The following is a 101,959-nucleotide window of genomic DNA, read 5'->3' on the forward strand; positions in this document are numbered from 1 at the left end:
GCCGTCGTCGGCGGTGACACCGTCGCCTCCGCGCCGGACAGCGCCGGCATCGTGGTGTCGGTGACCGCGCTCGGCGACCTCGGCGGCCGGACGCCGGTGCGCCGCTCCGGGGCCCGCCCCGGCCAGGTGGTGGCCCTGGCCGGCCGACTGGGCTGGTCGGCCGCCGGCCTGGCGGTGCTGCGCCGCGGGTTCACCAGCCCGCACACCGTCGTCGCGGCGCACCGGAGGCCCTCCCCGCCCTACGCGGCCGGTCCGGCGGCGGCCGACGCCCGCGCCAGCGCGATGTGCGACGTGAGCGACGGTCTGGTGGCCGACGCCGGGCACCTGGCGCGCGACAGCGGCGTGGTGATCGACCTGGACCGTTCGGCGCTGGCCCAGGCGTGCCTGGAACCGGTCGGGCCGCTGCAGCAGGTGGGGTCGGCGTTCGGCGTCGACCCGATGGCCTGGGTGCTCAGCGGCGGCGAGGACCACGCCCTGCTGGCCACCTTCCCGCCGAACGCGGTGCTGCCCTACGGCTGGACGGTCGTGGGGAGCGTCCGGAAGCCCGGCCGGGAGCCCGGTGTGCGGGTCGACGGCCGGCCGGCCGAGGAGGCGCTGCAGGACGTCGGCGCGGAGAGGGCCGGGCATGTCCACTTCGGCTGAGCGGGTGCTGCGCGACGGATCGGTGGTGCGGCTGCGGGCGTTGCCCTACGACGACCCGCTGTCGCAGGAGCTGGTCGAGGCGGTGCAGGAGGAGTACGTCGTTCGCTACGGCGGTCGCGACGCCGCCCCCGTGGACCCGGCGGAGTTCCTGCCGCCGGAGGGGCTGTTCCTCGTGGCCGAGGTCGACGGCGAACCGGCGGGCTGCGGCGCCTGGCGCGTCCACCCGCGGGGCGTGGAGATCAAGCGGGTGTACGTGGCCCCGGGGTTCCGCCGTCGGGGGCTCGCCCAGGCCGTCATGGCCGAGCTCGAGACGACGGCCGCACGGGCCGGGCACCGGACGGTGGTGCTCAACACCGGCGCCAAGCAGCCGGAGGCCGTCCAGCTCTACGGCGAGCTCGGCTATGCCCCGGTGCCCGGGTACGGCGTGTACGCCGAGGCGCCCGACGCGGTGTTCCTGGGCAAGGATCTCGCCGCATCGACCGACCAGGAGGAGCCATGGGCGTCGTGACCGTCTCGGCGCCGTACGGTGCCGCCGGGGCCGAGATCGCCCCGGCCGTGGCCGAGCGGCTCGGACTGCCCTTCCACGACCGGGCCATCCCCGCGCAGGTCGCCGGGCGGCTCGGCGTGCCGGTGTCGGAGGCCGAGGCCAACGACGAGACCGTCGTGCGCGGGCTGTGGCGCCTGGTCGCGTCGCTCGGGACCATGCCCGACCCGGTGGGGGGCGTCGTCCCCGATGTCCCGCTGCCCGACGCCCGGGCGTACCGGGAGCAGACCGAGCGGGTGCTGACCGAGATCGCGGCGGGCGAGGGCGGGGTCGTCCTCGGACGGGCGGCGGCGCTCGTGCTGCGCGACCGGCCGGACACCCTGCACGTGCGGCTGGACGGGCCTCGGGAGCGACGCCTGGCCGCGGCGGTGGAGCGGTCCGGCCGGCCCCGGGAGGAGGTCGCCCGGGAGATGGCCGTGGCCGACCGTGGCCGCGAGGCCTACGTGCGGCACTTCTACCGGCGGGACCCGGCCGAGGCCGGGCTGTACCACCTGGTGGTCGACGCCACGGCTCTGCCGGTGGGGACGGTGGTGGACCTGGTGGTCACGGCCGCGCGGGCGCGCGGCATCGGGCGCTGAACGCCTCCGGCGCCGACGCCGACCTGCCCCGGACGCGACGAACCCCGGAGGTCCAGGACCTCCGGGGTTCGTCGTTCGTTCGGTGCGGTGCCCGCTAGGCGCGGACGACCTTGCCGGCGCGGATGCACGAGGTGCACGCGTTGATCCGGCGACGGTTGCCGGGGGCGATCAGCGCCCGCACGGACTGGATGTTCGGGTTCCAACGGCGCGGCGTGCGGCGGTGCGAGTGCGACACCGACATACCGAAACCGGGGCCCTTGCCACACACATCGCACACGGCAGCCACGGTGGATCACTCCCAGAAGAATCGTTCACAGACGGCGGGGCAAGGCAGCACCCGCATCAAGACCGTCCAGCAGTCTAACCGCTCCGGCGGAGGAACGTCGCAGCGCCCTCCGATCGCGCCCTGATCGGACGGTCCGTCGCTCATGATGCCCGATCCCGTCGGCCCGGGTGGGTAGCCTTCCCCCGTGCTGCCGGCGCTGGACGAGGCCGCGGTCGGACAGTGGTGCCGGGCCGCGGTCGAGGCGCTGTCCGGCGCCAGGGCCCGGCTGGACGAGCTGAACGTCTTCCCCGTCCCCGACGGCGACACCGGGAGCAACCTGCTGCACACCGCGGAAGGGGCCCTGGCGGCTCTCGACGCGGCCGGTCCGGGGGAGCCGACCTGGGCCGTGGTCGCCCGTGGTGCCGTGCTGGCCGCCCGGGGGAACTCCGGCACGATCCTCGCCCAGCTGCTGCGCGGCCTCGGCGACCAGCTGGCGGGCCAGCCGCCCGCCGACGGCCCGGCGTTCGCCATGGCGCTGCAGAAGGCGGCCGAGGGCGCCTACGCGGCGGTGGCCGATCCCGAGGAGGGCACCTTCCTCACGGTCGCCCGCGCGAGCGGGGAGGCCGCCGTCTCCGCCGTCGACCGGGGCGACGACGGGTTGCCCGACGTCGTCACCGCCGCCGCCGACGGTGCGCGCGCCGCCCTGGAGCGCACGCCCGGCCAGCTCGCCGCGCTGCGGGACGCCGGCGTGGTCGACGCCGGCGGCGCCGGCCTGTGCCTGGTGCTCGACGCGCTGGTCCGCACGGTCACGGGGGTGGAACCGGTCCGCGCCGCCCTGGCGCCGCCCACGCACCACCACCGGCACGAGCACGCGCCGCACCAGCCGCCGCCCGGCCCCGGGAGCGAGGTCCAGTACCTGCTCGCCGACACCGACGAGGCCGCGGTGGAGCGGTTGCAGCGCCGGCTCGCCGAGCTCGGGGACAGCCTCGTCGTCGTGGGGGTGGAGACCCCCACCGGCCGGGAGTGGAACGTGCACGTGCACGTCTCCGACGTCGGCGCGGCGATCGAGGCAGGCGTGGAGGCCGGCCGGCCGCACCGCATCTCGGTCACCCCGCTCGCCCCCGTCCGCGTCCCGCACCCGGTGCCCGGGCAGCGCGCCGTGGTCGCGGTGGTGCACAGCGACGGCGTCGCCGAGCTCTTCGCCGCCGAGGGTGTGCGCGTGGTCCGCGCTGGGCGGACCGTCACCGAGGACGACCTCCTCGACGAGATCGTGGCCTCGGGTGCGGAGGAGGTCGCGGTCCTGCCGAACGACCCCGAGCTCCTCCCCGTGGCGTCCCGGGCCGCCACCCGCGCCCGCGAGGCGGGCCGGGAGATCGGCGTGGTCCCCACCCGGTCGCCGGTGCAGGGGCTCGCCGCGGTGGCCGTGACCGATCCTGAGCGGCGCTTCGGGGACGACGTGATCGCGATGGCCGAGGCCGCGGCCGCCACCCGCTGGGCGGAGGTGACCGTGGCCGACCAGGAGGCGCTCACCTCGGCCGGCCGCTGCCGACCGGGTGACGTGCTGGGCTCGGCCGAGGGTGATGTCCTGGTGATCGGCGCCGACCCGGTGGACGTGGCGCGGGACCTGCTCGACCGGCTGCTGTCCGCCGGCGGCGAGATGGCGACGCTCGTCGTCGGCCCCGACGAGGAGCTCGGTGCCGCGGTCTGCGCGCACCTCTCCGCCGTGCACCCGACCGTCGAGGTGGTCCGCTACGGCGGCGGCCCCGCCTCGCTCCCGCTGCAGATCGGGGTGGAGTGACCGTGGCGGTGACCCTCGCGACCCCGCTGGCCAGGGTGCTCGGCCCCAAGACCGCCACCGGCATGGCCGAGCAGCTCGGGCTGCACACCGTTCTCGACCTGCTCCGCCACTACCCCCGCCGCTACGCCACTCGAGGGGAGCAGGCCGACCTCGCCGACGTCCAGGTCGGCGACCGGGTGACGGTGCTGGCGCAGATCAGGAGCGTGACCACCCGCCCGATGCGCAACCGCCGCGGCTCGCTCACCGAGGTCGTCGTGGGCGACGGCAGCGGCAAGATGAAGCTGGTCTTCTTCAACCACCGGCACGGGCAGCTGAAGCCGAACGCCTGGGGGATGTTCGCCGGCACCGTGGGGGAGTACCGCGGCGAGAAGCAGTTCGCCCACCCCGACATGCACCTGCTCGACCCCGACGGTGACGACACCGACTGGGCCCGAGCGCTGGTGCCGATCTACCCGGCGAGCAAGGACGTCTCCAGCTGGGTGATCCAGAAGTCGGTCAAGCTGCTGCTGGGCGCCGGCGGCGGCTTCGGCGAGCTGGTCGAGGACCCGCTGCCCGAGGAGATCCGCGCCCGCCACGGCCTGCTCCCGCTGGCGGCCGCGCTGCTCGACATCCACCGGCCGACCACGTCCGACGACGTCGAGCGCGCCGCCCAGCGGCTCAAGTGGGACGAGGCGCTCACCCTCCAGCTCACCCTCGCCGCCCGCCGCCGTGCCGCCGCGCTCGAGCCCGGCACCGCCCGCCCGCGGAAACCCGGCGGTCTGCTCGACGCCGTCGACGCAGCACTTCCCTTCGCGCTCACCGAAGGGCAGCGAGAGGTGGGGGAGGAGCTGGCCGCCGAGCTCGACCGCGACCAGCCCATGCACCGCCTGCTGCAGGGCGAGGTCGGTTCCGGCAAGACGGTGGTCGCGCTCCGGGCCATGGCCCAGGTCGTCGATGCCGGCGGTCAGGCCGCGCTGCTCGCCCCCACCGAGGTCCTGGCCGCCCAGCACGCACGAGGGATCCGTGCGCTGCTGGGCCCGCTCGGTCGGGCCGGGGAGCTCGACGGCGACCCGGCCGGCACGCGGGTCACCCTGCTCACCGGCTCGCTCAAGGCCGCGGCTCGGCGCGAGGCGCGCGCGGAGGTGGCCGAGGGGCGGGCCGGGATCGTCGTCGGCACGCACGCGCTGCTGCAGGAAGGCGTCGAGTTCGCCGACCTCGGCCTGGTCGTCGTCGACGAGCAGCACCGCTTCGGGGTGGAGCAGCGGGACGCGTTGCGCGCCAAGGGCAACCGACCGCCGCACGTGCTGGTCATGACCGCGACGCCCATCCCGCGCACCGTGGCCATGACGGTCTACGGCGACCTGGAGACCTCGACGCTGCGCCAGCTCCCCAGCGGTCGAGGCGGGGTGTCCAGCTCCGTGGTGCCCGTGCGGGAGAAGCCCACCTGGCTGGACCGCGCGTGGGAGCGGCTGCGCGAGGAGGTCGGCGCCGGCCGGCAGGCCTACGTCGTGTGCCCGCGCATCGGCGATCTCCCCGGGGACGAGCCGGGGGACGCCGACGGCGCGCCGCCGGAGGAGGACGGCCGCAGCGACCGCCGGCCCCCGCTGGCGGTGCTCGACGTGGCCGAGGCCCTGCGGGCAGGTCCGCTGGCCGGCCTGCGGCTGGACGTCCTCCACGGGCGGATGACCCCGGAGGAGAAGGACGGCGTCATGCGCGCGTTCGCCGCGGGCGAGACCCAGGTGCTGGTCGCGACCACCGTCGTCGAGGTCGGTGTCGACGTCCCCAACGCCACCGTGATGGTCGTCATGGACGCCGACCGCTTCGGGGTCAGCCAGCTGCACCAGCTGCGCGGCCGTGTCGCCCGGGGCGCGCACGCCGGCCTCTGCCTGCTGGTCACCGAGGCGCCGTCGGCGTCACCCACCGGCGAGCGGCTGGCCGCGGTCGCGTCCACCTCCGACGGCTTCGAGCTGGCCCGTCTGGACCTGGAGACCCGGCGCGAGGGCGACGTGCTCGGCGCCGCCCAGTCCGGCCGGCGCTCCGGCATCAAGCTGCTCTCCCTGCTGGAGGACGAGGCGCTCATCGCCGAGGCGCGCACCGAGGCATGGGCGCTGCTGTCCACCGACCGCGGGCTCGCCGACCACCCGGGGCTGGCCGCCGAGGTGGCCGCGCTGGCCAGCGACGAGCGCGCGGAATGGCTGGAGAAGGCGTGAGCCGGCGGTGACCCGGCTGATCTCGGGGCTCGCCGGCGGCCGGCGGCTCAAGGTGCCTCCGGCCGGGGTGCGCCCGACCGGCGACAAGGCCCGCGGCGCGCTGTTCAACTCCCTCGCCTCGCTGCTGGACCTCGAGGGCGCGGCCGTGCTCGACCTGTACGCAGGCTCCGGAGCGCTCGGGCTGGAGGCGCTGTCGCGCGGCGCCGCCCAGGTGGTGTTCGTGGAATCGGGCCCGCGGGTGCTGCCCGTGCTGCGCGAGAACCTCACCGCGGTGGGCCTCCCGGGCGGGCGGGTGGTGGGAGGTTCCGTGCCCGCCGTCGTCGCCGGTCCCGCTCCCGCCGCGTTCGACCTGGTGCTCGCCGACCCGCCCTACGACGTCCCCGCGGACGACGTCCTGGGTGTGCTCCGGGCGCTGGTCGCGGGGAGCTGGGTCGCTCCCGGCGGGGTCGTCGTGGTGGAGCGGTCCAGCCGCGAGCGGCCCTGGGAGTGGCCGACACCCCTCGAGGGCCTGCGCGACCGACGCTACGGCGAGGCGGTCCTCCGGTACGGTCGGCATCCGTGAGGCGTGCCGTCTGCCCAGGTTCCTTCGACCCGGTGACCAACGGGCACGTCGACGTCATCACCCGGGCCGCCGCGCTCTACGACGAGCTGGTGGTCGCCGTGCTGGTGAACCCCGGCAAGGCCGGCCTGTTCCCGGTCGAGGAGCGCATGGAGCTCCTGCGCGAGGCCGTCACCGAGCTGCCGAACGTCACCGTCGACAGCTTCTCCGGGCTGCTCGTCGACTACTGCCGGGACCGGGACATCCCGGTGATCGTCAAGGGTCTCCGAGCGGTGAGCGACTTCGAGTACGAGCTGCAGATGGCGCAGATGAACCGCGAGCTGGCCGGCATCGAGACCCTGTTCGTGCCCACGGCCCCGCAGGTCGGGCACCTCTCCTCGAGCCTGGTCAAGCAGATCGCCACCTTCGGCGGCGACGTCTCCCGGCTGGTTCCCAAGGCCGTCCACGACCGGCTCGCCGAGCACGCGCGGCGGTCGGGCCGGTGACCCGCCCCCCGCGAGGCCACAACACCGAGGTGGTCTACCGCCTCTACGAGACCGTCGACGAGCTCACCCAGGTCATCGAGAACGCCCGCGGCGTGCCGATGTCGGGCTCCTGCATGGTGCCCCGCGACCTCGTCCTCGACCTGCTCGACGACCTGCGCGAGTCGCTGCCGGAGGACGTCCAGGCGGCCGGGGCCATCGTCGAGCAGCGCACGGAGATCTTGCAGCAGGCGCAGGCCGAGGCCGAGCGGCTGACCGGGCGCACCCGTGCCGAGAGCGAGCAGCTGCTCGCGCAGGCCCGTCGCCAGCGCGACGAGCTCCTGGGCACGGCCCGCCGCCAGCGCGACGACCTCCTGACGCGCACCCAGGAGGAGGCCGAGCAGATCATCGCCGAGGCCGAGGCCGACGCGGAGGCCCTGCTGGCCGAGGGTCGACAGCTGCGCGCGCAGATGATCGCCGAGGCGCAGGCCGAGCACGAGCGGCTGATCACCGAGACCGAGGTCTACGCCGGCGCGGTCGAGCGCGCCGACGAGCTCGGCGCGCAGTCGCACACCGAGGCCGCCCGCATGCGCGCGGAGGTCGACGAGTACGTCGACACCCGGCTGGCGGAGTTCGGCACGACCCTGGAGCGGATGCTCCGGTCGGTGGAGAAGGCCCGCTCCACCCTCCGGGAGCCCTAGAAGGACCACCCTGCCCCCCACCCCCTCGCTCCGCTCGGTGCGGGGCCCTGCAGGGTGGCCGCTCCGGTCCGTCACCGTCGGGTAGTCTTGTTCCCTGGCCCGACCGCCGTGGCTCTCGTCCTGGCCGGCCTCCCTTCCCGCACACGACCGCGAGTACTGACATGCCTGCCGCTTCGCCGCACCGCACCGGCGCCCCGTCCTCCGAGGACCGGCGTCCCGCTGCCAACCCCTGGAAGCTCGATCTCCGGGAACTGGGCAGGCGCGCGGGCTCCATGCAGGAGTTCGACCGCACGGTGCCGGCTCCCGGTGACTGGCGGGTGGAGCTCATCGGCGTCCCGGAGAAGGCCGACGTCCACCTGCGGTTGCGGCTGGAGTCGGTGATGGAGGGCGTGCTGGTCACCGGCGAGCTCGACGTCCCCGTCGTCGGCTCGTGCGCGCGCTGCCTCGAGCCGATCGAGGAGACGCTGTCCCTCGACGTGCAGGAGCTGTACGCCTACGAGGGCAGCACCACCGAGGCGACCAGCGAGGAGGACGAGGTCCGCCGGATCGAGGGTGACTTCCTCGACCTGGAGCCGCTCGCCCGCGACACCGTCGTCCTCAGCCTGCCGCTGGCGCCGGTGTGCACCGAGGACTGCTCCGGCCTGTGCTCCGGCTGCGGCGAGCGCCTCGACGACCTGCCCGCCGACCACTCGCACGAGATCGTGGACGCCCGGTGGGCCGGTCTCGCCGCGAAGTTCGGCACCCCTGCTTCCTCGTCGGGCACCCCCGGCGAATCCACCACCCCAGAGGAGAACTGACGTGGCTGTTCCGAAGCGGAAGATGTCGCGGGCCAACACCCGCATGCGCCGGTCGCAGTGGAAGGCCACCGCGCCGACCCTGACCCCGTGCCCGAACCGCGCCTGCGGCGAGCTCAAGCCCCCGCACATCGCGTGCCCGACCTGCGGCCAGTACGCCGGCCGCCAGGTCCTCTCCGTCTGATCCGACACAGGTGACCGCCCTGGGGACGACGGCCGCCGCGCACCCCGTCGAGGGTGCCGTTGACGGCCGTCCTCCGGGCGGACCCGAGCACGAGCAGCGGTCGGCCGCCTGGCTCTCCGACGCCCTCGGCGTCGAACTGCCGGGCGGCCTGCTGTCGTTGGCGCTGACCCACCGGTCCTTCGCCTACGAGAACGGTGGCCTGCCCACCAACGAGCGCCTGGAGTTCCTGGGCGACTCGGTGCTCGGGCTGGTCGTCACCGACGAGCTGTACCGCAGCCAGCCCGACCTCCCCGAGGGGCAGCTGGCCAAGCTGCGGGCCTCGGTGGTCAACATGACCTCGCTGGCCCGGGTCGCCCGGCGCCTCGGCCCGGGCGGCCTCGGCGCGCACGTGCTGCTGGGGCGCGGTGAGGAGACCACGGGCGGCCGGGAGAAGGACTCGATCCTCGCCGACGCGCTCGAGGCCCTGATCGGTGCGATCCACCTCGGGTGCGGGCTGGACACGGCGGCGGAGATCGTCCACCGGCTGTTCGACCCGCTGCTGGTCGAGGCGGCCACCCGGGGTGCGGGCCTGGACTGGAAGACCAGCCTGCAGGAGCTGGGCGCCGCCGCCGGACTCGGTGCGCCCGTCTACCAGGTCGCCGACGAGGGCCCCGACCACGCCAAGACGTTCACCGCCGAGGTGCTGCTCGGCGGCGCAGTCCGGGGCCGGGGGACCGGGCGCACCAAGAAGGCCGCCGAGCAGGAGGCGGCCGAGGCCGCCTGGCGGGCACTGTCCGCCGAGGCCTGACGTCCACGTGATCGGGGGCTGAGGACCGGTGCCGGAACTTCCCGAGGTGGAGGTGGTCCGCCGCGGTCTGGACCAGTGGGTCACCGGGCGCACCGTCGCCACGGTCGAGGTGCACCACCCGCGCGCGGTGCGGCGCCACCTCGAGGGCGCCGAGCACTTCGTGCAGGCGATCACCGGGCGCACCTTCACCGCCGCGCACCGGCGGGGCAAGTACCTGTGGCTGCCGTTGGCCGAGGCCGACGGCACGCCGTCGGACCGGGCGCTGGTCGGGCACCTCGGCATGAGCGGGCAGCTGCTCGTCGAGAAGCCGTCGGCACCGGACGAGACCCATCTCCGGGCGCGGTTCACCTTCACCGACGGCGGCCGCGAGCTGCGCTTCGTGGACCAGCGCACCTTCGGGGGGCTTGCCGTCGAGGAGAGTTCCGGGGAGGGGATCCCGCCGCGGCTCGCGCACATCGCGATCGACCCGCTCGACCCGTCGTTCGACACGGCCGCGTTCGCCGCCGCGCTGCGCCGGCGCCGCACCGAGGTCAAGCGCGCCCTCCTGGACCAGACGCTCATCGGCGGAGTCGGCAACATCTACGCCGACGAGTCCTTGTGGCGGGCCCGGCTCCACGGGGCCCGGCCGACCGACAAGCTGACGACCGCCCAGGTCGCCGACCTCCTCGACGGGATCCGCGACGTCCTGGGGGAAGCACTGGCCCAGGGCGGCACCTCGTTCGACTCGCTCTACGTCGACGTCAACGGGCAGAGCGGCTACTTCTCCCGGTTCCTCGCCGTCTACGGCCAGGCAGACCGACCCTGCCCGCGGTGTGGCACACCCATCCGCCGGGAGCCGTTCATGAACCGGTCGAGCTACAGCTGCCCGACCTGCCAGCCCCGGCCCCGGGCGCGCCGGAAGGGCTGAGACCCGCACCCCAGGACGTGACCAACGCGACACCACCCGGTCACGGGAGGCCCGCTGCGCCGCCGTTGACCTGCGGAACCGTGACTGTCACCCTGGGAGGACCAGACCGCGCCGACCGGTTCCCGGGGCAGCGGTCACGACCTCCCGCATTCTGAAAGGCCGTTGCAGTCATGGCCAAGGCCCTGTTCGGTCACGTCGTCGCCTCCGCGGAGCTCCGGCTCGTCGAGGAGAACGCGGCCCTCCGGGCGAGGGTGCGCCGGCTGGAGGAGGAGCTCGAGGAGCTCCGCACCCAGCGCGACGCCGCCATCGCCCACGAGCTGCTCTCGCTGGCGGGCGACACCGCCGAGCCCGCACTCGCCTAGTCCCACCCGTACCACCGGCCTCACGGCCCACCTGGACCTGTCGTACCGGGGCTAGAGTCTTCTTCCCGTGCACCTGTCGAGCCTCACGCTGAAGGGCTTCAAGTCCTTCGCGTCCGCGACCACGTTGCGGCTCGAGCCGGGTATCACCGCCGTCGTCGGCCCCAACGGGTCGGGCAAGTCCAACGTCGTCGACGCCATCGCCTGGGTTCTCGGCGAGCAGGGCGCGAAGAGCCTGCGCGGCGGCAAGATGGAGGACGTCATCTTCGCCGGCACCGCCGGCCGGCAGGCCCTCGGCCGCGCCGAGGTGACCCTCACGATCGACAACGCCGACGGCGCCCTGCCGATCGAGTACACCGAGGTCTCGATCACCCGGCGCATGTACCGCTCCGGGGAGAGCGAGTACGAGATCAACGGCGACAAGGTGCGCCTGCTCGACGTCCAGGAGCTGCTCAGCGACTCCGGCATCGGCCGGGAGATGCACGTCATCGTCGGGCAGGGGCAGCTCGACGCCGTCCTGTCCGGTCGCCCCGAGGACCGTCGCGCCTTCATCGAGGAGGCCGCCGGCGTCCTCAAGCACCGCAAGCGCAAGGAGAAGGCGCTCCGCAAGCTCGACGGCATGCAGGCCAACCTCGACCGGCTGGCCGACCTCACCGCCGAGCTGCGCCGTCAGCTCAAGCCGCTCGGCCGGCAGGCCGAGGTCGCCCGGCGCGCCGCCGGGGTCCAGGCGGACCTGCGCGACGCACGGCTCCGCCTGCTGGCCGACGACCTCGTGCAGCTGCGCGACGCCCTCGACCGGGACGTCGCCGACGAAACCGCCGCCCGCGAGCGCCGCACGGTGGTCGAGCGCGAGCTCTCCGTCGTCTCCCGCCGCGAGGCGGAGCTGGAGCGCGAGCTCGCCGCCGGCGCCCCGCGTCTGCAGGTCGCGTCGGACACCTGGTACCGGCTGTCCGCGCTGGGCGAGCGGTTCCGCAGCGTCGCGCAGCTGGCCGGCGAGCGGCACCGGCACCTCTCCGCCGCGGCCCCCGAAGCCGCCGCCGGGCGGGACCCCGACCAGCTCGACGCCGAGGCCGAGCGGGTCGCCGCCACCGAGGCCGAGCTGGCTGCCGGCCTGTCCGCGGAGCGGGAGCGGCTGGCCGCCGTCGTCGCGGGGCGGACCGAGCTGGAGGCGGCGCTCGCCGCGGCGGAGAAGGCGTGGGTGGTCGCCGCCCGCGCGCTCGCCGACCGGCGGGAGGGCCTCGCCCGGCTCTCCGGTCAGGTCGCGGCCGCCCGCTCGCGGGTCGGGGCCGGCCAGGCCGAGATCGACCGGCTGCGGCTCGCCGCGGAGGAAGCCGCGGACCGTGCCGAGGTGGCCGCCGACCGGCTGGCCGACCGTCGCGGGCAGGTCGCCGAGCTGGAGGACACCGACCTCGCGCTGGTCGCCGCCCACGAGGACGCCGTCGCCGCGCACACCGCCGCCGCGCGCCGGGTGACCGAACTGGCCGAGGCCGAGCGGGCGGCCGAGCGCGACCGCGCTTCCTGGCAGGCCCGGCGCGACGCTCTCGCCCTCGGTCTCACCCCGGCCGACGGCGCGGCCGCCGTCCTCAGCTCCGGCCTGGCCGGCATCCTCGGGCCGGTTCCCGAACAGCTCACCGTCGCCCCGGGCGACGAGGTCGCCGTCGCCGCCGCGCTGGGCGGGATGGCCGACGCGGTCGTGGTCGCCGGTGTGGCGGAGGCGGCCGCTGCCCTGCAGCACCTGGTCCGGACCGACGGCGGCCGGGTCGGGCTCCTGGTCACCGGCGGCCTCCCGCCCGTGCCGCGCGACGGCTGGCCGGAGCTGCCGGCGGGTGCCCGGTGGGCGCTGGACGTCGTCGCGGCACCCGAGCCGCTGCGCCCGGCGCTGGCCCGCGCGCTGGAGCGGGTGGCGCTGGTCGCCGACCTCGAAGTCGCCGTCGCGCTGGTGCGCACCCACCCGCGGGTCCGGGCCGTGACGGCCGGCGGCGACCTGCTGGGCGCGGACTGGGCGGTGGGCGGTCAGGTGGACGCCCCGTCGAACCTCGAGCTGCGCGCCCGCGTCGACGAGGCCGGCGCCGAGCTGGCCGCCGCGACCGCCCGCGCCGCGGAGCTGGCCGAGCAGCTGGCGGCGGCCCGCGAGGAGGCGCAGGCGCGATCGGCCGACGTCGACGAGGCGCAGACCGCCCGCCAGGCGGCCGACCGGACCCGGTCCGCGGAAGCGGCCGCGCTGGCCGAGCTCGGCGCCGCGGCGCGCTCGGCCGCCTCGGAGGCCGAGCGCTCGCTGGCCGCGCGCGTGCGGGCGGAGCAGGCGCTGGAGCAGGCGCAGGAGTCGCTGACCCGCCTGGAGGAGCAGCTGGCCGAGGCCGAGGCCGCGCCGGTGGAGGAGGAGCCTCCCACCGAGGAGCGCGACCGGTTGCGCCTGGAGGTGGCCGCGGCGCGGCAGGCCGAGACCGAGGCGCGGCTCGCCGTGCGTACGGCCGAGGAGCGGGCGCGGGCCCTGCAGGGCCGGGCCGAGTCGCTGCGCAGACAGGCCCGGCAGGAACGAGCCGCCCGCGAGCGGGCCGAGGCCGCCCGTGCCGCGCGCCGGCGCGGTGCAGCGGTCGCCGCCACCGTGCGTGCCGACGCCGACACCGCGCTGACGGCGCTGCAGCGGTCCCTGGCGCGTGCGGCCACCGAGCGCGACGCTCTCGCATCCGCACGCAGCGGCTTCGAGGCCGAGCTGCTGGAGGTGCGCAGCCGGGTGCGCGCGGCCACCGCGGAGCTGGACCGGCTCACCGACGAGGTGCACCGCGACGAGGTGGCCCGCACCGAGCAGCGCTACCGCATCGAGTCGCTGGAGGGGCGTGCCGCCGAGGAGTTCGGCGTCGACCTCCCGACCCTGCTGGGCGAGTACGGCCCCACCGCCCCGGTGCCGCCCTCGCCGGCACAGGTCGCCGAGGCGGAGGCGGCCGGCGAGCCGGCCCCCGACCCGGTGCCCTACGAGCGCGCGGTCCAGGAGCGGCGGGTCGCCCGGGCCGAGCGCGACCTCGCCACCCTCGGCAAGGTCAACCCGCTGGCGCTGGAGGAGTTCGCGGCGCTGGAGGAGCGGCACACGTTCCTGGCCACGCAGCTGGAGGACCTCAAGAGCACCCGCCGGGACCTGCTGACCGTCGTCCGGGAGGTGGACGGGCGGATCCACGACGTCTTCGCATCCGCCTACGCCGACGTGGCGCGGGAGTTCGAGCAGGTCTTCGCGACCCTCTTCCCGGGTGGCTCCGGGCGGCTGGTGCTCACCGATCCCGAGAACATGCTCACCACCGGCATCGAGGTCGAGGCCCGGCCGCCGGGCAAGAAGGTGAAGCGGCTGTCGCTGCTGTCCGGTGGCGAGCGCTCGCTGACCGCGGTGGCCCTGCTCGTGGCGATCTTCCGCGCCCGCCCGTCGCCGTTCTACGTCCTCGACGAGGTGGAGGCCGCGCTGGACGACGTCAACCTGGGCCGCCTGCTGGTCCTGGTGGAGCAGCTCCGGAGCACCTCGCAGCTGATCATCATCACCCACCAGAAGCGGACGATGGAGATCGCCGATGCCCTCTACGGCGTGAGCATGCGGGGCGACGGCATCACCGGCGTCATCAGCCAGCGTCTCCGCGAGCTCGAGACCGCCTGACCGCTCAGACCCCGCTGCGGATCTCGAGGTCGACGACGACCGGGAGGTGGTCCGAGGCGCCCTCGGCGTCCAGCACGGAGGCGCCGGCGACGCTCACCCCGGAGGAGACCCAGACCTGGTCGATGCGCCGGTGCGGGGAGCGCGCGGGGTGGGTGTTCCCGGCCTCGGTCTGCCAGAACTTCCAGCCGGCCTGGTCGTCCCGCGCACGGGCCAGGGTCCACGCGTCGGTGAAGCGCTGCCGCAGCACGTCCAGCTCGGGGGCGTCGGGCGCGGTGTTGAAGTCGCCGACGAGGACACCGGTCTCCATCGACTCGGTGTGCAGGTCGGCCAGCGCCTGCACCTGCGCCGCACGCTCGTCGGCAGAGCGGGTGGTGAGGTGGGTCGCGGTCACCCAGAGTGCTGCCCCGTCGAGCTCGACCATCGTGCGCAGCGCGCTGCGTGGCTCGCCGGTCCCGGGCAGCCGGTGCACGTCGCTGATGAGGATCGGCAGGCGGGACAGCAGCGCGTTGCCGTACTGCCGGCTCGGCTCGTCGGCCGGGTGCCGTGCGGCCGGCCCGCGGTCGATGGCCGGCCCCCAGGCGAGCTGCATGTCCAGCGCCCGGGACAGCAGGAGCGCCTGGTCGACGTCCTCGCTGCGGGCCCCGAAACGGCGGTCGACCTCCTGAAGGCAGATGATGTCGGCGTCCACCGACGCGAGCACCTTGGCCAGCCGGGGCAGGTCGTGCCGCTCGTCGTCGCCGACGCCGTGGTGGGTGTTGAACGTGACCAGCCGCACCGGGATCGGCGGCTGGTCGGGGCCCGGGGCAGGCTTGGTCACCGCTCCACCCTCTCAGGCATCCGACAGCGGCATGTCCAGGACCTCGACCAGCCGGTCGTCGTCCACCCCGTCCTTGCCGGTCACCGACAGGACGAAGCGCGCTTCCCGGCCGTCCAGCACCAGCTCACCGACCTGGTTGCCGAAGAACGGCCCGGCCTGCTTCTCCCACTGCAGCTCCGAGGGCTCGGCCCGCGCCCGGCGGGCGAGCCACTCGCCGAAGGAGCGCGCCCACCGGCTCCACCCGATCCGGAAGCCGGCCCGGATCGGGTGGGGGGCCTGGTTGTGCAGCGGGGACACCGTCAGCTGGTGCACCCGCGACCCGAGCCCGCCGGGGTGGACGAGTTCGGCGGCGTAGGCGTGGTGGACGTCGCCGGACAGCACCAGGGCGGTCGAGGGAGGGCGCCCGTGCTCGCCCCGGGCGACCGCGACCAGGGCCCGGCCCAGGCGCTCGAAGGAGTTGCCGAACGCCGCCCAGTGCTCCAGATCGGCCGCCTGCCGCAGCTTCTCGGCCAGCCGCCCGCGGCGGCGGCCGTGGTGGCGGACGGCGAGGGTCTCGTTCCAGCGCTCGACGGAGTGGATCGCGTGGGGGAGCAGCCAGGGCAGCGAGGTGCCGACGACGAGGTGCTCGACGCCGTCGGTGACCGCCTCGCGCATCGCGGCCTCGACCCAGTCGAACTCGTCGTCGTCGAGCATCCGGCGCTCCGACTCCTGCAGGACCCGGCCGGCGCGGCTGTCGACCATGATCAGCCGGGCGTCGCCCCAGTGCCGCACGTAGCTCCAGCGGACGCCGACGGGTTCGGCGTCGGCCCGCTCGGCCATCGCCCGGAGCAGCGGCTCGGCGTCCGAGTCCTCCGGCAGGGCCCGTACCGCCTGCCACGTCTCGTTCTCGGCGAGCTCCCGGGGGCTGAGGTTGCCCAGGTGCTGGTAGACCCAGTAGCTGGCCAGGCCGCCGGTGATCCGGTCGGTCCACCACGCCTGCCGGGTCGTCTCGTCCCGCCAGGCCGCCGAGGTGTTCCAGTCGTCGATCATCTCGTGGTCGTCGAAGATCATCGAGGACGGGATCGTCGAGAGCAGCCAGCGGACCTCGGCATCTCGCCAGGACTCGGCGTAGAGCCGGGTGTACTCCTCGAAGTCGGCTGCCTGCGCGCCCGGGGCGGCGTCGAGATCACGGCGGGCGGCGAACTGCTCGCGCATGGAGTCGGTGATCTCGTCGGCGTAGACCTGGTCGCCGAGCAGGACGAGCGCGTCGGGCCAGCGGTCCTCCGGGAGACCGGCGACGTGGACGGCGTACCGGTCCAGGGCGTCGGGCGGTACCCCCTCGGAACGCGGAACGGTGCGGGGGCTGGCGTAGCGGCAGGAGCCGAAGGCGAGGCGGAACGCGCCGGGTCGGCCGGGGGTGCGGATCCGGCTGGGCGGGAACGGGGAGTCCTCGGGCGGCCAGACCTGCGTCCCGTCCAGGTGCACCTCGTAGGGGGTCACGCTGCCCGGCTCCAGGTCCTCCACGACGACCAGTGCGTAGTGGTGGCCGGCGACGGAGAAGGTGCGGGCCCGGCGGCCGAGCACGGAGACCTCGCAGGGCCGGTCGACCTCGACCCAGAGCGTCGCGGAGACCGGGTCGACGTGCCGTAGCAGGGGTCCGAGCAGGAGGGTCGGGGCGGACCGTGCGGGAGGCGGCATGGGCACAGCCTCCCGCATGCGCCCGGACGCCGGTCCGCCCGTCACCGCCGACAGGGGGCTGGAAGACTCGCGCGCATGGAATTCGTGCTGATCGCGATCGCGATCCTGGTCGTCGCGCTGATCACCGGGGTCGGGCTCCTCGTCGGCCGCGGACGGCGGACCATGCGGCTGGAGGACGACGCCGCGGCCGGCACCACCCTGACCCGGCCGCGTCCCACGCCGACCGCCCCGGCCCCCGCCCCCGACCAGCCCGACGCCGTGGTCCCCGAGGCCCCGCCGTCGGTGGAGCTGCCGCCGGCGACTCCCGAGCCCGGTCTGGTCTTCGACACCCCGCTGCCGTCAGCCGGCCGGCTGGTGCGGCTGCGCTCGCGGCTGGCCCGTTCGCAGTCCTCGCTGGGCCGCGGGCTGCTCACGGTGCTGGCGCGCGAGAAGCTGACCGAGGAGGACTGGGAGGAGGTCGAGGAGACGCTCCTGGCCGCCGACGTCGGCATCGCGGCGACCACGCAGATCGTCGAGCGGCTGCGCACCCAGTCGATGGTGCTGGCCACCGCGTCGGGAGCCGATCTGCGCGAGCTGCTCGTGAACGAGCTGACCGGCGTCCTCGGACCGGACCTGGACCGCACGCTCGGCACCGAACGTCACGAGGGCCGGCCCGGCGTGGTGCTCGTCGTCGGGGTCAACGGCGCGGGCAAGACGACGACGGTGGGCAAGCTGGCCCGCGTCCTGGTCGGCGACGGCAGGAGCGTGATCCTGGGCGCGGCCGACACCTTCCGTGCTGCCGCCGCCGACCAGCTGGAGACCTGGGGCGAGCGGGTCGGCGTGCTCACCGTCCGCGGCCGTGAGGGTGGCGACCCGGCCGCGGTGGCCTTCGAGGCGGTCCGCACGGGCGTCGAGGCCGAGGTCGACACCGTCGTCGTCGACACCGCCGGACGGCTGCACACCAAGTCGGGGCTCATGGACGAGCTGGGCAAGGTCAAGCGGGTCGTGGAGAAGCAGGCCCCGGTCACCGAGGTGCTGCTCGTGCTGGACGCGACGACCGGTCAGAACGGCGTCGTGCAGGCGCGGGTGTTCACCGAGGCGGTCACCGTCACCGGCGTGGTGCTCACCAAGCTCGACGGCACTGCGAAGGGCGGGATCGTCGTCCGGGTGCAGCAGGAGCTCGGCATCCCGGTGAAGCTGATCGGCCTGGGGGAGGGCGCCGACGACCTGGCGCCGTTCGAGCCGCGGGCGTTCGCCGAGGGGCTCATCGGCGACATGTGAGCGGGCGGTCAGCGGCAGACCGGGACGTCGAAGTCGGTGTTGTGCAGGGTGGGTCCGCCCTTGACGTCACCGTTCATGAAGGAGTTCGCCGGTGACCAGCGGCCGGCCCACTCGTCGGTCTCGATGAGGTACCAGAAACCGTCGGGGCTGACGCTGGGGATGCTGGGCGCGTAGTACCGGCAGCGCACCTCGACCGTGGTGTCCGGTGGGATCTTCTGCGCCTGGCCCTGCAGTGTGCGCGGGTCGGCGAAGGTGTTCGCCCCGAGGCTGCCGGTCGTCTCCGGACGCAGCCGGCCGTCGCCGGTGCTCGGCAGCGGCGGGATGGGGTCGGGGCCGTCGTCGCGCAGCAGCAGCGCCGTGGTCGTGCCGCCGACGGCGAGCACGAGCACCAGGGCGGCGACGAGGATCCGGCGCCGGCGCCACCACGGCGGTGGCCCCGGTGTCTCGGGAGCCGGAGCCGGAGCCTGCGCCGGCTCGGTCGCGGTCGCTCCCGCCGGTGTCGGACCGCAGGTCTCCACCAGCCGCGGGGCCCTCGCTGCCTCCGGGTACCCCGGTGAGTTCTCCAGCGCCCAGGCGTCGAGCTCGCGCACCGCGCCGGTGACCGCATTGCGCGGATAGCGGCCGCGGCACCAGTTGTCGAGGGTGCGCGGGCTGACCCGCTTCCCCGAGATCTTGGCCAGCTGGTCCCGGCCGCCGTGCGCGTTGACCAGCCAGGTGATCTGCCGGACGAACGGGTCCTCCACCGGGAGACGGTCCCCGGACGGGCCGGTCGTGGTGCTGGACATGCGTCTCCCGTGCTCCGGAACCCCCGCGACGCGGCGCAAGGTACCGCAAAACCGGAACAGCGTCGGGTCCCGTAGGCCTCGTGCGCGGTATCTCTGAGGAGCCCCGCGGTCCCTGACCACGGCCGCGCGCGGTCCGGCGGGCCCCGGGGGGAGTACCGGGGGAGGCCGGGGGGCGGCAGCGCTACGGGGGTGCTGCCGCCCCACCCGTCCTCAGCCGGCTGCGGAGGGCGAGAACCCGTAGGGCAGTTCGAGCCGGTGCGCGGCGAGCAGCGGGGCGTCGGACAGCAGCTCCGGGGTCGGGCCGTCTGCGACGACCACTCCGCCGTCGAGGATCACCGACCGCGGGCAGAGCTGGGCGGCGTAGGGCAGGTCGTGGGTGACCATCAGCAGCGTCACCGGGAGCTCGTCCAGCACCTCTGCCAGCTCCCGGCGTCCGGCCGGGTCCAGGTTCGACGACGGTTCGTCCAGCACGACGATCTCCGGCTGCATCGCCAGCACGGTCGCGACGGCGACCCGACGACGCTGGCCGAACGACAGGTGGTGCGGCGGGCGGTCGGCCGCGTCGGCCATGCGGACCCGGGCGAGGGCGTCGGCGACCCGTGCTGCGACCTCGTCCTCCGGCAGCCCGAGGTTGCGCGGGCCGAAGGCGACGTCCTCGCCGACGGTAGGCATGAAGAGCTGGTCGTCGGGGTCCTGGAACACCACCCCGACCCGGCGGCGGATCTCGGGTAGCGACCGCTTCGCCACCTCGAGCCCGGCGACGCTGACCCGCCCGCGCCCGCCGCGCAGGATGCCGTTGAGGTGCAGCACGAGCGTCGTCTTGCCCGCACCGTTCGGCCCGAGCAGGGCCACCCGTTCGCCCTGCTCGATGCGCAGGTCGACGCCGAACAGCGCCTGGTGACCGTCCGGGTAGGCGAACGCGAGATCCTCGACCAGCAGGGACGGCGCGGCCGCGGTCACCCGACCAGCGCCCCGGTCAGCAGCACGGCCACGGCGGCTGCGGGGAGCGACAGCGCCAGGGCCCAGGGCCGCGCACCGGCGGGGACGACCCGCCCGCCGGGCATGCTGCCGCTGTAGCCGCGGCTGAGCATCGCCAGGTGCACCCGCTCGCCGCGTTCGTAGGAGCGCACGAACAGTGCTCCCGCCGTCGCCGCCATGACCCGGAGGCCCCGCACGCCGCCACCGGTGAAGCCACGGGACTCCCGCGCCACGCGCATGCGGTGCAGCTCGGAGCCGACCACGTCGGCGTACCGGATCATGAACATGAGGATCTGCACGAGCAGGTGCGGCAGGCGCAGCCGCTCCAGCCCCCGCAGCAGCGACCGCGGCTCGGTGGTCGCCGCGAGCACCGTGGCGGCGAGGATCGACAGGGTCGCCTTGGCGAGGAGGCCGCCGCCCGCGGCCAGTCCGCTCTCGGAGAGCGAGAGGCCCAGCACATCGACCCGGGGCCCGCGTGCCACGACCGGCAGCAGCAGGGCGAAGGCGACGAAAGGGATCTCCACGACCAGCCCGCGCGCCAGCCGGCCGGGGCCGATCCCGGCCGCCGTGGCGACGCCCAGGACGAGCAGCAGGTATGCCGTGTACGCGGCCGGCGCCCAGCCGGCGTGCACCGGGGTGGCGACGACGACGACCGCGAAGCCGAGCACCGCGAGGAGCTTGGCCTGGGGCGGGAGGCGGTGGACCACCGAGGTCCCGGGCAGGTACCGGGCGGTCAGGGTGCCGCCGTGCGTGACGCCCACTCAGCGCCGGCCGGAGGAGGTGCTCCGGCGGCGGACCACCCAGGTGACGCTGCCGGCGAGGCCGAGGGTGACCACCACGCCCACCACACCGGCGACGCCGGCGGACAGCCGGTTCTCCTCGCCGTCGACCAGGTAGTCGGCGAAGGGGGAGTCGGCGGTCGCGCTGTCCTCGGCGCGGTGGGAGAAGCCGGCCTGCTCGGCTGCGTGCTCCAGACCGTCGGGGGAGGAGCTGGCGTACCAGCTCACCCCGCCGGCGACGACGAGGGCGAGCAGGAGCCCGACGAGCCAGAGGGTTCGGCCGCGCCGGCTCACCGGGCCGCCCCGGCAGCCGTGGGACGGCGGTCCTCGAGGGTGGCGGCGGTGCGCAGCCCCCGGGCCCCGTGCACCAGGTCGGGACGGACGGCGAGCACCGCGCCCACGACGGCGACGGTGATGGCGGCCTCGCCCAGCCCGATCAGCAGGTGCACGCCGGCCATCGCGGAGGCCACGGTGCCGACCGGCACGTCGACGGTGCCACCGAGGGCGAACAGCAGGACGAATGCGAGGGCGGCGGCGGGCACCGAGAGGAAGGCGGCTCCGCCGGTGGCGGTGAGCACCCCGGCCCGTGTGCGCGGGAGGACGGCGGCCAGCCCGCGGAAGACGCCGTAGCCGACGACGACGGCCAGCAGACCCATGAGCGTGATGTTGGTGCCCAGCGCGGTCAGGCCGCCGTCGGCGAAGAGCACCGCCTGCACGAGCAGCACGGCCGTCATGCACAGCACCGCCGTCCAGGGCCCCACGAGGACGGCGGTGAGGACGGCCCCGATGAGGTGCCCGCTGGTTCCCGCGGCGATCGGGAAGTTGACCATCTGGCCGGCGAAGACGAAGGCCGCCGTGAGCCCGGCCAGCGGGGCGGTGCGGTCGTCGAGCTCGGTGCGGGCCCGCTTCAGGGCGAGGGCGACCGTGCCCGCGGCCAGCACTCCGGTGGTGAGGGAGGTGGCGGGGTCGAGGAATCCGTCGGGCACGTGCACGGACCGACCTTATTGCACATCGTTCGCAACTGGCTCGGCCGAGCCCCCGGTCGGGTGCGAGCGGGGCCCTGGCCGGGTCAGGCGCAACACGCCCGCAACGCAGCCGCCGGACACGCGGTGCGGAGTTCACCGCGGCGAAACGTCGGACCGCCGTCGCCGGAAACACGTGCCCGGCACGGTGAACGCCACTCGATCCGGGTCGCCCGCGGCCCCGAACACTGGAGGAGGTTGCCGTGGTCAACACCGGCGACACCGCCTGGATCCTCACCAGCGCGGCGCTCGTGCTGCTGATGACGCCGGGCCTCGCGCTCTTCTACGGCGGCATGGTCCGCGCGAAGAGCGTGCTGAACATGATGATGATGAGCTTCGGGGCGCTGGCGCTGATCAGCGTGCTGTGGGTGGTCTACGGCTACTCGATGGCCTTCGGCGACGACGTCGGTGCAGGGCTGCTCGGCGACCCCGGCCAGTTCTTCGGGCTCAAGGGTCTGATGGAGGACGCGACCAGCGAGGGTGGCGGGCTGCCGACCATGGCGTTCGTCGGCTTCCAGGCCGTCTTCGCGATCATCACCGTCGCGCTGATCTCCGGTGCGATCGCCGACCGGGCCAAGTTCGGCGCCTGGATGGTGTTCGCCGGGGTGTGGGCCACGATCGTCTACTTCCCGGTGGCGCACTGGGTCTTCGACTTCAGCCTCGACGAGCACGTCGGCGGCTGGATCGCGAACACGCTGAAGGCGGTCGACTTCGCCGGGGGGACCGCGGTGCACATCAACGCCGGTGCGGCCGGTCTGGCGCTGGCCCTCGTGCTCGGCAGGCGCCGCGGCTTCGGCCGCGAGGCCATGCGGCCGCACAACCTGCCGCTGGTCATGGTCGGCGCCGGGCTGCTCTGGTTCGGTTGGTTCGGCTTCAACGCCGGATCCGCCCTCGCGGCGAACAACACCGCGGCGGTCGCCTGGGTCAACACCCTCGTCGCCACCGGCGCCGCGACGCTCGGCTGGCTGCTGGTGGAGAAGGTCCGCGACGGTCACTCCACCTCGCTGGGTGCCGCCTCCGGCGTCGTCGCCGGTCTGGTCGCCATCACGCCGGCCTGCTCCGCGGTGTCGCCGATCGGGGCGATCATCGTGGGTGCGATCGCCGGCGTCCTCTGCGCGCTGGCCGTGGGACTCAAGTACAAGCTGGGCTACGACGACTCGCTCGACGTCGTCGGCGTCCACCTCGTCGGTGGCCTCTGGGGCACGATCGCGATCGGCTTCGTGGCCGACCCCGACGCCCCCGCCGGTGTGGAGAGCCTGTTCTTCGGCGGCAGCGGCGACCAGCTGTGGCGGCAGGTCGTCGGGGCCGGGGCCGTCCTGCTCTTCTCCTTCGTCCTTACGCTGGTCATCGGTTGGGTGATCCAGAAGACGATGGGTTTCCGGATCACGGAGGAGGACGAGATCACCGGTATCGACAACGTCGTGCACGCGGAGTCCGGCTACGACTTCGCCTCGCTCGGCAGCAGCGGTTCCACCGCCCCGCTGGCCGGCCAGGCTCGCGCAGAGGCCCGTAACAAGGAGAGGACGCCGGCATGAAGCTCGTCACCGCCATCGTCAAGCCGTTCAAGCTCGACGACGTCAAGAACGCCCTCGAGCTGATCGGCATCGCCGGTCTGACCGTGAGCGAGGTCCAGGGGTTCGGCCGCCAGCGCGGGCACACCGAGGTCTACCGAGGTGCGGAGTACCAGGTGGACTTCGTCCCCAAGGTCCGCATCGAGGTGGTCGTCAGCGAGGTGGACGCCGCCCGCGTGGTCGACGCCGTCGTCGAAGCCGCCTCCACCGGGCAGATCGGCGACGGGAAGGTGTGGGTGACGACGATCGACGAGATCGTGCGCGTCCGCACCGGGGAGCGCGGCGACGACGCGCTCTGAGGCCGGGAGCAGCTGAGGACGTCGGCCGGGAGCGGACCACCGTCACCCGGCCGGCGTCCTCGCGCACCTGCCCACGTCCCACGCACGTCCGACACATCGAGGGGGAGCCGTGCTGGACACCGAGGCGCTGCCGCGGCTCGGCCGGGCCGAGCGGGTCGCCGTGCTCGACGAATGGCTGACCGGGCTGCTCGGCGAGGCCGTCGGTGGCACCCCCCAGCCGAAGCAGCGCCGGGGCGGTCCGCCGCCGCGCACCGGGACCGAGGGGATCGCCCTCGTCGCGGTCGGCAGCCTGGGCCGCCGCGAGCTGCCGCCGCACGGCGACCTCGACCTGGTGCTCGTGCACGAGGGGCGTCCGGAGATCGCGGCCATCGCCGACGCGCTCTGGTACCCCGTGTGGGACGCCGGCCTGCGGCTGGACCACTCGGTGCGCTCGGTGTCCGAGGCGGTGTCCGTGGCCTCGACCGACGCGAAGGCCGGGCTGGGGCTGCTCGACGCCCGGCTCGTCGCCGGGGACGCGGAGCTAGCCGCCCGGCTGCGCAGCGCCACGCTGGCCAGCTGGCGCCAGCACGCCTCGCGGCTGCTCCCGCAGCTGCGCGACATCCGCCGGGAGCGGGCGCACCGGCTCGGCGAGCTGGCCTTCCTGCTGGAGCCTGACCTCAAGGAGGCCTACGGCGGCCTGCGCGAAGGGCAGGTGCTGCGCGCCACCGCGGCGGCGCAGGTGGCCGACGAGCCCAGCGCCGAGGCCGAGCAGGCCTACGCCTTCCTCCTCGACGTCCGCGACGAGCTGCGCGCTCGCAGCGGCCGCTCCGGCGACGTGCTCGTCCGCCAGGAGCAGCGTCCGGTCGCCGAGGCACTGGGCCTGGCCGACGAGGACGTCCTCCTCCGCGAGGTCAGCCTCGCCGGACGCCGGCTGGCGTTCATCGCCGACGAGACGTGGCGGCGCGTGGAGGCCGCGCTCGTGCGGCGTCCCCGGGGCCGCTACCGCCGGGTGCGCCGGGAGCCCCTCGCCGAGGGGGTCGTCCGCCAGGGCGACGAGGTGGTGCTGGCCCGGGACGCGCGACCGGCAGCCGACCCCGGTCTCGTGCTGCGCGCGTCCGCCGCCGCGGCCCGGGCCGACCTGCTGCTCTCGCCCTACACGCTCAAGGTGCTGGCCGTGCACAGCCCGCCGATGCCCGAGCCGTGGCCACCGGAGGCGCGGTGGTCGTTCCTGCGGGTGCTGGCCAGCGGGCGCTCGGCCGTCCGGGTGCTGGAGCAGCTGGACCAGGAGGGGTTGCTGTCCCGCCTGCTGCCGGAGTGGGACCGGGTGCGCTCCCTGCCGCAGCGGCACCCCTGGCACCGCTTCACCGTCGACCGGCACCTCGTGGAGGCCGCCGCGGCCGCCAGCGAGCTGACCCGCGACGTCGACCGCCCCGACCTGCTCCTCGTCGGGGCCCTGCTGCACGACATCGGCAAGGGCTACCCGGGCGACCACAGCGTGGTGGGGGAGCCGGTGGCCGCCGAGATCGCGACCCGCATGGGCTTCTCGCCGGCCGACGTCGCCACGCTGGCGACGCTCGTGCGCCACCACCTGCTCCTGCCGGCGACGGCGACCCGGCGCGACATCGACGACCCGGCGACGATCGAGCGGGTCGCCGACACGATCGGCCGCGACGCATCGGTCCTGCACCTGCTGCACGCGCTGGCCCAGGCCGACGGGGCGGCGACCAGCGCCTCGGCGTGGTCGCCGTGGAAGGCGCACCTCGTCGCCGGCCTGGTGGCGCGCGTGCAGGGCAAGCTCGGCGGCGGCCCCGTGATCGCCCCCGAGCCGGTGCTGAACCCGACCGGCGCCCAGGTCGTCGCCCCGCTGCCCGACTCCGCGGACGCCGCCGGGGCCGTGGCGGTGGGGATCCAGGACGTCGCCGACGGCCAGCAGGTGACCGTGCGCGCGCCCGACCGGCCGGGGCTGCTCAGCACCTGCGCCGGCGTGCTCGCGCTCAACCAGCTCGACGTCCGCGCCGCGAAGATGACCGTCGAGGACGGCTACGGGACGGGCGTGTTCGCCGTCCGGCCGCGGTTCGGCCGGGCGCCGGTTCCCGAGATCCTCGCCGACGCGGTGCGGGCCGCCCTGGAGGGGACGCTGCCGCTGGCCGACCGCCTGCGGCAGCGGGAGGCCGACTACCGCCAGGACGGCGGCCGGACGGCGCCGCCGCGCATCTCCTGGCACAACGGCGAGGTGAGCGGGACGGCGACCGGCATCATCGAGGTGCGGGCGGCCGACCGGGCGGGGCTGCTGTACCGGCTCACCGCGGCGATCACGGGGGAGGGGCTGGACGTGACGTCGGCCCTGATCGAGACCCTCGGCGCGGACGCCGTCGACTGCTTCTACGTGTGCAACCCGTCGGGTTCCCCGGTCGAGCCGGAGCAGCGCCGCCGGGTCGACGACGCCCTCGTGGCGGCCACGCTGGGAGTCGCGGCGGATCCGCTGGACACCGCCGACACGCCGGGTCGCCTGCGGTGAACTGTCGGTAGGCCGTGCGAACGTCGGGGAACCGGGACGGAACGGTCCCCCTGACGAGAGGAGCCTCCGTGGACACGCGACTGTGGCCCTGCACCCCGTGCGGGGAGATCACGGTGTTCGTCCAGCCGCCGTGCGCCGACGGTCACACCGACGACGGCGGGGAGTGCCCCGAGTGGGCCTGCGCCGACTGCGGCTCGGCCGTGGTCATGGGAGAGCCGGCCGTGGCGGGGGACGTCGTGCGCGCCCGCATCGCCGCCTGAGCGCACTCGATACCCTGGGGTCAGGTGGTGCGGGTTTCCCGCGCCCGTGACTTCTGCTGAGGACGTGCTGTGTTCGAGACCCTCTCCGACCGCCTGGACAAGGTCTTCACCGGCCTGCGTGGCAAGGGCCGGCTCACCGACGCCGACATCGACGCCACCGCGCGCGAGATCCGCATCGCGCTGCTCGAGGCCGACGTCGCCCTGCCCGTGGTGCGGGCCTTCATCGACGCGGTCAAGGAGCGCGCCCGCGGGGCCGACGTCTCCCAGGCGCTGAACCCGGCGCAGCAGGTCATCAAGATCGTCAACGAGGAGCTCATCGCGATCCTCGGCGGCGAGACCCGCCGCATCCGGCTGGCCAAGCAGTCGCCGACGGTGATCATGCTCGCCGGCCTGCAGGGTGCCGGTAAGACGACGCTCGCCGGCAAGCTCGGCCGTTGGCTCAAGGAGCAGGGCCACACCCCGCTGCTGGTCGCCGCAGACCTCCAGCGGCCCAACGCCGTCAACCAGCTGTCCATCGTGGCCGGTCAGGCCGGCGTCGACGCGTTCACCCCGGAGCCCGGCAACGGCGTGGGCGACCCGGTGCAGGTGGCCCGCGACTCGATCGAGCACGCGCGCCGCACGATGCACGACGTCGTCGTGGTCGACACCGCCGGCCGGCTGGGCATCGACGCCGAGCTCATGCAGCAGGCCGCCGACATCCGCGACGCCGTCCGGCCCGACGAGACGCTGTTCGTCGTCGACGCGATGATCGGCCAGGACGCGGTGAACACCGCACAGGCCTTCGCCGAGGGCGTCGGCTTCTCCGGCGTCGTGCTCACCAAGCTCGACGGTGACGCCCGCGGTGGTGCGGCCCTGTCGGTGCGGTACGTGACCGGCCAGCCGATCATGTTCGCCTCGACCGGCGAGAAGCTCACCGACTTCGACGTCTTCCACCCCGAGCGGATGGCCTCGCGCATCCTCGGCATGGGTGACGTGCTCACCCTCATCGAGCAGGCCGAGAAGACCTTCGACGCCGAGCAGGCCGAGCGGATGGCCGGCAAGCTCGCCTCCCGCGAGGGCTTCACGCTCGAGGACTTCCTCGAGCAGATGATCGCCATCCGCAAGATGGGGCCGATCGCCAACCTGCTCGGCATGCTGCCCGGCGCCGGTCAGATGAAGGAGCAGCTCAAGCAGCTCGACGACCGGGAGCTCGACCGGATCACCGCCATCATCCGCTCGATGACTCCGGAGGAACGGGTCAACTCCAAGCTGATCAACGCCTCGCGGCGGGTCCGCATCGCCAACGGCTCGGGGCGCAGCGTGACCGACGTCAACCAGCTGCTGGAGCGCTTCGCGCAGGCCCAGAAGATGATGAGCCAGATGGCCGGGAGCATGGGCCTGCCGGGCATGGGCCCGATGTCGAAGAAGCAGCGCGGTCGCCAGCAGCAGGCGCAGGCCGCCCGCGGCAAGGGCAAGAAGGGCAAGGGCAAGGCCAAGGGTGGTCCGGCGCGGCGTCCCGTGGGCGCTCCGGGACTGCCGCCGGGTCTCCCGGGAGGCAACCCCTTCGGGAGCGGCATGCCGGGGCTGCCGCCCGGTCAGGGGCTGCCCGACCTCAGCAAGCTGAACTTCGACCAGTTCAAGGACCAGCAGGGCAAGTGAACGCACCCGCGCTCCACCTCGCCGGTGTGGTGCTCCCCGAGGGGGAGCACCGGGACGTCTGGGTGCGCGAGGGGCGGTTCACCTTCGAGCCGGTCCCGGGCGCGGAGACGGTCAGCCGCGGTGGCTGGATGGTCCCCGGGCTGGTCGACGCGCACTGCCACGTGGGGATCCTGCGCGGGGGCGGTCACGCCGAGGACCTCGCGGAGGCGCGGGCCCAGGCGATCGTGGAACGCGATGCCGGCGTGCTGGCGCTGCGCGACTGCGGCTCGCCGGTCGACACCCGGGCCCTGGACGACGACCCGGACCTGCCCACCATCATCCGGGCCGGGCGGCACATCGCGCGCACCCGCCGGTACATCCCCGGCCTCGGCATCGAGATCGAGCCCGAGGACCTGGTCGAGCAGACCCGCGTGCAGGCCCGGCGCGGCGACGGCTGGGTGAAGCTGGTGGGGGACTGGATCGACCGCTCGGTCGGCGACCTCGCACCCGAGTGGCCGGCGGACGTCGTGGCCGCGGCGATCGCGGCCGCGCACGAGGAGGGGGCGCGGGTCACCGCGCACACCTTCGGCACCGACGCGCTGCCGGCGCTGATCGAGGCGGGCATCGACTGCATCGAGCACGGCACGGGGCTGACCGAGGAGCTCATCGGCGAGATGGCCCGCCGGGGCACCGCCGTCGTCCCGACCCTGGTGAACGTGGAGAACTTCCCGGGGTTCGCGGAGGCGGGGGAGAAGAAGTTCCCCACCTACGCCAGCACGATGCGGCGGCTCTACGCCAACTCCGGCGCCGTGGTGCGGGCCGCGTTCGAGGCCGGGGTGCCGGTGTTCGCAGGCACCGACGCCGGGGGCGGCATCGACCACGGCGTGATCGCCGACGAGATCCGCGCGCTGTGCGAGGCGGGCATCCCGGCCGAGGACGCGCTGGCCGCCGGCTCGTGGAGGGCGCGGGAGTGGCTGGGGCTGCGGGGAATCGAGGAGGGCGCGCAGGCCGACGTCGTCGTCTACGACACCGACCCGCGGGCGGACCTCCAGTCGCTACAGCGACCGCAACGAACGATCCTCCGCGGCCGCGTCGTCGCCTGAGCCGTCGCTACAGCGACTGGAACCAGCTGCCGACCCGGCCCACGGCTGGTTGACTCCTCGCATGGTGGAGCCACTGCCGGAACCGGACCCGCTCATCGACCCGACCGAGCCGGCGCCCGACGACCCGGGCGAGCTGCTGCCCGACACCCCGGACACGCTGCCGCCACCGCCGATCGAGGCCACGCCCGACGACCCCGGCGGCGATCCGGGTGGCGTCCCCGAGCCCGCCTGACGGGCCGTCGCGGTCTCAGGTGCTCCCGCCTGGGAGACTGCTCTCGTGCTCCTTCGCATGTCGACGCTGTTCCTGCGCACCCTCCGCGACGACCCGGCCGACGCCGAGGTCGCCAGCCACCGCCTGCTCGCGCGGGCCGGCTACATCCGCCGGGCCGCTCCGGGCGGGTTCACCTGGCTGCCGCTGGGCTTCCGCGTGTTCCGCAACGTCGAGCGGATCGTCCGCGAGGAGATGGACCGGATGGGCGCGCAGGAGGTGCACTTCCCGGCGCTGCTGCCGAAGGAGCCCTACGAGGCGACCGGCCGCTGGACCGAGTACGGCGACAACCTCTTCCGCCTGAAGGACCGCCGCGGTGTGGACCACCTGCTCGGGCCCACGCACGAGGAGATGTTCACGCTCCTGGTCAAGGACCTCTACTCGTCGTACAAGGACCTGCCGCTCTCGCTCTACCAGATCCAGACCAAGTTCCGGGACGAGGCGCGTCCCCGGGCGGGCCTGCTGCGCGGCCGCGAGTTCACGATGAAGGACAGCTACTCCTTCGACGTCGACGACGCCGGTCTGGACAAGAGCTACGCCGCGCACCGCGACGCCTACATCCGGATCTTCGACCGCCTGGGCCTGGAGTACGCCATCGTCTCGGCGATGTCGGGCGCCATGGGCGGTTCGAAGAGCGAGGAGTTCCTCCACCCGACCGAGATCGGCGAGGACACCTTCGTCCGTTCCGCCGGCGGCTACGCGGCGAACGTCGAGGCCGTCACGACGGTCGTCCCGGACGGGATCCCGCTCGAGGGCCTGCCCGAGGCGCACGTCGAGGACACTCCCGACACCCCGACCATCGAGACGCTGGTCGCCGTCGCGAACGAGCTCTTCCCCGACGCGGGCTACACCGGGGCCTCGACGCTGAAGAACGTCGTCGTCACGCTGGTGCAGCCCGACGGCACCCGTGAGCCGCTGGTCATCGGTCTGCCCGGCGACCGCGAGGTCGACGCCAAGCGCCTCGAGGCGCAGGTCGCCCCGGCCGAGGTCGAGGCGTTCACCGAGTTCGACAAGCACCCGGCCCTGGTGAAGGGCTACATCGGCCCGCAGGTGCTCGGCGCCGAGAGCGAGTCGGGCATCCGCTACCTGGTCGACCCCCGCGTGGTCAGCGGGAGCAGCTGGATCACCGGCGCCAACGAGCCGGGCAAGCACGTGTTCGACCTGGTGGCCGGCCGGGACTTCACCTGGGACGGCGTCATCGAGGCCGCCGAGGTGCTGGCCGGTGATCCCGCGCCCGACGGCTCCGGCCCGCTGGAGCTCGCCCGCGGGGTGGAGATCGGCCACATCTTCCAGCTGGGCCGCAAGTACGCCGAGGCGCTCGACCTCAAGGTGCTCGACGAGAACGGCAAGCTCGTCACGGTCACCATGGGCTCCTACGGCATCGGCGTCTCCCGCGCCGTCGCCGCCATCGCCGAGTCCACCCACGACGAGCTGGGCCTGGTGTGGCCGCGCGAGGTCGCCCCTGCGGACGTGCACGTCGTCGCCACCGGCAAGGACGCCGCCGTGTTCGAGGCCGCCGAGGCGCTGGCCGCCGAGCTGGTCGCCTCGGGTCTCACGGTGCTCTACGACGACCGGCCGAAGGTCAGCCCCGGCGTGAAGTTCAAGGACGCCGAGCTGCTCGGCATGCCGACGATCGTCACCGTGGGCCGCGGCCTGGCCGAGGGCGTGCTGGAGCTGCGCGACCGGAAGACCGGTGAGCGCGAGGAGATCCCGGTCGACGGCGCCGCCGCGCGCGTGGTCGCCGCCGTCCGCGGCTGAACTCCGTTGCCCCCTCCGTGATCATGAAGTCCGGGACGCGCCACGCCGGTCGACGGCCGCGTGTCGCTTCCCGAGCTTCATGATCGCGGGCGGTGGGGGTCGGCGACGAGTTCGACCTCGTAGCCGTCGGCGTCCTCCAGGTAGGCGGCCCGGTGCTGCGGGCCGCCGGCGAACGGGTGCCGGTCGGCGAACAGAAGCGTCCAGCCGTGCTCGGGCGCCTCGGCGACCAGGCCGTCGAGCTCGGCGGCGGAGCCGGCCCAGAACGCCAGGTGGTTGAGGCCGGGGGCGCGGCGCTCGTGCCGGTCGCCCACCTGGGCGGGGGACTGTTCGACGACGACGTACACGCCGTCGTCGCCCCAGCGCCAGGAGCGGCCGTGCTCCCAGGACTGGTAGGGCCGGGCGCCCAGACGGTGCAGGAGCCACCCCCAGGACCGCTCCGCGCGCGGGAGATCGGGCACCCACAGCTCGATGTGATGCAGCGGTCCGCTCCTGGCCACAGGTCTCCTCCGTCGATCTGGCATCATGGTCGGTCGAACACGGCGGTGGCGGCCCTCTCACCGGCACGGTCGTGTCCATCGCTCCGCCCCGGCGCAACCCCACACGCCGCCCGGCGAGCAACCACACAGCGTTCGAGGAGAACACCACACACCGTGGCCACCAAGATCAAGCTCATGCGCCTGGGCAAGATGCGCGCCCCGTACTACCGCATCGTCGTCGCCGACGCCCGCACCAAGCGTGACGGCCGCTCGATCGAGACGATCGGCAAGTACCACCCCAAGGAGGACCCCTCGTTCATCGAGGTCGACTCCGAGCGCGCGCAGTACTGGCTGGGTGTCGGCGCGCAGCCGACCGAGGCCGTCGCCGCCATCCTCCGGGTCACCGGTGACTGGCAGAAGTTCAAGGGCGAGCCGGCCCCCGCGCCGATGAAGGTCGCCGTGCCCAAGCCGGACAAGAAGGCCCTCTACGAGGCCGCCGTCCGTGCCGGCATGGACGAGCCCACCACCGAGGCGACCACCGCCAAGAAGAAGGCGGCGCCGAAGAAGGCCGCCGCGGCCGAGGCCCCGGCCGACGCTCCTGCTGCCGACGCCGCTCCGGCCGCCGAGGCCGCCCCGGCCGAGACGCCGGCCGAGTAAGACGTGCTCGAAGAAGCGCTCGAGCACCTGGTCAAGGGCATCGTCGACAACCCCGACGACGTCACCGTCGACCTGCTCACCAACCGCCGCGGCAAGACCCTCGAGATCCGGGTGCACCCCGACGACCTCGGCAAGGTCATCGGCCGTGGCGGCCGCACCGCCAAGGCGCTGCGCCAGGTGATGACCGGTGTCGGCGGACGGGGCCTGCGGGTCGACGTCGTCGACACCGACGGGCGCTGAGCACGAGCTCTTTGAGCACCCCGCGCAACCCTGACACGGACACCGTGGTGGTCGGCCGCATCGGCCGCCCCCACGGTGTCCGTGGTCTGGCCACCGTCGAGGTCCGCACCGACGACCCCGAGCTCCGCTTCGCTCCCGGCTCGGTGCTGCTCACCGACCCCGCGGAGCGCGGGCCGCTGACCGTGGTCGACAAGCGGTGGCACAGCGGCACGCTGCTGCTCCAGCTCGTCGATGCAGCCGGGAACGTCGTCGATGTCCGGGAGGCCGTCGACGAGCTGCGCAACACCCTCCTGCTGGTGCCGATCGAGGACCTGCCGGAGATCGAGGAGCCCGACTCGTACTACGACCACCAGCTGGTCGGCCTGGCCGCACGGCTACCCGACGGCTCGGCGCTCGGCGAGGTCACCGCGGTCCGGCACGAGGCGCAGGACCTGCTCGTGGTCCGCCGCGCCGAGGGCGGCGAGGCGTTGGTCCCGTTCGTGTCGGCGATCGTCCCGACCGTCGACATCGCCGGAGGCTTCCTGGTGGTGGACCCGCCCGAGGGGCTGCTCGACCTGTGACGGGTTTCCGGATCGACGTCGTCACGATCTTCCCGGAGTACCTCGCTCCGCTACGCCAGTCGCTGCTCGGCAAGGCCATCGACAAGGGTCTGGTCACCGTCGGAGTGCACGACCTGCGGCAGTGGACCGACGACGTGCACCGCACCGTCGACGACGCCCCCTACGGCGGCGGCCCCGGCATGGTGATGAAGCCCGAGCCGTGGGGGCAGGCGCTCGACGCCGTCCGCCCGCCCGGCACGCGCCTCGTGGTGCCGACGCCCGCCGGGGAGCGGTTCACCCACGCGATGGCGGCGCAGTGGGCCACCGAGCCCGGGTTGGTCTTCGCCTGCGGTCGCTACGAGGGCATCGACCAGCGCGTGGCCGACTGGGCCGCCGACGCCGGGCCGGTGTCCGAGGTGTCGATCGGCGACTACGTGCTCGCGGGCGGGGAGTCCGCCGTCCTCGTGATGACCGAGGCGGTCACCCGCCTGATCCCGGGGGTCCTCGGCAACCGCGAGTCCGCCGAGTTCGACTCGCACGCCGACGGTCTGCTCGAGGGGCCCTCCTACACCCGGCCGGCGACCTGGCGCGGGCACGAGGTGCCCCCGGTGCTGCTCTCGGGGGACCACGCCGCCATCGAGCGCTGGCGCCGCGCGGAGTCACTGCGCCGCACGGCGGCCCGCCGGCCCGACCTCCTGGCCGCACTGCCGGGGGATGCCCTGACCGATACCGAACGGGCGGCCCTGACCGGTGAGTGACCGGCCGGTGCAGCGGACGACGGCGCGCGTCGTCGTCCTGGATCCGGACGGGAGGGTGCTGCTGCTCGGCGCCCGGCTCCCGGATCCGTCGCTCCCCCCGGGCGAGGTGCTGTTCTGGTACACCCCCGGCGGGGGAGTGGAGGACGGCGAGACGCTGCGCGCGGCCGCCGTCCGCGAGCTCACCGAGGAGATCGGGCTGGAAGTGGAGCCCGCCGCGCTCGAGGGGCCGGTGTGGCTGCGCCGGCACGTCGGCCCGTTCGGCGACCAGGTCTTCGACACCCGCGAGACCTTCTTCGTGCTGCGGGACGTCGTGCACGAGGTCGTGCCGGGTGCGCTGACCGAGCTGGAGCTCCTGGCCGACGAGCCGCACCGCTGGTGGACACCGGCGGAGCTGGCCGGCACCGCCGAGGACCTCGTGCCCGCCGACATGCCGACCCTGCTGGCGGAGCTGCGCCGCGGTCCGTGGACGGGGCCGCCGCGCATCGTCGGCTGACGATGTGGCACAGTAGAGAGTCGCTGCTGACCGACGGCACCGCCGTCGGGAGCTCCCGGAGGAGCCGCAGCTCCCCGGAACGGACAGCCGGGGCGTTCCGCTGTCCGAACCGAGAACGAGCCACCTGAGACTGAGGACTGCCGAGATGAACACCCTGGACGCACTCGACGCCGACTCGTTGCGTGACGACATCCCCTCGTTCCGCCCGGGTGACACCGTCAAGGTGCACGTCCGCGTCATCGAGGGCAACCGCTCGCGCATCCAGGTCTTCCAGGGCGTCGTCATCCGCCGTCAGGGCGGCGGCATCCGCGAGACCTTCACCGTGCGCAAGGTCAGCTTCGGTGTCGGGGTCGAGCGCACCTTCCCGGTGCACACCCCCGTCGTGGAGAAGATCGAGGTCGTGACCCGCGGTGACGTGCGTCGCGCCAAGCTGTACTACCTGCGCGAGCTGCGCGGCAAGGCCGCCAAGATCAAGGAGAAGCGCGAGCCCGTCGCCCGCTGATCCGTCGCGGACACGCCTGTCAGCCGGGAGCACCGGCTGGAACTCGGCGGGTCCCCTGCGCCGTACGCTGCTCGTGATGAGCAGCGACCGGCCCGGGGGGCCCGCCGACGTCGTTCCCGGGGACCCCGAGGGATCCGACGCCCAGAGCAAGGGTGAGACCGCCGAGCCGACGTCCTCGGCCGGCGAGCCGACGGCGGCGAAGAAGAAGGATCGGAAGAAGGGCTCCCTGCTGCGGGAGCTGCCCGTCCTGCTGCTGATCGCCTTCGTGCTCGCGCTCGTGGTGAAGACGTTCTTCGTCCAGGCCTTCTTCATCCCCTCGGGGTCGATGGAGCAGACCCTGCACGGGTGCCCCGGCTGCACCGGGGACCGCGTGCTGGTGAACAAGGTGCCGTACTGGTTCGGAGAGCCAGAGCCGGGCGACATCGTCGTCTTCGAGGGGCCCGACACCTGGACCCCGGAGATCAGCGTCGAGGAGCCCTCGAACTGGTTCAGCGGCGCCATGCTCTGGCTGGGTCGCACGCTGGGGGTCGCGCCGCCGAGCGAGGACGACTTCGTCAAGCGCGTCATCGCCACCGAGGGCCAGACGGTGCAGTGCTGCGACGCCGAGGGGCGGGTGACCGTCGACGGGAAGCCGCTCGATGAGCCCTACATCTTCGAGAACACCCCGATCGAGCAGCGCTCGTTCTCGCCGGTCGTGGTCCCCGAGGGCCGGCTGTGGGTGATGGGCGACCACCGGTCCTCCTCCGCCGACTCGCGCGAGCACCGGTCGGACAAGTACAGCGGCACCATCGCCGTCGACGACGTGATCGGCAAGGGCTCGCTCATCGTGTGGCCGCTGAGCCGCTTCGGGACGCTCGACGACCCGGACATCCAGGGGGTCGAGGCCGCCGGTGGGCCGGTCGTGCGCTCGCAGTCCCCGGTCGGGGCGATCGTGGCCGCGCCCTACGTGATCGGCCTGGCCGGCGCCGTGCCGGTGAGCGCCTGGCGCCGTCAACGACGGGCTCGCCGCCGGGGCGTCTAGCTGCCACGTCCGCAGCCGGAATGGTCGCCGCGTTACGCGAGTGACGTGGCCCCAATGATTACGCCGTGCGTGTACCAGTAGAAAAAATTGCTGGGAAAGCATTCAAGCAACCGTTTCACCCTTCCGATGGATGCATTGCACGTTCCCGGAGAAATGAAACGGAGTCAGTTGTGTCTGCACCTGTGGCGAGCACCGCCCGCGGAGTCACCCGCGTGCTCCTCCTCGCCGACGCGCCCGTCCTGCGTCGGGGGCTGGTCAGCATGATCAACGAGACCGCCGGCATGCAGTCGGTCGGTACCCCCGGCGAGCTGCGGCGCGCCCTCACGCTGGCCGAGTCCGCCCGCCCCGACGCCGTCGTGGTCGAGCTGGGCCAGGGTCGCGCCGCGACCCTCAACGCCTGCCGCGACCTGCGTCGTCGGTTCCCGCGTGTCGCCATCGTCGCCCTGGCGACGTCGGAGGACCCGGCCGTGGTCAACGAGGCCCTGGCCGCCGGCATCCGCGGCTACCTCATGATCAACACCTCGCCGACGCTGCTCGGCTGGGCCATCCTGGCCGCCCGCGCCGGCCGGACCGTCGTCGACCCGCAGATCCGCCGGGTCGAGCCGTCGGCCGTGCCCGCCGCCAAGCCGTTCACCCCCGAGGTGCCGCTGACCCGGCGCGAGCAGGACGTCCTGGACGAGCTGCTGCAGGGTCAGTCCAACCGGCAGATCGGTCGCAACCTGTTCATCAGCGAGGACACCGTCAAGAGCCACGTCAAGGCCATCCTGCGCAAGCTGGGTGCCCGCGACCGGGCGCACGCGGTCTCGCTGGTGCTGTCCTCCCGGACCCCGGGCTGCACCTGCGGGGCACACTCCCTGCAGGCCGACACGGACGTCACCGCCGACATCTGATCCACCCGCACCACCTTCTCCGGCATCTCGGGCCGGCCCCCTCGACGGGGGCCGGCCCGCGTGCTTTCGCGGCGTCGTACTGTCGTGCCGCGATGGCTGCTCGTCCCACCCACACCCGCTCGGCCCCGGTCCGCCGTGTCCTTGCCGCCGACCGGCCCGACGCGCTCTGGGACATGGAGCGCTCGTTGCGCCGCCGGGGCTTCGAGGCGATCGCCGGCGCCGACGAGGCCGGCCGCGGTGCCTGCGCGGGCCCCCTGGTCGCGGCCGCCTGCATCCTGCCCGCCGGCAAGCGCGGAAGGGTGCCCGGGCTGGCCGACTCGAAGCTGCTGACGGCGGCCACCCGCGAGCGCGTGTACGAGGAGATCGTGCAGCGCGCCGTCTCCTGGTCGGTCGTCGTGCTGCCCGTGGAGGACCTCGACGCCCGTGGCATGCACGTGACCAACATCGAGGCGCTGCGCCGCGCGGTCTCGCTGCTCGACCCCGGGCCCGACTACGTGCTGACCGACGGGTTTCCGGTGCCCGGCCTGACCCGGCCGGGGCTCGCCGTGTGGAAGGGGGACCGCGTGGCCGCGTGCGTGGCGGCCGCCTCGGTGCTGGCCAAGGTGACCCGGGACCGCATCATGCTCGACCTGCACCAGCGCTGGCCGGAGTACGACTTCGCGGGGCACAAGGGCTACATCACCGACGTCCACAGCGCTGCCCTGGAGCGCCACGGGCCCTGCCCGGAGCACCGGATGCGCTTCGTCAACGTGCGGGCCGCCCGCGACGCGCACGCGGCCCGGGTGACCGGTTCGCCCGGCATGGTCGATGATGGGGCCATGCGCCCTGAGTCCCGAGCCCTGACGAGCACCGAGGACCGATGAGCACCGAGGACCTCGAGAAGTACGAGACCGAGATGGAGCTCCAGCTCTATCGCGAGTACCGGGACATCGTCCGCCAGTTCACCTACGTGGTGGAGACCGAGCGGCGGTTCTACCTCGCCAACTCCGTCGACCTGCAGGTGCGGGAGGCCGGGGGAGAGATCTACTTCGAGCTGAAGCTCTCCGACGCCTGGGTGTGGGACATGTACCGGCCGGCGCGCTTCGTGCGCAATGTCCGGGTCCTGACGTTCAAGGACGTCAACGTCGAGGAGCTGGACAAGCCCGACCTCGAGCTGCCCGAGAACCCCCGCCTGCCGTAGCCGCGGGGGACGGCGGTCCGCATCCCGGCTGGCGACGTCGCAAGCGGAACGGATACGTTCCCTGATCGTGACGTCGGGGGTGCGCCGTGGGTGATCTGGAAGTCGATCTCGAGCTCCTGCGCGAGACGGCAGGCAGCCTCGGCATGCTCATGCACGAGTTCGAGCGCGCGGCGGACATCGTCGAGGACGCAGAATCGGCGATCGGCCGCAATGCGCTGCTCGACGAGATGCGCGAGTTCGTCGACGAGTGGAAGCACAACCGCGAGAAGCTGCTGAAGTCGCTGCAGGCGGTCTACGAGGCCGCAACCGAGAGCCACGACGCCTACGTGCAGGTCGACAACGACCTTGCCAACTCCATCCAGACGGCGACGGCGGAAGGTGGAGCATGAGCGTCAGCCCCACCGCTCCCGCGTCGTTCCAGCCGCTCGACGGGTCCAACGGGGTCCCCGGCGATGCCGGTGACGTCACCGACCTCGCCCGTCGCTACGCCGACACCGCGGCGGAGATCGAGGCCCAGGCAGCCCAGTTGGAGCGCCTGACCTCCCGGTCCCAGCAGGGCTGGAAGGGGCAGGCGGGCGAGAACGTCGTCGAGGTCGCTGGCGAACTCGCGGAGCGCATCCTCACGGCCAAAGACCGCTACGCCGCCGCCGCGCGGGCGCTCTCGCACTTCGGCAACCGCCTGGACGACCTGCAGCGCACCGCGTACGCCGCCGTCCGGAATGCCCAGGAGGCCGTGGAGGAGCAGCGCGCGCTCTCCTCCTCGGCGCCGACCGCGCCCGGAGTCGACGCCACCCCGGAGCAGCTGGCACTGGCGACCGAGGACCGGCGCCGGCACCAGGACGCCGTGGACGCAGCCGCCACGCGGCTGGGCGATGCGCGCGAGCGCTACGAGCAGGCGGTCGAGGACTACCACGACCTCGCCGAGGAGGCGGCCCGCATCCTGCGCGAGGGCCGGGCCGACGACGGCCTCGCCGACAGCTGGTGGGACAAGCACGCCGACTTCCTCTCCGCCGTCCTGGATGCCATCGGTGCGATCGTCCTGGTGCTGACGATCGCTGCCCTGGTCATCGGGGTCTTCGCCACGGGCGGGCTGCTGGCTGCGGCGGTACCGGTCCTGATGGCGATCGGAGCGGGTCTCACCGCCATCTCCTTCGGCGGGCACCTGGCCCTCTGGCTGACCGACAACGGGTCGGGCGCCGACGTCCTCTGGGACCTCGCCGGGCTGCTCACCTTCGGCCTCGGCGCGGGCGTGGGCCGCGCCGCGCGCGGGCTCACGGGTGTCGCCTCCCGCGTCGGTGGACGGGTGGCCGGCGCCTCCGCCGGGAGGGCGGCGTTCACGTCGACCGGCCGCTCCGGGCTGCTCTACGACGCGGCCCGGCGCGTGCCCTTCGGGCAGCAGATCTTGAGCGTCTCGCCAGGCCTGCGGGCCGCGTTCACCACCGCCGACGAGCAGGCGACCGCGGCCCGAGGTGCGGTGGAGGCGCTCGCGATGGCGCCCAGCACGCGGCTGAGCCGGCTCCTCGCCCTGGGGGACCGCGCGCCGGCGCAGTCGTTCACCGCGATCAACCAGATCATCACGCGGGTTCCCGACAGCGAGGTGGCCTGGGCGCTCGGGCGGCTCGCCCAGGGCATGACCATCGCAGGCGTCACCGCCCCCGGTCTCGTGACCGGCATCCAGGGCGGCCTGGACACCTACGGCGACTACGTCAGCGAGCCGGCGCAGGAGGCCACCGACCAGAAGGTCCGGGCCGAGATCGTCGATCAGTGGTCCATGCCGCTGATGCACCTCCGGTGACCGCCCCCGGCGCGGTGGTGCGCGACTTCACGATGCTCCTGCCCCCGGGGTGGGCGCGCATCCCGCTCGACGACAGGGTGCCGCTCAGGGTCCGCTCGCTCGTGGCCGAGCGGCTGGGTGCGGCGCCCCCGGAGCACCGCGAAACGCTGCGGACCGGGCTGACCCGCGAGCTGACCGCTGTCCTCGGCACCGCCGCCCGCAAGGGCGGCATCGACGTGCTGCTCAGCGTCGACCCGGTCGCGGGGCAGCCCGTTCCCGCGTCGGCCGTGGTCAGCGTCCTGGAAGGGCGCGGTGACGGCGATGCGCTCGACGCCCTCGCGGGGACGCTCGTGGCGAGCACCCGCAGCAGGGCGGTCCGCGAGGTGGGGGTGGTCGAGATTGCCGGTGCGCCGGCGGTCCGGCGGCTGACCGACCGCCGCGAGCGGGTCGAGCCCGAGGCGGGGCTGGCCGGTGGGGTCCTGAGCATCACGCAGGTGGACTACTTCGTGCCCCTGCCCGGAGGCGACGGTCTCCTGGTGCTCACCTTCTCGACCCCGGTCGAGGCGCTGGGGCCGCCGTTGGTGAAACTTTTCGACGTGATGGCCTCGAGCTTCCGGTGGGTGAGCCGGTGACCGACGGCCCGCCGGACATCGTCGTCGACTTCTCCCCGGCGTGGGTCCAGCTCTCCTGGGGTGAGGACGTCGACGCCTGGGCGCCGGCCGCCGCCGCGGCCCTGTGGCAGGCGACGGGGCAGCCGCACGGCGTGCAGGACGTCGCCGTGCTCGCCGCCACGCTCGAGGTCATGGCGCGCAGCGCGTTCCTCGTCCCGTGCTTCGGCGCCTTCGTCTTCTGCCCGGAGCCGGCCCGGGGCCCGCGTGCGGTGCTGCGGCTCACCGGCATCCGCTGCTCGGGAGGCACCGACGGGGCGCGGCTGGTCGAGGAGATCCTGCTGCCCGACGGCCAGCAGCTGCTGACCCCGCAGGTGGAGCACATGAGTGGACCCGGGCTGCCGCGCACGCGGATCAGGCAACGGGCAAGGGCCGAGGAGGACCGGACCATCTCCGACCACATCGCCTACCTGTTCCCGTTCGGACAGGGGGCCTGGGTGCTGTCGACGACGCTGCCCGATACTGCCGAGGTCGAGCGCTGGCTGCCCGATCTCGACGAGCTCAGCGCCGGTGTCCAGCTGCAGGTGGGGGCATGAGCGCCGTGGAGATCCGTCCGCCCATGCCCGAGCTGACCGGGATCTCATGGCCCGACCCACGGCGCGGTTTCGAGCAGTGCCGGCTCGTGGTCGACCGCGCCGCTGGGACCGCGAACTGGACCGGCGACGTCGCCTGCGACCGGCCGCGCGAGTTCCGCCTCGGGGACGGGCCGGGTGAGCTCGCCGGGCTCGTGCGGGCGATCTACCCCCGCAGCCTCTGGGACGTCGACCTGGCCGGGCGCCTGCTCCTGGTCGACGGCGCCGGCAAGGTGCTGGCGCGCAGCCGGCTGCTGCCCCAGTACGCCTTCGAGCAGATGTGGCCGTTCAGCGTGCTGGACGCCAGCGGCCTCCCGGTCATCGAGGAGCGCTTCGCCAACACCCGGCGGGTGCAGAAGGCGCACCGGGGTGCGGCCCCGCTGTGGCCATGGACCGCCGGCTACTGGTGGCTGATGCTGGCCAGCTTCGCGGTGGCCGCTGTCGTCATCGGCCTCATCGCCCTGGTCATCGTCCTCACCGGGTGGTCGACCTAGCCCACGTGAGCGGCTCGGTCCACAGCGGTCGGCGCCGTCCACAGGTGGCCGGAGCTGCTTCGCTCCGGGCCTGCTCCCGGGCACGGTCGACGGGTGCCTCCTACCTCCGAACTCGGCGCCACCGGTGAACACATCGCTGTCGCCTTCCTGACCGACGCCGGCCTCCGAGTCCTCGACCGCAACTGGCGGTGCCGCGAGGGCGAGATCGACCTCGTCGCCCGTGACGGCGACGCTCTCGTCTTCTGCGAGGTGAAGACCCGTCGAGGGCTCGGCTACGGGCATCCCGTCGAGGCCGTCACCCCGGCCAAGCGACGCCGGATCCGCCTGCTGGCCCAGCGCTGGCTCGCGGCGCACGACGAGCACGCGCCGGACGTCCGCTTCGACGTGGTGGGTGTGCTCGTGCGCCGCGATCAGCCGCCCCTGGTCACGCACCTGCGCGGAGCCTTCTCGTGACCCTGGCCCGCACGTGGTCGGTCGGCCTCGCCGGCGTCCGGGGCGCCATGGTCGAGGTCGAGGTCGACATCGCGGCCGGGCTGCCGGGGGTGGCGCTGGTGGGCCTCCCCGACGCTGTGGTGCGGCAGTCTGTGGACCGGGTTCGCGCCGCGATCGCCAACGCCGGAGGCGAGTTCCCGGCCCGCAAGATCACGATCGGGCTCTCGCCGGCGTCGATGCCGAAACAGGGGAGTGGCTTCGACCTCGCGCTGGCAGCGGCCGTGCTCGCCGCCGCCGGCACGGTGCGCCGGGCAGCCGTCGACCGCCTGGTGCTGCTCGGCGAGCTGGGACTGGACGGCTCGGTGCGCGGAATCCGCGGCGTTCTCCCCGCCGTGCTCGCGGCAGCCCGGGCCGGGCACGCGCAGGTCGTGGTGCCCGCGGTCAACGCGGCGGAAGCGGCGCTCGTCGACCGCATGGAGATCCTCGCCGTCGAGACCCTCGCCCAGCTGGTGGACCACCTCAAGGGCACGGCTCGGCTGCAACCGCACGAGCGGGGCGCGGTGCCTCCGCAGGCCCCGGGACCTGACCTCGCCGACGTCGTCGGGCAGGCCTCTGGGCGGCGGGCGGTGGAGGTGGCCGCAGCCGGGGGACACCACCTGTACCTCGCCGGGCCGCCGGGAGCCGGCAAGACGATGCTCGCCGAGCGCCTCCCCGGTCTGCTGCCGCCGCTCGACGAGCAGGCCGCGCTGGAGGTGACGGCCATCCACTCGATCGCCGGCACCCTTCCCGCGGACGCCCCGCTGGTCACCCGGCCGACCTTCGAGGCACCGCACCACTCCGCGACCATGGCCGCGCTCATCGGCGGTGGCTCGGGCCAGATCCGGCCCGGTGCGCTGTGCCGAGCCCACCGCGGGGTCCTCTTCGTGGACGAGGCGCCGGAGTTCCCCCGGGCGGTGCTCGACACGCTCCGCCAGCCGCTGGAACGGGGACAGGTCACCATCCAGCGGGCAGCCGGCGCCGCCACCTTCCCCTGCCGTGCCCAGCTGGTCCTGGCGGCCAACCCCTGCCCGTGTGCCACGGCCGCCGGTGACACCGCCTGCACGTGCAGCCCCCTGGAGCGCCGCCGCTACCAGGCCCGCCTGTCGGGCCCGCTGCTCGACCGGGTGGACCTCCGGGTGGAGCTGCCACCCGTGACCCGCGCCGCGTGGCTCGACGGGCTACCGGCCCCGGAGTCCACCGCCGTGGTCGCCCGCCGGGTCGCCGACGCGAGGGCGACCGCGGGCGAGCGGCTCGCCGGTACGGGGCTGGCCCTCAACAGCGAGGTGCCAGGACGCATGCTCCGCGAACGGTTCGCCGTTCCGCGAGCGTCCCTGCGCCTGGCGGAGCGTGCGCTCGAGCGCGGCGCCATCTCTGTCCGCGGCTTCGACCGGGTGGTCCGGGTCGCCTGGACCCTGGCCGACCTCGCCGGAGTCACCGTGCCGGGACCGGACCAGGTGGCCGAGGCGCTCGGCATGCGGCTGCAGCGGGCCGCGGCATGACCACTTTCGACGAGGACCTCGAGGACGCCGCGGCCGGCTCGTCCGTGCCGGGCGTCCACCCGGGACTGCGCCGCGCTCGTGCCTGGCTGACCCGAGCCGTCGAACCCGGCACGGTCGACTTCTGGCGCTACGTGGACGACGTCGGTCCCCTGGGCGCCGTGCGGGAGATCCGCTCGGGCGCGGCCCCCGACCGCATCCGGGCCCTGGTCGGCGCCCGGGCGGAGGAGGACGCCTCCCTGACCGACCTCCGCAGGGCGGAGCGCTGCGATGCCCGGCTCGTCGTCCCGGAGGACGACGAGTGGCCGGCCTACCGGCTGCACGCGCTCGCGGTGGCGACGGCCGACGAGCCGCTCGATCGCGAGCACCAGACCGACCGGACCCGGGCGCTCGTGCCCCCGCTGGCGCTGTGGGTCCGCGGAGCTGCGCGCCTGGACGAGGTGACCGACCGCTCCGTGGGCGTGGTGGGCGCCCGAGCGGCCACCGCCTACGGCGAGCACGTAGCGGGGGAGTTCGGTCATCAGCTGGGCGAGCGGGGCTGGACCGTCGTGTCCGGTGGCGCCTTCGGCATCGACGGCGCCGCGCACCGGGGAGCGCTGGCCGCCGGTGCGCCGACCGTCGCGGTGCTCTCTTGCGGTGTCGATCGCCCGTACCCCGCCGGGAACGGGGCCCTCTTCCACCGGATCGTCGACGACGGCCTGCTGGTCAGCGAGTGGCCACCCGGTTGCGCGCCCCTGCGCCACCGCTTCCTCGTGCGCAACCGCCTCATCGCCGCGCTGACCCGTGGCACCGTCGTCGTCGAGGCGGCGGCCCGGTCGGGCGCGCAGGCGACGGCCCTGCGGGCGCGCAAGCTGGGCCGGCCCGTGCTGGTCGTGCCCGGCCCCGTGACCAGCGCGCTGTCCGTCGGCTGCCACGAGCTGCTGCGACAGGAGGAGTCCGGCGCGAGGCTGGTGACCTCGGCGGCCCAGGTGATCGAGGCGGTGGGCAGTCTTGGCAGTGATCTCGCCGCCCCGGTCGACCGCCCGGCCTCACCCCGTGACGGGTTGTCCGATCTTGCATCACGGGTGCTCGATGCCTGCCCGGTCCGCGTCGGCGTGAGCCCCGAACGGCTCGCCGTCCTGGCCGGATGCGAGGTGCTGGAGGTGCTCCGCGTCCTTCCGGCCCTGGAACTGGCAGAGCTCGTCCAGTGGACCGGTACGGGCTGGCGGGTCAGCCCGCCACCGAAACCGACCGGCGCGGCGCCTTGACCAGCGCGACGCGCCGACGGACCGTGCCCCCGTGTCCACCAGCACCGCAGAGGTCCGCGCCGGGTTGCCGCCCGCGCTGGCGGAGGCGCTGGCCGGGTACGAGGAGCATCTGACCGCCCAGCGCGACCTCTCGGAGAACACTGTCCGGGGATACGTGGGCGACGCGGTCCGGCTGCTCGACCACCTCGCCCGCAGGGGTGGCGAGCAGCCGCACGACCTCGACCTCGCCGCGCTGCGGAGCTGGCTGGCGCAGGGCCGCACGCTCGGCCACAGCCGCTCGACGACGGCCCGCAACGCCGCCAGCGCGCGGTCCTTCACGGCCTGGTTGCGGAAGGCCCAGCTGCTGCCCGAGGACGTGGGCCAGCGGCTGGTCAGCCCGCGCGCCCGTCGCACGCTGCCCGACGTGCTCGCACCGGCCCAGGCCCGCGAGCTGGTCGAGGCCGCGGCCGGCGCCGAGGAACCGGTCGGGCTGCGCGACGCGGTCGTCCTGGAGCTGCTCTACGCGAGCGGCATCCGCGTCAGCGAGCTCGTCGGCCTCGACATCGACGACGTCGACCGCGGACGCCGGTTGCTCCGCGTGCTGGGCAAGGGCAGCAAGGAGCGCAGCGTCCCCTACGGCGTCCCGGCCGAGCGGGCGCTGGACGCGTGGCTGACCCGCGGTCGCCCGGCACTGGCCACACCCGACTCCGGCCCCGCCCTGTTGCTGGGTCTGCGGGGCCGCCGGCTCGACGCGCGCGAGGCCCGGCGCACGGTGCACGCCGCCACGGCCAAGGTCCCCGGCGCTCCCGACATCGGCCCGCACGGGCTGCGTCACTCCGCCGCGACGCACGTCCTCGAAGGCGGCGCGGACCTGCGCTCCGTACAGGAACTGCTCGGCCACGCTAGCCTCGCGACGACGCAGATCTACACGCACGTGACGGTCGAGCGGCTCCGTGCGGTCCACGCCCAGGCACATCCACGTGCCTGAGCCGCGGGGCCGTGAGGCGGCCAGAACAGCGGCAGTCATGACCGAGCGGGACCACGGATGGGGACCCCGCAGCACGACCGAGGAGCGCCACCGTGTCTGAGGCAACGATCCACCGGCTCGACGAGTCCGGCGAGGACACCGACGCCATGCTGGCCGAGCTGTGGGCCCGGTACGTCGAGGACCGGGACTCCGCCCTCCGCGACCGGCTGATCCTCCACTACGCACCGCTGGTGAAGTACGTCGCCGGCCGGGTCGGCAGCGGTCTGCCCGCGCACGTCGAGCAGGCCGACCTCATCTCCTACGGCACGTTCGGGCTCATCGACGCCATCACCCGCTTCGAGCCCACGCGCGAGGTGAAGTTCGAGAGCTACGCGATGTCGCGCATCCGCGGCGCGATCATCGACGAGCTGCGCAACACCGACTGGATCCCGCGGTCCGTGCGGGTCAAGGCCCGCCAGTTCGAGCGCACCGTGGCCGAACTGGAGGCCAAGTACCGGCGGACGCCGACCGACGAGGAGGTCGCCGACGCCATGGAGATGGACGTCGACGACATCCGGAAGTTCCTCGGCCAGCTCTCGCTGGTCAACGTCGTCGCCCTCGACGAGCTGCTCACCGACGACGAGGGTGGCGCGCCCCGTCTCGGCGACACGCTGCAGGACCCCACCGCGCTGGACCCGCAGGCCATGGCCGAGCACGGCGAGGCCCGCCAGCTCCTGGCCCGCGCCGTGGAGCAGCTGCCGGAGCGGGAGAAGGTCGTCGTCTCCCTCTACTACTTCGAGGGCCTCACACTCGCCGACATCGGGCGCGTCCTCGGCGTCACCGAGAGCCGCATCTGCCAGCTGCACACCAAGGCCGTCCTCCACCTGCGCACCAAGCTCGCCGACATCGCCTGACCTGTGACCGGACTCGATAGTTGAGCAATGGACACCGAACGTGAGCACAAGCGGCGGTGGACACCACAGTTGAGCAGGACGTCCTGCGGTTTTGCGCCTGCTCAGCGCCTCGCGAGGCCCGTTTGGACACGACAGTTGAGCAGGACTGGCTTTGGACAGGACAGTTGAGCAGGACTGCGGTCTGGATAGGACAGTTGAGCAGGACGGCCGTTCTTGGACACCACAGTTGAGCAGGACTGCGCTGGTGGTGAAGTCGGGGTTGGTGTCCAGGTGAGGGTCTGCGCCTGCGGAACGGTGAACGACAGCCCGAACCCGGTCTGTTGGCCATGTCGACATGCCTGTGCGCACGAGTCCCGCGACTTCGCCAAGATCCGGAAAGCAAACGGGCTGTACGAGGTGAAGGCTGTCTGCGTTCGGTGCTGGGACCTGAAGGCGGGCTACCGGAACCGCGACTTCGACCTGGAGTCACTGCCTCTGTTCCGTGATCACCACGGTCAGGGCGAACCGTGCGCCCGTTGCCGTGCCCTCGACACAGAGTTGCACCACTTCGCTCCCAGAGCGCTGTTCGGAGTGGAGGAGGCCGACCTCTGGCCGACGGCCTGGCTGTGTCGCGGTTGCCACGCTCGCTGGCATCGCGTCATGCGTGAAGGAGTCGCCGCTCCTGACCGCAGAGGGAGTCTGGACGGCGCATAGGCCACCGGCGCCAATCAGCGGGGCGGCTGAGGGGCGTCGCAGCACTGACGTGCTCGAACAGCCCGCCTAGAGGGCGCTGTTCGCGGCGATCTGCTGAGTGACTCGCTCGGCGTAGCGGCAGACGATCTCGGTCAGCGCGGGCGTGGCGCGGCGGCGGAGCGTGCTGTACGAGGAGATGGCCTCGTTAGTCGAGCGCCGGGTGGCCGACTTGCTTTGGATCATTGGCGCGAGGGCGGCGTCGCCGCAGGTGACGTGACTCCAGAGCCAGATACGCAGGTCGCTGCGGCGCTGGTCCCAGGGGGTGTCCTTGCGGGCGACGCGGGCGGTGACCATCTCCGCGACGAGGCGCCGCCAGTCCGTCTCGGGGATGTCCCAGGCGGCGTCGAGGTGGCGGCGGCGGTGGCCGTAGTTGACCGGGTCGGCCTGGAGGTCCTGGGCAACCTGGCCGATGAGCCTGCGGAACTCGTCGTCGCGATCGGTGCGCTTGCAGGCCCGCCCAGCGCGGATGAGGGCGGCCTGGGCGCTGACGCGGGGGATGCCCAGCGTTTGGGCGGCGGTGTCGAGGTCGCAGTCCTCGATCAGTTGGACGATTGCGATCGGGACCGCGCGGCGGATGTTGCGCTGTTCGGACGGGTCGAAGGTGGCGAACCACCGGTCGTAGCGCTCTTGGTCGAGGTAGGCGGGGACGTGGTCGCTGGTGATCGTCAGACCGTTGGGGCAGGCGGCGCGCAGCATGTGGACGCTGAACGTGCCCGCGCGCTTGGGGGCGAAGTAGCGAAATAGGCCATCAGAGGGCTGGGCGGCGGACCGGACGCGGCTCCAGGCGAGACGCTCGTGCTCGTCGGCGGCGGCGACCAGCGGGGGCAGCAGGTCGCGGGCGTCTTCGGGGGATGGCAGGTCGAGAATGAGGGCGGCCTGGTGCAGCAGCGCAGCGAGGACGCGGGTGTCGGTGGGCGGCTCGGTCCAGGTGCGATCGGTGCGGTCGTTGTCGCCCCGGCTGGCGCGGCGGTCCTTGCGTGCGTCGAGGTGGTGCACCAGGGCGTTGGTAAGGGCTTCGGGTAGGGAGCCGGTCGGCGGCCGGTGGTCGGCGAGTTGCAGAAGAACGGCCAGCGCGCGGAGGTCGCGGACGTGCTGCGCCGGGGTGACCGGTACGCCGAGGCTGCGGACCTCGGTGGCGGTGCCGTCGAGGAGCCCGTCCAGATGCCGCTGGAGCGGCAGCAGAGGCTCGGGGCAGGGTTCGGCGGCCTGCCGGTCGATCCGGGCACCGCACAGGGCCGCTGCGCCGTTTGGACGGCTGCGGCAAGCGGCCGGGTGCAGGGCGTCGAATGCCGGATTGGGAATGAGGCTGCGGATCCGGGTGCCCGAGGCGCCGAACGGTTGACCGCAGTTGGTGCAGGTGTCTTCGAGCAGGACACCGTGCCGGGTGCAGGCGACCGCCCAGGGGGTCTTCCAGGCGGCCTGCCACGTCGTCCGTTCTGGAGCGGTGGAGTCGGTGTCGGCCAGGCAGAGCGGACACGCGCGGGAGAGGACGGGAACGAACCAGCCGTTGCCTTGCACTGTCCGAGCGGCCTTGCCAGGCGCGCTGCTGTCGAAGAGCAGACCGTCCCAGCGAGCCAGGGTGAGCCGGGCCGCTTCGTCGGCGGTGAGGTTGCAGGCGTGCGCGAACCGGGCGGCGATCTCGTCCGGGATGGCGACAGCGAACCGGGTATCGATGCTTCCGGCCGTCGCGGTGTGCTCCAGTCCGATCCGGTGGGCGAGATCGATGGGACGGTCGCCGAGCCGGTGAGCGAGGTTGAGCAGGTAGCCGCTCAAGGTCTCCGCGTGCTGAGGCGCGAGGCTGCGCGGCAGCGGGCGGGGCAGTGCGACGGATGGGTGCGTGGTCATGCGGCACCGTCGCGGGCGCGCTTGCCGTTGAAGGCTCCGTTGCGTGCGCGGCCCCGACGGGCGGTCGCCTTCGGGCTGAGGGCGGTGGGCTCGGGCAGGCCCTGGTTCTCGGCGGCGTGGTCAAGGACGATCGAGTCGAGGACCTCGCGGGACAGGTATTCACCGGTCCGTGGTCCGGACGGCCGCTGCCCGAGCACACCGATGGATGCTTCGGAGACGAGACGGGTCAGGGTTCCCACGACGCCACCAGTACGCCGCAGCAGGTACGCGGGGGTGTCGTCGCCGGTGAGCATGCCGGGGGCCTTGTCGAGCAGCGGGAGGTCTTCCTCGATGGCCTTGAGGTGCGACAACCAGCCCGCGAACGCCTCGCTGGTCTCGTCGGTGAACGAGCCGAGGGTGTGGACGGTGAACCGGCGGCGGGTCTGCGTCAGCAGACGCCGGTTCCTCGTGCTGGCCTGCCCTTCATAGAGCAGACCGGACTGTTCGACGTTCACGCCGATCCCGAGGACGGTGGCGCCGGTCTCCATCAGCGCGCGGATGAAGTCGGCGGCGTTCTGGTCGGCTTCACGGTGCATCTTCAGCCGCGTGATGTCATCGAGCACCAGCAGTCGGGTGCCGCACTCGACGATGATCTGCCGGACGCGGGCGGTCAGTTCCGGCTCGTACGTGCGGCTGCGAGGAACGTCGCCATAGAAGGCGAGGATGTCGCGGCACAGGCCGCTGATGGTGACCTTGGGCGGCACGTTCACCCAAGCGACGGGAATCCACCGGTCCCGGTTCCCGACGACTCCAGGGAAGAACTGCGCCTTCTGGCGCAGGCTGGTGTCGAACTCTGCTGCGATCTCCCGGACCAGGGTGCTCTTACCGAGGCCCGCGTCGGCGGATACAAACAGCCCCGGCCGGACACCCGGAGCCGAGTTGTCGGTGTTCAGCCGCAGCGTCGTGGCGATGGCGGCCGTCGTTGCGACGCCCATCGGGGTGTCGTGCCGGGGCAGGTTCGCGATGCCGATTCCGCGCGCCATGTCATACAGGCTCCGGTGTCCGTCGGGCAGCCGGTCGTACTCGGCGCGGCTGATCAGCGCGGGCGGCTGGTAGGCGTCGCGGTGCTCGACGTAGTGCTGCCATCCATCGACGGTGCTGATGTCGTCGAGGATCGGAGGCTCGGCGAGCCATTCGGCGGGCAGCGGGGGCACGGTCATGGTCACGCCTCCTCATCTCCTTCATCGGTCAGCGACGGGTCGTCGCTTGTGGTTGCGGTGTGGGTGGTGGCTGTCTCGCGGGCGGCCCGGAGTGCTTCGGCGTCGAACCCGAGCAGGGACTTGGTTTGGCCGCCGAGGCGGGGCGCCGCTGCCACGCCGTCTTGGTGCTCCGGTGCGACCTGTGCGGCGTTCTTGCGGGCGCGAGCCTCATCGAGCGCGGTGACGGGCGAGACCGGACGCACAGGGGGGTCCTCAGGGCCGCCGTCGGGGTCGCCGTCGAAGGAGTCGACGAAGGGGGGCACCCCGGAGGCCGCCTGGTCCCGCTCGACCATCTGCTGCTGGCGCTGGAGCCGACTCCGCTCGCGGATCGCCCGGCGGGCGGTGCCCGACAGGGTCGGCCACTGCGTGACCGGCTCGTGGACGGCGAGGATCTCGCTCAGCAGGATCTCGGCGAGAGCGTCCTGGTCGTGCGGAGCGATTCCGCGCTTGCGGCGCAGCGAGGTGAGCGCGGCGGCGTGCCGGTCGTTGAAGCACGGGGTGTGCCGACTCGCTCCACCCCAGGTCAACGGCTGGTAGACGCCGTCTGCGTCCAGCAAGAACACCCGCCGGAGGTCACGCGGGTCGTACCTCACCGTCCACTTGCCCTTGACCCGCCCGCCGAACTGCGACGGCTCATTGCGCAGCCCGTTGAGGGCCTCGCCGTCGTAGTACAGGCCCCGGATCTGCACGCCACGGGTGTGGACCTTGACGTGCACCGCAGGCAGCAGCGCGTAGTAGTCGTTGGAGGTCAGCGCGCGCAGCGGGATGCCGGTCTGGGCGAGCCCGTACTCGTAGAGCGTGTTCGGGGAGAACGCGCCCTCCGGGCACCAGTCGGGGCGGGCGTCAGACAACTCGTGGTTCTGCCAGATCCGCACCGCCCACCAGCAGGCCAGGTCCTCGATGTCCTGCACGTCGTACTTGACCTGCTCGTCGACGTTCTGCCCGCGCTCGGAGGCGTCAGTGCCCCGGTACCCGGAGAGGTACTGGAGCAGCATCGTCCGGAAGGATCCGAAAGTGCGCTCGACGACCTGCTTGTCCGAGCCGGTGCGAACCCGCGCGGGCAAGATGCTGATGCCCTGCTGCGTCGCTGTGGCGACGTTCAGGTGCGCCTTGTAGGTGTTCCCGTGGTCGGTCACGACGGCCTCGGCGTTGACGAACGGCATCCCGGAGTAGGTGTCGCCGCCGTAGATGTCGGTGAGGACCTTCTCCGGCAGGCCGACGAACGGCCAGCGGTTCTCGTCGGTCCAGCCGGGCAGCATCGCCTTGGGCCTGCCGATCTCGCGGAGCAGGAACGTCACGTCGATCGCCTGCTCGGACTTCTCCAGCACGCGGATGGCGACGATGGAACGCGAATACCAGTCGACGGCCATGACGATGACCCCACGGATGACGCCCTCATAGGCGGTGCCTGCGAGGAGCACGTCGAGGCTGCACGTGTCGATGCAGACCAGTTCGCCCGGCCGAGTGGGGTTGGCACGGGAGAACCCCTGGGGCGGAGCCGAGGTGGCGCTGCGCCGGGTACGGGCCTTGCCGTTCAACTCACTGGGCAGGTAGCGGTCCTGGAACCAGCGGCGGATCGTCTTCTCGCAGGGCACGGGCTCCTCACCCGCCTCGTATCCGAAGACCTCGCGCATGTACTGCTTGACCAGCAGGTAGCGGGCGGCGTGCGTCCGGTTGGACTCCAGCCGGGTCTTTTCGAAGACCTCTTCACAGGCGGCGGCGACCTGCTCGCTGATGGCCGGGCGGCCGGGAGACCGGCGCACGTGCCGACGGTCGACGGTGCCGCTGAGCCCGCTGCCGGTATTGAGGGCCTTGGCGATCCGGCGGATCGTCGCGACCGACATCTTGGTTCCGGCGTCGGCAGCGTGCTCGTTGTCCAGTTCACGAGCCTTGGCCTCGCGTCGCTCGGTCAGCGTGGTGTTCGCCGGGTCGTACTCCGGGCGTGGCTCGCCGGGCAGCGCCACGCTGGGCGTGCCGGACCGGTAGCCGGTCTCGGCCTCGTAGACGTGAGCGATGCGCTTGGTCAGGATCTCCCGCGCGTGTGCGTCCAGCCGCTCGACGGCCGCATCGACCATCGCTGCGGGGTTGGCGGTGATCTCCTCGATGTGGGGATGGGTGACGAACTCCTCGATGCCCAGGGTGGTCTGCTCACCCTCGTCATCGCACAGCCGCACGAACCCTTGGTCGTGGCTCACCTGCGTGATCAGCCACTCGCGGGCATCGACGCTCACCCGGATGCCACGGGCCAGACGGACGCTCACGCGAGCACCTCCGTCAGCGCGACGACGGTCTCGTCGGTGAGCAGCCGGGACAGATCGATGGTGACCTCGCGCTCCCAGATGAGGCGCTGGAGCACGGCCCGAGCCAGCGCGGGCGCGCCGGTCGCGGCGACGACCTGGCCGAACCGGGACGGCCCCCGCTCGGCCAGGAAGTCGAGCATCAGACCGCCCACACCGGCGAGGTCAGCGGTACGGCGGGCGGCGCCGATGGTCTTGAGGATGGTGAGGGCGGGCTGCTGGTAGCCAACGACGAGGGCCTCCCGCCAGTCGTGCAGCGCGCAGACGGTGCGGGTGGCGGCGGCGTTGGCCAGCAGTTGCGGCTTGACCAGCGGGGCGGGGCGGACGTTGATGATCCACATCTCGCCGTCGATGACGGCAGCGAAGTCAGGGGTGTGGGACTTCCAGGCGGACCCGTCGTGCCAGGTAAGCGTGAACGGCTGGCTGGCGAGGTCGTTGAGGCCCTCGTCGAAGTCCAGCGTGATGAGCAGTTCCCGCTCGAACAGCGACTCGTGCCAGTGCAGCCGCTCGGTCGAGGCCATGAAGTGCAGCCCGGCGCGGGCACGGCTGTTGGCGTGCCAGGTGGAGTTGCGGATCGGGTCGGCGTCGATCAGGTCGGTCGGCTCGACCTCGCGGACGCTGACGGTGTGCTCGCCCTCGGCGTCGTTGTAGGTGACCGACCAGGCGTCCGGCCAACGGGCTGCCCGGACCGGCGCGTGGTCGTGGTGGGCGGTTGTCGTCTCGCAGAGGTCCAGCCAGGTGGCGTCGGCGGACCAGAGCGGCGCGAGCCCGCGAGTGGGGTCGTAGCGCAGCACAGACGGCAGCAGCCGCACTCCCAGCGCGGCTTCGAGCGCGGGGGTGGGGGTCTGCTGGAGGGTGCGCAGGGACAGCCCGAGCCCGGCGGGCGGGGCGTCGGCGGTGGGTGCTGTGGACGTCGACATCATCTCTCCTTTCGAACATGTGTTCGATAGCCGGGCTGGACGGTAGAGGCTCCCGCCGACAAGGTCGACGGGACTTCGCAGGTCACGGCGCTGACGGGACGCAGCACCGCTGGAGCGTCGAGCGGGACCGGCGGACTAGCGGACCGCGAGAGCCGCAGGTCGGCTCGACGTTTCCACTGTCGCCAAGTCCGGACGGTCCACGGCGTGGGACCGTCACGAATGACGACCTGCGCGCATACGCTGCGTCAAGAAGCCCCTGTCATCTGCGGGCAAAACCGCAGGTCAACGCGCCAATGCTGACCCGCTCGGGCATGGCGGGATGCTGCATTCGTGACAGTCACGAATGCACTCGTGACGGTCACGAATGACCAAGGAGGCCGCTCGTGCCACTTCCCGAGGGGATGACGCTCAGCGCGGTCACACCGGCTCCGTCACGGCCAGGGGACCCGCCCTGTCCCATGGAGGACGTCCCGCTCCTCTTCCCGAACGGTGACGTGCGCGGCCGACGCGCCCCAGACGGCACCAACTGGTGCCGATGCTGCGACACCACGATCTCTACTCATGCGCGGGCCGCCTTCTGCCAGCAGCACCGGACCGAGCGCAACACCCAGCAGCAGCAGGCGCTGCGCGCTCAGGACCGGCCGCAAGTCGTCGGAGTCCCGGCCGACATCGTGGACACCATCGTCGCCAAGACCGACCGCCTCCAAGCGGCACTCGGCCGAGCCACCGCCGAGTTCAACCGGATGGCCAAACCGCCCGTAGGCAGTTGGATCGACGACCTCATGCTCATCGCCAAAGACCTCAGTCTCGCCGTCGACTACGGCCTCAGACCGGCTTCCAGCCACCAGCGGGTTCCCGAACGGGATCGACGACGTCGGGTGGTCGACGCGCCGGAGTAGTCGGCACGCACCTTCGAGCCGGTGAGCGCTACCTCGCGCTCAAATCAGGAGACAGCCGAGCGGTCCGTCCCGTCGATCATCACCTCGGCGCCGGGGATGAGGTGGTACTCCTCCTGCCAGTCGCCAACGGCGTCCACCTGCGCCGGAGAGGCGACCTCCATGGCTGTTGCCAGGGCATGCTCAGCCGAGCCGTACTCCACCTTGATCGAGGCTTCGAGGGCTGCCAGTGCTTTCCGCTGACCCGCCATTAGGTCACGGGGTTCCGAGACCTTCCGCGCTTGCGCTGTTACGCGATCATGTTCGACCCAGTACGACGGCCCACCGGAGTGGACGATGTACATCACGTAGGCGCGGGAGGCGTCGGGTACGAGCGGTTCGCCGAGGGTGGATGCGCGTTGGCGGTCCGCCGCCGCCTTCCAGCGGGCCGCCAGCGACCAGAGGTCTTCCTCGTCGAAGCGTTGGGCTGCCTGCTGAGACCGTCGAGTCCAGACGCTTCGCTTGCGCATACCGGGCTCTGCCATGAGCGCGACGGCGGTGAGCCGGTACTTGCCCTCCTGCCGGATGCGATCGGCCAAGCAGTCGCTGATGTGGGCCACCAGTGCGTGGGTGGCCGCTGTGCCGTCCTCGATTTCTTGGTCGGTCGGCGTGTAGGCGCCATGTACGACCTTGTTGCGGACCTTGGCGACCTTTTCCCACCAGTCCGCGACCGGCCCAGGTTGGTCGGGTGACCAGCGCCCTTTGAGGCGTGGGTGGAACTCGCGGCGGACTCGACTAGTGATGCCTGCTGAGTCCTGGAACGTCGCGGGTGCCGCCTCAGGGGCTTCGCCGTCCTCCCACATGAGGTGCCCCAGAAGGTCATCGAGAAGGCGCTCACATGCGAGTCCAAGGAAGATCGCTGCGCTGCGATTGTCCCCTCGGTTCCGGGAGGCGACGACGGCTTCCCGCTCAAAATCCAGGTAGGAGAAGAACGCTCTTGTGTCCATGTGCTGAACGAGGCGCCCGATAAAGCCGAGGGCTGCATCGCTGATGTCGGCCGGGGGCAGTTCGCTGAGAAGGTTCCAGTTCGTTCGCCAGAGCAGCCACCGATCGGGGGCGTGGAAGCCGTCGTCGTCGATGCTGCCGATGGCGACCGGCGTCGCGAAGGCTGACGTCGCCCGCGTCAGCAGCGTGTACGGCTGCCGGGTAACGGCGTACGCACCGCGCTGGAGCGCTTGCACCAGGCGTAGGCACTCCGAGAACGCCGACGCAAGTTCCTCCTCGCTGAACTCGCCGGTACAACCCTCACCCTCGCAGTGAAGGACGTGGATCATCTCCACCGCCGTCTGAGGCTTCATCGGAGGGCTGGGATCACCCGTCGAGGCGCCTTCATCAAGGCCAGCGGTCCGCGTGTCGTCTCCGTGCTCACTGAGGTCGCCGCTAGGCCGCTTAACCACGAGCGCTTCCGCAGGGTCGAAGTCCGCTAGACCAACGATGCCGCCACCGCTTGCTTGGCCATTCGACAGGTCCGGCCATGCCCAGCGGGCAAGGTTCACTGCGGCCCTCATGCGACTGGTGTCGACCGTCGTCTCTCGATGGAAGAACCGACAGAGCGGCCCTGCACTGAGAGTCTCAGCGTCCAGGCTTGTTCCGTCTCCCAGACGGAACGACTCACCCGAGTACGTCCCTGGCTGCGCCTCGCGCTGGATGGCGAAGCCGGAGGGAAGATCCAATGGCTCCGGCAGGACAACGAAGAAGTGGACCGTGTGCACCTGATGGGTCGTTGGCACCCGCGCATCCTGACAGGAGCCTCAGACACACATAGTGCAGCGGACCGAGTACCGACCTCGCCGGTCGCCCCCGAGGTGACGGCTCACCAGACTTGTCACTGGTGCAAGACACCGTCCGCCCATGTGGACGCTGCCGGACCCGGACCCTAGGTCGCTCCCCACGACAGCGCTGCTCTGGGACCTGGACAATGTCGCCTGCCCTCGGGAGCACCTCCCATCGCTCGCCGCAGCCCTGACCACCCTGGTGGAACCCGGCGCCCCACGCATCGCTGCCGCACACCGGCGCGCCTTCCGGGCCTCCCGCGACCTGCTCAGTGACCTGGGCGTCGAGGTCTGGTCCGGGGGGCGCCGCCGCAACGGTGCCGACCGCGTGCTCCTCGCTCAAGCAAATCGGCTCAGGGACGCAGGCGTCGAGCGGTTTGTGGTCGCCAGCAACGACCACCGTTTCGCCCGAATCGCCGAGTTTTCAGACCTTCATGTCGTCACGCTCACCGACGACTACCTCAGCCTCCGACTCCGTGCCGCCGCCCGACACGTCACCGTCCTGACCTACGACGGCGAAGAGTGGCTGGGGCGAGGCCACCGTGTTCACCCGTTTCTGTCAGTGGGACTACCTACTGTGTCCGAGATAACGCGGAGCGGCAGACGGGGACCAGGTGACACAGCGGGCTGACGGTGTACGGGCGCACGGCCCGGTGTTCATCTCCTACAGGCAATCAGACGGCGCAGTGACCGCGACAAGAGTCGCCTGGCTGCTCCGTGCGGCGGGCGTGCCCGTGTGGCAGGACGACAGCGACTTGGCTCCCGGCCACACCGAGGACCGCCTCAATGAGGCGCTGGAGACCGGACTCTCGGGCGCCGTCCTCGTCGTAACCCCGGACATCGTCGTAAGCCCAATCGTCCGCAACGTCGAACTGCCAGCGATCCTGGACCTCAACTCCAACCCGGACTTCGTCCTCGCCATCGCCAACACGGTCAGAACTGAGACCGGCGAGGGCGGGGACGACGACAAAGGCAAGACCGACTTCACGGCTCCTGACCGGCTCCTCGGCAAGCCACGGGGGACGCTGTCTGGCATCAAGCAGTACGCCGTCGATGAACCGGACGGCCTGCTCCGGTTGCTGCGGGACATGCTCACGTTCCGTGCCGGACGGCTGGCGGCAGCCCGCGACGGTGACGGAAGGAGTCCGCTGCACCTCAGCGTCCAAACGCGGGCCGTTCCGCACGCCTTTGGGCCTGACGAGGCCGACTTCAGCATCCGGGTAAGACCCCCGGAGCACGGCCGCCTGCCGAACCCGCGTGGGCTTCACGATCTTCGCTCCGCCCTCCGGTTGCTGCCGCAGGCGGTCGCGCGCACCGGCGCACGCAGCGTTCGCATCACCGGTGGTGCGCACCTCAGCGCCGCGTTCGCCCTCGGCGCCGCTCTGCCCGCGACTCTCATTGGAGACGTCAAGGTGGAGGGGACCGCTGGCGACGTCTGGACTTGCGGCACCGTCAGTCGCCCACCCGGAGACACCCCCAGCATTCAGGTGGCCAACCGCAGTCGCTCCGCCATCAGGCCAACTGGGCAGGCGCGAAACGTGCTGGCATACGTGCAGTTGGTCCCGGCGCAGAGCGACGCCGCCTACACCCGGTTCCTCGACGAACATCATGCGGACTTTGACGCCTGGGAAACGCTCGTCCCAACCGTCCGCGACCGCCTAGACCCCGGTGCAGCCGGACCAATGATCGAGGAACTCGCAGGGCGCCTTCGAGCCCTCGTGGCCGAGAACGATCACGCCCACCTACATCTTCTCCTGCACGCACCGTTCCCTGTTGCGGTCCTGCTCGGTCGCCTCTGCAACACGCTGAACGTGACCGTCTACGAATGGAACAACGAGACCCACGCACCTGACGGCGACGCCAGGCCGCAGTACGTGCCCTGCCTCACGGTCAACCCGACCAGCGCTCAGGGTCCGATCACCGACGTCTTGCTGCCCACCGACGACTCAAAGGCTGGTTCGTGAAGGTCAACACCGCATTCGACATCTACCAGACGACGGTCAACGCTGACCCTGCCCAGGTCGCCGAGGCCAAGGATCGGCGTGACCTATTCAAGAGCGCCTTCGAGGGCGAAGACGACATCCAGGTGGTCCGGCCGTCCGGTTCGCTCGCGCGCGGTACGCAGCACGACCCGATCAAGGACGTCGACACCATCCTCGTCTACAAGCCAGGCACGAAGCCCGACTGGGGAAAGCCAGGAGACTCGGCCGAGGAAGCGCTCGACTACGTCCGCGACAGGGTCGGCAGCCTCCTCGGCACCAATGGCTCTCATAAGCCTGGCCAGGTGCGGCTCGCGCGCCCAGGCGACCACGCCGTCAAGTGCTTCCTCGACGACCCCGACGCCGACAAGCCGTTCACAGTCGATGCCATGCCCGCGCTGCGACAGCCCGGCGGTGCACTCCTTGTCCCCGAAATCCACAGCAGCAACTGGATCCTGACCAACCCCGGCTACCTCATCGACCTGGCGCTCGACGCCCACGCACAGGGTCACATCTACGCCCCCCTTGTCCGCGTGCTCAAGCGCTGGCGCAAGCGCACCGGGACCCACGTGAAGTCGCTGCTGATCGAAGTGCTCGCATTGGAGTGCATGCCCAAGACCGGGGAGCGGTCCGCCGCCCTAGCGTCCTTCTTCGCATCCGCAGCCGTTCGCATCAACGACCCAGTCTGCGACCCGGCGGGCCTTTGCGGACCCGTTCAGCCGGATCTCGACGTGGTCGCTCTCAGGGCTGCGCTTGAAGAGGCCGCCGATACCGCTGCCAACGCGCTTCAGCACGAGCGGTGGGAGCAGGACGACGTCGCGGTGCGGCTCTGGGGTGACGTGTTCGGACCCGATTTCCCCAAGCCTCCGAACGGCGGTGGGGGTGGGGGCGGCGGTGGTGGTGGCGCTGGCGGCCCCGGCGGCGCACCGCTCGACATCCCGAAGCGACCGGTCAGAGACATCAACCAGGGATGACATACCCGGACCACATCGTGCCGTGGTGGCAGGCCGAACCGACCAGGCTGGAACGGGACCGCCGCGAGATCGAGGAAGCCTTCCCGGACCTCGCGTTGACCCTCGAAGGCGAGGGGTATTGGTCTGGCCGATTGCCCATGTGGCCTTTCGACCGTCCTGCACCGTCAAGGCTCGGCGACCTTCTGGACGGTAAGGGTCTGGAGTTGCGTTTGGTCTACGGGGCGGCATACCCGATCGTCAGCCCGAGCATCGTTCCTTTGGACCCGGAGCCACTGTTCGACGAACTGACGCAGACCAGGTGGCACGTCCTCGGCAACGGGGCGCTGTGCCTCTTTCAGACGCAGGCGGACTGGGATCCGGCTAGCAGCGTGGTGGACTTGTTGGGCCGAGCCGCTGGTTGGCGAGTCGAGTACGCGCTTCTCAAGTCCGGTGTGCGGACCGACATGACCCTGGCAGGGATCGCTCACGACGACAGCCTTGATGGGCTCATCGAGGAGGCGGCGGATCGATTGACCGCTGCCCAGGCCCATCCGGGGGATGGCGGCGAAGAAGCGTCCGAGCGGACGGGGCCATCACCCGCAGGAGCGGAAGGCGCGGCCCGTTGACTCGGACCACGCTTGTCATCCTCCCGGCCGATGCGGCAGACAGGGTCCGCGCGAGCGGGGGTGTATGGGGTGGCCTGCGCATGGCCCGGCTACCTGATGACGACGTCTACGTAGTCACGAAGTACAGGGGCGGTCGAGAGGGAGCCTTCTTTCCTGTCCAGCCTGCTGCCGGTCAAAGTCGTCTCCGTCAGGTTGGCGACGACACGTACCTCGCCACATGGCACCGAGCCCCAGCAGCGGTCCACTGGCACCACTGGCGTCTGGCCGCCCGACCGGGCTTCGTGGTGCCCATCGATGACTTCCGGAGCCTGATTCCCACCGTCCGTCATCCTCACGACGGACGAGAGTTGGTCATCACCCACGCACCCAGCGTGGCGGACATTCCAGAGCCACACCCACTACCCGAGTTCGCCGCTTGGGACGTCACAAGGGAGGGCGCCGTACCGTTCGATCTGGCCGTCGAACCGCGCGCCTATGGCCTCGGACAACTGATCGGCCACTGGCCCCTTGAGACGCTCCAAACGAGGGCGGTCCTGGTAGTCGGCGTCGGCAGCATCGGCGGCGCAGTCGCTGACAGCCTTGCTGGATACGGACTCGGACGCCTCGACCTTCTTGACCCTGACCGCCTGCTCTGGCACAACACGGTCCGACACGTGCTGGGTGACGGTGAGGTTGGCCGCTTCAAGACCGACGCACTGAAAGACATGCTCAAGGCGCGATGGCCTGAACTGGATGTCCGCTCCCACGTGAAGAACGTCGTGCGGGACGCCGCTGAAGTGCGACCGCTCCTGAAGGAGGTAGACGCGGTGGTCTGTGCGGCCGACGGCATCGCGTCACGGCGGGTTGTCAGCCACCTCGCCCGGCGCGCAGGCCGCGACGCCGTCCTGACCAGCGTCCTGGAGGACGGGGCCTTCGGGGAGGTACTTCGCCTGCGTCGAGCACCGGACGAAGGGTGCCTGCTTTGTCGGCGGGCGCCCCTCTACGGAAGTGGCGGTATGGATCCCGAACGAGCGCTGGAGCGCGGGTACGGCGATGGGGACCCGCATCGACCCATGACTGCGGTGGGTCCTGATCTGCGGCTCATGGGTTCGCTGGCCGCCAAGGTCACGATCGCAAGCGTCCTCCAGCGACACGGCTACAACGAACAGCGCCTGCCCGGCGAGCAGGCGATCATCGCCCTTCGACCGCAACCGGGGTTCCAGGCCCCTTTCGATCTGCGTCGGGCTGGTGAAGTGCAATGGCACCCGGCCACGCCTCCTCTTCCCGGATGCGTCACTTGCTCACACCCTTAGGGAGCGGTGCCTTCAGGCTCGTCGTCCTGAGAGCAGAGGCGTTCGCGGTGATTCGGGAGACGTGTCGGACCGCGCAGGACGGGCTCGAAACCGGAGGCATCCTCCTAGGTCACCAGCACCGAGACGGGCAACTGTCCGTCTCTCGCGCCGGTGACCCCGGACCTGAAGCGATCCGCAAGCCGGACTCGTTTCGTCGGGATCCGGCTCACGCTCAGAGACTTGCTGACGCGGCCTGGTCCCGCGACCGCAGCATCTGGGTTGGCGACTGGCATACGCACCCGCGCGGACCTGCCAGCCCCAGTCGCGTGGATCTCTCGACCTACCTTGCGCTATTGGCCGATCCTGAACTCGGATTCAGCCACTTTCTGGCACTCGTAGTCGTTCCGGGGGAATCGGGCGGTCCCGTCCTCTTCCCCTGGATCATCACTAAGGCGGAGATCAGATCCCCCAGCCTTATGGTGGAAAGCCGTTGAGCCCCCGCGTCGTCATCACCGTGTACTGCTCAACTGTCCTGTCCAGGCGGTCCTGCTCAGATGTGATGTCCAGGGAGGGCGGTCCTGCTCAACTGTCGAGTCCTGAAGGTGAGCATCGGCATGTCCAAACCGCAGGTCGGCCCGAGCAGTGCTGCTCAACTATCGAGTCCAGTCACATGACCTTCACACCGGCAGCAGCCGCACCCGGGGCGGTCGCAGCAGGCTCAACGGGTCGAGATAGGTCTCGCCCCGCCGCAGACCCCAGTGCAGGCACGCCGCTGCCGCGCATCCCGGGTGCTCCGCGGCGAGCGTCCCGAGCGGATCGCCCCGGCGAACGGGCACTCCGGCGCCGACCCCCGGCTCCACGGGCTCGTAGGTCGTCCGGAGGCCGTTCGGGTGGTCGACGCTCACCACCGGACGGCCGGCGACCATGCCCGCGAACACCACGACCCCGTCGCCGGCCGCGAGGACCGGTGCCCCGGGGAACCCGGCGAGATCGACCCCGCGGTGGCCGGGCCCGTACGCATGGGCCGGGGCCTCGAACGGGCGAGCCACCTCCCACGCGCCCGGCAGGGGAGCGGCCCACGGTGCGGTCGGCGGCGGCACGGCGGAGTCGGGCGCTGCGGCGTCCGCGGTCGAGGACGGCAGCCCCAGGACGAGCACGGTGACGGCGAGCACGCGGAGCAGCACGCCCGAGATGCTCACAGCTCCGGGACCCGATGATCCGCGTCCGGCGGCGTTGTGGACACATCCGGGAGCTGGGGACGAGCCCCGCCGGCGCTGGTCGGTCGACCGGCGGGACGGGGGCTCCCCGTGGACGCGTATGCTCACCGGTGCGACCCGTCTCGGCGGGTCGACTTCGCGCGTCCTCTTCCCGCTGATCGGCGGGGCAGTCGCCACCTCGGTCCCGGCCCAGTGCCGGGTGGGTGGTCCCGCAGGACGCCAGGGCGGACCACCACCCGGTGCCCGCGACAACCGGAAACCGCGCGACCTCGGTCGCGCGCGCAAGCAGAGAGGCGACCATGGCAGTCGTCAGCATGAAGCAGCTGCTCGACAGCGGCGTGCACTTCGGTCACCAGACCCGTCGCTGGAACCCGAAGATGAAGCGGTTCATCTTCACCGAGCGCAACGGCATCTACATCATCGACCTGCAGCAGACGCTCGGGTACATCGACAACGCCTACGAGTTCGTCAAGCAGACCGTGGCGCACGGCGGCTCGATCCTGTTCGTCGGCACCAAGCGTCAGGCGCAGGAGGTCGTGGCCGAGCAGGCCACCCGCGTCGGCATGCCCTACGTCAACCAGCGCTGGCTGGGCGGCATGCTCACCAACTTCCAGACCGTCCACAAGCGTCTCCAGCGCCTCAAGGAGATCGAGGACATGGAGCAGACCGGCGTGCTGGTCTCCCTGTCCAAGAAGGAGCAGCTGGTCCTCAGCCGCGAGAAGGCCAAGCTCGACCGCTCGCTCGGCGGTATCCGCGACATGCAGAAGGTGCCCAGCGCCATCTGGATCGTGGACACCAAGAAGGAGCACATCGCCGTCGGCGAGGCCCGCAAGCTGAACATCCCGGTCGTCGCGATCCTCGACACCAACTGCGACCCCGACGAGGTCGACTACAAGATCCCGGGCAACGACGACGCGATCCGCAGCATCACCGTGCTGACCCGCGTGATCGCCGACGCCGTCGCCGAGGGTCTGATGGCCCGCTCCGCCGCGCAGGCCAACGCCGGTCGCGAGGACGGCGAGCAGGTCATCGGTGGCGACGAGCCGCTGGCCGACTGGGAGCGCGAGCTGCTGACCGGCGGCGCCGCGGGCGACCAGGCCGCGACCGCCCTCCCGGAGACCCCGGCCGCCCCGCCGGCCGTCACCGCGGACGAGGTCGCCCCGGTCGAGGGCGTGCCCGCCACCACCGGTGGCAAGGAGACCCCGGAGGTCTGATCGACGCCGCGCCGTCCCTCCCGCACCGGGAGGGACGGCGCCGTCGACCTCCCACTCGCTGATCGCACCACCAGACCAAGAGGAAGAGACATGGCTGACTTCACCGCGGCCGACGTCAAGCGTCTTCGCGACGCCACCGGCGCCGGCATGATGGACTGCAAGAAGGCGCTCACCGAGGCCGACGGCGACTACGACAAGGCCGTCGAGTTCCTGCGCGTCAAGGGCGCCAAGGACGTCGGCAAGCGCCTCGAGCGCTCGACGACCAACGGCATCGTCGTGAGCAAGGACGGCGCGCTGCTCGAGCTCGACTGCGAGACCGACTTCGTCGCCAAGAACGCCGACTTCATCGCCCTGGCCGAGCGCCTGATCGAGATCGGCCTGAAGAACGGCGTCTCCGACGCCGAGGCCCTGCTGAGCAGCGACGTCGACGGCCAGACCGTCGCCGCGCTGGTCGAGGCCGAGTCCGCCCGCATCGGCGAGAAGCTCGTGCTCAGCCGGTTCGCCGCGTTCGAGGGCACCACCGCCACCTACCTGCACAAGCGGGCCACCGACCTGCCCCCGGCCATCGGTGTCGCGGTGCAGTACTCCGGTGGCAGCGAGGACGCCGCGCGCAGCCTGGCGATGCACATCGCCGCCGCCCGCCCGCGCTTCCTCACCCGCGAGGAGGTCCCGGCCGAGGCGGTCGAGACCGAGCGTCGCGTCGCCGAGCAGACCGCGAAGGAGGAGGGCAAGCCGGAGCAGGCGATCACCAAGATCGTCGAGGGCCGGGTCAACGCCTTCTACAAGGACTTCGTGCTGCTGGAGCAGCCGTCGATCACCGAGCCCAAGCGCACGGTCAAGCAGATCGTCGACGAGGCCGGTCTGACCGTGGAGCGCTTCGCGCGCTTCGAGGTCGGCCAGGCCTGACGCAGGACCCGCACGATGCGTACGGCCCCGCTCCCGTCCGGGAGCGGGGCCGTTCGCCTGTGCGGCAGGATCACCAGCGACACGATGACGAACGAGGGATGACGCCTTGACCGACACCACCGCCCCCTTGTCCGCCCCCAGTGCCTTCGAGCCGGCCGACGGGCACGGCTACAAGCGCGTCCTGCTCAAGCTCTCCGGCGAGGCGTTCGGCGGGGGCAAGGTCGGGGTCGACTCCGGCATCGTGCACAGCATCGCCCAGCAGCTCGCCGAGGTGGTGCACGGTGGCACGCAGGTCGCGGTCGTCGTCGGTGGCGGCAACTTCTTCCGCGGCGCCGAGCTCGCGCAGGCCGGGATGGACCGCCGGCACGCCGACTACATGGGCATGCTGGGCACGGTCATGAACGCGCTGGCGCTGCAGGCCTTCTGCGAGCAGGTCGGTCTCGAGACGCGCGTGCAGACGGCCATCGAGATGGGCCAGGTCGCCGAGCCCTACATCCCGCGCAAGGCGGTCCGTCACCTGGAGAAGGGGCGGCTGGTCATCTTCGGCGCCGGTGCCGGCATGCCGTACTTCTCCACCGACACCGTGGCCGCCCAGCGCGCCCTGGAGATCGGCTGCCAGGTGCTGCTGATGGCCAAGAACGGCGTCGACGGCGTCTACGACGACGACCCCCGCACCAACCCGTCGGCCCGGATGTTCACCGACCTGGACTACGCCAAGGTCCTGGCCGACGAGCTGAAGGTCGCCGACGCGACGGCGATCAGCCTGTCGATGGAGAACCGCATGCCGATCGTCGTCTTCAACCTGCTGACGGACGGCAACATCGCGCGGGCCGCCGCAGGTGAGAAGATCGGCACCCTGATCAGCCACGCCTGACCCGCACCGGCTGACCCACGAACCGGAAGAGACGACGGCGGAGACCCCTCCGCCGATGGAGGGAAGACCCGTGATCGACGACACCCTGCTCGATGCCGAGGAGCGGATGGACAAGGCCCTGTCGGTCGCCCGGGAGGACCTCGGCTCGGTGCGCACCGGCCGCGCCGCCCCCTCGATGTTCAACAAGATCGTGGTCGACTACTACGGCGCCTACACCCCGGTGCCCCAGATGGCGTCGATCACCGTGCCCGAGGCGCGCATGGCGGTCATCAAGCCCTATGACATGAGCCAGATCGGCGCCATCGAGAAGGCCATCCGCGACAGCGACCTCGGCGTGAACCCGACCAACGACGGCCAGATCCTGCGCGTGGTGTTCCCGCAGCTGACCGAGGAGCGCCGCCGCGACCTGGTGAAGCAGGCCCGCGCCAAGGGCGAGGACGCCAAGGTGGCCATCCGCAACATCCGTCGCCGCGCGAAGGAGGAGCTCGACCGCATCGCCAAGGACGGCGAGGCCGGCGAGGACGACGTGCGTCGCGCCGAGAAGGAGCTCGACGACCTCACCTCGCAGCACGTGGCGCACGTCGACGAGGCGATGAAGAACAAGGAGACCGAGCTGCTCGAGGTCTGACCTCCCGCTCGGTTGCCACGTCCATGACTCCTCCTCCCGCCGAGCGCCCGGGCTCCCTGCGCCCGGGCGCCGAGCCGTCGCCGCGGTACGCCACGCGGTCAGCCGACGGCGACACCGGACCGGTCCAGGCGGCGGTCTCCCGTCCGCTCCCGCCGCTGCCCCCACGGACGCCGGTGCCGGTGAACGACACCGCCGTCCTCCCGGACGACACGGCGGCCTCGTCGGCTGCTCCGGCCGGGACCGTGGCGGCGCCGACGGCGTCCACCGGCCGGGCCGGGAGGGACCTGCGTGCGGCGATCGGCGTCGGACTGGGGCTGGGCGCGGCGATCGTGGGGTCGCTGCTGGTCTGGCGCCCGGCATTCCTCGCCGTCCTCACCGCCGCGGTGCTCGTGGCCGTCGTGGAGCTCGCGCGGGCGGTCCGGGCAGGGGAGTTCCACCCGCCGCTGGTGCCGCTGCTCGTCGGCACCGTGGCCATGGAGGCGCTGGCCTGGACCCGTGGGCCCACGGGGCTGATCACCGGGTTCTTCCTGACCGCGCTCGCGGTGCTGGTCTGGCGCCTGGCCGGCGGGCCTGTCGGCTACCGGCGGGATGCCGCTGCCGGCGTCCTCACCGCTCTCTACGTGCCGCTGCTCGCCGGGTTCGCGGTGCTGCTCCTCGTCCCCGACGACGGCGCCGCGCGCGTGCTCGTGTTCATCGGTGCCGTGGTGTGCAGCGATGTGGGGGGCTACGCCGCCGGGGTGCTCTTCGGCAAGCACCCGATGGCACCGTCGATCAGCCCGAAGAAGTCCTGGGAGGGCTTCGGTGGCTCGCTGCTGGCCTGCGTGCTGGTCGGCACGCTCGTGCTCACCGTGACCTTCCACGCCCCGTGGTGGACCGGCGTCGTCTACGGGGTGGCCATCGCGGTGACCGCGACCATCGGCGACCTCGCCGAGTCGCTGATCAAGCGCGACCTCGGCATCAAGGACATGGGCACGATCCTGCCGGGGCACGGCGGCATCATGGACCGGCTGGACTCGCTGCTGCCCTGCGCGGCCCTGGCCTACCTGCTGCTCTCCTTCTTCGCCCCCGCCTGACCCGGGAGCTCAGCGGTCGGCGAACCAGGTGCGTCCCACCTCGGTGAAGCCACGGCGGGCGTACCAGTGCCGCGGCCAGTCGTCGGCCGCCGCCTCGAGGACGACGAGGTCGCAGCCGGCGTCCGCCGCGAGCCGCAGCGCCCGCGTCAGCAGCGCGTCGGCGTACCCCCGCCCCCGGGCCGCCGGCGCGGTCAGCACCGACTCCACTGCCGCCGTCGCGCCGTCCACCCGCAGCTGGGCGGCCGCGACCACCCGGCCCGCCTCCCGCACGACGAGGTCGGTGACCGCCATGACGTCGTCGTTGAGCCGCTCCCGGCCGACCAGGTCGGCGACCACCCGGTCGAGGTCGCGACCCAGGTGGGCCAGCCCCTCGCGCCAGGACGCCGCCCAGAAGTCGTGCCCCTCGGCCTGGGCGACGACCTCCACCCGGTCGGCGTCGCCCTCCGGCGCCGGCCCGGTGCGGGCCATCAGCACCAGCTCGTCGGTCCGCCAGCCCAGGTGGCGCAGACCGGCGGCGGTGACCGCGGCCCCCGGCCACGCGAGCCACGCCGCCCGGTGCGGCCAGCCGGCGTTCCCGCCGACCTCCTCGGCCGAGGCGTCGACCGTGGTGGCGTCGACGGGAGCGGTCAGCACCAGCCGGTTGTTGTCCTGCGAGCGCACGTGGTCCGGGTCCAGCACGGCCACGCCACCGGGGACGTCGCCCACCCCGACGGCGCGGCGCACCGGCAGCGAGGCGCAGAGGGCCACGGCACGGCCGAGCGCATCCCCGGGCGAGGGGAGGGGCGGTAGCGGGGAGCGGTAGGGGAGCACGGCGACGACGGCGCTCGCGGGCAGCGGCCCGTGGAGGTGGGGGAACAGCATCCCGGCGGGATCCTCGGGGCGGCCCGGCTCGAACCGGACCGGATCGGGCAGCCGCTCGGGGTCGACGACGAGCAGTGCGATGTCGCCTCGGCCTGGGAAGAGCCGCTCGGCCGGCAGGTGCACCTGCTCCGGCGTGGACAGGTGCACGAAGCCGACCTCCGGCAGCGGCCGGACGGCGCCCGCGCGCAGCGCCTCGCGCCAGGCGGCGGGCTCGATCAGGTGCAGGAGGACGTCGGCCACTCTGCGATCCTGCCCGCATGAGCGAGGACGCCCTGCCCGGCCCCACCGACTGGGGGACGACGGTCGGCGTCGGTCCGTGGGAGGGCCCCTGGCCGGAGGATCCGCGCTACGACCCGCAACTGCTGGCCGAGGGCGACCGGCGCAATGTCGTCGACCGGTACCGCTACTGGACCGTGGCGGCGATCGTCGCGGACCTCGACCGCCGCCGGCACCCGTTCCACGTCGCCATCGAGAACTTCGGCCACGACCTGAACATCGGCACGGTGGTGCGCACCGCCAACGCGTTCCTCGCCGCCGAGGTGCACGTGGTCGGCCGGCGGCGCTGGAACCGGCGCGGCGCGATGGTCACCGACCGGTACCAGCACCTCCGCCACCACGCCGACGTCGGCGGTCTGCTGGAGTTCGCCGCGGGGGAGGGGCTGACGGTCGTCGCGGTCGACAACGGCCCCGGTGCGGTGCCGATCGAGACGGCGCAGCTGCCCGTGCGGTCGGTCCTGCTGTTCGGCCAGGAGGGACCGGGCCTCACGCAGGAGGCGCGGGACGGCGCCGCCGTCACCGTCTCGATCGCGCAGTACGGGTCGACCCGTTCGATCAACGCGGGGGTGGCTGCCGGGATCGCCATGCACGCCTGGATCCGGCAGCACGCCGCCGGACCGGCCTAGCCGGCGAGCACCTCCCGCAGCCGCGTGGCGAACGCCTCCGGCTGGCCGGCGTAGCCGTGCTCGTCGCCCATGAAGCCGCCGTGGTGGCTGGGGAAGACGGCGAGCTCCTGGTCGAGCAGCTCCGCGGTGGCCACCGACGTCCGCCAGGTGAGCGTCCCCTGCGACTCGACGCCCGCGGCGACGACCACCCGGGTCGACGCGGCCCGCAGGGCCGCGGCGTCGGGCCGGTATGCGGTCACCGGGTCGGAGACCCCCGAGAGCAGCGGGTCGGTGCGCGAACCGTCGTCGTCGGCGGGGAGCCCGAAGGTGGCCGGGTCGGGGACGGTGAACTCGTCGGTGAGCTCGCCCTGCCACGAGGTGAGGGCCATGAACCCGGCCATGCCGGCGCCCCAGCCGTCCTTGTCGTAGGCGAGCTGGATCCGCCGCCACGCCTGGAACGCCTGCTCGGCATCGGGCAGCACGGAGAGCATCGGCGGCTCGTGGGCCACGAGGGTGCGCACGTCCCCCGGGTGCGCGGTGACGAGGGCCAGGGCGGTCACCGCCCCGCCGCTGCTGGCGAAGAGGTCGACCGGACCGGCACCGAGTGCCCCGACCAGCGCGTGCAGGTCCGCTGCCTGCACCTCGGGGTCGTGCTCGGTCCGCCCGTCGCTGCGGGTGCTGCGGCCCAGCCCTCGGGGGTCGTAGGTGACCACGGTGCGGTCCGGGAAGAGCCCGGTGAGGGTGGCGAACCCGCTCGCGTCCATCGGCTGCCCGACCATGAGCAACGGGGGCTGCCCGTCGGGGGCCGGGAGCGGACCGTGGACGTCGTAGGCGAGGGTCGCGCCCGGCACGGCCAGGCTGAGCGTGGTGGTCATGCCGATCGGACCGGAGGAGCTCGCGGAACTCATCGGTCGAGCTCCGGATCGGGGTCGATCCCTCGCGCGTGCAGCGCGTTCTCGATCGCCTCGCACACCGTGCGGACGACCGCGACGCGGGCCCACCGCTTGTCGTCGCCGGCGATCACGTGCCACGGCGCCACGGGTGTGTCGGTGCGCGCCAGCATCTCCTCGACGGCGGCCTCGTAGGCCGCGCGCTTCTCGCGGTTGCGCCAGTCCTCGTCGGTGAGCTTCCAGGCCTTGTACGGGTCGGCGCGCCGGGCCTCGAACCGGCGGAGCTGCTCCTCGGGGGAGACGTGCAGCCAGAACTTCACGACGATCGTCCCCTCGGCGGCCAGCGACGTCTCCAGGTCCACGATCTCGCCGTACGCCCGCCGCCAGGCCTCCTCCGTGGCGAATCCCTCGACCCGCTCCACGAGCACCCGGCCGTACCAGGTGCGGTCCAGCACGGCCATGCCTCCCCAGCCCGGCAGCACCGGCCAGAACCGCCACAGGAAGTGGTGGCGCTTCTCGTCACGCGTGGGTGCCGCGAACTGCGCCACCCGCACGTGCCGGGGGTCGAGCTCCCCGACGAGCCGCTGGATGGCCCCGCCCTTGCCCGAGGCATCCCAGCCCTCGAACAGCACCAGCAGCGGCGGTCCGAGGTCACCGGGACCGATCTGCCCGCCGAGGAGCAGCCGCAGGTGGACCAGGCGGGCCTGGGCGGCGGCCAGCTGCTCCTTGCCCTCCTTCTTCCGGAGCGAGCGGGAGAGGTCGACGTCGGAGAGCCGGCTCATGCATGCCGACGATGCCAGGGATCCGGCCCGCCCGGGTGAGATCGGTCTCCGGACCGGGAACGACCGCCGCGGGAGTGGGACCATGGTGCACGCCATGACTGCCCTGCCCCTGGTCTTCGACGCCCCTCGCCGCGGCATGCCGCCCCGCCACCTCGCCGACCTCACCCGCGAGGAGGCGCGCGCAGCCGTGTCCGAGCTCGGTCAGCCGGCGTTCCGGGCCGATCAGCTGGCCCGGCACTTCTACCGCGGCGTGACCGACCCGGCGCAGATGACCGATCTGCCCGCGGCCGTGCGCGAGACGCTGACCGGTGCGCTGCTGCCGGGGCTGCTCACGCCCGTCCGGCACCAGGAGGCCGACGGCGGGCGCACCCGCAAGACGCTCTGGCGGCTGCACGACGGCGCCCTCGTCGAGAGCGTGCTCATGCGCTATCCCGACCGCGCCACCGTGTGCATCTCCAGCCAGGCCGGCTGCGGCATGGCCTGCCCCTTCTGCGCCACCGGCCAGCAGGGGCTGACCCGGAACCTCTCCGCCGCGGAGATCATCGGGCAGGCGGTGGCAGCCGCGGCGGCCATGGCGAACGGCGAGATCCCGGGCGGGCCCGGCCGGCTCTCCAACGTCGTCTTCATGGGGATGGGCGAGCCGCTGGCCAACTACGCCCGCGTGCGCAAGACGCTCGACGCGCTGCTGACGCCCGCTCCGCACGGTCTCGGGCTCTCGCAGCGCTCGGTGACCGTCTCGACCGTGGGGCTGGTGCCGGCCATCCGGCGGCTGACGGAGGAGGGCCGCAACGTGACCCTCGCGGTCAGCCTGCACGCCCCGGACGACGAGCTGCGCGACACCCTCGTCCCGATCAACACGCGCTGGAAGGTAGGCGAGGTCGTCGAGGCCGCCGACGCCTACGCGCGGAAGACCGGCCGCCGGTACTCCATCGAGTACGCGCTCATCCGCGACGTCAACGACCAGCCCTTCCGCGCCGACCTGCTCGGGAAGCTGCTGGCCGGGCGGCTCGCGCACGTGAACCTCATCCCGCTGAACCCGACCCCGGGCAGCCAGTGGGACGCCAGCCCGCTGCCGGCGCAGCGGGAGTTCGTGGCGCGCCTCCGGGCGGCCGGCGTGCCGACGACGGTTCGCGACACCCGTGGCCAGGACATCGACGGCGCCTGCGGGCAGCTCGCCGCCGCCGACCAGGTCGACGGCGTGCCGAGCGTCGCGGTTGCCACGCCGTCCGTGGAGCCGGTCGAGCCGCCGGTTCCCCTGGGCGCCGAGGCGGACCAGGCGTGACCGCGGGCGCTCCGTCCCAGGCGGAGGCGCACGAGCACAGCCACTCCGACGTGTCCGGCGGCTGGCTGCGCGCCGCCGTCTTCGGGGCCATGGACGGGCTCGTGACCAACACCGCGCTGGTGGCCGGTGTCGGCGGCGGCGGGGCCCCGCCGCGCGCCATCGTGCTCTCCGGTGTCGCGAGCCTGGTCGCCGGTGCGATCTCGATGGCGCTCGGCGAGTACACCTCGGTCAAGACGCAGAACGAGCAGCTCGACCTCGAGGTGGACAAGGAGCGCCGGGAGCTCGAGCGCAACCCGGAGGGCGAGCTCGCCGAGCTGACCGAGCTGCTGCGCGGTCAGGGGGTCGACGACCGGCTCGCGCGGAAGGTCGCCGTGCAGCTCTCGCGCGATCCGGAGAAGGCGCTGCGCCTGCACGTCGTCGCCGAGCTGGGGCTCAACCCGGAGGACAAGCCCTCCCCGAGGGTCGCGGCGGTCTCCTCGTTCTTCACCTTCGGAACCGGCGCGCTGATCCCGCTGCTGCCGTTCCTGCTCGGCACGTCCCTGCTCTGGGTGGCCCTGGTCTGCGGGGGACTGGGCCTGTTCGCGGCCGGCGCGGCGACCTCCCGCTTCACCCCGCGGGCCTGGTGGTTCGCCGGAGCCCGCCAGCTGTTGTTCGGAGCCGCCGCCGCCGGGGTGACGTACCTGATCGGTGCGGCGATCGGCGTCAGCGTCTCCTGAGCGTGCTCGCAGCAGAGGCCGGGCCCCGTTGCGGGACCCGGCCTCTGCCGTGGGTGCGTGCGGGCTCAGCGCCGCCAGGCGGTCTTCTTGCGGCGCAGGTCCCAGATGAGGACGACGGCCATGATCAGCGCGATGCCGAGGAGCCAGAGGTCCTCGACCCGGCCCTCGTGGTTGCCGACGAGGAACGCCAGGATCACCAGGGTGGCGAACCAGCCGCCGATCTGGCCCCACTTGCCGGTCTCGCCGTGCCAGCCCCAGTCGGCCGGGCTCTCGTGCTCGATCGGGTGCTCGCCCGCGCGGACGACGGCTTCCTCGCGCCCGGGCTGGCTCACCCGCGTGGTGGCGGGGTTGTCGAGCGCGACGCGGCTGTGGTGGGTTCCCTCGGTCACGTGGCCCATTCTGGCAGGAGCCGGGCCCGGGCACCCTCCGAGGTGGGTCGGCGCGGCGGGTCGGGGAGGATGCGGTCGTGAGCGAACCCTCGGGCACCGTAGGCGACCCCGTCGGCGTGGGCGGACCGCGTGAGGTCACCCTGCTCGGCTCGACCGGGTCGATCGGCACGCAGGCGATCGCGGTCGCCCGGCAGAACCCCGACCGGGTCCGCGTCACCGGGCTGGCCGCCGGCGGCAGCGACGTCGCCACCCTCGCCGACCAGGCCCTGTCGCTCGGCGTGCGCACGGTCGCGGTGGCGAAGGCCACCGCCGCGCAGGACCTGCAGCTCGCGTTCTACGCCGCCGCGTCGAAGCGGGGCTGGAACAAGGGTGAGTACGCCCTCCCGGAGATCCTGGCCGGGCCGCGCGCGGCCGAGGAGCTCGCCGCCCGCCCGGCCGACGTCGTCCTCAACGGGATCACCGGGTCGATCGGCCTCGGGCCCACCCTCTCCGCGCTGAAGGCCGGCCGCACCGTCGCGCTGGCCAACAAGGAGTCGCTGGTCGCCGGCGGTGACCTCGTGCTCGCCGCTGCGGGCCCCGGTCAGCTGGTGCCGGTGGACTCCGAGCACTCCGCGATCGCCCAGTGCCTGCGCGGCGGCGCCCGCGACGAGGTCGCCCGGGTGGTGCTCACCGCCAGCGGTGGCCCGTTCCGCGGGCGCACCCGCGAGGAGCTGGCCGACGTCACGGTCGAGCAGGCGCTCGCCCACCCGACGTGGGCGATGGGGCCGGTGGTCACCATCAACTCGGCGACGCTGGTGAACAAGGGCCTGGAGCTCATCGAGGCGCACCTGCTCTTCGGTGTGCCGTTCGCCGACATCGACGTCGTCGTCCACCCGCAGTCGATCGTGCACTCGATGGTGACCTTCGCCGACGGCGCGACGGTCGCCCAGGCCAGCCCTCCGGACATGCGGCTGCCGATCGCGCTGGCCCTCGCCTGGCCCGACCGGCTCCCGCACGTGCAGCCGGCCCTGGACTGGTCGACGGCAAGCACCTGGGAGTTCCTGCCGCTGGACGAGGTGGCCTTCCCCGCCGTCCGGCTGGCCCGCTCCGCAGGTGAGACCGGGGGAGTGGCGCCGGCGATGTACAACGCGGCCAACGAGGAGGCCGTCGCGGCCTTCGTGGCGGGTCGTCTGTCGTTCACAGGGATCGTGGACCTCGTCGCGCGTACCCTCGACGCCGCGCCGGACCTCGGCGCCCCCACCTGCGTCGAGGACGTGCTGGCGGCGGAGAAGTGGGCCCGGGAGCACGCCCGGGGTGTGATCGCCGGAGGCTGAGCTGAGCGGGTTCCTGCTGACGATCCTGGGGATCGTCCTCTTCGCGCTCGGCCTGATGTTCTCCATCGCCTTCCACGAGGCCGGGCACTTCTGGTGGGCGCGGAAGTTCGGCATGCGGGTGCCGCAGTTCATGGTCGGGTTCGGGCCGACGGTGTTCTCCCGGCGCCGCGGCGAGACCGAGTACGGCATCAAGGCGATCCCGCTCGGCGGCTACATCCGCATCGTCGGGATGATCCCGCCGGCCGAGGAGAACGAGAGCAAGCGGGCCACCCGCATGCGCACCTTCATCGCCGAGGTCCGCGGGCAGGCGCTCGACGACGTCCTGCCCTCCGACGGCGACCGGGTCTTCTACAAGAAGCCCTGGTGGCAGCGGGTCATCGTGATGTTCGCCGGCCCGTTCCACAACCTGGTCCTCGCGGTCGTCTTCTTCACCGTGTTCCTGGTCGGCTTCGGGGTTCCTGAGATCACCACCACCATCGCCCGGGTGCCCGACTGCGTGCTCCCCGCGGGCGCGGCGAGCGCCGGTGCGAAGGACCCCTGCTCCGTCCCGATCACGCCGCAGGGCGAGCGCTGCGAGGCGGGCGGTGCCGACTGCGCTCTCCCGGTGCCCAGCCCCGCCGCGCAGGCCGGCCTCCGTCCCGGGGACACGATCCTGGCGATCGACGGCGACCCCGTGTCGCAGGAGCCGACAGAGGGGTGGGACGAGGTCCAGGACGCGATCCGCGTGAGCGCGGGCGTGCCCCTGGAGCTGACGGTCCGGCGCGACGGGGAGGAGCGGCAGCTCACCGTCACGCCCATCGAAAACCTGGCCTACCTCTCGGACGACGGGGAGAAGACCGGCGTCGTCGGCTTCGTGGGCATCAGCCCGGCCGACCGCCAGGTGCGCCAGTCGATCACCGAGGTGCCCGCGCAGCTCGGGTCCATGGTGGTGCAGTCGGTGCAACGGCTCGCGGAGATCCCCGAGCGCGTCCCGCAGCTGTTCCGCGCGACCTTCCTGGGGGAGGAGCGCGACCCGATGGGGCCGATCGGGGTCGTGGGCGTCAGCCGGATCTCCGGTGACGTCTTCGCCTTCGACAAGTTCTCCGTCGGGCAGAAGATCGGCTACTTCATCTCGCTGCTGGCCGGGATGAACCTGGTCCTGTTCCTGTTCAACCTGCTGCCGATCTACCCGCTGGACGGCGGGCACGTGGCCGGAGCCCTCTACGAGAAGGCGCGCTCCTCGGTCGCCCGGCTCCGGGGCCGGCCGGACCCGGGGCCCTTCGACATCGCCCGCCTGATGCCGGTCGCCTACGCCGTGGCGGGCGTGTTCCTGGCGCTGTCGGTGCTGCTGTTCGTCGCCGACATCATCAACCCGGTCCGCTTCGGCTGAACCGTCAGGCCGTGCCGACCGCGGGCACCGGGGCGGGCGCCGGCGCCCGGCCGGGCCGGGAGCCGAGGAGCACGCCCGCGACCACCACGGCCCCGGCGGTCAGCTCCACCGCGTCGAGCACCTCGCCGAACGCCAGCCACGAGGCGAGCACGCCGACCACGGGGACCAGCATGGAGAACGGGGCGACGACGTTGGACGGGTGGCGCGACAGCAACGTGTTCCAGATGCCGTACCCGACGAGGGTGGCGACGACGACCACGTAGAGCAGCCCGAGCACCGACGGGAGCGCCTGCGCGGTGAGGGCGCCCGCGAGGGATCGGCCGATCCGGTCGGGCCCCTCGACGACCAGCGCGAGGGCGAGCAGGGGCAGGGGAGGGACGGCCGCCGTCCAGAGCGTGAGGTGGAAGGCGTTCGGGGCCTTCGCCTGCCGGCTGCACACGTTGCCGATCGCCCAGCCCAGCGCTCCGCAGAGGGTCAGGACGACGGGCACCCATGCGGCGGACTGCGCGCGGTGCACGGCGATGACCGCCAGTCCGACGACGGCGACGGCGACCCCGGCGAACTGCCGGGCCGACAGCTTCTCCCGGAGCCAGATCCCGCCGAGGACGACGGTGAAGGGGGCCGAGGCCTGCAGCACGAGGGAGGCCAGGCCGCTCGGCATCCCGGCGGCCATGCCCAGGTAGAGGAAGGCGAACTGCAGGATGCCGATGCCGACCCCCACGCCGACCAGCCAGCGCAGCGGAACCGGCGGGCGCGGTACGAGCAGCAGCGCGGGGAGGCCCACGAGCGTGAACCGCAGCGCCGCCATGAACAGCGGCGGGAAGTGCTCGAGAGCGAGTGCGGTCGCCGGGAAGTTCACCCCCCAGCAGACGGCGACGAGGCAGGCGAGCAGTCGGTCACGGAGCGGCACGTCGACGAGGCTGGCGCCGATCGGCATGAAGGACAAGCGAAAGTTGGCGGACGGACGTTGTAGCTTCGCTTCATGGATCCGTCGGGCTGGGAGCTGTGGGACCGGGTGGACGTCGCCCACCTCGCGGTGCTGCGGGAGCTGGCCGAGCACGGTTCGGTCACCGCCGCCGCCCGCGCCACCTCCCTGTCGCCGTCGGCGGTGTCCCAGCAGCTGAAGGTCCTGCAGCGCCGGCTCGGCGTCGTCCTGGTCGAGCGGGTCGGCCGCGGGGTGCGGCTGACCGATGCCGGCCGGGCGCTCGCCGGGATCGCGGCGTCGGTGTCGACCGCGCTGGCCGCGGCCGAGGCCGACTGGCAGAGCTACCGCGGTGGGGTGGGCGGCACGGTCCGGCTCGCCACCTTCCACTCGGCCGGCGAGCTGCTGGTGCCCGGTCTGCTGGACCGCCTGGCCGACCAGCCGGGCATCGTCCTGGAGACCTTCGACGAGGACGTCTCCCAGGACGACTTCCCCGCGCTCACCGCGGAGTACGACGTCGTGGTGGCCCACCGCTCCGACGACGTCGTCCCCCCGGCGCGCGGCGACCTGGAGGTCCGGCCGCTGCTGCGCGAGCCCCTCGACGTCGCCCTGCCGCTGGACCACCCGCTGGCCGGCCGCGAGCGCGTCACCCCGGCCGAGGTCATCGACGAGGACTGGATCGTCGCGCCGGCCGAGTTCCCCATCGACCGCGTCCTGACCGCGCTGGCGGCGCAGGCGCACTCCCCGGTGCGGGTCGTCCGGCGGACCACGCACCTGCCGCTGATGGAGAAGCTGGTGGCGCGCGGGCACGGCGTCGCCCTCCTCCCGCGGCACACCACCCGCGACAGGTCGGAGGGCCGGCTGGCGCTGGTGCCGCTGGCCGACCTCCGGGCCGGCCGCGTCATCGAGGCACTGATGCGGCCCGATCGCGCCGCGCGCAGGTCGGTGCAGGTGGTCGTCCACGCCCTGGTCGAGGAGGCCGCCGCCTACACCTGACGGGTGCACGCCGGTCGACGTCACACCGGTGTCGACGGCGGGAACGCGCAGGCGGGGGATACTGGGCGGCATGGCGATCCCCGTCGGCCTCGGCATGCCCGCTGCGCCCCCGCCCGTGCTCGCTCCGCGACGGAAGACCCGTCAGCTGGACGTGGGCGGAGTCGGCGTCGGCAGCGACCACCCCGTCAGCGTGCAGTCGATGTGCACCACCAAGACGGCGGACATCAACGCCACCCTGCAGCAGATCGCCGAGCTGACCGCCTCGGGCTGCCAGATCGTGCGCGTGGCCGTCCCCGACACCGACGACGCCGAGGCGCTGCCGATCATCGCCAGGAAGGCGCAGATCCCGGTGATCGCCGACATCCACTTCCAGCCGAGGTACGTCTTCGCCGCCATCGACGCGGGCTGCGCGGCCGTCCGGGTCAACCCCGGCAACATCAAGAAGTTCGACGACAAGGTCGGCGAGATCGCCAAGGCGGCCAAGGACGCCGGCATCCCGATCCGCATCGGCGTCAACGCCGGTTCGCTGGACAAGCGGCTGCTCGCGAAGTACGGCAAGGCCACCCCGGAGGCGCTGGTCGAGTCCGCGCTCTGGGAGTGCTCGCTGTTCGAGGAGCACGACTTCCGCGACATCAAGATCTCGGTCAAGCACAACGACCCGGTGGTCATGGTGCGGGCCTACGAGCTGCTGGCCGAGCAGTGCGACTACCCGCTGCACCTCGGCGTCACCGAGGCCGGTCCGGCGTTCCAGGGCACGATCAAGTCCGCCGTCGCCTTCGGGGCGCTGCTCAGCAAGGGCATCGGCGACACCATCCGCGTCTCCCTCTCGGCCCCGCCGGTCGAGGAGGTCAAGGTGGGGAACCAGATCCTGGAGTCGCTGAACCTGCGCCAGCGGGGGCTGGAGATCGTCAGCTGCCCCTCGTGCGGGCGCGCGCAGGTCGACGTCTACAAGCTGGCCAACGAGGTGACCGCCGGCCTGGAGGGCATGGAGGTTCCGCTGCGCGTCGCCGTCATGGGCTGCGTCGTGAACGGCCCGGGGGAGGCCCGGGAGGCCGACCTCGGCGTCGCCTCCGGCAACGGCAAGGGGCAGATCTTCGTGAAGGGCGAGGTCGTCAAGACCGTGCCCGAGTCGCAGATCGTGGAGACCCTCATCGAGGAGGCCATGCGGATCGCCGGTGAGCACGTCGACGCCGGCGAGCCCTCGGGGCCGCCGGTCGTCACCGTCAGCTGACCGTGCTCCGTACGCCCAGCGCCCGCGTCCTCGACGCGAGCGACGAGCCGGCGGTCACCGCGCTGCTGGCCACCGACCCGGTCGCCACCTGCTGGCTGGCCGGGCGGGTCGAGTCCGTGGGCACCGGTCCGGTGGCCCTCGGTGCGCCCCTGTGGGGGTACAGCAGCGGGCACGCCCTCGAGGCGGTCTGCCTGGCCGGGGCCAACCTCATCCCGTTCGCCCTCCCCGGCGCCGAACGGCCGGCGGCCGTCGCGTTCGCCGAGCGGGCCCGTCGTGCCGGGCGCCGGTGCAGCACCGTCGTCGGCCCGGCCGCGGCCGTCGAGCCGCTGTGGGAGCTGCTCGAGCCGAGCTGGGGACCGTGCCGGGACCACCGCCCGCGCCAGCCGCTGCTGGCGATCGAGGGGCCGCCGGCCGTCGCGCCCGAGCCACGGGTGCGCCCGGTGCGCCCCGACGAGGTGGACGCGCTCCTGCCCGCGGCGATCGCGATGTTCACCGAGGAGGTCGGCGTCAGCCCCCTCCGTGCCGACGGCGGCGTCGGCTACCGAGCCAGGGTGTCCGACCTGGTCCGGGCGGGCCGATCGCTGGCCTGGATCGAGGACGGCGAGGTCCTGTTCAAGGCCGAGATCGGCGCGGTGTCCCGCGCCGCCTGCCAGGTCCAGGGCGTGTGGGTGGCCCCCTCGCACCGGGGGCGGGGTATCGGTACCGCCGGCACCGCGGCCGTCGTCGAGTACGCGCGCTCGGTCATCGCTCCGGTCGTGAGCCTCTACGTCAACGACTACAACTCCCCGGCGCGCGCGGCGTACGCCCGCGTCGGGTTCCGCGAGGTCGGGATCTACTCCAGCGTGCTCTTCTGACTCCCACCCCGCCGTCTGGCACTGTCTCCCCGTGCGGAGACGACCGGCCCCGATCCTGCTGACCGCGCTGCTCCTCGCCGGCCCCCTGCTGGCCGGCTGCTCGAGCAGCAGCGAGGACGACGTGCGCAGCGCCGCCGAGGCGTTCCTCGAGGACTGGGCCGCGGGGAGGACCGACGAGGCAGCGCGGGCGACCACCGATCCGGGCGCCGCCGGCGCGCTCCTGGAGCAGACGGCCGCCGACCTCCCGGGCGCCACGCTCACGCCCGAGCTGGGCGATGTCTCCGTCGACGACGACACCGCCACCGTCGACTGGACGGCGAGCTGGGCGCTGGCCGCGGCACCGGAGTGGCGCTACGCGGGCGAGCTGCGGCTGCGCGAGGGCGACGACGCCTGGCAGGTGGTCGCGGAACCGGCGATCGTGCACCCCGAGCTGGGCGAGGGGCAGCACCTGGAGCTGACCCGTAGCCTGCCGGAGCGTGCGGCGATCACCGACGCCGACGGCGCCCCGCTGTTCACCGAGACCGAGATCGTCAACGTCGGTGTGGCCAAGGGGCAGGAGACCGACCTCCCGGCTCTCGCCGCGGCGCTGGGTGCGGCCACCGGGATCGATCCGGCCAGGATCGTGTCCGACGTCCAGGCCGCTCCCGACGGTCAGTTCGTCCCCGTCATCACGCTACGGCGACCGGACTTCGAGCGGATCCGGGCCCAGGTGTTCGACCTCCCGGGCGCGGTGTTCCCGACCGCCACCCGGTCCCTGGCACCGTCACCCCGCTTCGCCGAGGCGCTGCTGGGCCGGGTCGGCGGCGCGACGGCCGAGATCATCGAGGAGACCTCGGAGGACGGGGTCCCGAGGTTCGCCGCCGGGGACGAGGTGGGCCTGTCGGGTCTGCAACGCGCCCTGCAGGACCAGCTGACCGGAACCGCCGGTTTCACCGTGTCGGTCGTGAGCACCGACGAGGGCACCTCCGACGCCGGGCGCGAGATCGCCGCTGTCGACCCCGTCCCCGGCGAGCCGGTCCGGACCCCGCTGGTCCGCGGCATCCAGGAGGCCGCCGACGCGGCGGTCGCGGGCGAGACCCGACCCACCCACCTGGTCGTCGTGCGGCCCGGCACGGGCGAGATCCTCGCCGTCTCCTCCAACGAGATCGCCGACGCCGGCAATGCCCTGACCGGCCAGTTCCCGCCCGGGTCCAGCATGAAGACGATCACCGCCACCGCCCTGCTGTCGGCGGGCGCGCTCACCCCCGACACGGCCGTGCCCTGTCCCGGCACGACGGTGGTGGAGGGTCGCGAGTTCGAGAACCAGAACAAGTTCGACCTGGGCACCGTGCCGTTCACCGAGGCCTTCGCCGAGTCGTGCAACACCACCTTCATCCAGCAGGGCCTGGAGCTGCCCGACGCGGCCCTCGTGGACGCGGCGGCGTCCTACGGCGTGGGCACCGACTGGAAGCTGCCGGTGGACGTGTTCGGCGGCAAGGTCCCCGCGGACAGCACCGGCACGACCAAGGCAGCCGACGCGATCGGCCAGGGGCAGGTCCTCATGAGCCCCGCGCAGATGGCGCTCGTCGCCGCCGGCATCGCCAGCGGCACCCCGGCGGCTCCCGTCGAGGTCCTCGGTGCGGAGCCGGCCGGCCCGGCGCCGACCGGCCCGTCGGCCGCGGCCCTGGAAGCACTGCGCCCGATGATGCGGCAGGTCGTCCTCTCCGGCACCGCCACCGCCCTGGGAGACCGTGGCGAGGTGTACGGGAAGACCGGCACCGCGGAGTTCGGGACGAAGACGCCGCCGGACTCCCACGGCTGGTTCGTCGGCTACCGGCTGGGTGGTGCCGGCGGGGACCTGGCGTTCGCCGTCCTGGTCGAGGGCGGTCAGTCCAGCAGCGCGGCGGTGGCGGTCACCGACGCCTTCCTCGGCGCGGTGCGCTGAGGAGGGCGGCGGGTCACTTCTCGGGCAGTCCTGGGGTGGCGCGCGTCGTCGGCGTCCTCCCGGCGGCGGCGCGCCAGCCGACGGCCCTGACCTCCGCGGCGCCCAGGGCGTCCATCGCCAGCTCGCGGGAGGGGCGCTCGGCCCCCTGGTCGAGCACCCGCACCCAGGCGGCCGCCACGCCGTCCTCGAGGGTGACGGCGAGGGCCGCGGCGTCGACGGCGGACAGCACGGGGAACGGCAGCGCGTAGCCGCCCTCGGGTCCGGCCGGGTCCTCTCCCCGCTCGGTCAGCAGCGCGGTCAGACGATCGCGGAGGTCGCGGTGCGCGTTCTCCGCGGTCGTGACCGGTTCCCGCTCGTCGGGGTCCAGCGCCGCGCCCACCACGCCGTATCCCCAGACGGCGGCGTGCTCGGCGGCGAGGGCGGTCGCGAGCGCCTCGTTCTCGCCGGTGCTGTCGTCAGCCATCGCCGAACCCCCTCACGCCAGTCGTGCCTCGTGGCCGCGGAGACCCGCGGCGATGGATCCCAGCAGCGCGGCGCGCGCTCCGGCCTGGTCGAGGCAGGCGGCCGCGTGCGAGGCCGCGGCGGTGGCGACCTGTGCCCGCAGCCACTGCTGCGCGGAGCCGGCGGGCGGCGTGTCCGCCGGCGGGCGGCCGGCGGTGTGCTTCCCCGGGGCGGCCGCCTTCAGCAGGTCCAGCTGCTCGCCCGCCTGGGTGGCCAGGTCCGCGGCCGCGGCGGCGAGGGCCGGGTCGGCACCGAACGCCAGGTCGTAGGCGGCGACGAGCGTCTCCTGCACCGCCACCTGGCCGGCGAGGTCGTCGGCCTGCTCGCTCGTGACCGCCTCCGCCTCGTCGCCGGAGGACGAGGTGCACCCGGCGACGGCGACGGCGAACCCCGCCGCGGAGACCGCGAGCAGGGTGCGGCGGGTGAACGTCCGCGGGCCGGGGAGGGCGGTGGGAGGCATCACCCCCCATCCTGGCAGCCGGAGGCTCCGGCAGCCGGTCGTGCACGCCGGGCGTCGGGCCGCGTCGCCACCGCCGCTCCCGCACGCCCCTCCCGTCCCACCCGGGCGGGGTGCCGCCACCCGGTGCGGCGGACCGGTGCCGGCCGTCGGGCGGTAGCCTTGGCCTTTCCCCTCGCCCCCGGCCGCAGGTTCGGCGCGCCGGTCCCCAGGGGTGTGCGCACGCATCGTGCGGCCGACCGAGCCTGAGGAGGCAAGCGTGTCCGCCTCTCGCGGAAACCAGCGGAGCGACCCCGCGACCGAGCGGCTGACCAGCTGGATCGAGCCGGCCGTCACCGATGCGGGCTACGACCTGGAGGAGCTCGTGGTCACGCCCGCCGGCCGGCGCAGCGTCGTGCGCGTGGTCGTCGACCGCGACGCCGGGGTCACGCTCGACGACATCGCCGAGGTGAGCCACGCCGTCTCCGAGGTGCTGGACCGCAACGACGACGGGATGGGCCGCACGCCGTACGTGCTGGAGGTGACCAGCCCGGGCGTCGACCGGCCGCTCACCGAGGAACGGCACTGGCGGCGCAACGTCGGCCGGCTCGTGCAGGTCGCCGTCGGCCCCGCCGGCTCGACCGAGCAGCTGACCGGCCGCATCACCGCCGTGGACGGCGTCGGCGTGGTGCTGGCGGTGGAGGCCAAGGGCAAGCCGGGCGCGAAGAAGCGGCCGCCGCAGCCGCGCCAGGTCCCCTGGGTGGAGCTGGGCGTCGGGCGGGTGCAGGTCGAGTTCGGCCGTGCCCACGACGAGGCCCACGACGAGGCCCACGACGAGGCCCACGACGAGGACATCACGCAGGACGACGCCGACGAGTTCGAGGACCTGGACGAGGCCGAACTCGCGGACGACGACGGAGGAGAGAAGTGAACATCGACGTCACCGCGCTCAAGGCGGTGGAGCGGGAGAAGGGCATCCCGGTCGACACGGTGATCGAGGCGCTGGAGACGGCCCTGGTCACCGCCTACCGGCACGCCGACGGCGCCGCCAAGCACGTGCGGGTGCACGTCGACCGCAAGAGCGGTGAGGTCGCCGTCCTGGCCCAGGAGCTCGGGGCCGACGGCGAGGTCGTGCGGGAGTGGGACGACACCCCGTCGGACTTCGGCCGGATCGCGGCCAGCACCGCCAAGCAGGTCATCGTCCAGCGGCTGCGCGACGCCGAGCACGAGCAGACCTTCGGCGAGTACGCGGGCAAGGAAGGCGACATCGTCAGCGGCATCGTGCAGGCCGACCAACGGCGGAACGCCAGCGGGCTGGTCATGATCGACATCGGCAAGGTCGAGGCGGTGCTGCCCTCGGCCGAGCAGGTGCCGGGGGAGACCTACACCCACGGGAGCCGGATCAAGGCCTACGTGGTGGCGGTGGCCCGGACCTTCCGCGGCCCGCAGGTCACCGTGTCCCGCACCCACCCGAACCTGGTGCGCAAGCTGTTCGCCCTGGAGGTCCCCGAGATCGCCGACGGCAGCGTCGAGATCGTGGCCGTGGCGCGCGAGGCCGGGCACCGGTCGAAGATCGCCGTCCGCACCGCGGTCGCCGGCCTGAACGCCAAGGGTGCGTGCATCGGGCCGATGGGCCAGCGGGTCCGCAACGTCATGAGCGAGCTGCACGGCGAGAAGATCGACATCGTCGACTGGTCCGAGGACCCGGCGGAGTTCGTGGCGCAGGCGCTCAGCCCCGCGCGGGTCAGCAGCGCCCGGGTGGTCGACGCGCAGGCGAAGGCCGTGCGGGTCGTCGTCCCCGACTACCAGCTGTCGTTGGCGATCGGCAAGGAAGGGCAGAACGCCCGCCTCGCCGCGCGCCTCACCGGCTGCCGGATCGACATCCGCAGCGACGCCCAGCCCGAGGACGCCGACGCAACCCCCTCGCCGGGGGTGGGCCGGGCGCCGCTGCGTTCCGCGGCGCCGGCTCACCCGGCGGGGGGACGCGGGGGTGCTGCCGCCGGCCGTTCGCAGGGCCCCGCGGGCGGCCAGCGGCCCGGCCCGCGGCGCGCGGAACAACGCGGCCCGGCCACGCGCTAGAGTTGCCGATGGCCGAAACGTCGGATCCGGTCCGCACCTGCGTGGGGTGCCGGAAGAAGGCGACGGTCGACGAACTGCTGCGCGTGGTGGTGGTGGCCGGGCAACTGGTCCCCGACCCACGCCGGGTGCTTCCCGGTCGCGGTGCCTCGCTGCACCCGACCGAGGAGTGCCTGCGCGCAGCGGAGCGACGCCGGGCCTTCCCGCGGGCGCTGCGCATCAGCGCCCCCGTGGAGGCCGGTCCGCTCCGGGAGCACGTGCTCGGTACCTCGTCCTGAGGTCCGGGCCCCGGAACGGGCGAGAGCAGGACCCAGTCGGATCGGCACCAGGCCGGTCCGAACGTCGACAGGACACCGTCGGATGACTCAGCCGTGAAGTTCTCACGATGACCATGCGCCACTAACGACGAGGTCGAGCGGGCAAGCCGCCGGCCTCACCAAGAGGAGACCCGTGCCAGGCAAAGCCCGCGTACACGAACTCGCCAAGGAGTTCGGTGTCGACAGCAAGACCGTGCTCGCCAAGCTCAAGGAGCAGGGCGAGTTCGTGAAGTCCGCGTCCTCCACCGTCGAGGCCCCCGTGGCCCGGCGGCTCCGGGAGGCGCTCGGCGCTGCCACCGGTGGCGGCAACGGTGGGGCCCCCGCGGCCCCCGCCGCCCGTCCGGCTGCCCCGAAGCCCGCCGCCCCCGCGGCACCGGCAGCTCCCGCCGCACCGGCCGCTCCGGCCGCGTCGGCTCCCGCTGCCCCGGCTCGTCCCGCAGCAGCGCCCGGGCCGCGTCCCGGTCCCCGACCGGCCGCTCCCGCGCCGCAGGCCCCGGCTGCCCAGGCGCCGGCCGCCCCGGCTGCACAGGCCCCGGCTGCCCAGGCCCCGGCCGCCCCGCAGGCCCCGCGTCCGGCCGCGCCGCGTCCGGCCGGTGGTGCCGCGCCCGGCGGTCCGCGTCCCGGCCCCCGGCCGGCCCCGCGTCCGGGCAACAACCCCTTCAGCAGCGCTCCGCGTCCGGCGCCGGCCGGCGGTGCCGCCCGTCCCGGTCCCGGCACGGGTGGTCCCCGTCCCGCGCCGGGTGCCGGCGGTCCGCGTCCGGCGCCCGGTGCCGGTGGTCCCCGACCCGCGCCCGGTCCCGGCGGTCCCCGTCCGGGCCCCGGCGCCGGTGGTCCCCGTCCCGCTGCCGGTCCGGGCGGTCCGCGTCCCAACCCGGGCATGATGCCGCAGCGCCCGTCGCCGGGGATGATGCCCGGCCGCGCGGCCGGTGCCGGCCGACCCGGTGGTGGCCCCGGCGGCCCCGGCGGCCGTGGCCGTCCGGGTGGTCCCGGCGGCGGCGGTGGCTTCCGTCCCGGTGGCGGCGGCGGTGCCCCCGGTGCCGGCGCGCCGGCCGGTGGCGGTTTCCGCGGTGGCGGCGGTGGCCGTGGTCGTGGCCGTGGCGGCTCGGGTGCCGGTACGGCCGGCGCCTTCGGCCGTCCCGGCGGTCGCGGTCCGGTCCGCGGTCGCAAGAGCAAGAAGCAGCGGCGTCAGGAGTTCGACTCCATGGCGGCGCCCAGCATGGGCGGCGTCAGCCTGCCGCGCGGCAACGGGCAGACCGTCCGGCTGCCCCGTGGCGCCTCGCTGACCGACCTGGCCGAGCGCATCAACGCGCAGCCGGCCGCGCTCGTCACCGCCCTGTTCCACCTGGGCGAGATGGTCACCGCCACCCAGTCGGTGAACGACGAGACGCTGCAGCTGCTCGGTGCCGAGATCGGCTGGGACATCCAGGTCGTCAGCCCCGAGGACGAGGACCGCGAGCTGCTCAGCGACTTCGACCTCACCTTCGGGGACGAGGAGGGTGACGAGGAGGACTGGTCGTCCCGTCCGCCCGTCGTCACCGTCATGGGTCACGTCGACCACGGAAAGACGAAGCTGCTGGACGCCCTGCGCAACTCGAACGTCGTGGCGCGCGAGGCCGGCGGCATCACCCAGCACATCGGCGCCTACCAGATCGTCACCGAGCTGGAGGGCAACGAGCGCCCGGTCACCTTCATCGACACCCCGGGTCACGAGTCGTTCACCGCGATGCGTGCCCGCGGCGCGAAGGTCACCGACATCGTCGTCCTGGTGGTCGCCGCCGACGACGGCGTCATGCCGCAGACGGTCGAGGCGCTCAACCACGCCCAGGCGGCCGACGTGCCGATCGTGGTCGCGGTCAACAAGATCGACAAGGAGGGGGCCAACCCCGCCAAGATCCGCCAGCAGCTCACCGAGTACGGCCTGGTGGCCGAGGAGTACGGCGGCGACACGATGTTCGTCGACGTCTCCGCGACCACCCGCCAGGGCCTCGACGAGCTCCTGACGGCGATCCTGCTCACCGCCGACGCCTCGCTCGACCTGCGCGCGAACACCGAGCAGGACCCGCAGGGTGTGGTCATCGAGGGCAAGCTGGACAAGGGCCGTGGCCCCGTCGCCACGGTGCTCGTCCAGCGCGGAACGCTCCGCCAGGGCGACTCGATCGTGGCCGGCGACGCCTACGGGCGCGTCCGGTCGCTGCTCGACGAGCACGGCAACAAGCTGAAGGAAGCGCTTCCGGCCCGCCCCGTGCAGGTCGTCGGGCTCACCTCGGTGCCGCGCGCCGGTGACACCTTCCTCGTCGTCGAGGAGGACCGCGTCGCCCGGCAGATCGCCGACCGTCGTCAGGCCCGTATCCGCAACGCGCAGAACGCCTCCATGCGCAAGCGGATCAGCCTCGAGGACCTCGACGCCGCGCTCAAGGAGACCCGTCAGCTCAACCTGATCATCAAGGGCGACAACTCGGGCACCGTCGAGGCGCTCGAAGAGGCGCTCATGAAGATCGAGGTCGACGACGAGATCTCGCTGCGGGTCATCCACCGCGGGGTCGGCGGCATCACCAAGAGCGACATCGACCTGGCGCTGGCCGACGACGTCATCGTCCTCGGCTTCAACGTCCGGGCCGAGGGCCAGGCCACCGAGCTCGCCAACCGCGAGGGTGTGGATGTCCGGTACTACACGGTCATCTACCAGGCGATCGACGAGATCGAGGCCGCGCTCAAGGGGATGCTCAAGCCGATCTACGAGGAGGTCCAGCTGGGCACGGCGGAGGTCCGCGAGGTCTTCCGGGTGCCGAAGATCGGCAACGTCGCCGGTTCGCTGGTCCGCAGCGGCACGATCGTCCGCAACTCGAAGGCCCGTCTCATCCGCGACGGTGCCGTGGTCGCCGACAACCTGTCGGTCGAGTCGCTCCGCCGGTTCAAGGACGACGCGACCGAGGTCCGCGAGGGCTACGAGTGCGGTATCGGCCTGGGGTCGTTCAACGACATCAAGGTCGACGACGTGATCGAGACCTTCGAGCTGCGCGAGAAGCCGCGCGTGTAATTGAAGGACCCCGCTGCACCCCACGACACGCTCCGCGCGCCGCGGGTCCCTGCAGCGGGGCCGTTCCAGCACGTCACCAGGAAGGCGGTGAGGGATGTTCACCGGATCCCTCACCGCCGACCTGCTGCTGGGCGACGTCCACTCGCTCAAGGGCAAGCGCGCCGTGGTGCGGCCGATCGTGGCCGAGCTGCGGCGCCGCTTCGCCGTCGCCGCGGCCGAGGTCGGTGGCCAGGACCTGCACCGTCGCGCGCAGGTCGGGGTCGCCACCGTCGCCGGTGATGCCGGCCAGGTCACCGAGGTGCTCGACGCCTGCGAGCGGTTGCTGGCCGAGCGACCGGAGGTGACGCTGCTGTCGACCCATCGTCAGCTCATCGCCGGTGACGACTTCTGAGAGGGCCCCTCGTCCCCACCACTCGCACGCTCGCGCGGGCCACGACGAGCGGGCCGTTCCATCGACTCACCAGGAGGTCCCCATGGCCGATCCGGCCCGCGCCCGCAAGCTGGCGGTGCGCATCCGTCAGATCGTCTCCGCCGCGATCGAGACCCAGATCAAGGACCCCCGGCTCGGGATGGTCACGGTCACCGACGCGCGCGTGACCAGCGACCTCCGCGAGGCCACGGTGTTCTACACGGTCTACGGCGACGAGACGCAGATCGCCGACTCCGCGAAGGCGCTCGCCAGCGCCACGGGAGTCCTGCGGTCGACCGTCGGCAAGCAGACGGGGATCAAGTTCGTCCCGTCGCTGGAGTTCGTGGCCGACATCGTCCCGGACACCGCTCGCGAGCTGGAGGAGGCGCTCGAGCGCGCCCGCCACGCGGACGCCGAGCTCGCCCGTGCCCGCGAGGGTGCGCAGTACGCCGGCGAGGCCGATCCCTACCGCCGTCCCGCGGACGACGAGGACGAGGACGAGGGCGACACGGTGGCGTCCGACCCTGCCGATGACGGAGCCGAACATCCTGCCCCCACGAGGAGCGCACAGTGACCGAGAACGACCCCGACCCGTACGTGCCCGACGAGGGCCAGGGCACGTCGGTGCTGGGCGGACGCGAGGTGCCCTCCGCCGGCGACCCGACCGACGGCGGCCGGCACGGTGAGATCGGCGAGGCACCGAGCATCGCCGCGGACGAGCCCGACGACGGCTCGCAGTACGCCGTCGGCGGCGGCGACATCACCGAGCACCAGGGCGGCCGGGCGGCCGACCCCGACCCGGGCGCGTGAGCGCCGGGACCACGACCCCGCCCGAGCCGGTGAGCGGGGAGCTGGGCGACGCCCTGCGGACAGCGGCCGCGGTCCTGGCCGACGCCGCAGACGCACGTGCGACCGTCGTCCTCTCGGGCCACGTGCAGCCCGACGCCGATGCCCTCGGCAGCACCTTGGCGCTTGCCGAGGGGTTGCGTCGTCGGGGAGCGCGCGTCCTCGCGACCTTCCCGGGGCCGTTCACGCTGCCGGCGTCGCTGGGCTGGATCCCGGGCGCGGAGGGGCTCGTGCCCTCGGACTCCGTCCCGTCCTCGCCGGACGTCTTCGTCAGCCTGGACGCAGCATCCCCGGGCCGGCTCGGTGAGCTCGCGCCGCTGCTCGACCGCGCACAGACCTCGGTGGTGGTCGACCACCACGCCAGCAACCCCGGCTTCGGCCGGGTGCGGGTCGTCGACCCGACCGCTCCGGCGACGGTGACCCTCGTGGCCGATCTGCTCGACGGCCTCGGGATCACGATCGACGAGCAGCTGGCGACCTGTCTCTACGCCGGCCTGGCCGCGGACACCGGCTCCTTCCGGTTCGGCAGCACGCGTCCCGAGACGCACGAGCTCGCCGCCCGGCTGCTCAGCACGGGCATCGACCATGCGGGCATCAGCCGCCGGCTGTTCGACACCGCGCCGTTCGGCTGGCTCGGGCTCCTGTCCGTCGTGACCGGCCGCGCGACTCTCGAGCCCGAGGTCGGTGCCGGGCTGGTCTGGACCTGGTCCAGCACGGCCGAGGCGGCCGAGCACGGCCTGGCGGGGGAGCAGCTGGAGGCGCTCGTCGACGTCGTGCGCTCCGCCGAGGAGGCCGACGTCGCCTGCGTGCTCAAGGGGCAGGCCGACGGGTCCTGGACGGTGTCGATGCGCTCCCGGGGCGCGACCGACGTCGCGCGCGTGGCGATGGCGCTGGGCGGGGGCGGGCACCGCGCGGCCGCCGGCTACACCTCGCACCTGGACCGCGAGGCCACCCTCGAGGCACTGCGCGCCCAGCTCCGCACCCGGTGAGCGCGCGGTCCCCGGGACCGCCCAGCGCACCACGCGGCGTGCTGGCGCTGGCCCTCCCGGCGCTCGTCGTGCTGGCCGCGGAGCCGCTCTACCTGCTCGTCGACACCGCCGTCGTGGGCAACCTCGGCACCGTGGCCCTGGGCGGTCTCGCCGTCGGCGGCGGTCTGCTGGCCTGGGCCGCGGCGCTGCTGAACTTCCTCGCCTACGGCACCACGGCACGCGCCGCCCGCCGGGCAGGAGCGGGGGACCGGGGCGGCGCCGTCACCGAGGGCGTGCAGGCGACCTGGCTCGCCCTGGCTCTCGGACTGGTCGTGCTGCTCGTCTTCCAGGTCCTCGCGGGTCCGCTGACCCGGCTGCTCGCCGGCGGCGACGGGGCGGTCGCCGAGGCGGGGGAGGAGTGGCTCCGGACCGCCTCCCTCGGAGCGCCGCTGCTGCTGGTCTCCCTGGCCGGCAACGGGTGGCTGCGCGGGGTCCAGGACCTGCGCCGCCCGGTGCGGTTCGTGCTCGCGGGCAGCCTGCTGAGCCTGGTCCTGTGCCCGGTGCTCGTGCACCCGGCCGGCCTCGGACTGGTGGGGTCGGCGGTGGCCAACGTCGCCGGCCAGGCGCTGACCGCCACGTTGTTCGTGCGCGCCCTGCTCCGCGAGGGGGTCGTCTGGCGGGTGCGTCCCTCCGCGGTCGCCCGTCAGCTGGTCATCGGCCGCGACCTGCTGCTGCGTGCCGCGGTCCTGCAGATCTCGTTCCTCGTCGCGGCAGGGGTCGCTGCACGCGCCGGCACCGCCGCCCTCGGCGCGCACCAGATCGCCCTGCAGCTGTTCTTCTTCCTCGCGCTGGTGCTCGACGCGTACGCCATCGCGGCGCAGACCCTGGTGGGCCACGCCCTCGGCGCGCAGCGGCCGGAGGAGGCGCGGGCGACGGCCCGGCGGGTGGCGCTCTGGGGGCTGGGCACCGGGTGTCTCGTCGGCGTGGTGCTGCTCGCCCTGCGCGACGTCGTCCCACCGCTGTTCACCGACGATCCCGCCGTGCTCGACCAGGCCGCCGTCGTGTGGTGGTTCCTCGCCGGGTTCCAGCCGCTGGCCGGGCTCGTGTTCGCCCTCGACGGGGTGCTCATGGGCGCCGGTGACGTGGGCTACCTGCGCACCGTGACGGTCGGTTCGGCGCTGGGTGGCTTCCTGCCGCTGTCGCTGCTGGCCGGCCCGCTCGACCTGGGCCTGCCCGGTGTCTGGACCGGCCTCACGCTCTTCATCGCGCTGCGCCTGGTCGCCGTCGTGGTCCGGGTGGCGGGTGACCGGTGGCTGAGCGCGCCTGAGAGCGTTACGGCGTGAGCCCCAAGCGTCCGGACGCCGATGTCCCACCCGGCCTGCTGCTGGTCGACAAGGCCGGAGGCATGACCTCGCACGACGTCGTCGCCCGGGCACGGCGTGCCCTGTCGGTGCGCAAGGTCGGGCATGCCGGCACGCTCGACCCGATGGCCACCGGCCTTCTGGTCCTCGGCGTGGGGTCCGCCACCCGCCTGCTGGGCCACGTCGGCGGTCACGACAAGACGTACGAGGCCACGATCCGGCTCGGCCAGGCGACGGTCACCGACGACCGGGAGGGCGAGCTGCTGAGCACGGCCTCCACCGCGCACCTGGACGACGACGCGGTCCGTGCCGCGCTGGCGGCGCAGACCGGGCCGCTGCAGCAGGTGCCTTCGGCGGTCAGCGCGGTCAAGGTCGACGGCCGCCGCTCCTACGACCGGGTGCGGGCCGGGGAGACCGTCGAGCTGGCCGCTCGTCCGGTCACGGTGCACCGGCTCGAGGTGCACGACCTGCGCCGCCCCGAGCCGGACCTCGTCGACGTGGACGTCACGGTCGAGTGCACCGCCGGCACCTACATCCGCGCCATCGCCCGGGACGCCGGCACGGCGCTGGGCGTGGGCGGGCACCTGACCGCGCTGCGCCGCACCGCGTCCGGCCCGTTCACCGTCGCCCAGGCCGGTCCGGTCGAGGACTCCGCCGCCTCCCTGCTCGCCGGCGGCGGGCCGGGGTTCCTCGGTCTCACCCATGCCGCGCGGCTGGTCTTCCCCGAGCGCGTGCTGACCGCCGAGGAGGCGACGGCGCTCGGCTACGGGCAGCGCATCCCCTCCACGGGCGCCGGAGGTCTGCACGCGGCGGTCGACCCCGACGGGAGGCTGGTCGCGCTGGTGGAGGACGCCGGCCGCAGCGCGAAGGTGACGGTCGGCTTCCCACCCGCCTGAACGGCCGCGGCCGGCGGGTTCAGCGGAGCACCTCGAGCATCGTCCGCGCCCCGCGCTGGAACTCGTAGTCGACGTCGCGGACCCGGACGCGCAGCCCGTCGGCGGTGAGCGAGCCGATCAGGCGCTCGACGAGTTCGGGGTGGGGTCTGCCCGCCTGGTCGACCAGCGGATAGAGCCGCACGCCGGTCCGGGACACCCGCGCCATCTCCCGCACCGCCGCCAGGTGGAAGCCGGCATCCAGCCGGTCGGCGTAGGTGAGGAGCAGGTGCGAGGAGAGCACCAGGTCGAACGACCGCTCCGCGAACGGCAGGTGGGGGAGGGCAGCCGGGAGGTACCGCCCCGGGTTCGCCTTCCGGTCGCCGGCGAACAGCGCTGCGGACGCCGCCCGCGAGCGCTGGTGCCCGGGCAACCCGCCGAAGAAGTCCCAGAGGTACCGCTCCGCGTTGGCCGTGGCCCAGGCGTGCCCACGTTCCAGCTCCGCGGAGACACGCTCGGCCAGCTGGTCGGCCGAGGTCAGGTACACGGGATCGACGGCCACGGCACGGGTGCCCCTGCGGCGGGCCGACGCGGTGAAGCTGGAGGCTCCTCCGGGGCAGTCGAGCACGCTGCCCGCGAGGTCCTCGTCCCCGAGGGCGAACATCGCCCGGTACTCCTCGAACGAGCGCGCGCTGATCAGGTACTCGCCGATGCTGTGCCCCCCGGCGACCGCGGGACCGGTCATGCCCGTTCCCCGGTCAGCTGCTTGCGCAGGTGGACCAGCCGGAGGCCGGGCCGCACGACCTCGTCGTGGGTCTCGGCGTACCCGAGCCGGCGGTAGAGACGCAGGTTGGCCTCGCTGAGGGCGCCGGTGAACAGCGCGGCGGAGGGGAGGCCGGTCGACTCCTCGACGGCGCGCAGCAGGTGGGTGCCGATGCCCCGCCCCTGCTGGTCGGGAGCGACGACCAGCCGTCCGACGTGCAGGGTGTCGCCGTCCTCGCGCGCCCGTACCGCGCCGACCAGGCGCGATCCGGCCCAGGCGCCGAGGCAGGTGCCGGTGGAGAGCTCGGCGACCAGCTCCGGCAGCGTCTGGGTCAGGGCGGGGAGGAAGGGGTCGCCGTAGAGCTGGGCCTCGGTGGCGTAGGCGGCACGCTGCAGGGTGAGCAGCTCACCGACCACGGAGGCGGGGACGGGGCGGAGCGGGAGGGGCACCGGGCGGTCCTCTCGGACGACGGCGGACCGCACGAGCCCACCGATGAGGGGTGGACTGGGACGACGCGGCAGCCACCTAGGGGTGGCGCCACCAGATCGCCGTCATGCCGCGGATCCTGCCACGACCGCGGCGCACGTGTCGTTGATCTTGCGGTTGGCCGCGTCCTGCTGCGGGAACGGGAGGGCCATGAGCATCGTGAAGATCAACGCGATCACCGTGCCGAAGGACAAGCAGGAGCGCTTCGAGGAGCGGTTCCGCGGCCGGGCCGGTGCAGTGGAGAGCACCCCGGGCTTCGAGTGGTTCGAGCTGCTGCGCCCCGTCGAGGGCACCGACCAGTACCTGGTCTACACCCGGTGGAGCAGCAGTGAGGCCTACGAGGCCTGGCAGTCGGGGCAGGACTTCGACCGCGCGCACGACGGTGGTGGGGACACGCTGGCCTCGGCCGCACCGCACTCCGCGCACGTCTGGACCTACGAGGTGCTGGAGAACGCGGGGCCGAAGGCCGGTCAGGGGAGCCAGGCCTGAACCGGGCTACTGTGACGGCACCGGCTCCACACCTCCGCGGAGTCGGTGCCGTCCTCTCTCCGCCCGGGTAGGAGCCATGACCGACACGTTCGCCGACAGCCGTACCACCTCGCGGATGTTCCTCGGGGACGTGCCGGTGGTCGCCGAGGACGTGCGCCGCCGCTCCCTCGCGGAGCGGGAGGAGCTGCTGGCCGACCCGGGATTCGGCCGCTACTTCACCGACCACATGTTCGTGGCCCGCTACCAGGTCGGCCGGGGGTGGTACGACGCCCGCCTCACCCAGTACGGGCCGCTGCCCATGGACCCGGGGACGGCGGCGCTGCACTACGCGCAGTCGATCTTCGAGGGGCTCAAGGCCTACGCGCAGCCCGACGGCAGCGTGGCCACGTTCCGGCCCGAGGCCAACGCCGCCCGGTTCGTCCGGAGCGCCGAGCGCCTGGCCATGCCGCCGGTTCCCGAGGAGGCCTTCCTCGCCGCTGTCGACGCGCTGGTCGACGCCGACCGCGACTGGGTGCCGACCGGACCCGACCAGACCCTGTACCTGCGCCCGTACCAGCTGGCCAGCGAGTCCTTCCTCGGCGTGCGGCCGGCGCACGAGTACCTGTTCCTCGTGATCGCCAGCCCGGCGGGTGCCTACTTCCCCCGCGGCGTCCAGCCGGTCTCGGTCTACGTCTCCGAGGACTACGCCCGGGCGGCGCCCGGTGGCACCGGCGACGTCAAGTGCGCCGGCAACTACGCCGCCAGCCTCCTGCCGCAGCAGGAGGCCAGTGCCCTGGGCTGCGACCAGGTCGTCTACCTCGACGCGGTCGAGAAGAAGTACATCGAGGAGCTGGGCGGGATGAACCTGTTCTTCGTCCTCGGCTCGGGCGACGACGCCGAGCTGCTGACCCCCGAGCTGTCCGGCAGCCTGCTGCCCGGTATCACCCGGGACTCCCTGATCACCGTCGCCCGCGACCTCGGCTACCGGGTCGGCGAGCGCCGGGTCAGCCTCGACGAGTGGCGCGACGGTGTGCGCGACGGCTCGATCACCGAGACCTTCGCCTGCGGGACCGCGGCCGTCATCACGCCGATCGGTGAGGTGAAGGCGCGCAGCGGTGAGTTCTCCGTGGGCGACGGCACCCCCGGTCCGGTCACCATGCGGCTGCGCGAGAACCTCCTGGACATCCAGCACGGACGGGCGGCCGACACCCACGGCTGGCTGCACCGGGTCTCCTGACCGGAGCAGGTCGCGTGCTGCGCTGGCGGGGGCTGGAGGCCACCCCGGGTGACCTCGGCCGGACCGTGGTCACGGTCGGGATGTACGACGGCGTCCACCTCGGGCACCAGAAGCTGATCGGCGCAGCGGTGGCGCGGGCGCGGGCGATGCGCCGTCCGTGCCTGCTGCTCACCTTCGACCCCCACCCGGCCGAGGTGGTCCGGCCCGGCTCCCACCCGGCGATCCTCACCGCGATGGACCGCAAGGCCGAGCTGGTCGCGGGGCTGGGCGTGGACGCGATGTGCGTGCTGCCCTTCACGCAGGAGTTCAGCCACCTGGCGCCGGAGACCTTCACGCACACCGTGCTGGTCGAGCGGCTGCACGCGGCGCAGGTCGTCGTGGGGGAGAACTTCACCTACGGCCACAAGGCGGCCGGCACGGTCGCGACGCTGGCCGAGCAGGGGCGCAGGTTCGGCTTCGCCGTCGAAGGCGTGCCGCTGGCCCAGGACTCCTCGGACGACGGCGAGGTGACCATCTCCTCCACCTACATCCGCGCCTGCGTCGCCGCCGGGGACATGGTGTCCGCAGCCCGCGCGCTGGGCCGGCCGCACCGGGTCGACGGCGTGGTGGTGCGCGGGCACCGCCGCGGGCGGGAGCTGGGCTACCCGACGGCGAACGTCGAGACGCCGCCGTTCACCGCGATCCCGGCCGACGGCGTCTACGCCGGGCACCTGGTCGCCAAGAACGAGGACGGCTCCAGCGGCGAGCGCCTCCCGGCAGCGATCTCCGTCGGCACCAACCCGACGTTCCAGGGCACTCGCCGCACGGTGGAGGCCTTCGCGCTCGACTACGCCGGTGACCTCTACGGCGAGCACGTCGGCGTCGAGTTCACCGCCCGGCTCCGGCCGATGGCCGCCTTCGACGGGATCGAGCCCTTGCTGGCCGCCATGGCGCAGGACGTCGCCGACACCCGCCGTGCCCTGGGGCTGCCCGAGGCGCCCTGACCCGTGCGGGTCGGTGCGGCGACGCACCGTGATCGGTCGCCGGTGTCCGCGCTGGTAGCCTCATGGGTGCCGGTACCACCGGCGTGTGTGCTCACCTGCCCTCGTGAACCAGACCGAGGGCCACACGTGACCCGCCCAGGAGGCGAACCATGGCGCTGGACAGCGCGACGAAGCAGCAGATCATGACCGACTACGCGACGGTCGAGAAGGACACCGGTTCGCCCGAGGTGCAGGTCGCGATGCTGACCCGCCGGATCAGCGACCTGACCGAGCACCTCAAGGCGCACAAGCACGACCACCACAGCCGGCGGGGCCTGCTCCTGCTGGTCGGCCGGCGTCGCCGGCTGCTGAACTACCTGGCGAAGACCGACATCAACCGGTACCGCTCGCTCATCGAGCGGCTCGGCCTGCGCCGCTAGTACGTCGAGGGGACCGCCCCCGGTTCGCGCCGGGACGGTCCCCTCTCTCGTGCGGCACCCGCCGCACGGGCCACGGCGAGACACCCGACGCGATCCGCGACGGGCCGGTCCTCGGTGGTGGTCCCCGGGCACGCGCCGGTTCCCCGTCGGGGGAGCGGACCCGAGGACTTCGATCGAGCACCGGTCACCCGGACGACGACGGCGCGCACCGCCGCAAGAGGAAGTCGCGAGCCGGCACGAGGCCGCCGCGACGAAGAAGAGAGAAGGACGAATGTCCGCACCCACCATCACCGCTGAGTTCGACGCCGAGGACGGCGTCACCACCGCCACCGCGGTCATCGACAACGGCAGCTTCGGCAGCCGTTCCATCACCTTCGAGACCGGCCGCCTCGCCAAGCAGGCCGCCGGCTCCGTCGTCGTCACCATGGGCGACACCATGCTGCTGTCGGCCACCACGGCCGGCCGCCAGCCGAAGGAGCAGTTCGACTTCTTCCCGCTGACCGTCGACGTCGAGGAGCGGATGTACGCCGCCGGGCGCATCCCCGGCTCGTTCTTCCGCCGCGAGGGCCGCCCGGGCGAGGACGCGATCCTCACCTGCCGGCTGATCGACCGCCCGCTGCGCCCGACCTTCGCCAAGGGGCTGCGCAACGAGGTCCAGGTCGTCATCACGGTCATGGCCCTGGACCCCGAGCACCTGTACGACGTGCTCGCCATCAACGGCGCCTCCGCCTCCACCCAGCTGTCCGGCCTGCCGTTCTCCGGCCCGGTCGGCGGCACGCGCGTCGCCCTGATCAACGGCCAGTGGGTCGGGTTCCCGACCCACGCCGAGCTCGAGGACGCCGTCTTCGACATGGTCGTGGCCGGCCGCGTCCTGCCCGACGGCGACGTCGCGATCATGATGGTCGAGGCCGAGGCCACCGAGAAGACCATCGAGCTGGTCGCCGGTGGCGCCACCGCCCCGACCGAGGAGGTCGTGGCCCAGGGCCTCGAGGCCGCCAAGCCCTTCATCAAGGCGCTCTGCGACGCCCAGGCCGCGCTGGCCGAGAAGGCCGCCAAGCCGGTCGCCGAGTTCCCGCGGTTCCTCGACTACCAGGACGACGTCTACGCCGCCGTCGAGGCCGAGGTGGGCGACCGCCTCGCCGCCACGCAGGCCATCGCCGGCAAGGCCGAGCGCGAGGACGCCACCGACGCACTCAAGGACGAGGTCAAGGCCGCGCTGACCGGTCGCTTCGAGGGCCGGGAGAAGGAGATCTCCGGTGCCTTCCGCGCGCTGACCAAGAAGGCCGTCCGCCAGCGCATCCTGCGCGACAAGATCCGCATCGACGGCCGTGGCCTGACCGACATCCGGCCGCTGTCGGCCGAGGTCGAGGTCATCCCGCGGGTGCACGGCTCGGCGCTGTTCGAGCGCGGCGAGACCCAGATCCTGGGTGTCACCACGCTGAACATGCTGCGCATGGAGCAGCAGCTGGACACCCTCTCCCCGGTGACCCGCAAGCGCTACATGCACAACTACAACTTCCCGCCCTACTCCACCGGTGAGACCGGCCGGGTGGGGTCGCCGAAGCGGCGCGAGATCGGCCACGGCGCGCTCGCCGAGCGCGCCCTGGTGCCGGTGCTCCCGGACCGCGAGGAGTTCCCCTACGCGATCCGCCAGGTGTCCGAGGCGCTGGGCTCCAACGGCTCCACCTCGATGGGCTCGGTCTGCGCCTCGACGCTGGCCCTGCTCAACGCCGGTGTGCCGCTGAAGGCGCCGGTCGCCGGCATCGCGATGGGTCTGGTCTCCGACGAGGTCGACGGCAAGACCGAGTACGTCGCGCTGACCGACATCCTCGGCGCCGAGGACGCCTTCGGTGACATGGACTTCAAGGTCGCCGGCACGCGGGACTTCGTCACCGCCCTGCAGCTGGACACCAAGCTCGACGGCATCCCGTCCGACGTGCTCGCCGGTGCGCTGACCCAGGCCCGCGCGGCCCGGCTGCACATCCTCGACGTGATGAACGAGGCGATCGACGCCCCCGACGAGATGAGCCCGTACGCCCCGCGCGTGACCACGGTGCGCATCCCCGTCGACAAGATCGGCGCGGTCATCGGTCCCAAGGGTCAGATGATCAACGCGATCCAGGACGAGACCGGCGCCGACATCACCATCGAGGACGACGGCACGATCTACGTCGGCGCGTCCAACGGGCCCTCGGCCCAGGCCGCCGTGGACCGGATCAACGCCATCGCGAACCCGCAGATGCCCAAGGTCGGCGAGCGCTTCCTCGGCACGGTCGTCAAGACCACGCCGTTCGGCGCCTTCGTCTCCCTGCTCCCGGGCAAGGACGGGCTGGTCCACATCAGCAAGCTCGGTGGCGGCAAGCGCATCGGCAAGGTCGAGGACGTCGTGAACGTCGGCGACAAGCTGCAGGTCGAGATCACCGACATCGACGCCCGCGGCAAGATCAGCCTCCAGCCGGTGGCCGCCGAGGGCGAGGGGTCCGACGCCGCTGCGGCGGACGCCCCGGTCGAGTCCGCGCCTGCGGGTGAGTGACCACGCCTGACGTGTTCAGGGCCGGGGCGGGTGCGCACGCACCCGCCCCGGTTCCCGTAGGGGAGACCGCGCTCCTCGACCTCGACGAGGTCGGCGGGCGCGTGGAGCGCACGACGCTGCCCGGGGGCCTGCGGGTCCTCACCGAGACGATGCCGGGCGTGCTCTCGGCGACGCTCGGCATCTGGGTGGGCGTCGGTTCGCGGGACGAGACGCCGTCGGTCGCCGGGTCGTCGCACTTCCTCGAGCACCTGCTGTTCAAGGGCACCTCGTCGCGGTCGGCGCTGGAGATCGCGACGGCCATGGACGCGGTCGGCGGTGAGATGAACGCCTTCACCGCCAAGGAGCACACCTGCTACTACGCCAACGTGCTCGCCAGTGACCTACCCCTGGCCGTGACGCTGCTGGCGGACCTGGTCACCGACGCCACGAACACGGCCGCGGACCTCGAGTCCGAGCGCACGGTGGTGCTCGAGGAGATCGCGATGCGGGACGACGAGCCGTCCGACGCGGTCCACGACCTCTTCGCCGAGACGCTGTTCGGCGACACCTCGCTCGGACGGTCGGTCCTGGGCACGGTGGACTCGATCGAGGGCCTGACCCGGGACGACGTCGACGGGTGGTACCGCTCGCGGTACGCCGTCCCGTCGATCGTGGTGACGGCGGCCGGCCGGGTCGAGCACCAGCAGGTGCTCGACCTGGTGACCGCAGCCTTCGGGGACCGCCTGACCGGGACGTCGGAACCCGCGCCCTTGCGCACCGGCGACGTCGAGCTGGTGCGCCCCGCTCGCAGCGCCGGCCTGATCGCCCGGCGGACCGAGCAGACACACCTGCTCCTCGGCATGCCCTCGATGGGGCGGCTCGACGAGCGCAGGTACGCCGCCGCGGTCGTGGACGCCGCCGTCGGGGGCGGGATGAGCTCGCGGCTGTTCCAGGAGATCCGCGAGAAGCGGGGTCTGGTCTACAGCGTCGGCTCGGCCCTGTCGCACTACGCCGGGGCCGGAGCCTTCTCCGTCTACGCGGGGTGCTCGAAGAAGCGGGTCCCCGAGGTGCTCCGCCTGATCCGCGAGGAGCTGGCCCGCGTCGCCGCCGACGGCCTCACCGCCGAGGAGGTCGCCCGGGCTCGCGGCCAGCTGCGCGGCGGGCTGGTCCTGGGCCTGGAGGACACCGGCTCCCGGATGAGCCGGCTCGGCAAGAGCGAGCTCTCCTACGGCGAGTACGTCCCGGTGCGCGACGTGCTCGCTCGCATCGACGCGGTCGACGAAGCCCGGGCGCGCGCGGTGGCCGCCGAGCTGTTCGACCAGGAGAGCTGCCTTGCCGTGGTCGGTCCCTACCGCGAGTCCGACCTCGACAAGCTCTGACATGGGCACCGAGACCGCTCCCGGCGTGCTGCCGCGCACGGCCTTCGCGCTCGCGGTGCTGGTCTCGGTGGTCGTCCTCTTCATGCCGGCCGCGGGTGTGCCGACGGCGCCCCCGGGGACGGACAAGCTGGTCCACCTGGCGTTGTTCGCCGCTCTCGCGGCGACCGGGCGCTGGTCCGGCATCCCTGCCGTCCCGCTCGCGGTCGGCCTCCTCGGGTACGCGGCCGCGAGCGAGGTGATCCAGGGGGTGACGCCGCTGGCGCGCTCCGCGTCCGCGACCGGTGGGCTCGCCGACGCGGCCGGCATCGCGCTCGGGTTCCTCGGCCGGGCGTGGGCCACCCGTCGGACGCGCTGATCCGTCGGCCGCCTTGCATCAGGGCCGCCGTCCGGGAAACCTGACCGCGTGACCACGACCGATCCGCAGCCCGCTCCCGTTCCCCCGCTCGTACCGGTGGGGGTGCTGGGCGCCCGGGGCCGGATGGGCACCGAGGTGGTCAAGGCGGTGAACGAGGCCGACGACCTCGAGCTCGTCGCCATGGTCGACGACGGCGACTGGCTGTTCAACGTGGCGGACGCGGGCGCACAGGTGGTCGTCGACTTCACCCGCCCGGACGTCGTCATGGACAACATCCGGTTCTGCATCGACAACAACATCCACTGCGTCGTGGGGACGACGGGGTTCGACGAGGCGAGGCTCGCCACGGTGGCCGAGTGGCTGGAGCCCAAGCCCGAGCTGGGCGTCGTCATCGCCCCGAACTTCGGCATCGGCGCCATCCTGCTGATGCGCTTCGCCCAGGAGGCGGCGCGCTTCTTCCCCTCCGTCGAGGTGGTCGAGCTGCACCACCCGAACAAGGTGGACGCCCCGTCCGGGACCGCGGTCCGTACGGCGCGGCTCATCGCCGCGGCCCGGCGTGCGGCCGGCCTTCCGCCGGCCCCCGATGCGACGACCGACTCGCTCCCGGGCGCGCGGGGCGCTGACGTCGAGGGCGTTCCGGTCCACGCCGTGCGGTTGACGGGGCTGGTCGCGCACCAGGAGGTCCTGCTGGGAGCTGCGGGGGAGGCCCTGACGATCCGGCACGACTCCTTCGACCGGGCGTCCTTCATGCCGGGGGTGCTGCTCGCCGTGCGCGAGATCGGCCGGCGGCCCGGTCTCACGGTGGGGATCGAGAGCTTCCTCGGCCTCTGACCGAGGTGTGCCCGGGGACACTCTCCGGGGGGTTGCACAGCGGCCCCAGACCTCGTGTACTGTTCTCCCTGCGCCGCGCGGCCCGGGAGGGCCGCCGGACCGGGCCCCGCGGGTAGCGGGTCGACCGGAAACCGGCGTAGAGTTGGACATCCAGCCAGGAGCGAAGCCCGGAAGGGTCGAGTTTCTGCGCGTCCGCTCCTTGAGAACTCAACAGCGTGCCGAAAGTCAGTGCCAAGTAATACCCCGTGCCATGGCTCGTGCAGTCGTGGCTGGGATTCCTTTGGTTGATTGATATCGAGAGTGTCAGCTCTCGGTTCTCAGCCGCGATCAAATCATCTACGGAGAGTTTGATCCTGGCTCAGGACGAACGCTGGCGGCG

Annotated in this window: 106 protein-coding genes and 1 pseudogene (1 of these 107 only partly in view); 83 read left to right on the plus strand and 24 right to left on the minus strand. The window is 73.0% G+C overall.

Features of this window, described 5'->3' with window-relative positions; all coding sequences use genetic code 11:
* The 3 genes in view from DQ237_RS08670 to DQ237_RS08680 are tightly spaced (each overlapping or abutting the next) and all read left to right on the plus strand, a layout consistent with a single transcriptional unit that may run on beyond the window.
* A protein-coding gene (locus tag DQ237_RS08670) for a thiamine-phosphate kinase (protein ID WP_113799172.1) crosses the window boundary here: on the plus strand, positions 1-642 show its 3' portion. Its footprint begins 399 nt before the window's first position; only the last 642 of its 1,041 coding nucleotides appear in the window; its start codon lies off the left edge, out of view; its stop codon occupies positions 640-642.
* A complete protein-coding gene (locus DQ237_RS08675) occupies positions 626-1,150 on the plus strand; it encodes a GNAT family N-acetyltransferase (protein ID WP_205730126.1) in 525 nt (174 codons plus the stop codon). Before DQ237_RS08670 ends, DQ237_RS08675 begins: the two co-directional genes overlap by 17 nt.
* Positions 1,138-1,764 carry an AAA family ATPase gene (locus DQ237_RS08680; protein ID WP_113799175.1) on the plus strand — a complete coding sequence of 209 codons (627 nt, stop codon included), beginning with the start codon at positions 1,138-1,140 and terminating at the stop codon, positions 1,762-1,764. Before DQ237_RS08675 ends, DQ237_RS08680 begins: the two co-directional genes overlap by 13 nt.
* A 94-nt stretch (positions 1,765-1,858) precedes the next feature.
* Here DQ237_RS08680 and rpmB read toward each other — a convergent pair whose 3' ends face one another.
* Positions 1,859-2,050, minus strand: a complete 192-nt coding sequence (rpmB, locus tag DQ237_RS08685) for a 50S ribosomal protein L28 (protein ID WP_029339036.1) — start codon at positions 2,048-2,050, stop codon at positions 1,859-1,861.
* Positions 2,051-2,234: 184 nt separating this feature from the next.
* Here rpmB and DQ237_RS08690 point away from each other — a divergent pair, with 184 nt between their 5' ends.
* From DQ237_RS08690 to smc, 11 genes are all read left to right on the plus strand, one after another.
* A complete protein-coding gene (locus tag DQ237_RS08690) occupies positions 2,235-3,827 on the plus strand; it encodes a DAK2 domain-containing protein (RefSeq protein ID WP_113799177.1) in 1,593 nt (530 codons plus the stop codon).
* A 2-nt stretch (positions 3,828-3,829) separates the two neighbouring features.
* Entirely contained in the window at positions 3,830-6,016 is a 2,187-nt protein-coding gene (gene recG, locus DQ237_RS08695) for an ATP-dependent DNA helicase RecG (RefSeq protein WP_205730127.1), read from the plus strand.
* 7 nt (positions 6,017-6,023) lie between these two features.
* Complete coding sequence (rsmD, locus tag DQ237_RS08700) at positions 6,024-6,578, plus strand: 16S rRNA (guanine(966)-N(2))-methyltransferase RsmD (RefSeq protein ID WP_113799181.1); 555 nt, start codon at positions 6,024-6,026, stop codon at positions 6,576-6,578.
* Positions 6,575-7,060 carry a pantetheine-phosphate adenylyltransferase gene (gene coaD / locus DQ237_RS08705; protein ID WP_113799183.1) on the plus strand — a complete coding sequence of 162 codons (486 nt, stop codon included), beginning with the start codon at positions 6,575-6,577 and terminating at the stop codon, positions 7,058-7,060. The genes rsmD and coaD overlap by 4 nt, the downstream gene beginning before the upstream one ends.
* Complete coding sequence (locus tag DQ237_RS08710) at positions 7,057-7,737, plus strand: hypothetical protein (protein ID WP_113799185.1); 681 nt, start codon at positions 7,057-7,059, stop codon at positions 7,735-7,737. The genes coaD and DQ237_RS08710 overlap by 4 nt, the downstream gene beginning before the upstream one ends.
* Before the next feature lie 161 nt (positions 7,738-7,898).
* On the plus strand, positions 7,899-8,534 hold the full coding sequence (locus DQ237_RS08715) for a DUF177 domain-containing protein (RefSeq protein WP_113799187.1): 636 nt from the start codon (positions 7,899-7,901) through the stop codon (positions 8,532-8,534).
* A gap of 1 nt (position 8,535) precedes the next feature.
* Complete coding sequence (gene rpmF / locus DQ237_RS08720; protein ID WP_104523097.1) at positions 8,536-8,715, plus strand: 50S ribosomal protein L32; 180 nt, start codon at positions 8,536-8,538, stop codon at positions 8,713-8,715.
* A 10-nt stretch (positions 8,716-8,725) separates the two neighbouring features.
* Positions 8,726-9,502 (plus strand): ribonuclease III, encoded by a 777-nt coding sequence (gene rnc, locus DQ237_RS08725; RefSeq protein WP_240619509.1) that lies wholly within the window; start codon positions 8,726-8,728, stop codon positions 9,500-9,502.
* Positions 9,503-9,530: 28 nt separating this feature from the next.
* The gene (gene mutM, locus DQ237_RS08730; protein ID WP_113799189.1) at positions 9,531-10,409 is read left to right on the plus strand and encodes a bifunctional DNA-formamidopyrimidine glycosylase/DNA-(apurinic or apyrimidinic site) lyase; all 879 of its coding nucleotides are present in this window, start codon (positions 9,531-9,533) and stop codon (positions 10,407-10,409) included.
* A 170-nt stretch (positions 10,410-10,579) separates the two neighbouring features.
* Complete coding sequence (locus DQ237_RS08735) at positions 10,580-10,771, plus strand: hypothetical protein (protein ID WP_113799191.1); 192 nt, start codon at positions 10,580-10,582, stop codon at positions 10,769-10,771.
* Positions 10,772-10,838: 67 nt separating this feature from the next.
* Entirely contained in the window at positions 10,839-14,405 is a 3,567-nt protein-coding gene (smc, locus tag DQ237_RS08740) for a chromosome segregation protein SMC (protein WP_113799193.1), read from the plus strand.
* 4 nt (positions 14,406-14,409) lie between these two features.
* Here smc and DQ237_RS08745 read toward each other — a convergent pair whose 3' ends face one another.
* Both DQ237_RS08745 and DQ237_RS08750 read right to left on the minus strand, forming a co-directional pair.
* On the minus strand, positions 14,410-15,222 hold the full coding sequence (locus DQ237_RS08745) for an endonuclease/exonuclease/phosphatase family protein (RefSeq protein ID WP_113799195.1): 813 nt from the start codon (positions 15,220-15,222) through the stop codon (positions 14,410-14,412).
* Positions 15,223-15,234: 12 nt separating this feature from the next.
* Positions 15,235-16,899: an alkaline phosphatase D family protein gene (locus tag DQ237_RS08750; protein ID WP_113799197.1), complete on the minus strand. Its 1,665-nt coding sequence runs from the start codon at positions 16,897-16,899 to the stop codon at positions 15,235-15,237.
* 75 nt (positions 16,900-16,974) lie between these two features.
* On the opposite strand from DQ237_RS08750, the gene ftsY reads away from it, so the two are divergent.
* Positions 16,975-18,159 carry a signal recognition particle-docking protein FtsY gene (ftsY, locus tag DQ237_RS08755; RefSeq protein ID WP_113799199.1) on the plus strand — a complete coding sequence of 395 codons (1,185 nt, stop codon included), beginning with the start codon at positions 16,975-16,977 and terminating at the stop codon, positions 18,157-18,159.
* An 8-nt stretch (positions 18,160-18,167) separates the two neighbouring features.
* Here ftsY and DQ237_RS08760 read toward each other — a convergent pair whose 3' ends face one another.
* From DQ237_RS08760 to DQ237_RS08775, 5 genes are all read right to left on the minus strand, one after another.
* Positions 18,168-18,944, minus strand: coding sequence for a hypothetical protein (locus DQ237_RS08760; protein WP_113799201.1), 777 nt, complete (start codon positions 18,942-18,944; stop codon positions 18,168-18,170).
* A gap of 210 nt (positions 18,945-19,154) precedes the next feature.
* Entirely contained in the window at positions 19,155-19,904 is a 750-nt protein-coding gene (locus tag DQ237_RS08765) for an energy-coupling factor ABC transporter ATP-binding protein (RefSeq protein ID WP_113799203.1), read from the minus strand.
* Complete coding sequence (cbiQ, locus tag DQ237_RS08770; protein ID WP_113799205.1) at positions 19,901-20,683, minus strand: cobalt ECF transporter T component CbiQ; 783 nt, start codon at positions 20,681-20,683, stop codon at positions 19,901-19,903. Before cbiQ ends, DQ237_RS08765 begins: the two co-directional genes overlap by 4 nt.
* On the minus strand, positions 20,684-20,995 hold the full coding sequence (locus DQ237_RS19900; protein WP_205730128.1) for a PDGLE domain-containing protein: 312 nt from the start codon (positions 20,993-20,995) through the stop codon (positions 20,684-20,686).
* On the minus strand, positions 20,992-21,693 hold the full coding sequence (locus tag DQ237_RS08775) for an energy-coupling factor ABC transporter permease (RefSeq protein ID WP_205730129.1): 702 nt from the start codon (positions 21,691-21,693) through the stop codon (positions 20,992-20,994). Before DQ237_RS08775 ends, DQ237_RS19900 begins: the two co-directional genes overlap by 4 nt.
* Positions 21,694-21,926: 233 nt before the next feature.
* On the opposite strand from DQ237_RS08775, the gene DQ237_RS08780 reads away from it, so the two are divergent.
* The 8 genes from DQ237_RS08780 to DQ237_RS08810 all read left to right on the plus strand — a co-directional run bounded on the left by DQ237_RS08780 (position 21,927) and on the right by DQ237_RS08810 (position 31,096).
* Entirely contained in the window at positions 21,927-23,258 is a 1,332-nt protein-coding gene (locus DQ237_RS08780) for an ammonium transporter (protein ID WP_113799207.1), read from the plus strand.
* Positions 23,255-23,593, plus strand: a complete 339-nt coding sequence (locus DQ237_RS08785; protein WP_113799209.1) for a P-II family nitrogen regulator — start codon at positions 23,255-23,257, stop codon at positions 23,591-23,593. Before DQ237_RS08780 ends, DQ237_RS08785 begins: the two co-directional genes overlap by 4 nt.
* 109 nt (positions 23,594-23,702) lie before the next feature.
* Positions 23,703-26,090, plus strand: coding sequence for a [protein-PII] uridylyltransferase (locus DQ237_RS08790; RefSeq protein ID WP_113799211.1), 2,388 nt, complete (start codon positions 23,703-23,705; stop codon positions 26,088-26,090).
* A 68-nt stretch (positions 26,091-26,158) separates the two neighbouring features.
* On the plus strand, positions 26,159-26,350 hold the full coding sequence (locus tag DQ237_RS08795) for a hypothetical protein (protein ID WP_113799213.1): 192 nt from the start codon (positions 26,159-26,161) through the stop codon (positions 26,348-26,350).
* Positions 26,351-26,419: 69 nt separating this feature from the next.
* A complete protein-coding gene (gene ffh, locus DQ237_RS08800; protein WP_113799215.1) occupies positions 26,420-27,988 on the plus strand; it encodes a signal recognition particle protein in 1,569 nt (522 codons plus the stop codon).
* Positions 27,985-29,070, plus strand: a complete 1,086-nt coding sequence (locus DQ237_RS08805; protein WP_113799217.1) for an amidohydrolase family protein — start codon at positions 27,985-27,987, stop codon at positions 29,068-29,070. Before ffh ends, DQ237_RS08805 begins: the two co-directional genes overlap by 4 nt.
* A gap of 61 nt (positions 29,071-29,131) precedes the next feature.
* Positions 29,132-29,302 (plus strand): hypothetical protein, encoded by a 171-nt coding sequence (locus DQ237_RS19705; protein WP_166509548.1) that lies wholly within the window; start codon positions 29,132-29,134, stop codon positions 29,300-29,302.
* A 45-nt stretch (positions 29,303-29,347) separates the two neighbouring features.
* Positions 29,348-31,096, plus strand: a complete 1,749-nt coding sequence (locus DQ237_RS08810; protein ID WP_113799219.1) for a proline--tRNA ligase — start codon at positions 29,348-29,350, stop codon at positions 31,094-31,096.
* A gap of 77 nt (positions 31,097-31,173) precedes the next feature.
* On the opposite strand, the gene DQ237_RS08815 is transcribed toward DQ237_RS08810, so the two are convergent.
* Positions 31,174-31,593 carry a VOC family protein gene (locus DQ237_RS08815; protein WP_205730130.1) on the minus strand — a complete coding sequence of 140 codons (420 nt, stop codon included), beginning with the start codon at positions 31,591-31,593 and terminating at the stop codon, positions 31,174-31,176.
* A gap of 153 nt (positions 31,594-31,746) precedes the next feature.
* Between DQ237_RS08815 and rpsP the strand changes: the two genes are divergently transcribed.
* The 20 genes from rpsP (at position 31,747) to whiG (ending at position 46,434) form a co-directional block, all read left to right on the plus strand.
* A complete protein-coding gene (gene rpsP, locus DQ237_RS08820) occupies positions 31,747-32,229 on the plus strand; it encodes a 30S ribosomal protein S16 (RefSeq protein WP_113799221.1) in 483 nt (160 codons plus the stop codon).
* A gap of 3 nt (positions 32,230-32,232) precedes the next feature.
* Positions 32,233-32,469 carry an RNA-binding protein gene (locus tag DQ237_RS08825; protein ID WP_113799223.1) on the plus strand — a complete coding sequence of 79 codons (237 nt, stop codon included), beginning with the start codon at positions 32,233-32,235 and terminating at the stop codon, positions 32,467-32,469.
* 11 nt (positions 32,470-32,480) lie between these two features.
* A complete protein-coding gene (rimM, locus tag DQ237_RS08830; RefSeq protein WP_113799225.1) occupies positions 32,481-33,029 on the plus strand; it encodes a ribosome maturation factor RimM in 549 nt (182 codons plus the stop codon).
* Positions 33,026-33,766: a tRNA (guanosine(37)-N1)-methyltransferase TrmD gene (gene trmD / locus DQ237_RS08835; protein WP_113799226.1), complete on the plus strand. Its 741-nt coding sequence runs from the start codon at positions 33,026-33,028 to the stop codon at positions 33,764-33,766. Before rimM ends, trmD begins: the two co-directional genes overlap by 4 nt.
* Positions 33,759-34,259, plus strand: coding sequence for an NUDIX hydrolase (locus tag DQ237_RS08840; RefSeq protein ID WP_113799228.1), 501 nt, complete (start codon positions 33,759-33,761; stop codon positions 34,257-34,259). Before trmD ends, DQ237_RS08840 begins: the two co-directional genes overlap by 8 nt.
* A gap of 145 nt (positions 34,260-34,404) precedes the next feature.
* Entirely contained in the window at positions 34,405-34,761 is a 357-nt protein-coding gene (gene rplS / locus DQ237_RS08845) for a 50S ribosomal protein L19 (protein ID WP_113799230.1), read from the plus strand.
* A 76-nt stretch (positions 34,762-34,837) separates the two neighbouring features.
* Entirely contained in the window at positions 34,838-35,782 is a 945-nt protein-coding gene (gene lepB, locus DQ237_RS08850) for a signal peptidase I (protein ID WP_113799232.1), read from the plus strand.
* Positions 35,783-35,952: 170 nt separating this feature from the next.
* Positions 35,953-36,672 carry a response regulator transcription factor gene (locus DQ237_RS08855; RefSeq protein WP_113799234.1) on the plus strand — a complete coding sequence of 240 codons (720 nt, stop codon included), beginning with the start codon at positions 35,953-35,955 and terminating at the stop codon, positions 36,670-36,672.
* A 92-nt stretch (positions 36,673-36,764) separates the two neighbouring features.
* Entirely contained in the window at positions 36,765-37,535 is a 771-nt protein-coding gene (locus DQ237_RS08860) for a ribonuclease HII (RefSeq protein WP_113799236.1), read from the plus strand.
* Entirely contained in the window at positions 37,532-37,852 is a 321-nt protein-coding gene (locus tag DQ237_RS08865; RefSeq protein ID WP_113799238.1) for a DUF2469 domain-containing protein, read from the plus strand. The genes DQ237_RS08860 and DQ237_RS08865 overlap by 4 nt, the downstream gene beginning before the upstream one ends.
* Before the next feature lie 86 nt (positions 37,853-37,938).
* The gene (locus tag DQ237_RS08870) at positions 37,939-38,241 is read left to right on the plus strand and encodes a hypothetical protein (protein WP_113799240.1); all 303 of its coding nucleotides are present in this window, start codon (positions 37,939-37,941) and stop codon (positions 38,239-38,241) included.
* Entirely contained in the window at positions 38,238-39,647 is a 1,410-nt protein-coding gene (locus DQ237_RS08875) for a hypothetical protein (RefSeq protein ID WP_113799242.1), read from the plus strand. The genes DQ237_RS08870 and DQ237_RS08875 overlap by 4 nt, the downstream gene beginning before the upstream one ends.
* Positions 39,644-40,258, plus strand: a complete 615-nt coding sequence (locus tag DQ237_RS08880; RefSeq protein ID WP_113799244.1) for a hypothetical protein — start codon at positions 39,644-39,646, stop codon at positions 40,256-40,258. Before DQ237_RS08875 ends, DQ237_RS08880 begins: the two co-directional genes overlap by 4 nt.
* On the plus strand, positions 40,255-40,830 hold the full coding sequence (locus DQ237_RS08885) for a hypothetical protein (RefSeq protein WP_147251767.1): 576 nt from the start codon (positions 40,255-40,257) through the stop codon (positions 40,828-40,830). Before DQ237_RS08880 ends, DQ237_RS08885 begins: the two co-directional genes overlap by 4 nt.
* Positions 40,827-41,360, plus strand: a complete 534-nt coding sequence (locus DQ237_RS08890) for a hypothetical protein (RefSeq protein ID WP_113799248.1) — start codon at positions 40,827-40,829, stop codon at positions 41,358-41,360. The genes DQ237_RS08885 and DQ237_RS08890 overlap by 4 nt, the downstream gene beginning before the upstream one ends.
* 93 nt (positions 41,361-41,453) lie before the next feature.
* Positions 41,454-41,813, plus strand: coding sequence for a YraN family protein (locus DQ237_RS08895; RefSeq protein ID WP_113799250.1), 360 nt, complete (start codon positions 41,454-41,456; stop codon positions 41,811-41,813).
* Complete coding sequence (locus DQ237_RS08900) at positions 41,810-43,330, plus strand: YifB family Mg chelatase-like AAA ATPase (protein ID WP_113799252.1); 1,521 nt, start codon at positions 41,810-41,812, stop codon at positions 43,328-43,330. Before DQ237_RS08895 ends, DQ237_RS08900 begins: the two co-directional genes overlap by 4 nt.
* A complete protein-coding gene (gene dprA, locus DQ237_RS08905; RefSeq protein WP_113799254.1) occupies positions 43,327-44,574 on the plus strand; it encodes a DNA-processing protein DprA in 1,248 nt (415 codons plus the stop codon). Before DQ237_RS08900 ends, dprA begins: the two co-directional genes overlap by 4 nt.
* 31 nt (positions 44,575-44,605) lie before the next feature.
* Positions 44,606-45,541, plus strand: coding sequence for a tyrosine recombinase XerC (locus DQ237_RS08910; protein ID WP_113799256.1), 936 nt, complete (start codon positions 44,606-44,608; stop codon positions 45,539-45,541).
* A gap of 92 nt (positions 45,542-45,633) precedes the next feature.
* Positions 45,634-46,434 carry an RNA polymerase sigma factor WhiG gene (whiG, locus tag DQ237_RS08915; protein ID WP_113799258.1) on the plus strand — a complete coding sequence of 267 codons (801 nt, stop codon included), beginning with the start codon at positions 45,634-45,636 and terminating at the stop codon, positions 46,432-46,434.
* 759 nt (positions 46,435-47,193) lie between these two features.
* Here whiG and DQ237_RS08920 read toward each other — a convergent pair.
* The 4 genes from DQ237_RS08920 to DQ237_RS08935 are packed head-to-tail and all read right to left on the minus strand — an operon-like array spanning position 47,194 to position 53,466.
* A complete protein-coding gene (locus DQ237_RS08920; protein ID WP_113799260.1) occupies positions 47,194-49,011 on the minus strand; it encodes a TniQ family protein in 1,818 nt (605 codons plus the stop codon).
* The gene (locus DQ237_RS08925) at positions 49,008-50,210 is read right to left on the minus strand and encodes an ATP-binding protein (protein WP_113799262.1); all 1,203 of its coding nucleotides are present in this window, start codon (positions 50,208-50,210) and stop codon (positions 49,008-49,010) included. Before DQ237_RS08925 ends, DQ237_RS08920 begins: the two co-directional genes overlap by 4 nt.
* A 2-nt stretch (positions 50,211-50,212) precedes the next feature.
* The gene (locus DQ237_RS08930; protein WP_113799264.1) at positions 50,213-52,510 is read right to left on the minus strand and encodes a Mu transposase C-terminal domain-containing protein; all 2,298 of its coding nucleotides are present in this window, start codon (positions 52,508-52,510) and stop codon (positions 50,213-50,215) included.
* Entirely contained in the window at positions 52,507-53,466 is a 960-nt protein-coding gene (locus tag DQ237_RS08935; RefSeq protein WP_113799266.1) for a hypothetical protein, read from the minus strand. Before DQ237_RS08935 ends, DQ237_RS08930 begins: the two co-directional genes overlap by 4 nt.
* A gap of 458 nt (positions 53,467-53,924) precedes the next feature.
* On the opposite strand from DQ237_RS08935, the gene DQ237_RS08940 reads away from it, so the two are divergent.
* Positions 53,925-54,365 carry a hypothetical protein gene (locus DQ237_RS08940; RefSeq protein ID WP_113799268.1) on the plus strand — a complete coding sequence of 147 codons (441 nt, stop codon included), beginning with the start codon at positions 53,925-53,927 and terminating at the stop codon, positions 54,363-54,365.
* Between the two features lie 44 nt (positions 54,366-54,409).
* On the opposite strand, the gene DQ237_RS08945 is transcribed toward DQ237_RS08940, so the two are convergent.
* Positions 54,410-56,113 (minus strand): hypothetical protein, encoded by a 1,704-nt coding sequence (locus DQ237_RS08945; RefSeq protein WP_113799270.1) that lies wholly within the window; start codon positions 56,111-56,113, stop codon positions 54,410-54,412.
* A 139-nt stretch (positions 56,114-56,252) separates the two neighbouring features.
* Here DQ237_RS08945 and DQ237_RS08950 point away from each other — a divergent pair, with 139 nt between their 5' ends.
* The 6 genes from DQ237_RS08950 to DQ237_RS20620 all read left to right on the plus strand — a co-directional run bounded on the left by DQ237_RS08950 (position 56,253) and on the right by DQ237_RS20620 (position 61,496).
* Positions 56,253-56,804, plus strand: coding sequence for a hypothetical protein (locus DQ237_RS08950; protein WP_113799272.1), 552 nt, complete (start codon positions 56,253-56,255; stop codon positions 56,802-56,804).
* Positions 56,805-56,826: 22 nt separating this feature from the next.
* Positions 56,827-58,137 carry a TIR domain-containing protein gene (locus tag DQ237_RS08955; protein ID WP_166509549.1) on the plus strand — a complete coding sequence of 437 codons (1,311 nt, stop codon included), beginning with the start codon at positions 56,827-56,829 and terminating at the stop codon, positions 58,135-58,137.
* Positions 58,134-59,126 (plus strand): hypothetical protein, encoded by a 993-nt coding sequence (locus DQ237_RS08960; RefSeq protein ID WP_113799277.1) that lies wholly within the window; start codon positions 58,134-58,136, stop codon positions 59,124-59,126. The genes DQ237_RS08955 and DQ237_RS08960 overlap by 4 nt, the downstream gene beginning before the upstream one ends.
* Positions 59,123-59,731 (plus strand): hypothetical protein, encoded by a 609-nt coding sequence (locus DQ237_RS08965; RefSeq protein WP_113799280.1) that lies wholly within the window; start codon positions 59,123-59,125, stop codon positions 59,729-59,731. The genes DQ237_RS08960 and DQ237_RS08965 overlap by 4 nt, the downstream gene beginning before the upstream one ends.
* A gap of 80 nt (positions 59,732-59,811) precedes the next feature.
* The gene (locus tag DQ237_RS20615) at positions 59,812-61,023 is read left to right on the plus strand and encodes a ThiF family adenylyltransferase (protein WP_147251768.1); all 1,212 of its coding nucleotides are present in this window, start codon (positions 59,812-59,814) and stop codon (positions 61,021-61,023) included.
* A complete protein-coding gene (locus DQ237_RS20620; protein ID WP_369832206.1) occupies positions 60,999-61,496 on the plus strand; it encodes a Mov34/MPN/PAD-1 family protein in 498 nt (165 codons plus the stop codon). The genes DQ237_RS20615 and DQ237_RS20620 overlap by 25 nt, the downstream gene beginning before the upstream one ends.
* Before the next feature lie 183 nt (positions 61,497-61,679).
* Here the strand turns inward: DQ237_RS20620 and DQ237_RS08980 are convergent, their stop codons facing one another.
* Positions 61,680-62,201, minus strand: coding sequence for a M23 family metallopeptidase (locus DQ237_RS08980; protein WP_113799286.1), 522 nt, complete (start codon positions 62,199-62,201; stop codon positions 61,680-61,682).
* A 317-nt stretch (positions 62,202-62,518) separates the two neighbouring features.
* On the opposite strand from DQ237_RS08980, the gene rpsB reads away from it, so the two are divergent.
* From rpsB to DQ237_RS09005, 5 genes are all read left to right on the plus strand, one after another.
* The gene (rpsB, locus tag DQ237_RS08985) at positions 62,519-63,433 is read left to right on the plus strand and encodes a 30S ribosomal protein S2 (RefSeq protein WP_113799288.1); all 915 of its coding nucleotides are present in this window, start codon (positions 62,519-62,521) and stop codon (positions 63,431-63,433) included.
* A gap of 90 nt (positions 63,434-63,523) precedes the next feature.
* Complete coding sequence (gene tsf / locus DQ237_RS08990) at positions 63,524-64,339, plus strand: translation elongation factor Ts (RefSeq protein ID WP_113799290.1); 816 nt, start codon at positions 63,524-63,526, stop codon at positions 64,337-64,339.
* 127 nt (positions 64,340-64,466) lie between these two features.
* Positions 64,467-65,213 carry a UMP kinase gene (pyrH, locus tag DQ237_RS08995; protein ID WP_147251769.1) on the plus strand — a complete coding sequence of 249 codons (747 nt, stop codon included), beginning with the start codon at positions 64,467-64,469 and terminating at the stop codon, positions 65,211-65,213.
* Between the two features lie 70 nt (positions 65,214-65,283).
* Entirely contained in the window at positions 65,284-65,841 is a 558-nt protein-coding gene (gene frr / locus DQ237_RS09000) for a ribosome recycling factor (RefSeq protein ID WP_113799294.1), read from the plus strand.
* Between the two features lie 23 nt (positions 65,842-65,864).
* A complete protein-coding gene (locus DQ237_RS09005; protein WP_113799296.1) occupies positions 65,865-66,914 on the plus strand; it encodes a phosphatidate cytidylyltransferase in 1,050 nt (349 codons plus the stop codon).
* A gap of 9 nt (positions 66,915-66,923) precedes the next feature.
* Here DQ237_RS09005 and DQ237_RS09010 read toward each other — a convergent pair whose 3' ends face one another.
* Positions 66,924-68,015: a GNAT family N-acetyltransferase gene (locus tag DQ237_RS09010; protein ID WP_113799298.1), complete on the minus strand. Its 1,092-nt coding sequence runs from the start codon at positions 68,013-68,015 to the stop codon at positions 66,924-66,926.
* 17 nt (positions 68,016-68,032) lie between these two features.
* On the opposite strand from DQ237_RS09010, the gene DQ237_RS09015 reads away from it, so the two are divergent.
* Positions 68,033-68,677 (plus strand): RNA methyltransferase, encoded by a 645-nt coding sequence (locus tag DQ237_RS09015; RefSeq protein ID WP_113799300.1) that lies wholly within the window; start codon positions 68,033-68,035, stop codon positions 68,675-68,677.
* On the opposite strand, the gene DQ237_RS09020 is transcribed toward DQ237_RS09015, so the two are convergent.
* Entirely contained in the window at positions 68,674-69,564 is an 891-nt protein-coding gene (locus DQ237_RS09020) for an alpha/beta fold hydrolase (protein ID WP_240619512.1), read from the minus strand. The genes DQ237_RS09015 and DQ237_RS09020 overlap by 4 nt on opposite strands.
* Positions 69,561-70,328 carry a polyphosphate kinase 2 family protein gene (locus DQ237_RS09025; RefSeq protein ID WP_113799302.1) on the minus strand — a complete coding sequence of 256 codons (768 nt, stop codon included), beginning with the start codon at positions 70,326-70,328 and terminating at the stop codon, positions 69,561-69,563. The genes DQ237_RS09020 and DQ237_RS09025 overlap by 4 nt, the downstream gene beginning before the upstream one ends.
* Before the next feature lie 94 nt (positions 70,329-70,422).
* Here DQ237_RS09025 and rlmN point away from each other — a divergent pair, with 94 nt between their 5' ends.
* Complete coding sequence (gene rlmN, locus DQ237_RS09030; RefSeq protein ID WP_113799449.1) at positions 70,423-71,610, plus strand: 23S rRNA (adenine(2503)-C(2))-methyltransferase RlmN; 1,188 nt, start codon at positions 70,423-70,425, stop codon at positions 71,608-71,610.
* The gene (locus DQ237_RS09035; protein WP_113799304.1) at positions 71,607-72,326 is read left to right on the plus strand and encodes a VIT1/CCC1 transporter family protein; all 720 of its coding nucleotides are present in this window, start codon (positions 71,607-71,609) and stop codon (positions 72,324-72,326) included. Before rlmN ends, DQ237_RS09035 begins: the two co-directional genes overlap by 4 nt.
* Positions 72,327-72,391: 65 nt before the next feature.
* On the opposite strand, the gene DQ237_RS09040 is transcribed toward DQ237_RS09035, so the two are convergent.
* Positions 72,392-72,715 (minus strand): DUF2631 domain-containing protein, encoded by a 324-nt coding sequence (locus DQ237_RS09040; protein WP_240619513.1) that lies wholly within the window; start codon positions 72,713-72,715, stop codon positions 72,392-72,394.
* 77 nt (positions 72,716-72,792) lie between these two features.
* On the opposite strand from DQ237_RS09040, the gene dxr reads away from it, so the two are divergent.
* Together dxr and DQ237_RS09050 are read left to right on the plus strand one after the other, a co-directional pair.
* The gene (dxr, locus tag DQ237_RS09045; protein WP_240619514.1) at positions 72,793-74,028 is read left to right on the plus strand and encodes a 1-deoxy-D-xylulose-5-phosphate reductoisomerase; all 1,236 of its coding nucleotides are present in this window, start codon (positions 72,793-72,795) and stop codon (positions 74,026-74,028) included.
* 31 nt (positions 74,029-74,059) lie between these two features.
* A complete protein-coding gene (locus DQ237_RS09050) occupies positions 74,060-75,397 on the plus strand; it encodes an RIP metalloprotease (protein WP_255411535.1) in 1,338 nt (445 codons plus the stop codon).
* 4 nt (positions 75,398-75,401) lie between these two features.
* On the opposite strand, the gene DQ237_RS09055 is transcribed toward DQ237_RS09050, so the two are convergent.
* Complete coding sequence (locus DQ237_RS09055) at positions 75,402-76,334, minus strand: EamA family transporter (RefSeq protein WP_240619515.1); 933 nt, start codon at positions 76,332-76,334, stop codon at positions 75,402-75,404.
* Between the two features lie 45 nt (positions 76,335-76,379).
* Between DQ237_RS09055 and DQ237_RS09060 the strand changes: the two genes are divergently transcribed.
* The 4 genes from DQ237_RS09060 (at position 76,380) to DQ237_RS09075 (ending at position 81,324) form a co-directional block, all read left to right on the plus strand.
* The gene (locus DQ237_RS09060; RefSeq protein ID WP_205730132.1) at positions 76,380-77,315 is read left to right on the plus strand and encodes a LysR family transcriptional regulator; all 936 of its coding nucleotides are present in this window, start codon (positions 76,380-76,382) and stop codon (positions 77,313-77,315) included.
* A gap of 94 nt (positions 77,316-77,409) precedes the next feature.
* Positions 77,410-78,546, plus strand: a complete 1,137-nt coding sequence (ispG, locus tag DQ237_RS09065; protein ID WP_369832209.1) for a flavodoxin-dependent (E)-4-hydroxy-3-methylbut-2-enyl-diphosphate synthase — start codon at positions 77,410-77,412, stop codon at positions 78,544-78,546.
* Between the two features lie 2 nt (positions 78,547-78,548).
* Positions 78,549-79,400 carry a DUF4081 domain-containing GNAT family N-acetyltransferase gene (locus tag DQ237_RS09070; protein WP_113799312.1) on the plus strand — a complete coding sequence of 284 codons (852 nt, stop codon included), beginning with the start codon at positions 78,549-78,551 and terminating at the stop codon, positions 79,398-79,400.
* 31 nt (positions 79,401-79,431) lie between these two features.
* The gene (locus tag DQ237_RS09075) at positions 79,432-81,324 is read left to right on the plus strand and encodes a penicillin-binding transpeptidase domain-containing protein (RefSeq protein WP_240619516.1); all 1,893 of its coding nucleotides are present in this window, start codon (positions 79,432-79,434) and stop codon (positions 81,322-81,324) included.
* Positions 81,325-81,337: 13 nt separating this feature from the next.
* Here the strand turns inward: DQ237_RS09075 and DQ237_RS09080 are convergent, their stop codons facing one another.
* Both DQ237_RS09080 and DQ237_RS09085 read right to left on the minus strand, forming a co-directional pair.
* Entirely contained in the window at positions 81,338-81,787 is a 450-nt protein-coding gene (locus tag DQ237_RS09080) for a ferritin-like domain-containing protein (protein ID WP_113799314.1), read from the minus strand.
* Between the two features lie 12 nt (positions 81,788-81,799).
* The gene (locus DQ237_RS09085) at positions 81,800-82,285 is read right to left on the minus strand and encodes a hypothetical protein (protein ID WP_166509552.1); all 486 of its coding nucleotides are present in this window, start codon (positions 82,283-82,285) and stop codon (positions 81,800-81,802) included.
* A gap of 256 nt (positions 82,286-82,541) precedes the next feature.
* Here DQ237_RS09085 and rimP point away from each other — a divergent pair, with 256 nt between their 5' ends.
* From rimP to truB, 11 genes and pseudogenes are all read left to right on the plus strand, one after another.
* A complete protein-coding gene (gene rimP / locus DQ237_RS09090) occupies positions 82,542-83,192 on the plus strand; it encodes a ribosome maturation factor RimP (RefSeq protein ID WP_113799317.1) in 651 nt (216 codons plus the stop codon).
* Entirely contained in the window at positions 83,189-84,340 is a 1,152-nt protein-coding gene (nusA, locus tag DQ237_RS09095; protein WP_113799319.1) for a transcription termination factor NusA, read from the plus strand. Before rimP ends, nusA begins: the two co-directional genes overlap by 4 nt.
* Before the next feature lie 8 nt (positions 84,341-84,348).
* The gene (locus DQ237_RS09100) at positions 84,349-84,615 is read left to right on the plus strand and encodes a YlxR family protein (protein ID WP_113799321.1); all 267 of its coding nucleotides are present in this window, start codon (positions 84,349-84,351) and stop codon (positions 84,613-84,615) included.
* Positions 84,616-84,787: 172 nt separating this feature from the next.
* Positions 84,788-84,931 (plus strand): annotated as a pseudogene (locus tag DQ237_RS20410) (translation initiation factor IF-2 N-terminal domain-containing protein); the annotation flags it as partial.
* Between the two features lie 600 nt (positions 84,932-85,531).
* Entirely contained in the window at positions 85,532-87,691 is a 2,160-nt protein-coding gene (infB, locus tag DQ237_RS09105; RefSeq protein ID WP_240619525.1) for a translation initiation factor IF-2, read from the plus strand.
* Between the two features lie 94 nt (positions 87,692-87,785).
* On the plus strand, positions 87,786-88,082 hold the full coding sequence (locus DQ237_RS09110) for a DUF503 domain-containing protein (RefSeq protein ID WP_113799325.1): 297 nt from the start codon (positions 87,786-87,788) through the stop codon (positions 88,080-88,082).
* Between the two features lie 82 nt (positions 88,083-88,164).
* The gene (gene rbfA, locus DQ237_RS09115; protein ID WP_113799326.1) at positions 88,165-88,674 is read left to right on the plus strand and encodes a 30S ribosome-binding factor RbfA; all 510 of its coding nucleotides are present in this window, start codon (positions 88,165-88,167) and stop codon (positions 88,672-88,674) included.
* On the plus strand, positions 88,671-88,910 hold the full coding sequence (locus tag DQ237_RS09120; RefSeq protein ID WP_113799328.1) for a hypothetical protein: 240 nt from the start codon (positions 88,671-88,673) through the stop codon (positions 88,908-88,910). The genes rbfA and DQ237_RS09120 overlap by 4 nt, the downstream gene beginning before the upstream one ends.
* Positions 88,907-89,935, plus strand: a complete 1,029-nt coding sequence (locus DQ237_RS09125; protein ID WP_240619517.1) for a bifunctional oligoribonuclease/PAP phosphatase NrnA — start codon at positions 88,907-88,909, stop codon at positions 89,933-89,935. Before DQ237_RS09120 ends, DQ237_RS09125 begins: the two co-directional genes overlap by 4 nt.
* A complete protein-coding gene (locus tag DQ237_RS09130) occupies positions 89,932-91,257 on the plus strand; it encodes an MATE family efflux transporter (protein WP_113799330.1) in 1,326 nt (441 codons plus the stop codon). Before DQ237_RS09125 ends, DQ237_RS09130 begins: the two co-directional genes overlap by 4 nt.
* Positions 91,254-92,171, plus strand: a complete 918-nt coding sequence (gene truB / locus DQ237_RS09135) for a tRNA pseudouridine(55) synthase TruB (protein ID WP_113799331.1) — start codon at positions 91,254-91,256, stop codon at positions 92,169-92,171. Before DQ237_RS09130 ends, truB begins: the two co-directional genes overlap by 4 nt.
* Positions 92,172-92,190: 19 nt before the next feature.
* Here the strand turns inward: truB and DQ237_RS09140 are convergent, their stop codons facing one another.
* Complete coding sequence (locus tag DQ237_RS09140) at positions 92,191-92,892, minus strand: class I SAM-dependent methyltransferase (protein WP_205730133.1); 702 nt, start codon at positions 92,890-92,892, stop codon at positions 92,191-92,193.
* Positions 92,889-93,359 carry a GNAT family N-acetyltransferase gene (locus DQ237_RS09145; protein ID WP_113799333.1) on the minus strand — a complete coding sequence of 157 codons (471 nt, stop codon included), beginning with the start codon at positions 93,357-93,359 and terminating at the stop codon, positions 92,889-92,891. Before DQ237_RS09145 ends, DQ237_RS09140 begins: the two co-directional genes overlap by 4 nt.
* Before the next feature lie 187 nt (positions 93,360-93,546).
* Between DQ237_RS09145 and DQ237_RS09150 the strand changes: the two genes are divergently transcribed.
* The 8 genes from DQ237_RS09150 (at position 93,547) to dapB (ending at position 101,580) form a co-directional block, all read left to right on the plus strand.
* The gene (locus tag DQ237_RS09150) at positions 93,547-93,885 is read left to right on the plus strand and encodes an antibiotic biosynthesis monooxygenase (protein WP_113799335.1); all 339 of its coding nucleotides are present in this window, start codon (positions 93,547-93,549) and stop codon (positions 93,883-93,885) included.
* Between the two features lie 76 nt (positions 93,886-93,961).
* Complete coding sequence (locus tag DQ237_RS09155; protein WP_113799337.1) at positions 93,962-95,101, plus strand: branched-chain amino acid aminotransferase; 1,140 nt, start codon at positions 93,962-93,964, stop codon at positions 95,099-95,101.
* Positions 95,102-95,115: 14 nt separating this feature from the next.
* Positions 95,116-96,084, plus strand: coding sequence for a bifunctional riboflavin kinase/FAD synthetase (locus DQ237_RS09160; protein WP_113799339.1), 969 nt, complete (start codon positions 95,116-95,118; stop codon positions 96,082-96,084).
* Positions 96,085-96,233: 149 nt separating this feature from the next.
* Complete coding sequence (gene rpsO, locus DQ237_RS09165) at positions 96,234-96,503, plus strand: 30S ribosomal protein S15 (RefSeq protein ID WP_113799341.1); 270 nt, start codon at positions 96,234-96,236, stop codon at positions 96,501-96,503.
* A 271-nt stretch (positions 96,504-96,774) separates the two neighbouring features.
* Positions 96,775-99,036: a polyribonucleotide nucleotidyltransferase gene (locus DQ237_RS09170; protein WP_113799343.1), complete on the plus strand. Its 2,262-nt coding sequence runs from the start codon at positions 96,775-96,777 to the stop codon at positions 99,034-99,036.
* A complete protein-coding gene (locus DQ237_RS09175; protein WP_113799345.1) occupies positions 99,033-100,394 on the plus strand; it encodes a pitrilysin family protein in 1,362 nt (453 codons plus the stop codon). The genes DQ237_RS09170 and DQ237_RS09175 overlap by 4 nt, the downstream gene beginning before the upstream one ends.
* A gap of 1 nt (position 100,395) precedes the next feature.
* Positions 100,396-100,749 carry a VanZ family protein gene (locus tag DQ237_RS09180; RefSeq protein WP_113799347.1) on the plus strand — a complete coding sequence of 118 codons (354 nt, stop codon included), beginning with the start codon at positions 100,396-100,398 and terminating at the stop codon, positions 100,747-100,749.
* Between the two features lie 48 nt (positions 100,750-100,797).
* Positions 100,798-101,580: a 4-hydroxy-tetrahydrodipicolinate reductase gene (dapB, locus tag DQ237_RS09185; RefSeq protein ID WP_113799349.1), complete on the plus strand. Its 783-nt coding sequence runs from the start codon at positions 100,798-100,800 to the stop codon at positions 101,578-101,580.
* The last annotated feature ends 379 nt before the right edge of the window (positions 101,581-101,959 follow it).

Origin of the sequence: Blastococcus sp. TF02-8 (assembly GCF_003319175.1) — a bacterium.
Taxonomy (GTDB): Bacteria; Actinomycetota; Actinomycetes; order Mycobacteriales; family Geodermatophilaceae; genus Blastococcus.

What these genes read in the sequence shown, in the direction of transcription:
- DQ237_RS08675 (WP_205730126.1), top strand. Translation starts at nt 626, where the DNA reads ATGTCCACTTCGGCTGAGCGGGTGCTGCGCGACGGATCGGTGGTGCGG.
- DQ237_RS08680 (WP_113799175.1), top strand. Translation starts at nt 1,138, where the DNA reads ATGGGCGTCGTGACCGTCTCGGCGCCGTACGGTGCCGCCGGGGCCGAG.
- DQ237_RS08715 (WP_113799187.1), top strand. Translation starts at nt 7,899, where the DNA reads ATGCCTGCCGCTTCGCCGCACCGCACCGGCGCCCCGTCCTCCGAGGAC.
- DQ237_RS08735 (WP_113799191.1), top strand. Translation starts at nt 10,580, where the DNA reads ATGGCCAAGGCCCTGTTCGGTCACGTCGTCGCCTCCGCGGAGCTCCGG.
- DQ237_RS08750 (WP_113799197.1), bottom strand. Translation starts at nt 16,899, where the DNA reads ATGCCGCCTCCCGCACGGTCCGCCCCGACCCTCCTGCTCGGACCCCTG.
- ftsY (WP_113799199.1), top strand. Translation starts at nt 16,975, where the DNA reads ATGGAATTCGTGCTGATCGCGATCGCGATCCTGGTCGTCGCGCTGATC.
- DQ237_RS08760 (WP_113799201.1), bottom strand. Translation starts at nt 18,944, where the DNA reads ATGTCCAGCACCACGACCGGCCCGTCCGGGGACCGTCTCCCGGTGGAG.
- DQ237_RS08785 (WP_113799209.1), top strand. Translation starts at nt 23,255, where the DNA reads ATGAAGCTCGTCACCGCCATCGTCAAGCCGTTCAAGCTCGACGACGTC.
- DQ237_RS19705 (WP_166509548.1), top strand. Translation starts at nt 29,132, where the DNA reads ATGGTGGAGCCACTGCCGGAACCGGACCCGCTCATCGACCCGACCGAG.
- rplS (WP_113799230.1), top strand. Translation starts at nt 34,405, where the DNA reads ATGAACACCCTGGACGCACTCGACGCCGACTCGTTGCGTGACGACATC.
- lepB (WP_113799232.1), top strand. Translation starts at nt 34,838, where the DNA reads ATGAGCAGCGACCGGCCCGGGGGGCCCGCCGACGTCGTTCCCGGGGAC.
- DQ237_RS08860 (WP_113799236.1), top strand. Translation starts at nt 36,765, where the DNA reads ATGGCTGCTCGTCCCACCCACACCCGCTCGGCCCCGGTCCGCCGTGTC.
- DQ237_RS08865 (WP_113799238.1), top strand. Translation starts at nt 37,532, where the DNA reads ATGAGCACCGAGGACCTCGAGAAGTACGAGACCGAGATGGAGCTCCAG.
- DQ237_RS08875 (WP_113799242.1), top strand. Translation starts at nt 38,238, where the DNA reads ATGAGCGTCAGCCCCACCGCTCCCGCGTCGTTCCAGCCGCTCGACGGG.
- DQ237_RS08890 (WP_113799248.1), top strand. Translation starts at nt 40,827, where the DNA reads ATGAGCGCCGTGGAGATCCGTCCGCCCATGCCCGAGCTGACCGGGATC.
- dprA (WP_113799254.1), top strand. Translation starts at nt 43,327, where the DNA reads ATGACCACTTTCGACGAGGACCTCGAGGACGCCGCGGCCGGCTCGTCC.
- DQ237_RS08920 (WP_113799260.1), bottom strand. Translation starts at nt 49,011, where the DNA reads ATGACCACGCACCCATCCGTCGCACTGCCCCGCCCGCTGCCGCGCAGC.
- DQ237_RS08925 (WP_113799262.1), bottom strand. Translation starts at nt 50,210, where the DNA reads ATGACCGTGCCCCCGCTGCCCGCCGAATGGCTCGCCGAGCCTCCGATC.
- DQ237_RS08935 (WP_113799266.1), bottom strand. Translation starts at nt 53,466, where the DNA reads ATGTCGACGTCCACAGCACCCACCGCCGACGCCCCGCCCGCCGGGCTC.
- DQ237_RS08940 (WP_113799268.1), top strand. Translation starts at nt 53,925, where the DNA reads ATGGAGGACGTCCCGCTCCTCTTCCCGAACGGTGACGTGCGCGGCCGA.
- DQ237_RS08950 (WP_113799272.1), top strand. Translation starts at nt 56,253, where the DNA reads ATGTGGACGCTGCCGGACCCGGACCCTAGGTCGCTCCCCACGACAGCG.
- DQ237_RS08965 (WP_113799280.1), top strand. Translation starts at nt 59,123, where the DNA reads ATGACATACCCGGACCACATCGTGCCGTGGTGGCAGGCCGAACCGACC.
- DQ237_RS20615 (WP_147251768.1), top strand. Translation starts at nt 59,812, where the DNA reads ATGGCCCGGCTACCTGATGACGACGTCTACGTAGTCACGAAGTACAGG.
- DQ237_RS20620 (WP_369832206.1), top strand. Translation starts at nt 60,999, where the DNA reads ATGCGTCACTTGCTCACACCCTTAGGGAGCGGTGCCTTCAGGCTCGTC.
- rpsB (WP_113799288.1), top strand. Translation starts at nt 62,519, where the DNA reads ATGGCAGTCGTCAGCATGAAGCAGCTGCTCGACAGCGGCGTGCACTTC.
- tsf (WP_113799290.1), top strand. Translation starts at nt 63,524, where the DNA reads ATGGCTGACTTCACCGCGGCCGACGTCAAGCGTCTTCGCGACGCCACC.
- DQ237_RS09005 (WP_113799296.1), top strand. Translation starts at nt 65,865, where the DNA reads ATGACTCCTCCTCCCGCCGAGCGCCCGGGCTCCCTGCGCCCGGGCGCC.
- DQ237_RS09015 (WP_113799300.1), top strand. Translation starts at nt 68,033, where the DNA reads ATGAGCGAGGACGCCCTGCCCGGCCCCACCGACTGGGGGACGACGGTC.
- DQ237_RS09020 (WP_240619512.1), bottom strand. Translation starts at nt 69,564, where the DNA reads ATGAGTTCCGCGAGCTCCTCCGGTCCGATCGGCATGACCACCACGCTC.
- DQ237_RS09025 (WP_113799302.1), bottom strand. Translation starts at nt 70,328, where the DNA reads ATGAGCCGGCTCTCCGACGTCGACCTCTCCCGCTCGCTCCGGAAGAAG.
- rlmN (WP_113799449.1), top strand. Translation starts at nt 70,423, where the DNA reads ATGACTGCCCTGCCCCTGGTCTTCGACGCCCCTCGCCGCGGCATGCCG.
- DQ237_RS09055 (WP_240619515.1), bottom strand. Translation starts at nt 76,334, where the DNA reads ATGCCGATCGGCGCCAGCCTCGTCGACGTGCCGCTCCGTGACCGACTG.
- DQ237_RS09060 (WP_205730132.1), top strand. Translation starts at nt 76,380, where the DNA reads ATGGATCCGTCGGGCTGGGAGCTGTGGGACCGGGTGGACGTCGCCCAC.
- ispG (WP_369832209.1), top strand. Translation starts at nt 77,410, where the DNA reads ATGCCCGCTGCGCCCCCGCCCGTGCTCGCTCCGCGACGGAAGACCCGT.
- DQ237_RS09080 (WP_113799314.1), bottom strand. Translation starts at nt 81,787, where the DNA reads ATGGCTGACGACAGCACCGGCGAGAACGAGGCGCTCGCGACCGCCCTC.
- DQ237_RS09085 (WP_166509552.1), bottom strand. Translation starts at nt 82,285, where the DNA reads ATGCCTCCCACCGCCCTCCCCGGCCCGCGGACGTTCACCCGCCGCACC.
- DQ237_RS09100 (WP_113799321.1), top strand. Translation starts at nt 84,349, where the DNA reads ATGGCCGAAACGTCGGATCCGGTCCGCACCTGCGTGGGGTGCCGGAAG.
- infB (WP_240619525.1), top strand. Translation starts at nt 85,532, where the DNA reads ATGATGCCGCAGCGCCCGTCGCCGGGGATGATGCCCGGCCGCGCGGCC.
- DQ237_RS09110 (WP_113799325.1), top strand. Translation starts at nt 87,786, where the DNA reads ATGTTCACCGGATCCCTCACCGCCGACCTGCTGCTGGGCGACGTCCAC.
- rbfA (WP_113799326.1), top strand. Translation starts at nt 88,165, where the DNA reads ATGGCCGATCCGGCCCGCGCCCGCAAGCTGGCGGTGCGCATCCGTCAG.
- DQ237_RS09140 (WP_205730133.1), bottom strand. Translation starts at nt 92,892, where the DNA reads ATGACCGGTCCCGCGGTCGCCGGGGGGCACAGCATCGGCGAGTACCTG.
- DQ237_RS09150 (WP_113799335.1), top strand. Translation starts at nt 93,547, where the DNA reads ATGAGCATCGTGAAGATCAACGCGATCACCGTGCCGAAGGACAAGCAG.
- DQ237_RS09155 (WP_113799337.1), top strand. Translation starts at nt 93,962, where the DNA reads ATGACCGACACGTTCGCCGACAGCCGTACCACCTCGCGGATGTTCCTC.
- rpsO (WP_113799341.1), top strand. Translation starts at nt 96,234, where the DNA reads ATGGCGCTGGACAGCGCGACGAAGCAGCAGATCATGACCGACTACGCG.
- DQ237_RS09170 (WP_113799343.1), top strand. Translation starts at nt 96,775, where the DNA reads ATGTCCGCACCCACCATCACCGCTGAGTTCGACGCCGAGGACGGCGTC.
- DQ237_RS09180 (WP_113799347.1), top strand. Translation starts at nt 100,396, where the DNA reads ATGGGCACCGAGACCGCTCCCGGCGTGCTGCCGCGCACGGCCTTCGCG.